This window comes from Pseudomonas fragi (assembly GCF_900105835.1).
Taxonomy (GTDB): Bacteria; Pseudomonadota; Gammaproteobacteria; order Pseudomonadales; family Pseudomonadaceae; genus Aquipseudomonas; species Aquipseudomonas fragi.
Window position 1 is genome coordinate 4,719,462 of sequence record NZ_LT629783.1, and the last position, 114,458, is coordinate 4,833,919.

Annotated in this window: 98 protein-coding genes, 1 tRNA gene and 2 pseudogenes (1 of these 101 only partly in view); 60 read left to right on the top strand and 41 right to left on the bottom strand. The window is 59.7% G+C overall.

Translation table 11 applies throughout. The features are described 5' to 3' along the window. Positions 1-151: 151 nt before the first annotated feature. Positions 152-1,363: a pyridoxal phosphate-dependent aminotransferase gene (locus tag BLU25_RS21805; RefSeq protein WP_016780011.1), complete on the bottom strand. Its 1,212-nt coding sequence runs from the start codon at positions 1,361-1,363 to the stop codon at positions 152-154. Between the two features lie 222 nt (positions 1,364-1,585). Between BLU25_RS21805 and msrB the strand changes: the two genes are divergently transcribed. Both msrB and BLU25_RS21815 read left to right on the top strand, forming a co-directional pair. Continuing rightward, on the top strand, positions 1,586-1,981 hold the full coding sequence (msrB, locus tag BLU25_RS21810; protein WP_016780012.1) for a peptide-methionine (R)-S-oxide reductase MsrB: 396 nt from the start codon (positions 1,586-1,588) through the stop codon (positions 1,979-1,981). A 17-nt stretch (positions 1,982-1,998) separates the two neighbouring features. Next, a complete protein-coding gene (locus tag BLU25_RS21815; RefSeq protein WP_016780013.1) occupies positions 1,999-2,490 on the top strand; it encodes a glutathione peroxidase in 492 nt (163 codons plus the stop codon). Between the two features lie 179 nt (positions 2,491-2,669). On the opposite strand, the gene BLU25_RS21820 is transcribed toward BLU25_RS21815, so the two are convergent. Next, positions 2,670-4,985: a response regulator gene (locus BLU25_RS21820; RefSeq protein ID WP_016780014.1), complete on the bottom strand. Its 2,316-nt coding sequence runs from the start codon at positions 4,983-4,985 to the stop codon at positions 2,670-2,672. Between the two features lie 138 nt (positions 4,986-5,123). Between BLU25_RS21820 and BLU25_RS21825 the strand changes: the two genes are divergently transcribed. Both BLU25_RS21825 and BLU25_RS21830 read left to right on the top strand, forming a co-directional pair. Beyond that, a complete protein-coding gene (locus BLU25_RS21825) occupies positions 5,124-6,053 on the top strand; it encodes an ATP-binding protein (protein ID WP_186349443.1) in 930 nt (309 codons plus the stop codon). After that, positions 6,046-6,528 (top strand): GAF domain-containing protein, encoded by a 483-nt coding sequence (locus BLU25_RS21830; protein ID WP_016780016.1) that lies wholly within the window; start codon positions 6,046-6,048, stop codon positions 6,526-6,528. The genes BLU25_RS21825 and BLU25_RS21830 overlap by 8 nt, the downstream gene beginning before the upstream one ends. 5 nt (positions 6,529-6,533) lie before the next feature. Here the strand turns inward: BLU25_RS21830 and BLU25_RS21835 are convergent, their stop codons facing one another. The 3 genes and pseudogenes from BLU25_RS21835 to BLU25_RS23500 form a co-directional block, all read right to left on the bottom strand. Next, a complete protein-coding gene (locus BLU25_RS21835; protein ID WP_016780017.1) occupies positions 6,534-9,488 on the bottom strand; it encodes an HD domain-containing phosphohydrolase in 2,955 nt (984 codons plus the stop codon). A gap of 97 nt (positions 9,489-9,585) precedes the next feature. Then, positions 9,586-13,209, bottom strand: a complete 3,624-nt coding sequence (locus BLU25_RS21840; protein WP_029611305.1) for a transporter substrate-binding domain-containing protein — start codon at positions 13,207-13,209, stop codon at positions 9,586-9,588. Between the two features lie 8 nt (positions 13,210-13,217). Then, positions 13,218-13,295 (bottom strand): annotated as a pseudogene (locus tag BLU25_RS23500) (DNA-binding response regulator); the annotation flags it as partial. A gap of 55 nt (positions 13,296-13,350) precedes the next feature. Between BLU25_RS23500 and BLU25_RS21845 the strand changes: the two are divergent. The 3 genes from BLU25_RS21845 to BLU25_RS21855 all read left to right on the top strand — a co-directional run bounded on the left by BLU25_RS21845 (position 13,351) and on the right by BLU25_RS21855 (position 17,335). Beyond that, positions 13,351-14,913, top strand: coding sequence for a recombinase family protein (locus tag BLU25_RS21845; protein ID WP_037000998.1), 1,563 nt, complete (start codon positions 13,351-13,353; stop codon positions 14,911-14,913). Positions 14,914-15,435: 522 nt separating this feature from the next. Further along, complete coding sequence (locus tag BLU25_RS21850) at positions 15,436-15,942, top strand: hypothetical protein (RefSeq protein ID WP_016780020.1); 507 nt, start codon at positions 15,436-15,438, stop codon at positions 15,940-15,942. A 202-nt stretch (positions 15,943-16,144) separates the two neighbouring features. Then, on the top strand, positions 16,145-17,335 hold the full coding sequence (locus tag BLU25_RS21855) for a hypothetical protein (RefSeq protein WP_081481026.1): 1,191 nt from the start codon (positions 16,145-16,147) through the stop codon (positions 17,333-17,335). A 138-nt stretch (positions 17,336-17,473) separates the two neighbouring features. Here the strand turns inward: BLU25_RS21855 and BLU25_RS21860 are convergent, their stop codons facing one another. Continuing rightward, a complete protein-coding gene (locus BLU25_RS21860) occupies positions 17,474-17,875 on the bottom strand; it encodes a hypothetical protein (protein ID WP_016780022.1) in 402 nt (133 codons plus the stop codon). Positions 17,876-18,482: 607 nt separating this feature from the next. Here BLU25_RS21860 and BLU25_RS21865 point away from each other — a divergent pair. Further along, positions 18,483-19,052, top strand: a complete 570-nt coding sequence (locus BLU25_RS21865) for a recombinase family protein (protein ID WP_016780023.1) — start codon at positions 18,483-18,485, stop codon at positions 19,050-19,052. Between the two features lie 917 nt (positions 19,053-19,969). Further along, positions 19,970-20,692: a hypothetical protein gene (locus BLU25_RS21875; protein ID WP_016780025.1), complete on the top strand. Its 723-nt coding sequence runs from the start codon at positions 19,970-19,972 to the stop codon at positions 20,690-20,692. 659 nt (positions 20,693-21,351) lie between these two features. Here BLU25_RS21875 and BLU25_RS21885 read toward each other — a convergent pair. The 6 genes from BLU25_RS21885 to BLU25_RS21910 form a co-directional block, all read right to left on the bottom strand. Then, positions 21,352-22,044, bottom strand: coding sequence for a response regulator transcription factor (locus BLU25_RS21885; protein ID WP_016780026.1), 693 nt, complete (start codon positions 22,042-22,044; stop codon positions 21,352-21,354). Between the two features lie 385 nt (positions 22,045-22,429). Beyond that, on the bottom strand, positions 22,430-23,761 hold the full coding sequence (locus tag BLU25_RS21890; RefSeq protein ID WP_016780027.1) for a deoxyguanosinetriphosphate triphosphohydrolase: 1,332 nt from the start codon (positions 23,759-23,761) through the stop codon (positions 22,430-22,432). A gap of 187 nt (positions 23,762-23,948) precedes the next feature. Further along, on the bottom strand, positions 23,949-24,287 hold the full coding sequence (locus BLU25_RS21895; protein ID WP_016780028.1) for a hypothetical protein: 339 nt from the start codon (positions 24,285-24,287) through the stop codon (positions 23,949-23,951). Further along, positions 24,284-24,658 (bottom strand): phage holin family protein, encoded by a 375-nt coding sequence (locus BLU25_RS21900; RefSeq protein WP_016780029.1) that lies wholly within the window; start codon positions 24,656-24,658, stop codon positions 24,284-24,286. The genes BLU25_RS21895 and BLU25_RS21900 overlap by 4 nt, the downstream gene beginning before the upstream one ends. 1 nt (position 24,659) lies before the next feature. Next, positions 24,660-24,974, bottom strand: coding sequence for an ElaB/YgaM/YqjD family protein (locus BLU25_RS21905; RefSeq protein WP_016780030.1), 315 nt, complete (start codon positions 24,972-24,974; stop codon positions 24,660-24,662). 142 nt (positions 24,975-25,116) lie between these two features. Continuing rightward, entirely contained in the window at positions 25,117-26,850 is a 1,734-nt protein-coding gene (locus BLU25_RS21910) for a cation:proton antiporter (RefSeq protein ID WP_029611306.1), read from the bottom strand. Positions 26,851-27,046: 196 nt separating this feature from the next. Here BLU25_RS21910 and BLU25_RS21915 point away from each other — a divergent pair, with 196 nt between their 5' ends. The 3 genes from BLU25_RS21915 to BLU25_RS21925 all read left to right on the top strand — a co-directional run bounded on the left by BLU25_RS21915 (position 27,047) and on the right by BLU25_RS21925 (position 29,694). Further along, complete coding sequence (locus BLU25_RS21915; protein ID WP_016780032.1) at positions 27,047-27,283, top strand: glutaredoxin family protein; 237 nt, start codon at positions 27,047-27,049, stop codon at positions 27,281-27,283. 42 nt (positions 27,284-27,325) lie between these two features. Continuing rightward, positions 27,326-28,216 carry a pseudouridine synthase gene (locus tag BLU25_RS21920; RefSeq protein WP_016780033.1) on the top strand — a complete coding sequence of 297 codons (891 nt, stop codon included), beginning with the start codon at positions 27,326-27,328 and terminating at the stop codon, positions 28,214-28,216. Positions 28,217-28,407: 191 nt separating this feature from the next. Continuing rightward, positions 28,408-29,694 (top strand): OmpP1/FadL family transporter, encoded by a 1,287-nt coding sequence (locus BLU25_RS21925; RefSeq protein ID WP_016780034.1) that lies wholly within the window; start codon positions 28,408-28,410, stop codon positions 29,692-29,694. A 134-nt stretch (positions 29,695-29,828) separates the two neighbouring features. Here the strand turns inward: BLU25_RS21925 and BLU25_RS21930 are convergent, their stop codons facing one another. After that, positions 29,829-30,050, bottom strand: a complete 222-nt coding sequence (locus tag BLU25_RS21930) for a YgdI/YgdR family lipoprotein (protein ID WP_016780035.1) — start codon at positions 30,048-30,050, stop codon at positions 29,829-29,831. 104 nt (positions 30,051-30,154) lie between these two features. Then, a complete protein-coding gene (gene mobA, locus BLU25_RS21935) occupies positions 30,155-30,724 on the bottom strand; it encodes a molybdenum cofactor guanylyltransferase MobA (protein WP_016780036.1) in 570 nt (189 codons plus the stop codon). 78 nt (positions 30,725-30,802) lie between these two features. On the opposite strand from mobA, the gene moaB reads away from it, so the two are divergent. Both moaB and BLU25_RS21945 read left to right on the top strand, forming a co-directional pair. Then, positions 30,803-31,342 (top strand): molybdenum cofactor biosynthesis protein B, encoded by a 540-nt coding sequence (gene moaB, locus BLU25_RS21940; protein WP_016780037.1) that lies wholly within the window; start codon positions 30,803-30,805, stop codon positions 31,340-31,342. Further along, positions 31,326-32,552: a molybdopterin molybdotransferase MoeA gene (locus tag BLU25_RS21945; RefSeq protein WP_139803919.1), complete on the top strand. Its 1,227-nt coding sequence runs from the start codon at positions 31,326-31,328 to the stop codon at positions 32,550-32,552. Before moaB ends, BLU25_RS21945 begins: the two co-directional genes overlap by 17 nt. Positions 32,553-32,663: 111 nt before the next feature. On the opposite strand, the gene BLU25_RS21950 is transcribed toward BLU25_RS21945, so the two are convergent. Beyond that, the gene (locus tag BLU25_RS21950; protein WP_016780039.1) at positions 32,664-34,106 is read right to left on the bottom strand and encodes a mannose-1-phosphate guanylyltransferase/mannose-6-phosphate isomerase; all 1,443 of its coding nucleotides are present in this window, start codon (positions 34,104-34,106) and stop codon (positions 32,664-32,666) included. A gap of 158 nt (positions 34,107-34,264) precedes the next feature. Between BLU25_RS21950 and yegS the strand changes: the two genes are divergently transcribed. The 3 genes from yegS (at position 34,265) to BLU25_RS21965 (ending at position 37,066) form a co-directional block, all read left to right on the top strand. Continuing rightward, positions 34,265-35,158, top strand: coding sequence for a lipid kinase YegS (yegS, locus tag BLU25_RS21955; protein ID WP_016780040.1), 894 nt, complete (start codon positions 34,265-34,267; stop codon positions 35,156-35,158). 95 nt (positions 35,159-35,253) lie between these two features. Next, a complete protein-coding gene (locus BLU25_RS21960; protein WP_016780041.1) occupies positions 35,254-36,189 on the top strand; it encodes a chemotaxis protein CheV in 936 nt (311 codons plus the stop codon). 70 nt (positions 36,190-36,259) lie between these two features. Next, on the top strand, positions 36,260-37,066 hold the full coding sequence (locus BLU25_RS21965; RefSeq protein ID WP_016780042.1) for an MOSC domain-containing protein: 807 nt from the start codon (positions 36,260-36,262) through the stop codon (positions 37,064-37,066). A 117-nt stretch (positions 37,067-37,183) separates the two neighbouring features. On the opposite strand, the gene BLU25_RS21970 is transcribed toward BLU25_RS21965, so the two are convergent. Then, complete coding sequence (locus tag BLU25_RS21970; RefSeq protein ID WP_083369827.1) at positions 37,184-39,112, bottom strand: transglycosylase SLT domain-containing protein; 1,929 nt, start codon at positions 39,110-39,112, stop codon at positions 37,184-37,186. Between the two features lie 215 nt (positions 39,113-39,327). Between BLU25_RS21970 and BLU25_RS21975 the strand changes: the two genes are divergently transcribed. Continuing rightward, positions 39,328-41,244 carry an ATP-binding cassette domain-containing protein gene (locus BLU25_RS21975; protein ID WP_016780043.1) on the top strand — a complete coding sequence of 639 codons (1,917 nt, stop codon included), beginning with the start codon at positions 39,328-39,330 and terminating at the stop codon, positions 41,242-41,244. A gap of 76 nt (positions 41,245-41,320) precedes the next feature. On the opposite strand, the gene BLU25_RS21980 is transcribed toward BLU25_RS21975, so the two are convergent. Continuing rightward, positions 41,321-41,761, bottom strand: coding sequence for a universal stress protein (locus tag BLU25_RS21980; RefSeq protein ID WP_016780044.1), 441 nt, complete (start codon positions 41,759-41,761; stop codon positions 41,321-41,323). A 103-nt stretch (positions 41,762-41,864) separates the two neighbouring features. Between BLU25_RS21980 and BLU25_RS21985 the strand changes: the two genes are divergently transcribed. The 7 genes from BLU25_RS21985 (at position 41,865) to BLU25_RS22020 (ending at position 50,308) form a co-directional block, all read left to right on the top strand. Next, entirely contained in the window at positions 41,865-42,302 is a 438-nt protein-coding gene (locus tag BLU25_RS21985; RefSeq protein ID WP_029611308.1) for a hypothetical protein, read from the top strand. Positions 42,303-42,708: 406 nt separating this feature from the next. Further along, a complete protein-coding gene (gene fadB / locus BLU25_RS21995) occupies positions 42,709-44,856 on the top strand; it encodes a fatty acid oxidation complex subunit alpha FadB (protein WP_016780046.1) in 2,148 nt (715 codons plus the stop codon). A gap of 27 nt (positions 44,857-44,883) precedes the next feature. Next, on the top strand, positions 44,884-46,059 hold the full coding sequence (gene fadA, locus BLU25_RS22000; RefSeq protein ID WP_029611309.1) for an acetyl-CoA C-acyltransferase FadA: 1,176 nt from the start codon (positions 44,884-44,886) through the stop codon (positions 46,057-46,059). An 87-nt stretch (positions 46,060-46,146) separates the two neighbouring features. Beyond that, positions 46,147-46,383 carry a DUF1653 domain-containing protein gene (locus BLU25_RS22005; RefSeq protein ID WP_016780048.1) on the top strand — a complete coding sequence of 79 codons (237 nt, stop codon included), beginning with the start codon at positions 46,147-46,149 and terminating at the stop codon, positions 46,381-46,383. 114 nt (positions 46,384-46,497) lie between these two features. After that, positions 46,498-49,125, top strand: a complete 2,628-nt coding sequence (gene topA / locus BLU25_RS22010) for a type I DNA topoisomerase (protein WP_016780049.1) — start codon at positions 46,498-46,500, stop codon at positions 49,123-49,125. Positions 49,126-49,433: 308 nt separating this feature from the next. Next, the gene (locus BLU25_RS22015; RefSeq protein ID WP_016780050.1) at positions 49,434-49,955 is read left to right on the top strand and encodes a DUF6586 family protein; all 522 of its coding nucleotides are present in this window, start codon (positions 49,434-49,436) and stop codon (positions 49,953-49,955) included. Between the two features lie 119 nt (positions 49,956-50,074). Beyond that, positions 50,075-50,308 carry a hypothetical protein gene (locus BLU25_RS22020; RefSeq protein WP_003446620.1) on the top strand — a complete coding sequence of 78 codons (234 nt, stop codon included), beginning with the start codon at positions 50,075-50,077 and terminating at the stop codon, positions 50,306-50,308. A gap of 69 nt (positions 50,309-50,377) precedes the next feature. On the opposite strand, the gene sulA is transcribed toward BLU25_RS22020, so the two are convergent. Then, positions 50,378-50,851: an SOS-induced cell division inhibitor SulA gene (sulA, locus tag BLU25_RS22025; RefSeq protein ID WP_016780052.1), complete on the bottom strand. Its 474-nt coding sequence runs from the start codon at positions 50,849-50,851 to the stop codon at positions 50,378-50,380. A gap of 11 nt (positions 50,852-50,862) precedes the next feature. Then, positions 50,863-51,471 (bottom strand): transcriptional repressor LexA, encoded by a 609-nt coding sequence (gene lexA, locus BLU25_RS22030; RefSeq protein ID WP_029611310.1) that lies wholly within the window; start codon positions 51,469-51,471, stop codon positions 50,863-50,865. 260 nt (positions 51,472-51,731) lie between these two features. Between lexA and BLU25_RS22040 the strand changes: the two genes are divergently transcribed. From BLU25_RS22040 to BLU25_RS22050, 3 genes are all read left to right on the top strand, one after another. Continuing rightward, a complete protein-coding gene (locus tag BLU25_RS22040) occupies positions 51,732-52,439 on the top strand; it encodes a TetR/AcrR family transcriptional regulator (RefSeq protein WP_016780054.1) in 708 nt (235 codons plus the stop codon). 181 nt (positions 52,440-52,620) lie between these two features. Then, positions 52,621-53,619, top strand: a complete 999-nt coding sequence (nagZ, locus tag BLU25_RS22045; RefSeq protein ID WP_172832043.1) for a beta-N-acetylhexosaminidase — start codon at positions 52,621-52,623, stop codon at positions 53,617-53,619. A gap of 13 nt (positions 53,620-53,632) precedes the next feature. Then, positions 53,633-54,370 carry an S-methyl-5'-thioinosine phosphorylase gene (locus BLU25_RS22050; protein ID WP_016780056.1) on the top strand — a complete coding sequence of 246 codons (738 nt, stop codon included), beginning with the start codon at positions 53,633-53,635 and terminating at the stop codon, positions 54,368-54,370. Between the two features lie 119 nt (positions 54,371-54,489). Here BLU25_RS22050 and BLU25_RS22060 read toward each other — a convergent pair whose 3' ends face one another. Further along, on the bottom strand, positions 54,490-57,192 hold the full coding sequence (locus BLU25_RS22060) for a DEAD/DEAH box helicase (RefSeq protein WP_016780057.1): 2,703 nt from the start codon (positions 57,190-57,192) through the stop codon (positions 54,490-54,492). Positions 57,193-57,203: 11 nt separating this feature from the next. Then, positions 57,204-60,653: a transcription-repair coupling factor gene (gene mfd / locus BLU25_RS22065; protein WP_083369828.1), complete on the bottom strand. Its 3,450-nt coding sequence runs from the start codon at positions 60,651-60,653 to the stop codon at positions 57,204-57,206. 286 nt (positions 60,654-60,939) lie between these two features. On the opposite strand from mfd, the gene BLU25_RS22070 reads away from it, so the two are divergent. Continuing rightward, positions 60,940-62,403 carry a glyceraldehyde-3-phosphate dehydrogenase gene (locus BLU25_RS22070; protein WP_083369829.1) on the top strand — a complete coding sequence of 488 codons (1,464 nt, stop codon included), beginning with the start codon at positions 60,940-60,942 and terminating at the stop codon, positions 62,401-62,403. 223 nt (positions 62,404-62,626) lie between these two features. Here BLU25_RS22070 and tcuC read toward each other — a convergent pair whose 3' ends face one another. Continuing rightward, positions 62,627-63,925 carry an MFS transporter gene (gene tcuC / locus BLU25_RS22075; protein WP_083369830.1) on the bottom strand — a complete coding sequence of 433 codons (1,299 nt, stop codon included), beginning with the start codon at positions 63,923-63,925 and terminating at the stop codon, positions 62,627-62,629. Between the two features lie 155 nt (positions 63,926-64,080). Then, positions 64,081-64,644, bottom strand: coding sequence for a chalcone isomerase family protein (locus BLU25_RS22080; RefSeq protein ID WP_029611312.1), 564 nt, complete (start codon positions 64,642-64,644; stop codon positions 64,081-64,083). 384 nt (positions 64,645-65,028) lie between these two features. Between BLU25_RS22080 and sthA the strand changes: the two genes are divergently transcribed. Then, on the top strand, positions 65,029-66,423 hold the full coding sequence (gene sthA / locus BLU25_RS22085) for a Si-specific NAD(P)(+) transhydrogenase (RefSeq protein WP_016780061.1): 1,395 nt from the start codon (positions 65,029-65,031) through the stop codon (positions 66,421-66,423). Between the two features lie 42 nt (positions 66,424-66,465). Here sthA and BLU25_RS22090 read toward each other — a convergent pair whose 3' ends face one another. Both BLU25_RS22090 and BLU25_RS22095 read right to left on the bottom strand, forming a co-directional pair. Continuing rightward, positions 66,466-67,188, bottom strand: a complete 723-nt coding sequence (locus BLU25_RS22090; RefSeq protein ID WP_016780062.1) for a glycerophosphodiester phosphodiesterase — start codon at positions 67,186-67,188, stop codon at positions 66,466-66,468. Between the two features lie 36 nt (positions 67,189-67,224). Beyond that, positions 67,225-67,809 carry a PilZ domain-containing protein gene (locus BLU25_RS22095; protein ID WP_016780063.1) on the bottom strand — a complete coding sequence of 195 codons (585 nt, stop codon included), beginning with the start codon at positions 67,807-67,809 and terminating at the stop codon, positions 67,225-67,227. 94 nt (positions 67,810-67,903) lie between these two features. Here BLU25_RS22095 and BLU25_RS22100 point away from each other — a divergent pair, with 94 nt between their 5' ends. The 3 genes from BLU25_RS22100 (at position 67,904) to BLU25_RS22110 (ending at position 71,153) form a co-directional block, all read left to right on the top strand. Next, on the top strand, positions 67,904-69,154 hold the full coding sequence (locus BLU25_RS22100; protein WP_016780064.1) for a lipoprotein-releasing ABC transporter permease subunit: 1,251 nt from the start codon (positions 67,904-67,906) through the stop codon (positions 69,152-69,154). 7 nt (positions 69,155-69,161) lie between these two features. After that, positions 69,162-69,845 carry a lipoprotein-releasing ABC transporter ATP-binding protein LolD gene (gene lolD, locus BLU25_RS22105; protein ID WP_169716033.1) on the top strand — a complete coding sequence of 228 codons (684 nt, stop codon included), beginning with the start codon at positions 69,162-69,164 and terminating at the stop codon, positions 69,843-69,845. 63 nt (positions 69,846-69,908) lie between these two features. Beyond that, positions 69,909-71,153 (top strand): lipoprotein-releasing ABC transporter permease subunit, encoded by a 1,245-nt coding sequence (locus BLU25_RS22110; RefSeq protein ID WP_083369831.1) that lies wholly within the window; start codon positions 69,909-69,911, stop codon positions 71,151-71,153. A gap of 118 nt (positions 71,154-71,271) precedes the next feature. On the opposite strand, the gene BLU25_RS22115 is transcribed toward BLU25_RS22110, so the two are convergent. Both BLU25_RS22115 and BLU25_RS22120 read right to left on the bottom strand, forming a co-directional pair. Further along, positions 71,272-72,621 (bottom strand): heavy metal sensor histidine kinase, encoded by a 1,350-nt coding sequence (locus tag BLU25_RS22115; RefSeq protein ID WP_083369832.1) that lies wholly within the window; start codon positions 72,619-72,621, stop codon positions 71,272-71,274. Further along, positions 72,621-73,301, bottom strand: a complete 681-nt coding sequence (locus BLU25_RS22120) for a heavy metal response regulator transcription factor (protein WP_083369833.1) — start codon at positions 73,299-73,301, stop codon at positions 72,621-72,623. Before BLU25_RS22120 ends, BLU25_RS22115 begins: the two co-directional genes overlap by 1 nt. A gap of 155 nt (positions 73,302-73,456) precedes the next feature. On the opposite strand from BLU25_RS22120, the gene copI reads away from it, so the two are divergent. Beyond that, positions 73,457-73,993 carry a copper-resistant cuproprotein CopI gene (gene copI, locus BLU25_RS22125; protein WP_016780068.1) on the top strand — a complete coding sequence of 179 codons (537 nt, stop codon included), beginning with the start codon at positions 73,457-73,459 and terminating at the stop codon, positions 73,991-73,993. An 81-nt stretch (positions 73,994-74,074) separates the two neighbouring features. Beyond that, positions 74,075-74,905, top strand: a complete 831-nt coding sequence (gene queF, locus BLU25_RS22130) for an NADPH-dependent 7-cyano-7-deazaguanine reductase QueF (RefSeq protein ID WP_083369834.1) — start codon at positions 74,075-74,077, stop codon at positions 74,903-74,905. Positions 74,906-75,021: 116 nt separating this feature from the next. Here queF and BLU25_RS22140 read toward each other — a convergent pair whose 3' ends face one another. Further along, complete coding sequence (locus tag BLU25_RS22140) at positions 75,022-75,495, bottom strand: peroxiredoxin (RefSeq protein ID WP_016780070.1); 474 nt, start codon at positions 75,493-75,495, stop codon at positions 75,022-75,024. A gap of 13 nt (positions 75,496-75,508) precedes the next feature. Then, entirely contained in the window at positions 75,509-76,069 is a 561-nt protein-coding gene (locus BLU25_RS22145) for a glycine cleavage system transcriptional repressor (protein WP_016780071.1), read from the bottom strand. A 327-nt stretch (positions 76,070-76,396) separates the two neighbouring features. On the opposite strand from BLU25_RS22145, the gene dapA reads away from it, so the two are divergent. The 5 genes from dapA to BLU25_RS22175 all read left to right on the top strand — a co-directional run bounded on the left by dapA (position 76,397) and on the right by BLU25_RS22175 (position 80,094). Next, positions 76,397-77,275 (top strand): 4-hydroxy-tetrahydrodipicolinate synthase, encoded by an 879-nt coding sequence (dapA, locus tag BLU25_RS22155; protein WP_016780073.1) that lies wholly within the window; start codon positions 76,397-76,399, stop codon positions 77,273-77,275. A 17-nt stretch (positions 77,276-77,292) separates the two neighbouring features. Then, positions 77,293-78,408 (top strand): outer membrane protein assembly factor BamC, encoded by a 1,116-nt coding sequence (gene bamC, locus BLU25_RS22160; protein WP_029611313.1) that lies wholly within the window; start codon positions 77,293-77,295, stop codon positions 78,406-78,408. A 4-nt stretch (positions 78,409-78,412) separates the two neighbouring features. Then, entirely contained in the window at positions 78,413-79,171 is a 759-nt protein-coding gene (locus BLU25_RS22165) for an MBL fold metallo-hydrolase (protein WP_016780075.1), read from the top strand. A gap of 28 nt (positions 79,172-79,199) precedes the next feature. Beyond that, positions 79,200-79,913, top strand: a complete 714-nt coding sequence (purC, locus tag BLU25_RS22170; protein WP_016780076.1) for a phosphoribosylaminoimidazolesuccinocarboxamide synthase — start codon at positions 79,200-79,202, stop codon at positions 79,911-79,913. Between the two features lie 91 nt (positions 79,914-80,004). Next, a tRNA-Ser gene (locus BLU25_RS22175) sits at positions 80,005-80,094 on the top strand. Between the two features lie 86 nt (positions 80,095-80,180). Here BLU25_RS22175 and BLU25_RS22180 read toward each other — a convergent pair. The 4 genes from BLU25_RS22180 to BLU25_RS22195 form a co-directional block, all read right to left on the bottom strand. Next, on the bottom strand, positions 80,181-81,755 hold the full coding sequence (locus BLU25_RS22180; protein ID WP_016780077.1) for a sensor domain-containing diguanylate cyclase: 1,575 nt from the start codon (positions 81,753-81,755) through the stop codon (positions 80,181-80,183). Positions 81,756-81,925: 170 nt separating this feature from the next. Next, complete coding sequence (locus BLU25_RS22185) at positions 81,926-82,600, bottom strand: Rossmann-fold NAD(P)-binding domain-containing protein (RefSeq protein ID WP_016780078.1); 675 nt, start codon at positions 82,598-82,600, stop codon at positions 81,926-81,928. Positions 82,601-82,622: 22 nt separating this feature from the next. Then, the gene (locus tag BLU25_RS22190; RefSeq protein WP_016780079.1) at positions 82,623-83,660 is read right to left on the bottom strand and encodes an AraC family transcriptional regulator; all 1,038 of its coding nucleotides are present in this window, start codon (positions 83,658-83,660) and stop codon (positions 82,623-82,625) included. 31 nt (positions 83,661-83,691) lie between these two features. Beyond that, positions 83,692-84,513 carry an SDR family NAD(P)-dependent oxidoreductase gene (locus tag BLU25_RS22195; protein WP_016780080.1) on the bottom strand — a complete coding sequence of 274 codons (822 nt, stop codon included), beginning with the start codon at positions 84,511-84,513 and terminating at the stop codon, positions 83,692-83,694. Positions 84,514-84,754: 241 nt separating this feature from the next. Here BLU25_RS22195 and BLU25_RS22200 point away from each other — a divergent pair, with 241 nt between their 5' ends. Further along, positions 84,755-86,587, top strand: coding sequence for an amidohydrolase (locus tag BLU25_RS22200; protein ID WP_016780081.1), 1,833 nt, complete (start codon positions 84,755-84,757; stop codon positions 86,585-86,587). 32 nt (positions 86,588-86,619) lie between these two features. Then, positions 86,620-87,246, top strand: coding sequence for an isochorismate family cysteine hydrolase YcaC (gene ycaC, locus BLU25_RS22205; RefSeq protein WP_016780082.1), 627 nt, complete (start codon positions 86,620-86,622; stop codon positions 87,244-87,246). Positions 87,247-87,439: 193 nt separating this feature from the next. Here ycaC and BLU25_RS22210 read toward each other — a convergent pair whose 3' ends face one another. After that, positions 87,440-88,867, bottom strand: coding sequence for a mechanosensitive ion channel family protein (locus BLU25_RS22210; RefSeq protein ID WP_016780083.1), 1,428 nt, complete (start codon positions 88,865-88,867; stop codon positions 87,440-87,442). A gap of 227 nt (positions 88,868-89,094) precedes the next feature. Between BLU25_RS22210 and BLU25_RS22215 the strand changes: the two genes are divergently transcribed. The 3 genes and pseudogenes from BLU25_RS22215 to BLU25_RS22225 all read left to right on the top strand — a co-directional run bounded on the left by BLU25_RS22215 (position 89,095) and on the right by BLU25_RS22225 (position 91,411). Beyond that, entirely contained in the window at positions 89,095-90,144 is a 1,050-nt protein-coding gene (locus BLU25_RS22215) for an alpha/beta hydrolase (RefSeq protein ID WP_016780084.1), read from the top strand. A 15-nt stretch (positions 90,145-90,159) separates the two neighbouring features. Next, positions 90,160-90,647, top strand: a pseudogene (locus tag BLU25_RS22220) ((R)-mandelonitrile lyase); the annotation flags it as partial. Positions 90,648-90,667: 20 nt separating this feature from the next. Then, positions 90,668-91,411, top strand: a complete 744-nt coding sequence (locus BLU25_RS22225) for a carboxymuconolactone decarboxylase family protein (protein WP_169716034.1) — start codon at positions 90,668-90,670, stop codon at positions 91,409-91,411. On the opposite strand, the gene BLU25_RS22230 is transcribed toward BLU25_RS22225, so the two are convergent. The 4 genes from BLU25_RS22230 to poxB form a co-directional block, all read right to left on the bottom strand. Next, complete coding sequence (locus BLU25_RS22230; protein ID WP_016780085.1) at positions 91,399-92,292, bottom strand: LysR family transcriptional regulator; 894 nt, start codon at positions 92,290-92,292, stop codon at positions 91,399-91,401. The genes BLU25_RS22225 and BLU25_RS22230 overlap by 13 nt on opposite strands. 24 nt (positions 92,293-92,316) lie before the next feature. After that, the gene (map, locus tag BLU25_RS22235; protein ID WP_016780086.1) at positions 92,317-93,108 is read right to left on the bottom strand and encodes a type I methionyl aminopeptidase; all 792 of its coding nucleotides are present in this window, start codon (positions 93,106-93,108) and stop codon (positions 92,317-92,319) included. Continuing rightward, positions 93,105-93,347 (bottom strand): ParD-like family protein, encoded by a 243-nt coding sequence (locus tag BLU25_RS22240; protein ID WP_016780087.1) that lies wholly within the window; start codon positions 93,345-93,347, stop codon positions 93,105-93,107. The genes map and BLU25_RS22240 overlap by 4 nt, the downstream gene beginning before the upstream one ends. Positions 93,348-93,572: 225 nt before the next feature. Further along, a complete protein-coding gene (gene poxB, locus BLU25_RS22245; RefSeq protein ID WP_016780088.1) occupies positions 93,573-95,294 on the bottom strand; it encodes a ubiquinone-dependent pyruvate dehydrogenase in 1,722 nt (573 codons plus the stop codon). Between the two features lie 444 nt (positions 95,295-95,738). Here poxB and BLU25_RS22250 point away from each other — a divergent pair, with 444 nt between their 5' ends. Together BLU25_RS22250 and BLU25_RS22255 are read left to right on the top strand one after the other, a co-directional pair. Further along, positions 95,739-97,118 (top strand): glutamine synthetase family protein, encoded by a 1,380-nt coding sequence (locus BLU25_RS22250; protein ID WP_016780089.1) that lies wholly within the window; start codon positions 95,739-95,741, stop codon positions 97,116-97,118. A 184-nt stretch (positions 97,119-97,302) separates the two neighbouring features. Then, a complete protein-coding gene (locus BLU25_RS22255) occupies positions 97,303-97,953 on the top strand; it encodes a class I SAM-dependent methyltransferase (protein ID WP_016780090.1) in 651 nt (216 codons plus the stop codon). Here the strand turns inward: BLU25_RS22255 and ampC are convergent. Continuing rightward, positions 97,950-99,110 carry a class C beta-lactamase gene (ampC, locus tag BLU25_RS22260; RefSeq protein ID WP_016780091.1) on the bottom strand — a complete coding sequence of 387 codons (1,161 nt, stop codon included), beginning with the start codon at positions 99,108-99,110 and terminating at the stop codon, positions 97,950-97,952. The genes BLU25_RS22255 and ampC overlap by 4 nt on opposite strands. Before the next feature lie 254 nt (positions 99,111-99,364). Here ampC and rnd point away from each other — a divergent pair, with 254 nt between their 5' ends. The 3 genes from rnd (at position 99,365) to BLU25_RS22275 (ending at position 101,847) form a co-directional block, all read left to right on the top strand. Next, complete coding sequence (rnd, locus tag BLU25_RS22265; protein ID WP_016780092.1) at positions 99,365-100,498, top strand: ribonuclease D; 1,134 nt, start codon at positions 99,365-99,367, stop codon at positions 100,496-100,498. Then, positions 100,495-100,788: a YcgL domain-containing protein gene (locus BLU25_RS22270; RefSeq protein WP_016780093.1), complete on the top strand. Its 294-nt coding sequence runs from the start codon at positions 100,495-100,497 to the stop codon at positions 100,786-100,788. Before rnd ends, BLU25_RS22270 begins: the two co-directional genes overlap by 4 nt. A 126-nt stretch (positions 100,789-100,914) precedes the next feature. After that, positions 100,915-101,847, top strand: a complete 933-nt coding sequence (locus BLU25_RS22275; RefSeq protein ID WP_083369836.1) for a D-2-hydroxyacid dehydrogenase — start codon at positions 100,915-100,917, stop codon at positions 101,845-101,847. Between the two features lie 101 nt (positions 101,848-101,948). On the opposite strand, the gene BLU25_RS22280 is transcribed toward BLU25_RS22275, so the two are convergent. Then, the gene (locus tag BLU25_RS22280) at positions 101,949-102,542 is read right to left on the bottom strand and encodes a nitroreductase family protein (RefSeq protein ID WP_016780095.1); all 594 of its coding nucleotides are present in this window, start codon (positions 102,540-102,542) and stop codon (positions 101,949-101,951) included. A 155-nt stretch (positions 102,543-102,697) separates the two neighbouring features. Between BLU25_RS22280 and BLU25_RS22285 the strand changes: the two genes are divergently transcribed. The 8 genes from BLU25_RS22285 to BLU25_RS22320 all read left to right on the top strand — a co-directional run bounded on the left by BLU25_RS22285 (position 102,698) and on the right by BLU25_RS22320 (position 112,594). Next, a complete protein-coding gene (locus BLU25_RS22285; RefSeq protein WP_016780096.1) occupies positions 102,698-103,147 on the top strand; it encodes a YcgN family cysteine cluster protein in 450 nt (149 codons plus the stop codon). Positions 103,148-103,175: 28 nt separating this feature from the next. Further along, a complete protein-coding gene (locus BLU25_RS22290; protein WP_016780097.1) occupies positions 103,176-104,408 on the top strand; it encodes a hypothetical protein in 1,233 nt (410 codons plus the stop codon). Between the two features lie 222 nt (positions 104,409-104,630). Beyond that, positions 104,631-104,720 carry a K(+)-transporting ATPase subunit F gene (gene kdpF, locus BLU25_RS22295; protein WP_016780098.1) on the top strand — a complete coding sequence of 30 codons (90 nt, stop codon included), beginning with the start codon at positions 104,631-104,633 and terminating at the stop codon, positions 104,718-104,720. A gap of 8 nt (positions 104,721-104,728) precedes the next feature. Continuing rightward, positions 104,729-106,423 (top strand): potassium-transporting ATPase subunit KdpA, encoded by a 1,695-nt coding sequence (gene kdpA / locus BLU25_RS22300; RefSeq protein ID WP_016780099.1) that lies wholly within the window; start codon positions 104,729-104,731, stop codon positions 106,421-106,423. 10 nt (positions 106,424-106,433) lie between these two features. Next, positions 106,434-108,497 carry a potassium-transporting ATPase subunit KdpB gene (gene kdpB, locus BLU25_RS22305; RefSeq protein WP_016780100.1) on the top strand — a complete coding sequence of 688 codons (2,064 nt, stop codon included), beginning with the start codon at positions 106,434-106,436 and terminating at the stop codon, positions 108,495-108,497. Positions 108,498-108,515: 18 nt separating this feature from the next. Next, on the top strand, positions 108,516-109,067 hold the full coding sequence (gene kdpC / locus BLU25_RS22310; protein ID WP_016780101.1) for a potassium-transporting ATPase subunit KdpC: 552 nt from the start codon (positions 108,516-108,518) through the stop codon (positions 109,065-109,067). A 122-nt stretch (positions 109,068-109,189) separates the two neighbouring features. After that, positions 109,190-111,856: a sensor histidine kinase gene (locus BLU25_RS22315; RefSeq protein WP_016780102.1), complete on the top strand. Its 2,667-nt coding sequence runs from the start codon at positions 109,190-109,192 to the stop codon at positions 111,854-111,856. Positions 111,857-111,892: 36 nt separating this feature from the next. Then, entirely contained in the window at positions 111,893-112,594 is a 702-nt protein-coding gene (locus tag BLU25_RS22320; RefSeq protein ID WP_016780103.1) for a response regulator, read from the top strand. Here the strand turns inward: BLU25_RS22320 and BLU25_RS22325 are convergent. Beyond that, the gene (locus BLU25_RS22325; RefSeq protein WP_016780104.1) at positions 112,561-113,598 is read right to left on the bottom strand and encodes a patatin-like phospholipase family protein; all 1,038 of its coding nucleotides are present in this window, start codon (positions 113,596-113,598) and stop codon (positions 112,561-112,563) included. The genes BLU25_RS22320 and BLU25_RS22325 overlap by 34 nt on opposite strands. A 193-nt stretch (positions 113,599-113,791) precedes the next feature. On the opposite strand from BLU25_RS22325, the gene BLU25_RS22330 reads away from it, so the two are divergent. Both BLU25_RS22330 and BLU25_RS22335 read left to right on the top strand, forming a co-directional pair. Next, positions 113,792-114,070, top strand: a complete 279-nt coding sequence (locus tag BLU25_RS22330) for a hypothetical protein (protein ID WP_016780105.1) — start codon at positions 113,792-113,794, stop codon at positions 114,068-114,070. A gap of 28 nt (positions 114,071-114,098) precedes the next feature. Next, positions 114,099-114,458, top strand: the 5' portion of a protein-coding gene (locus tag BLU25_RS22335; protein ID WP_016780106.1) for a CHAD domain-containing protein. It continues 408 nt past the right edge of the window; only the first 360 of its 768 coding nucleotides appear in the window; it begins with the start codon at positions 114,099-114,101; the stop codon falls past the right edge of the window.

A 114,458-nucleotide genomic window follows, 5' to 3' on the forward strand; every position in this document is an offset into this window, starting at 1 on the left:
GAAGTTCCACCTCAAGCCAATAAACACGGGACTTTGTCGTTTGCAGGGGGTTTTTGAGGGGGGAAGAGGGCGGCAGCAGGCAGTGCGTGAAGAATGTTTCATCTGACACATGCTGTGCGACTTTTGATTGGTCGCACAGCATGCTCAGAAATTACTGACGGTAGGTCTTCAGGAAATTACCGATCCGGCCGATGGCCATATCCAGCTCGTCGACACGCGGCAGGGTCACCACACGGAAGTGGTCAGGCCACGGCCAGTTGAATGCCGTGCCTTGAACCACCAGCAGTTTTTCCGAGAGCAGCAGGTCCAGCACGAATTTTTCGTCGTTAAGGATCGGGCACACTTTCGGGTCGATACGCGGGAACGCATACAGTGCCCCCATCGGTTTCACGCAGCTGACCCCGGGGATGTCGTTGAGCAGTTCCCAGGTGCGGTTGCGCTGCTCCAGCAAGCGGCCGTTGGGCAGGACCAGGTCATTGATGCTCTGATAGCCGCCCAGTGCAGTCTGGATGGCGTGCTGGCTGGGCACGTTGGCGCACAGGCGCATGTTGGCCAGCATATCGATGCCTTCGATATAGCCCTGGGCGTTTTGCTTGGGCCCGGAGATGGCAATCCAGCCTGAGCGGAAACCGGCCACCCGGTACGACTTGGACAGGCCGTTGAAGGTCAGGCACAGCACGTCCGGGGCCAGGGACGCGGTGCAGATATGCACGGCGTCGTCGTAGAGGATCTTGTCGTAAATTTCGTCCGAGAACACCACCAGGTTGTGTTGGCGGGCAATTTCCAGCATGCCCAGCAGCACTTCCTTGGAATACACCGCACCGGTAGGGTTGTTCGGGTTGATGATGACCATCGCCTTGGTGTTGGGGGTGATCTTGGCTTTTATATCCTCAAGATCAGGCCACCAGTTGGCTTGCTCGTCACACAGGTAGTGTACCGGGTGGCCGCCGGCCAGGGTCACGGCTGCAGTCCACAGCGGGTAGTCAGGTGCAGGTACCAGCACTTCGTCGCCATTGTTGAGCAGCGCTTGCAGCGACATCACGATCAACTCGGACACACCGTTGCCCAGGTAGATGTCTTCGATGCCGACCCCTTCCACCTGTTTTTGCTGGTAGTACTGCATCACGGCCTTGCGGGCGCTGAACAGGCCCTTGGAGTCGCTGTAGCCCTGGGCAGTCGGCAGGTTGCGGATCACGTCCTGGAGGATTTCGTCCGGCGCTTCAAATCCAAAGGGTGCGGGGTTGCCGATATTCAGCTTGAGGATGCGCTGGCCTTCCTCCTCCAGACGCTTGGCGTGCTTGAGCACCGGGCCGCGAATGTCATAACAGACGTTGGCGAGCTTGTTTGATTTGCTGACCTGCATGGCGATGTGATCCCGAAAATGAACGATCCAGGCGCTGTGATGACCACGGCACTGGGAAATTCTGTGTTTGCACACAGTGGCTAACACCGCTTTGCTTCAAGAATCCGTTTGAATGCAGTTGGGGCGGGTGCCAGACTGGTGTTTAACGAGGCGCAATCATACGTGCCACCCGACCCCTGGAAAAGCCACTGGTCGGGGTTTTTCAGTTGCAGAGGCATAAGCATGGAAAAGTTGAACAAAACCCTGGACGAATGGAAGGCCATGCTCGATCCGGAGCAATACAACGTGTGCCGGCTCAAAGGCACCGAACGGCCGTTTTCGGGCAAATACAACGGCACCAAAACCGACGGCGTTTATCACTGCATTTGCTGCAACGCGCCATTGTTCGATTCCAGCGCCAAATTTGATTCCGGCTGTGGCTGGCCGAGCTTTTACCAGCCCATTGGCGACAGTGCGATGGTCGAGATCCGTGACGTGAGCCACGGCATGGTGCGTACCGAAGTGGTCTGCGCCAAATGTGATGCGCACCTGGGCCATGTGTTCCCTGACGGTCCGCCACCCACCGGGTTGCGCTACTGCATCAACTCGGTGTGCCTGGACCTGGTTCCCCGCAACTGACCTTTTGAGGCGCCGTCATGAACGACAACCTGTTCGATATCCCATGCACCACTCTTGGCGGCGAGCCGAAAACCCTGGCGGATTTCCAGGGCAAAGCCGTGTTGGTGGTCAATACGGCCAGCAAGTGTGGTTTTACCCCGCAGTACAAGGGGCTAGAGGCGCTGTGGCAGCAGTATCGCGACCAGGGGTTGGTGATCCTGGGGTTTCCATGCAACCAGTTTGGCCAGCAGGAGCCGGGCGACGAAGCGGCCATTTCCGAGTTTTGCGAGCTGAACTTCGGCGTGAGCTTCCCGCTGTTCAAGAAGGTTGACGTCAATGGCCCCAAGGCCCACCCCTTGTTTGTCCAGCTCAAGAAACGTGCGCCGGGGTTGCTGGGGTCGCAGGGAATCAAGTGGAACTTCACCAAGTTCCTGGTCAGTGGCGATGGCCAGAGCGTCAAGCGTTATGCCCCGACTACCAAGCCCGAGGCGCTCAAGGCCGATATCGAGGCGCTGCTGCGATCGATTTAATGGTAAGACGGTTTATCTTAAGCCGCTGACGAGTGGAACGAGGCTGCGAACGGCGGCGCAGACGTCGCAAATCCTGAGTCCGGATCTGACTGGCGCACCGTTGCGTGTGATTTAGCGACCGCTTCGCGCTCGATCGCAGCCTCGTTCTACTCGTCAGCGGCTACACAAACCTGCCTCTTTCAGGCTTTTTGCGGCACCCACACGTCAATCAGCGTCGCCAGCTCTTCACGTCGAAACGGTTTGGCCAGGTAGTCGTTCATGCCCGCCGAGCGACAGCGCTCGCGCTCTTCGGGCATGGCATTGGCCGTCAGGGCCACGATGGGCAGTTTTGGCCAGCGCCCGCGCTGGCGAATTTGCCGGGTGGCCTCGTAGCCATCCATCACCGGCATATTGCAGTCCATCAACACCAGATCAAAGGTCTTCTGTTCCAGCAGGCTCAGGGCTTCGCCACCATGCGCCGCCACCCTCACATCACAGCCCAGTTTGCTCAGCATGCCCTTGGCCACCAACTGGTTGACCGGGTTGTCTTCAACCAGAAGAATCCGTGCCCGGCGCTGGGCAGGGGCGCTGTCGCGGCGCGCGCCAGGGTTTACGTCGTCATCTTTGAGCAGCAGATGCTGCAAGGTTTTATACAGCGCATAACGCGAAAGCGGCCGGGCTTTTTGTTGCAGGGGGGCCAATGCATTGACTTGATCGCCGGGCATGAAGTTGCCATAGGCGGTCACCAACAGAATGGGCGCGTTGATGGCAGGCCGCAGGCCAAACAGGCACTCGGGGCAGTCGGTGATCAGCAGGTCAGGATCGGTACCCGCCAGGGAGTCGTTCAGGGAATAGCGTTTGTAGTCCAGCCCCCAAAGTGGCAAATAGCTGCTGAGCAGTTCGCTCAAGCCACTGCTCGCCGCGCTGACGCCAATCACCCGCCCGCACAGCGTCTTTTGCTTGATCGCCGGGGTATGGCAGGGCAGTGGGAGTTCGGCGCAAAACTGGCTGCCAAAGCCGACTTCCGAGCTGATGGTCAGCCGCCCGTGCATCACTTCACACAGGCTGTTGGTCAGTGCCAGGCCTAACCCGGTGCCGCCAAACTGGCGGGTGATGCCTGCCCCTGCCTGGGTAAAGGGGCGGAAAATTCTCGCTTGTGCTTCCTGGGCGATGCCGATACCGGTGTCGCACACTTCGATACGCACTTGGTCGCTTTGCGCACTGAGGCGCACATCCACTCGGCCGAAGCGGGTGAATTTCAGGGCGTTGGACAGCAGGTTGCTGACAATCTGGCGGACCCGGGTCGGGTCGCCGAGTACCAATGCCGGGAAATCCGGGTCGATCAGGCACGTCAGCTCCACACTGGGCGCGGCGTTTTGTGACAACAGGTTGGCGGTGTCTTCGATCAACGTGCCCAGATCGAAAGCAATATGCTCCAGTTCCAGTTGGCCAGCATCGAATTTGGACAGGTCGAGAATGTCGTTGAGCAGTTCGACCAGGACCTTGCCCGAGTCGTGGGCAATGGACAGTTGCTGGTATTGCTCGGCATTCAGCGGGCTGTCCAGGCACAGCGCCAGCATGCCCAGCAGGCCATTGAGCGGGGTGCGGATTTCGTGGCTCATATTGGCCAGGAATGCCGCGCGGGCCTGGGCCATTTCCAGTGCCGTGCTGCGCGCAGCTTCCAGCTCTTCATTGGAGTGACGCAGTTGCTCGTTGATTGTTTCCAGCTCTTGGGTGCGCTGTGAAACGATGGTTTCCAGCCGGGCCAGGTAGTCGGTGAGGCTGTTTTCGGCACGGCGGCGGTGTTCCATCTCCAGGGTCATGGCTTCGAACTGCTGGTTGGCAGCGTTGACCAATACGCCAATTTCGTCGTCTTCGTGACCGGGAGGGCAGTGCATCCGTGATTGACCAGGGTGGCCGGGCTTGCGCTGGCTGAGTTCGCGAATCACCCGCACCAGCGGCTTGGTCAGCATCACATAAAACAGCCCCATCAGGATAAACGTCAGGATGAAGCTGCGGATAAAGCCGCTGAGCAAGGTGACTTCTGCACGCTGCAAAAATCGTTTGCCGAAAGGGTAGGTGTCCACTTCCAGGTGCAGCATGCCCATGCTCATTTCAGGCAGGTGGTTGAAGTACAGGCGCTCGTCAAACGAGCGGTTGGCACCAAACAGAAAGTCGCTCAGGGCCCGGTAGCGCCCGCTTTCGGGTTGATCCTGCACCGCCGAAAGGACTACGCCGTCGCTATCGACCAGTTGCGCACCGATGATCGCCGGTGAGCGCAACAGGCCCTGCAACAGTTCCTGGGCCAGCTCGGCGTCAAGGTTGTAGGCGATGCGCGATGCCGGGTTGTGGCTGATCTCAAGCAGTGACTGGATTTCGCGATTGATGGCGGCGTTTTCACTGGCATAATCGATGCCGATTTGCAGCAGGCTCAGCATGGCCCCGAGCACCAGCCCAACCAGCACAGTCAGCTTGGCTTGCTTGAAAGACAGGCGATGGGTGAGTTTTGTATCCATTGGGGTGCAGCACCTGTTTCCATTTCTTGCGGGGTGCAAGAGTAGTCGATTAGTAGGTCAATCGGCAGCCTGATTGAGCTGCCTGCGGTTAGCCGAGCGAGTCATTTTGCGGATGGCTGTCGAATTCTGGCAATGTCAATGTGCCATCATTGTGTATCAGTCCGAGGAAATGTTGTGAATTCTAAACTGGATGCCTTTCTGGAACGGGCCGAAGCGGTCCTTGCACGTCTTGAACCTTTGCTGCCGGCGCAGCGCGAATCGATCGAGTGGGACCAGTGCCTGGCAGCCAGGTGGCAGCGTGAAGGTCGCTCAGGCTATCTGATGCCGTTGCAAGTCAGCCTTGAAATGCGCCTTTCGGACTTGATCGGGGTGGATAACCAGCGTGACCAGCTGGGGCGCAACACCAAACAGTTTCTCGACGGCTTGCCTGCCAACCATGCCCTGCTCTGGGGCTCACGGGGCACCGGCAAGTCTTCAATCATTCGGGCCTTGCTGGCCGAGTATGGCCATGCGGGGCTGCGTCTGATCGAGATCGAACGCGATCATCTGGCCGACCTGCCGCGCGTGGTTGAGCAGTTGCAGGGCTTGCCCCAGCGCTTTGTGCTGTTTTGCGATGACCTGTCGTTTGAAGCTGGCGAGAGTGATTACCGGGTGCTGAAAAGTGTGCTGGATGGCTCGCTGGAGCAAGCGCCGGATAACGTGCTGCTATATGCCACTTCGAACCGTCGCCACCTGGTGCCGGAAAAGGAAAGCGACAACGAGAACTGGAAGAACGTTGACGGTGAGTTACACCCCAATGAGGCCGTGGAAGACAAGATCGCCTTGTCTGACCGTTTTGGCCTGTGGCTGTCATTCTATCCCTTTACCCAGGATCATTTTTTGAGTGTGGTCGAGCACTGGATCGAGGTATTGGCCCGCAAAGCCGGTTTGCAGTGGCAACGCGACGAGGCACTGGATATTCTGGCCGTGCGCTGGGCGACCGGGCGTGGCAACCGCAACGGCCGTTGCGCCTATCAGTTCGCGCGTTATTGGGTGGGTTTGAAATTGTTGGAGCAAGTGAATGATTGATTTGAACGCCACAGGTGCAGGCCTGAACGGCTACACCCTGTTGCAGGCTCAGCTGGAGTCGTTGTTGGCAGATGAGCGTGACTTTATTGCCAATGCTGCACAGTTCTCGGCGTTTTTGTATCACCAGCTTGATGATCTGAACTGGGCCGGTTTTTACCTCAACCGCAATGAAGAACTGGTACTGGGCCCGTTCCAGGGGCAGATTGCCTGTGTTCGTATCCCGTTCGGGCGGGGCGTGTGCGGGGCTGCGGCGGCGAGCCGGCAGACCCAGCGGGTTGAAGATGTGCATGCATTTGCCGGGCATATTGCGTGTGACAGTGCTTCCAACAGTGAGTTGGTGGTGCCCTTGATCAAGGATGGCCGCCTGATTGGCGTGCTGGATCTGGACAGCCCGAGCATCGGGCGCTTCAGCGAGCAGGACCAGCAGGGCATTGAAGCCCTGGCTGCGATCTTCTTGCGTTTGAGCGATTGCTGAGGCCGCTAGCCGCTTAGCCCGGCCTTGAGCATCAGGGCGTCGATATCGACCGGGTCGATTTGCTCCGGGTCGAGAAACTGCCGGGCATACTGCATAAACACCTGTTCGCGCATAAATAGCGCGAACAGTTGTGGGTCAATATGCGCATCGTGGCACATGGTGGCCATGATGCTCAGGGCTTCGCTTAACGTCTTGCTGCGTTTATAGGGGCGGTCCGAGGCGGTCAACGCCTCGAAAATATCGGCAATCGCCATCATCCGTGACTCCAGGCTCATCTCTTCGCGTTTCAGGCGTTTTGGATAGCCGGTCCCGTCCATTTTTTCGTGATGCCCGCCGGCGATTTCGGCAATGTTGCTCAAGTAGGCGGGCAGGGGCAGGCTGCTGAGCATCAGGATGGTCTGCACGATGTGGTTGTTGATGATGTAGCGTTCCTCGTTGGTCAAGGTGCCGCGCCGGGTGCTCAGGTTGTACAGTTCACCCCGGTTGAACTTGTACTGTGGCACCTCGAGCTTGAAGCCCCAGGGGTTTTCAGGGTCAATCAGGTCGGCTTCAGGGCGAAGGAACAGGTGCTCGGGCTTGTCGGCCAGCAGCTGTTCGGTTACCGGCAAGTCGTGCTCCTCACGGGTTGACTGGCGCTTGTTCTCCTCCCAGGACACCCCCAACCGATCATCCAGGGTTCGCTTCCAGGTACGCCGGGCGATGGCGTTCAAGCGCTCAAGGTCGGCCTCCTGCATGGCCTCGCCGCCCAGGTTGCATTGCGCGACAAAGGCGAAGTCCTGGTCCAGGGCCGCCAGGCTGGCTTCGCGTCGTTCACTCAATTGCGCATCATCGCCACCCAGGGCCCGGGCTTGCCAGTAGTCGACCCAGGTATCGCGCTTGAGCACTTCAAAGCGGGTGCGAATTTCGTGGATGCGGTCGTACAGGGTTTCAAGCTTGGTGGCCTTGTCGACCACATACTCGGGGGTTGTGACCTTGCCGCAGTCATGTAGCCAGGCCGCGATGCGCAGGGCCTCCCACTGTTCTTGCGAGGGGTCGTACTGCTCGAATTCGGGCTGCTGGCTGGCGGCCGCTGCCTGGGCCAGCATCAGGGTGAGGGTCGGCACCCGTTGGCAATGGCTGGCGGTATATGGGCTTTTGGCGTCGATGGCGCCCGCCAGTAGTTGTATCAAGGCATCCAGCAGCTGCTTCTGACGTGCTTGCAGGCGCTGGCTTTCGATCGACACGGCGGCGGTGCCGGAGACGGCCTGGATAAAGGCGATGCGATCAGCCCGCAAGTGGTCCTGGTCGTCACTGGAACCACTGTCGTTCAACACCAGCAGCAAAATGCCCACGGTTTCGCCGTGGCGGTTGTGCAGGCGAATACCGATCAGGTGGATACTCTGGCTGCCCAGTTGCGCCATGATTGGCTGCAAATCCCCCGCCTGCTCAAGGCTGAGCGAATGGGCGACGCTGTCATGGCCCTGGAACAGCCCTTGTAGCCACGGCGGATTGTCATTGCTGTCAGGGTCTATATCCGGCTGTGGTTGGGTAGTCAGGTCCTGGGGCTGGCCATTGATGATCAGTCCCTTCAACTCCAGTTGACGGCTGTCGTTTTGCGTCAGGTAGATCAGGCCGGCCTGTGCCTGGGCAATCTTGATCGTTTCCAGCAAAACCGACTGCAGCAATGGCTCAAAACGGGTGTGGGCCGAGAGGCTGGAGGTGATTTCAAAAAAACTGGCGAGGGTTTCTTTCATGCGTGACATCGACCCCTCCAGTTGGTCGATTTCAAGCACGATCGATTTCTGCTTCAGGGGGTAGTTGAAATCGAACCGCCGAATGGCATCGGCTTCGCGGACCAGCGCCTGCAAGGGCTTGACCAGCAAGCGTGAGGTCACCCAGCCCATCGGCAGGCACAGCAGCAGGGCCGCCAGTGTCACCAGGGCTCCCTGCCATCTGAGCCGATAGGCATCGGCCAGCAATTCGTCTTCCGGCACCATCATGGCTAATTGCAAGCCATTGGCTCCGCCATCCTCTACGTTGAACCGTGTCACGACCCATTGGCGCTGGCCGTCGTACAGGCGCCGCTGGGCGTCCGGGCCCTGGCTGACCAGGTAGCCCAGGGCCGGGTTTAATTCCGCGATTTTTGGCAGCTTTTCCGGGTCCTGAGCGGTGAGCAGCTTGCTGAAGTCCGGGTAGGCGATAGCGCGGCCATCGGCGCCGTACAACACGATTTGCGTGCCGGGTGTTACCTGATGCGCCGCCAGGGTGGCGGACAGTTGCGACAGGGTCACGTCGGCACCCAGCACCGTGTTGCCAGCGCTGCGTTTGGCCAGTGTTGTGCCAACTTCGTGGGTGGTAAAAAACAGGTAGGGGGTGGTGGTGGTTTGATCGTGCTCGGCATGTGCCGGGATAAACCACTTTCGGCTGCGGGGGTCATAGGTTTCATTGGCAATAGTTCGCTGTGCCAGCTCGACCAGGGACGCATCCAGGTACAGTTTTTTCGACTCAACGCCACCTTGTCGTGCCGAGCGGGTTATCGACCAGACTTCGTAGCGTGCTTGGGCTGGGGCCTGGAGCTGGAGCCTGATGGCCTCGTTGCGCAACGGCCTGACGAGAAAGAGATTGCCGTTGTCATCCCCCAGGTACAGTGCTGACAAACTGTGGTTGTCTTCGAGTGTTTGCACGAAAGGCAGCAGCAGCCCCGTTCGCCGCTCCGGCTGGTCGGTCACGGCGTCAGGGTTGAGGGTCAACAGGTTCAGGGCATGCCTGATGGGTTGGTAGGCGTCGAGCAGGTCGCGTTGAACATCCTGCTCCAGGTAACCGAACAGTTTCTGGCTGCTGCCGAGAATGATCTGGGTGGTTTGCTGGTAGTTGAACACACCCAGCACCAGGCCCAGCAGGAGCAGCAAACATGTAAACATCGCACTAATGTGAACATGCAGCGGCAGTTGGCGCTTCCGGGATTGCGCAACATTGCGCATGTGCAGTTACTCCGCGATTGGTTCACCTGCCGATGCCTTTAAGCATAGTGAAACCGGGCCAACCTGCTCAGCCATTGGCCGGTTTTGCGGTTGGCGCTCAGGTGCCGCTGGCCAACTTTTGAAGTTGACGGGCCAGTACCTGCTCCAGGGCCTGCATGGCGGCTTGTACGTCATTGCGCGCCTGGATGAGGTTGGACGGGCTGGCGTGCTCAAGTATTTCGCAGTGTTTGATCAACTGCGCGGCACCGACGATGCGGGCCGCGCCTTTGATCCGGTGAGCAATGTCGGCAAATGGCTTCAAGTCCCCGTTGTCGGGCAGGTGCATCAGGGCCTTGAGATCCTGGCCATTGCTGCGCAGCAGCTCCTCCAGCAAGCGTTGTTTGCGTTCGTTATCACCGCCCGAAAGCGCGTTGAGGGATTCCAGGTTGAAGGCCTCGTTGCCAGTGTCGAGCGGTACCAGGGCTGCCAGATGCTGGCTGAGCAGGGTCAGGCTGATGGGTTTGAACAGGCAGTCGTCCATCCCGGCCATTGCGCAGCGCTGGCGCTCCTCAGGCTGGGCGTTGGCAGTAAAGCCCAGCACGGTGCATGGCCGTTGCTGCGACGCCTGCTCGTACTGGCGTATGGCCCTGGTGAGGTCATAACCGTTCATGACGGGCATGTTGCAGTCGGCAATGACCAGGTCGAATGTGCCTTCTTTCCAGGTTTTGAAGCCGGCCGCGCCATCGTGCTCAGTGGTAAAGCGATGCCCCAGGTACCCCAGTTGCTGGCACATCAGCAGTCGATTGGCAGGATGATCGTCCACCACCAGCACGTTCAGGCGGTGCGCCGCAGGGTTGATTACCGGTTCATGCGCGGCGCTGCTCAGGCAGGGCGGCAAGGTGGGCAGCCTGAGCTTTATCTCAACCAGGGTGCCCACGTTTACCTGGCTGCTCAGTTCCAGCGTGCCCCCCATCATTTCGCACAGGCTGCGGCAGATCAGCAGGCCAAGGCCTGCACCGTTGAGGGCCAGTTGCCCGCTGTTTTCGGCCTGGGCGAAGGGTTCGAACAGACGGGCCTGATCGCGATCACTGATACCGATACCTGTGTCCTGGACACTCAGTTGCAGTTCGGTATGGTCGGGGGTGCTGGCAGGCAGCAGGTTGATCGCCAGGGTGACCTGGCCCTGGCGGGTGAACTTGATCGCATTGCTGACCAGGTTGGTCAGGATTTGCTTGAAACGTAGCGGGTCGATCAGCACATCGGGCGCATCGCCCCGGGGATGGAACTGCAGGGAGAGCGTGAGGTTTTTTTGCCTGGCCAGGCCGTCAAACACCCTGATCACCGAATGGGCGAGGTTGCGCAGGTTGACGCGCTCCGGGGACAGGTTCAGGCGGCCTGATTCGATCCGGGCAATATCGAGAATATCGCCGATCAACTCCAGCAGGTCCTTGGCCGAGTGGTAGGCCACCTCAATGGAGGGGCGGTCGAGATGCCCCTGGTCGGCGCGTTTTAGGGTGAGTTCCAGCAAACCGATCACGGCATTCATCGGTGTACGGATTTCATGGCTCATGGTGGCCAGAAAGGTGCTTTTGGCACGGTTGGCGTCGTCGGCCAGTTCTTTGGCTGCGCGCAGCTCATCCAGAAGGTGGCGCCGTTCACTGATGTCGATCCAGCCTCCGATAATGCCCTGGACCTCGCCCAGTGAGTCGCGGAAGGGCAGGATCCAGTGATAGATGGTGAAGTTTTTACCACCGATATTGAGCGGGCGATCCAGGACCAGCGGGGTGCCCTCAGCCATGACGCGCAAGTAGTCGGCCTGATAATCGTGGGCTTCGCACTCATTGCTCAGCAAGCCGCAGGCCTGCATCACCGTTTTGCCAATGACGTCTTCACGCCGGGCTGAAAAGGCCTGCAGGTAGCTGTCATTGCAGGTTTTAAGTATGCCTTCGCGATCGCGGACATAAATGGGATGAGGCGTGCCATTGACCATTGCCCGCATGAATTCAAATTGATCGCTGAGGGCTCGCTCGGCTATTTTTCGATGACGGATCTGGCGGCGCATGTAGGCATTCCACACCAGGGACAGCAACAGCAACAGGCTGGTGCCAATGATGATCTGGTATATCAGGCGATGGTAGTTGCGCCAGTAGCTATCGGATGCCGGGGCATAGCCACGCCAGCGGCTGTTGATGATGCCCAGTTCATCCGGCGCAATGCTCAGCAGGGCCTTGTTGAGGATTGAGTGCAACTCGGTGGCATCCCGGGCAGTGGCGAGGGCAAAGGTTGCAGGCTGGGTGCCGAGGGTGGCGCTGATTTGCAAACGATCCCGAAACATTTGCGAGGCGAGCAGGTAGTTGGCAATCACCAGGGTATTGACGGCGCCTTGTACTTCACCCTCTGCCAGTAACTCTGTTGCTCGGTAAATACTCTCTGTTTCGACCAGTGTTATCCGCGGGTACTGGCTGCGCAGGTAGTCGGTCAGGGGGTTGCCCTGGCTCAAGGCCAGTTTCTTGCCCGCCAGTTGTTCGAGGCTTGCAGGTGCCTGGCGCCCCTTGGCCGTGAGCAGGACAAACGAGTTGACCAGGTAAGGACGAGTGAACTTCAGGGTGCTTTCTCGCGAAGCGGTCGGGCTGATGGCCGAGATAATGTCGGTTTCGCCCTGCTTGACCCTCTGTATCATGGTATTTAGGCCGTGGGCGCGCTGTATCTCGAAGCGCAGGCCGGTACGCAGGCGGATCATTTCCAGCAGGTCCGCGGTGATGCCCCTGAAGTTGCCGTGGGCGTCAAAGAAGGTCAGCGGTGCCAGGGTTTCACTGACCACGACTCTGACCACCGGGTGCTGGGCCAGCCATTGTTCTTCGCGCCCGGTCAATTGCAGCTTGTTATCGGAGAGCAATATGTCACTGCCCGCGCTCCAGCGCTTGGCGATGCGCTCCTGCTCGCTGTCGGGTACGGCCTTGAGCGTGGCGTTGATGATAGCGAGCAGTTGCGCATTGTCATGGCGTACTGCAAAGCTGAACCCTTGGGCTTCGTGCCTGCCAAAGTTGGCCATCTTGATGTTCTTCAGATAGCCCTTGTTGATCATGTAATGGGTTGAGACCGTGTCCCCCAGGAATACATCCGCCTGATCGAAAGCCACGGCATTGAGTGCGTTTTGATAAGACGGATATGACTGGATGATGGCCTTGGGGTAGAGCGCCTTGATCTCATCCAGGGGCAGGTAGTGGTAAACCATGCTCAGGCGCAAGCCTTCAAGGCCTTGTGAAAGCGACCGCGTTTCGCCCTCGCGGGTCACCAGTACGGGCTGGTCGATGGCGTATGGCGCAGAAAGCAGCAGGTTGCGGTTGGCGGCTTCAAACCCATTGGACGTACCGAGCAGGTCGATCTGGCCCTCTTCAAGGGCCTTGATGGCAGCGTCTCTGGATGCAAAGCGCTCAACTTTTATTGATACATCGAGGGTTTTGGCCAGGATGCCGACGTAATCGGCGGTGAGCCCTTCGTAGTCCTGACCGCTGTCGGTCATGTCGAAGGGCGGGTAATCGGTAGTTGAAGTACCCACCCGAAGCTCGCGCTTGTGCTCCAGCCAGGAACGCTGCGCGTTATCCAGCGCAACTTCCACGCCAGAGGTGGCCGAGCGGCTGAGCAATGAAAGGGTTTCAGTGCGGGCGGGTTCGGCGGACACGCAGGTGCACAGCACTAAAGCAGTGAGCAGTGATAAATACTTGTTTAACCGCGTGGGCATTCTGTTTCTCACACCAGGCCGTTACGTTTGGCCATTTCGATAAGTTCAACCAATGAGTGGGCTTTTAGTTTTTGCATGAGCCGTTTTTACAGCTTTTTCATATGTGTATAATTATTGCTTCGGCACTATTCCGGGGGCGTTATGCCTACAGCATTCAGTTACTCACGTTTTTCCAGTGTCACCCAGAAGCGCGGATCAAGCCTTGAGCGTCAGCAGTCGATGGTTTCTGAATGGCACGTTCGTCACCCTGAATATTCGTCAAGCAAGTTGACGTTCCAAGACTTGGGCAAGAGCGGTTGGAAGGGGGAGCACATCAAGGAGGGGGGTGGCTTCGCTGATTTACTTGCGGCTGTAACAGCTGGTGTTATTCAGGAGGGCGATGCCGTCCTTGTAGAGTCTGTGGACAGAGCTGGGCGCTTGGATACGTTAGACATGCTGACGAGAGTGATTTCTCCGATTCTCCGTGCAGGTGTGTCGATCATCACTCTGGACGACAACGTGATCTATACACGCCAGAGCTTAGATGGGGGGGCCATTTACATCCTGCTCGGGAAGATCCAAGCAGCTCGGCAATACAGCGATAACCTGAGTCGTCGCCTTAAAGGTTCATACGACTCTCGACGTCGGCTCGCCAATGAGGGTAAGACACCCAAACGCAATACGCCTGCATGGCTGACATCGAAAGGGGAGGTGGTTGTAGAGGTCGCGGCTCAGGTGAAGCTGGCGTTTGAACTTTACGCATCCGGTCTGGGGAAGGCTGTAATCGCAAAGCGTATGCGGGAGAGTGGTGTCGAGGCGCTGGCCAAGTGTTCTGGCCCCGGTGTGGAAGGCTGGCTGAGGAATGAAGCTGCGATTGGCCGCTGGGACGGTGCCCAAGTATATGAGCCTATCATCGACATTTCGTTGTATCACCTTGCCCAACTCGAAGGTCAGAGGCGTAAGACGTCCAAAAAGATTAAAACAGCCGCACATTTCTACGTTGGATTAATCAAATGCGGCTGCTGTAGTCATAACTTCATTATGCGTACTATCAAGGGTGTGCAGGTTTCCATGCGGTGCAGGAAGCGACAGGAGTTGAATGGATGCGACAACAAGAAAGTCATCCCCAGAGAAATCATTGATGCTGTGTACCTTCGCACTTCTGCGACGGCAGCCCTTAGAGCTGTAGAGCGTAACCATACAGGTGTGAACGAACAGGCAATCATTGCTGCTGAGGTTAAGTTGCTGGAAACCTCTAGGATACTGAAGAGCTATTCATCCGCTATTGAAGTTGTTGGCGACATTCCTGAGGTGTTAGATCAGCTCATGCGTGCAGATGAAGCACGCAAAGTTGCTGAGCGAGAGTTGGCCATGCTTAAGGCGACTGTAGTCCCCGATGCAGGACGTAACTGGCAAAAACAAGGGGATGTTTGGACATTAGAAAGAAGCGACCCACAAAGGCTCTCAGCAATGCTCCGTAGTGTCGGATACAGTATTACAATTCATTCAGACGGTCGTCTTGTGTCGGATTCTGGTGCAACATTTCGTTATGCTGGTGTTGATCGAAAGCTAAACCGATACAAGCTGATGTGGGGTAACGATCTCATATTAGTCTTGAAAGGGCCGGATGAGGATTATCCGTACTGGGAGCCGTTTGAGGAAATAGCGGGTAGTGCTACGTGGGATAATGCGGATTATGAAAACCTTCGCTTGCAATACGAATGACGAGAAGCAGTTATTAAGTAGTTCTTAGTTCACCAGCGGAAACTTTTATTTTATGAAATGCCATTCATAAGATTGACTTTCCTCACTTCCGTGGTAAAATATGTATATAAGCAGAGGCGAAGTTTCTTTATCAGTTGACTGGCACCTTCCATTGCCTTCCTCCAACTGGCTAGGTAACTTCGTATTTCTGCAAGCGGTGTCTCTCAGGGAGCATCGCAACTAGAGAGGGCGTCTCCCAAACGCTCTCTTTTTTTTCGTCCCCAAAAAATCATATCACTAACTTCGGAGGGCTAATAATGGCCATGCTTCACGTTTCCACCTGCCCGGTCTGCGGGCAATCAATGACATCTCGCCGCAAAGATAAAACCGTCTGTAGCCACAAGTGCTATATGCGTGTGTACCGGGCAAGAGCTAGAGCAGCTCTTGTTCCACTGCTAACAAACACAGATCGTGCAAACCAATTCGTAGCTGCTGAATACATCGCAGCCATGTTCCTACAACTCAACTTACAGGAGACAAATCATGTCTATTCTACGCAAGCATAACAAACAAGAACTTAACGCCCTCCAAGAGGTCGCTGTAGCCTCGTACAAGAACCGTCCGCATGGATACGATGCTTATGCCGACACTGACCCTAGAACAGGCAGACCTATCGGCAAGGTGCTGGTGGGTGCCTATATCTCAGAGCTTGTTCTAGCTCCCGCTCAGATCATCCCTGTGTACCTAGCCAAGATGGAAGAGGGCTACACGCTGCACGAGCTAGGGACGCTGCCATTCGCTGGAACTTCTCACCACATCTACTTTTACAAGCCTCAAGCAGAACAAGATGCTGACATAAAGGTGATCCATGCAGCAGTTGAAGCAGAGTACAAACGCGAGATTGAGGACAGTAATCGCCTGATTGTAGAACGTCAAGTAGCACTTGAAGAAGCTGCGATTGATCGTCAGGTTGAAAAAGAGTTAGCAGCAGAGCGTCAGACTCAACGCGATGCTATCGAAGCTCGTGTTCGTCTGGAACTTGCCAAGTAACGCTGTTACCCCATCAGACAAATCCTAGTTCCCATCATATAAGAGGTAAGAATGAACAAGACCTGCACATGTAATCATTGCGGTCACGTGTTCTCAGTACAGAAGCGGCGACGTTATTGCAACGCTCGCTGCTTTCACTCTGACCCGTGCAACCCCAAAGCCCAGAATCCCATAAACGCCAACCATAATGGAGCCTATAACAATGACTGCAAGAACCCGAACAACAACTGAACGCCGCCCGACATGCCCTCAGTGCAAGACGCGCTTTCGCACCAGAAGCAATACAGCGAAATTCTGCAACACTTCTTGTCGCACCACTTCCCACAACATAGCTCGTCGCGTTAAAAAGATTGCCAGCGCCAGCACTTCCCCATTCTTCTACGAACTTGCCCGTCAGGCTATTAGAGCCCGCACCATCCAGATTTATCATCACTTCGACCAGCAACAACTTGAAGATCTTTACGATGTATATGCAAGCTGTCAGAAGATGAATGGTTATGGTCTACGCAGGGAGCACGGTGAAGATCCGTTTGAACTTTCCCACATTGCCCCTGTACGTGGCAAAACGTCAGTCGGCCTGTTCAGAGCTGACAATCTTGTCATTGCACCAATGGCACTCAATCGTTCTCACGGTACAAACCATTACAGCGGCGGGGCTTCAATCTCTCGTGCAGACCTCTTGCCGCGATTCGCAGTGTCCAAAGACGATAGCGTTTCTGAGGTGGTGCAGCGCGTCATTCAGTTAATCGGCGAAGACGTGGTTCAGGCTGTTGTCCAATCCCGCAAGATCAAGCCTAGTACGCGACAAAAACACTATTCGTGGTTGATTGAGCATCTCGACCCAGCCAATCCCGATCATGCAGAACATTTCAAGATACTCGACACGGCCTCGTCTTTCATTCTGGAAGGTATTAAGCGCCAGCTCGAAGGTAAGGAGCCTGTGGGTGATTTCCGTGTGTGGCTCGGCTACCACTGCGACACCAGTGTTCTCTTGAGCGAATGGGAACGCATCGGCAATAGCTATCGCCCCGAATTGCTATCCGCCCTTGAACGTATCCAGTTCGTGCTCGCCAACACGGGGCGGCGTTTCAGTTATAACTTCACCTTCGACGCCATCGACCTTCGATTGATTTTTGACATGCTGCATGGAAAGCCAGTCCACACCGTCACTTCGATCATTGATGCGATGTACTCCAAGGTAGTGGCAAGTCCGCTGCTGTACTGCCCAACTGAAGCCCTTGTGTCAGTTGCTGCGAAACCTCTGCATGTTCCCCTGAATGTAACAGAGTCGTTCCTTGAAGACATGGATGATGACTTGCCTTACGTTGCTCTAGACGCCTTGTACGCCGTCCCGGCATCACTTGGTCATGACTTTGGCCCAGTGCCGTTCTGAAACAAACGCATGCACCCAGTAGAAGTGTAACGCACACGGTGCGATTCGCTTGTAGCCCTTGTATTACTTGGCTTGCAGCCATTTTATGTGGACATAAAAGTGTGCGTGTGTTCAGTGCTACGAGGGAGCAATCAGTTACTAAGATGCTTTCTTGGAACGAAATCCTCGAATTACCCACCGCACCGTTAATATCCCGAGTAATGCAGCTACGTTTATCCCTAGCCAATATCCAAGAGACGTTGCCACCCATTGGAACTGCCTTTCAGGCAGTAATCCGAGCTTGTACTTATATGCTTCCAGCTCGTTTTCAAGTGACTGCTCCGCGTGCTGCCTTTTATAGCTGGAGCAAGGTGAGTCTCTGTTGAACTTTCCTGCGTCCATTTCTTGGAAGTAGACTTTGCAACCTCGCCAGAAGGTGATGTTGTAGCGATGCTCCGAGGCGATTTTTTCTTGGGTTGGGAATTGCTCATATCTCAATACGCCTATTGCGACTACCACCACCACACTCGCCACGAGCCACAATCTTTGCCATCCATTCATCTTGAATTCCTACATGGGGTGTACCTGAGCGGACGCAAGGATGCAGCACGAGGGTGAGGTAGGTCTACTACAGCCCCATAAGAGGGAGCCTCGGTCACGGCCTTAAAACCCCTGTAAACCCCCCAGAAACCCCTGTAAACCTAGGTTATTGGGCTGGTTCACGGCCAGACATTTGTTGTGCAACCTCTGTAGCCCTGATTCTACGGGGCCTCCAGCTTTCATGTGCGTAGCAAAGGCCGTTTCTCGCAGCAGAAAACAGTTTTTATTCAGGGAATAGCCAGTTTTCCCCTGCCAAGTAGCATTTGATATGCGTTAGCTCATCCCCTTGAAGGATGGTGGCCCTGTGGGCTAGAGCCAGCAGCTCAAGTGAAGTTCATCAGAACGCCGTCAATGCATTACTGATTATTGATGAGAACGCATCTGCTATCAGTTCAGCTATCAGTGCTGGAATTCTCAAAATCAGGCTGGGTCGGTAAAACGAACGTCTGCCAGACCCAGTAGGAACAGCTTAAAAGATGGGCCATAAAATAGGGTTTACTATTAATAGACCCTTGCGTATTATAGACCCACGTTAAAGAGACCCAGTCAGCCAGATAGGAGCCACCCAGTGTCCCGCACTTTCGTATATGCCCGTGTATCGACCGACGATCAGACTACAGACAACCAAGTGCAGGAAGTTGAGCGTGCTGGTTTCAACGTGCAGGCGAGCCGGGTAGTGGTTGAAACGGTATCGGGGTCAATAAGCGCCAGCGAACGCAAAGGGTTTCAATCTCTCTTGCACAAGATGGAAGCGGAAGACGTGCTGATTGTAACTAAGCTGGATCGTCTGGGCCGTAACGCAATGGACGTTCGCACCACCATTGAAAATCTGGAGTCACGTGGTATCCGTGTTCACTGTCTCGCCCTTGGCGGCGCAGACCTGACCAGTTCAACGGGTAAGATGACAATGCAAATCCTTGGGGCTGTTGCTGAGTTCGAACGTGACTTGCTGATCGAGCGTACACAAGCAGGCTTGGCACGTGCAAAGTCCGAAGGTAAGAAACTGGGTCGTCCTGTCGCCACTGGCACCATCGAAGACGTTAAAGCCTGCAAGGCCAAAGGTCTGACACAAGCTCAGACAGTACGTCACCTTTCCATCGGCCTCACCACAGTCAAACGCTACTGGAAGGCTGCATAAACCCTACGACTTCGCCTGAAAGATTTACACGCCACCCCAGACCTCGCCTGTGCGGGGTCTTGTCGTCTCTGACTGAGAGCGTCAGGTTTATTTTGTATTTAAGACAGCTTTCAGATAGGCCACCCGTGTCCTGTTAAGCACCCCCAGCAGCGCACCGCCTCATTATATTTCCAGCTGAAACGTCAGCCCGATGTTGAAGTGCACCTGAAATTTTTCAGCGGGGATGGAATTCTTTAAACAGCTTCAGGCCACGGGGCGTATGGCTCTCGGGGTATATTCATTTGGATATATATCGAAACGAGCATACCCGTCGCAGGATATAGAGGAGCGTGGGGCACCCGTACCCTGCTCAGTACCCCCAGCGGCGAACCGTTCATTATTTTTTCCAGCCGAGACGTCACGTCTATGTTGAAGTGCACCTGAAAAATTTGAGCGGGCCAAGGATTCTCCAGAACGACTACAGTTCACGTGCTACAGGGGCTGATTATGCTAGATCTGGTATTAGCGTCGCATGATATAGAGGAGCGTAGGACAGCTTCCGGTGAGAGTGCTATTCCAAAGGTACACCTGGGGTACAGTGGTTTTCTGGAACAGCTTGGCAGCTCAGATAGCCGAGAAGGAATGATGTTACAGTAGTGGCTCATTCAGCTCGGAGTTAAGGATCAATGCCTATCCGTAGAAGTGGGGATTTTGCCGAAGGTGCAGGTGTCCTGCGTCTTACAAGAGATAAGCTCGCTGGCTTCTTGAGCGAGGAAGAGCTAGCCCAGACAGAGGTGAAGCTCACGGGAGGTAGACTCTCGTTCAACGCTCCCGACTCCGTGCTGAAGAAGATTACGAAACATTTTGGGCCACCTGCTGGCTGATTTGCTTTACGAGATTTGCCCGTGCCCCGTACGGGCAATATGGAGGGGGAAGACATGGGTGACACGGATACACCAGACTTCAATAAAGCCCGAGGTTACTTGCTGGGGTTTTCAACTGTAGTCCTACTGTTATGGTACTTCGGAGCTGACCTTTCGGCTTTCAAGCTTCTTGGGAATGAAATCAAACTCAAGGAGAATGTTAAAAATGTCTGGCTGGTTCTGGCGGGTATTAATGTCTATCTATGGCTAAGACTTTATCAGCGCACTCCGGCAGGCAGCTTCCGCTTTGACCTCCCCATGCATGATCTGTATGAAAAGACTCTAATTAAAGTGGTGAAGCGTTTAAGTAGGCGTAAAATGCATGCTCATGTGCTTGACGCAATTGTTACAGGGCCAGAGACAGTTGCTGGTGAGGTTGTAATAAAAACAATCGCCTCAACTGGCAGAATGGCTTACTACTTTAACTTGACTACTTCGCAGCAGGAATCTGACGATAGGCTTTATAAAATCCGAGACTTTCCGCATGCTCAAAGGAATAAAGTGGTGTACACTTGCACGGTCAATTATGACATTGGTAGTAGCAATCAAACACAAAGGGGCGGAAATCCATTTGTGACACTTCCACATCTCTGGGTTACGATACTGGTTAAATGGTATGTATTTGTCAGGGGGGCTCTTGTATCACCTTGGTTCTTCGACCATGTGACGCCTTTCGTGCTAGGCGTAGCGAGCATATGTGTTGCACTATTTAGCTGGTGGCAGATCAACTACCTCTAGGCGTAGCTGGGGGTAGTTACATGAGTGTATCTGGTAGAGAGTCTTGATCTATTAAGGAGTGGGAATATTTGGGTGGTAAATATGACCCCCCCCCCCCTCTCTCTCGTGGCTGAGGAACTAGATATAGAGAGGTTGGCGGTGTGGGTTAGTCTTGGCTCTTGGGGCGGAATCCTCTATATATCCAGTTTAAAGTCAATCCGCTTAAATACGTTAGCGCAGATGCGCCTAGCCAGAGACCTAATAGTGCGAGGCTGCTCTTTACTAGGGCGGGAGTAGCAGCTTTTAAGTCTGTTTCGAGTTGGTTGTTCAGGTTTATAATATATGTATTTAGTTCGTTTATTTTAGTGCTTGGATCATCCCCGTATAGAATTCTATCTATTGTACTTATAGGTTGGGTACTGTCCTTGCGAGACTTAATCGCTTCGATTTGACTTCGATATTCGTTAATTCGACGCTCATGCTTGTCTAATAAGCTGCCCTTTGTGTCCAGCGTGACCACACCGAACGCTATGGTGTACATGCCCAAGGCAACGGTTCCTACTATCCAAAGTCGTTGCCATCCGTTTAGCCTTTTCACTCTGTAATCCTAGTCAGTGTTTAGTCAGGGGGGGCGAGTGTACACCACTTCACTAGAGGTTTTGGCGAGCGTGTGGAGGTTTCTAGAAACGCGACAGGTCAGGTAGTACAAGGGCTCTAAGGCTGATTTTGCTAGATTTATTAACCCGTTCGTACAATGAAGAGATGGGGTGTCCGCTCTCGATGCCACCGAGCGGGATCAAAAATGTGAACATAAGAAATTGTTGCTTGTAAGTGCTCACGGTCTTGTTGCTCAGAAACATGCCGGCAGCAATTTCCTTGTTTGTTTTGCCTTGCGCGAAGAGCTTGAGAACCATGAGCTCCCGGTCATTAACTTGCTTGAATAGCTCGATTTCGGAAAAGTTGTCGTTTTCATTTTTGTCAGGCGTCAATGCCTGGCTGGGGAAGTAATTGTAGCCAGAAAATACAGCTTTTATTGCACTCACAAGTTCGCTGAGTTCTTCCTGTTTGCACACATAGCCGGCAGCACCTGACTGCATGCAGCGCATGGCGAAGAGCTTGGGCGACTGGGCGGTTAGGACCAGGGTTTTGAGGGTTGAATTCATCGAATTGAAGCGCGACAGGACTTCCAGGCCATCGAGTTTTGGAATGCTGATATCGAGAATGATCAAATCGGGAACGCATTCACGGATCATTTGCATGGCATCGACGCCGTTGTCAGTTTCCCCGACTATTTCATAGCCTTCATGTTCTAACAACATGCGAATTGCCAGGCGGATAACCGGGTGATCATCGACAATAAAAACGCTGTTCATATTGGCTCCCCATAATGTGCTGTATAGAAAGAGCGCACCTTAGCTCAGATATAAGTGCAGGGGCACGAATCAGGTCGCCTACAAACGTAGTATGGGAATATTCCTACGTTAAATAAGGCGTGAACTTACGAATTATTTGAGTGGTATGTCCGGAGTTGTCGGGTAATTGGACGGATGTTTAATGCAAAGAGTCGTTTTGGTTTGTTGTTGTCGATTATATTGAGAATGGTCCTACAGTTTTGTTCTTTTTTTCTACTTTGCGTGTGGCTTTTTACGGTGTGTATGTTGCTCGACAGGCATGCTTGAAAAAGCGGCTTGGGGTGCAATGCCAAACAGGGCACCCGGGCCTGTGCCCGCCCTTTTGTGCAAGGGCGGGCCGGGGCTATCAAATGGGGGTGGAGTGCCCGGTCATGGCTTTTGCCATTTCCGTGGCATAGCTGTCGGTCATGCCGGCGATAAAGTCGATAATGCGCATAAACGAGCGATGCAATGGCCAGTCCGGATCCGGGGCATTGTTGCCCAGCAAGTCGAGGATACGGCGGTTCTTGAACGATGGGGTGCGCCCACCGTGTTGCTCCAGCGCTGCGCCACAAAAGGCATTGAGGAGGATTTCCAGGGACGTATAGGCACCGATTTCATGCAGGGTTTTGCGCTTGTCCTGAAAGATCCGCTTGCGTGCCATGTCCTTGGCATCAAGCACGCAGCGTTTGGCCGGGCCGTGCATATGTTCGACCAGATCACCCGGCAATGTGCCTGCCAGCAGGGCATCCTGTTGCTCCACAAAGGCCTTGGCCGCCGCATTGGTCAGGTGCTCGATGGCCTTGCCACGCAGTATGGCCAGTTTGCGCCGCCGGGAGTCATTGGGGCCCAGCAGGCGATACGTCTCGGGCAAGTCATCGCCCACCAGGTTCAACAGCAACGACTCGACCTCGCTGTACTGCAGCAGGTCCATTTCCAGGCCGTCTTCCAGGTCGATCAGGGCGTAGCAAATGTCATCGGCCGCCTCCATCAGGTAGACCAGCGGGTGGCGTGCCCAGCGCTGCTCTTCCAGCTGCGGCAGGCCCAGTTTGTGGGCGATGCCTTCAAGCAGGTGCAACTCGCTCTGGTAGCAGCCGAACTTGTGCTTCTTGTAACCCAACGAATCGGCATGCCGCGCGGTCCACGGGTATTTGAGAAAGGTGCCCAGGGTGGCGTGGGTCAGGCGTGTGCCACCGTCGAACTGGTGGTATTCCAGCTGCGTCAGCACCCGAAAGCCCTGTGCATTGCCTTCAAAGCTCAAGAAGTCGTTACGCTCGACATCGCTCATATCATCCAGCCAGCCGCGCTTGGCGGCCTGCTCGAACCAGTTGCGAATGGCGTCTTCACCGGAGTGACCAAACGGCGGATTGCCAATGTCATGGGCCAGGCAGGCCGATTGCACCACCATGCCCAGATCGGCGGGGTCGCACCATTCGGGCAGGGCACTGCGGATCGTTTCGCCCACGCGCATGCCCAGGGAGCGGCCGACGCAACTGACTTCGAGCGAGTGGGTGAGGCGGGTATGGATATGATCGTTGCTGTTGACCGGATGGACCTGGGTCTTGCGCCCCAGGCGGCGAAACGCCCCCGAGAAAATGATGCGGTCGTGGTCTTTGTGAAAAGGGCTGCGCCCGAGTTCTTCCGGGCTGTGGTGAGGCTTGCCGAGGCGTTCGCGGTTAAGCAGGGTTTGCCAATCCAAGGCGCAATGCTCCGTTAGTGACTGATCACCCAGCTTCTCGCTTCATGGCGGATGACGCAAGTGGCGCCATGATCAGGAGCGCCGCATTGTGGGAGCGGGCTTGCTCGCGATAGCGTCGACGCGGTTCGACTGAAACACCGCGCCGCCTGCATCGCGAGCAAGCCCGCTCCTGCAGATGGGGGGCTGCTCAGGGCTTGCGCGTGGCCTGGATGACCATCTTGATCAGCGGTATCAGCCCGGTGGTCAGTCCGATCCAGCGGGACGTACCCTCGGTATTCTTGCTTTTGGCGCCTCTGCCCGTCAGGAACCCGAGCAGGGTGACAATCCCCACGCCCCATAACGGCGCGTGCTTGATCCCCAGGGTTTCTTGCCAGTTGCTGGTCATCCCGCGCATTTTTTGCAGGGGTTGCAGCAACTGTTGCGATTCATGACGAATCTCCTGGCGGTGCATTTCCATGCGCAGGCGAATCAGGGTTTTGCGCAACTCCTGGCGTGATGCGTTTTGCGGCAGTTCAGGCAGGCTCATGGCAACAAACGCTCGCGGTCTTTGGCCAGCTCTTCAAGCGTGGCGTTGAAAGGTGAGGACTCATCGAAGATCGCGGCCTTGAGACGCAGCCCGCAGAACACCGCGGCCAGGGTATAAAACACACACAGCCCGATAAGGCCCGGGATGCGGTAGCTGTCCCAGAGCAGGATCATCACCAGCGCCGACAGGCCGATCAGCAGCAACAGGGCGAACACCAGTGCCAGCCCGGCAAACAACAACAGGCTGACGGTGCGCGCCTTCTGCTCTTGCAGTTCGATGCCCAGCAATTCGACATGGCTGTGCAACAGACCCAGAAACGCGGCACCCAGGCGCCGCGGTGAGGAACGGGGGGAGCCGGATTCGTCTGTCATATCAGCGCCGCGTTGCCAGCAGGCCCAGAACAAAGCCGACACCCGCCGCGATGCCCACGGACTGCCAGGGGTTTGCCTGCACATAATCTTCGGTGGCCACTACGGCGGCCTGGCTGCGGTCCTTCAACGACTCCTTGGTTTCTTCCAGGGTTGCGCGGGCTTTGAACAGGCTGTCCTTGATCTGGGCGCGCAGTTCTTCAGCCTGGTCGCCGGCCAGGGACGCGGTGTGTTCCAGCAGTTTTTCGGCGTCGAGTACCAGCGTCTGGAAATCGGCCATCAGAATTTCTTGAGCATTCTTTGCTGTTTTACGGGCCATGATTCACTCCATTAGTGGCTTGATGATCGTTCGAGTGTAGGCCTTCGGCGAAGGTTCACTCGTTTCCCTGGCATTGCTCACGCTTTTAGTCAGGCAATGCCAGAGCTATCTTAGGTTTACCAAGGCAAAACCTTACCTTAAATCAGTCGTTTTCGCGGGTGATTGCAGCTTCCAGCGCGTCTTCGCTTTCAAAACAGCCTTCGAGCAAGTGATAGCGGTCATGACGTACCTGATCGACCCGGCGCTGTACGGTTTTTTCGGACAGGCCCAGCAAGATCAAGGCATGGGAGGCTAGCATAAGGCTCGACTCGAGTAATTCCGGCACCACCTCGGTGGCGCCTGCGGCCTTGAGCTCGGTGAGCTGGCTGTCATCGCGGGTCCTGACCAGAATGGGCACTTCGAGGGTGATCAGGCGGGCTTCCTTGAGCACGCTCATGGCCACCTCGGTGTTGTCCACGGCAATCACCAGCAGTTGCGCACGATCCAGCCCTACAGCACGCAGCAGATCGCCGCGGCGGGCGTCGCCGTAGTGTACGCAGCTGTCCGCTTTTGCCGCTTCCTCAATGCGGTCGGGGTCGTAGTCCAGCGCGACAAAGTCCTTGTGTTCGCTGCGCAGGAAGCGGCCGATGGACTGGCCCACGCGGCCATAGCCGCACATCACCACATGCCCCTGGAGTTCCGCGTTTTGAGTGGCGATTTCTTCCAGCTCTGCCTCTTCATAGGATTGGCGGTGCAGGCTGGCGGCGATCAGTGGCGCGGCGCGCAGCAGCAGGGGGGTCAGCAGCATCGAGCAGAACGTGGCGGCCAGCAGGTAGGCAGCCATATCCGCCGGGATCAGCGAATTGCTCTGCATCTGCGCCATCAGGGCAAAGCAGAACTCACCGCCCTGGGCCAGGGCCAGGCCGCTGCGCCAGGCGGTTTCTCCGTCGCTGCCACGCAACTTGACCAATAGTGCGACCACGGCGCCCTTGATCAGCATCAGGGCCAGGGTCAGGCCCAGGATCAGGAAGCCGTGGTGAACGAAAAGCTGCAGGTCGATCAGCATGCCGATGCTGACGAAAAACAGCCCCAGCAGGATGTCCCGGAAGGGGCGGATATCGGCTTCAATCTGATGCCGATAGTGGCTTTCACCCAGCAGCATGCCGGCCAGGAAGGCCCCCAGCGCGGGGGACAGGCCCAGCAGGTGGGTGAGCCAGGCGGTGAGCAGTACGATCACCAGCGCCAGCAACACGAACAGCTCGGCCGAACGCGACGCGGCGACTTCGTGGAACAGGCGCGGCAGCAGGAAGCGGCTGGCAAACAGCAGCCCCAAAAACAGGATCACAGTCTTGCCCAAGGTCACCGGCAAGGCCCAATACCAGGCCTGGTCGCTGCTGCCGGCGAATACCGGCACCAGGGTCAGCAGCAGTACCGCGACCACGTCCTGAAACAGCAGTACGCCGATAGCATTCTGACCATGACGACTGAAGATTTCCCCCAGGCTGGTCAGCTCTTTACTCACGATCGCCGTGGATGACAGGGCGAGCCCGGCACCCAGCAGGAAGGCGCCGTTAAGGCTCATGCCAAAGGCATATAACAGGCCGCCCAGGGCCACGGCTGAACACAGCACTTGCAGGCTGCCCAGGCCAAATACCACCCGGCGCAGCTTGAGCATCTTGGGCAGCGAGAATTCCAGCCCCAGGGAAAACAGCAAAAATACCACACCAAGCTCGGCCAGGTCCGGCAGGTCGGGGCTGTCGTTGATCCAGTCCAGGGCGGTGGGGCCAACGAACAGGCCGACACACAGATAACCCAGCACCGGCGGCAGCTTCAGGCGCCGGAACAGGGCGATGACCACCAGTGACGAGGCAAGGATGATTAACAGGTTGGCAAACACAAAAGGCTTCCTTGGCAGGTCGAGAAAAAAGTCGCGAGCATCCGGCAAATGCGAAAGGCTGTCGCTGATGTGGGTCAAGCGTAGTCGCAAGCAGTGCAATAGAGCGATGGTAGTGGCAAATCATTCGTCCGGCTGCGGGTCGACGGCAGCGGGCCAGGCTCTTAAAATAAACGCTTTAGTTCTCAGGTCGTAATTTATGCCTCCCGAATGCCAATTGTTCGGCACCCTGGGGTGTCACCTGTGTGAGTTGGCCGAGGCGATGCTGATGCCTTTGGTGGAACACGGGCTGATGGTCGAACTGGTCGATATTGCCGACAGCGATGGGTTGTTTGAGCGCTACGGTTTGCTTATTCCGGTGCTGCGCAGGGTCGACACTGGGCAGGAACTGGGCTGGCCGTTTGATACTGCGCAGGTGGTCAATTTTCTCGGATAAACCTGCATAATCACCGGCTGCATATTCCGCTCGAGTTCCTTTATGTCGTCCCAGCCTTTTATCGCCGCCGAGCATCAAGCCAGTACCTTGCACCTGCCGCCAGGCAAGTGGCCGACGGTGCTCGACTGTCTGAGTGAACACTTCAGTGCCATCAGCCGCGAGCAGTGGCTCGACCGTATCGCCCGTGGCCGGGTGCTGGACGCCGACGGCGCGCCGATCAGCGCGCAGCTGGCGTACAGGGAAGGCCTGCGCATTCATTACTTTCGCGAAGTGCCCAATGAAACGCCCATCCCGGTGCAGGAAACCATCCTGTATGCCGATGAGCATCTGGTGGTGGCGGACAAACCGCATTTTCTGCCAGTGACCCCGGGCGGTGAGTATGTCGAGCAAACACTGTTGCGCCGCCTGATCCGCACCCTGGGCAACCCCCATCTGGTGCCCCTGCACCGTATCGACCGGCACACGGCGGGCCTGGTGCTGTTTTCTGCCAATCCGGACACTCGCTCGGCGTATCAGTCGCTGTTTCCCACGCGCAAGATCGAAAAGCGCTACGAGGCTATCGCTCGTGCCCTGCCTGAGCTTGAGCTGCCGCGGGTGCATAAAAGCCGGCTGGTGGAAGGCGAGCCGTTTTTCCGCATGAAAGAAGGGCAGGGCGCCAGCAATACCGAAACGCTGGTCGACGTGTGCGAGAAAAACGGGGAGTTGTGGCGTTATGCGCTGTACCCCGTTACCGGGAAAAAGCATCAGCTACGGGTGCATATGGCAGCGTTGGGGGCAGGGATATGCAATGACCCGTTCTACCCTGAGGTGATCAGGGACGCCGTGGATGACTATGCCAACCCGCTGAAGCTGCTGGCCCAGAGCTTGCGTTTTGTGGATCCGGTGACGGGGCAGGAACGCTGCTTCGAGAGTCGGATTCAGCTCGACTGGTAGTGGCTGTATTCTTCATCGGACCGGGCAGTCAAATTCGGGTTTCAGGGTCGGGTTTGGTGTCGAAAACAAGGCTAAGGTCGGAGAAAATACAAGTAACGTCGGACAAGATCGAAGGTGAAAAACTCTTCATAAACAGCTGGCTCGAACATTGATAGCTTTCTTGGCGCTGTCCAATAATTCGAGTCCTAATAATGAATAAAAAACTGCTCAAAAGCACGCTGGCGCTGTCCGTTACCTTTGTTTCCACGCAACTGTTTGCCGGTGGTTTTGCTCTCAACGAACAAAGTGTCAGCAGTATGGGTACCGGTTTTGCCGGCCGGTCCTCTTCTGCCGACGATGCCAGCACGGTGTATGGCAACCCCGCCGGCATGGCCCGGCTCAAGCACAACGAAGTCAGCTTCGGCGCCACCTACCTCGATGCCAAATCCACTATCAAGGACGCCAGTTCTACACAGTTGGGTGCCGATAACCCGGGCACCAACAAGGGCGACATGGTGCCCGGGATTGGCGTGCCGTTTGGCTACCTGGTGACCCCGATCGACGAACACTGGGCGTTCGGCCTGGGCGTTTATGCCCCGTTTGGTCTGGTCACCGACTATGAACACAGCTTCCAGGGCAACGGCTTTGGCAATAAAAGCAAGGTTCAAGTCATCACGGTCCAGCCGACGGTCAGCTATGCGTTCAACGACAAGGTTTCGGCAGGTTTCGGTCCGACGTTCAACCGTATCAGCGGCGAGCTGGGTTCTAAAGTGCCGGCGTTTGGCCTGGGTACGGAAAACGTCAAGATCAAGGGTGACGACACGGCCACCGGTTTCAACGCCGGCCTGTTGGTGCAGGCGCTGGCCAGCACTCGCCTTGGCGTGACCTACCACTCGCAAGTGGTTTATCACCTCAGTGGTGACACCAGCGCCTCGGGTTTTCTTACCGATCTGGTGGATGGTGGGCCGCAGCGTTATGACGCCAAGCTGAATATCACCACGCCGTCGTCGGTGGATTTCTCCGTCACCCACCAGCTCAACGATGACTGGACGCTATACGCGGGCAGTACCTACACGCGCTGGAGCCAGCTGAAGAAAATCACGGTCAACAACGCGGGGGTGTCTGACGCTGCTGTCGCGCTGGCCGGCCTGAATGCCATTACCGAAGAACAGCACTGGCATGACACCTGGTCGCACGCGATCGGCGCGTCGTACCGGGTTAACCAGCAACTGGTTTTACGCACCGGCTTCTCGGTGGACGAAACGCCCACCAACAATACGGATCGTTCGGTTCGTATTCCTACAGGGGACCGTACGGTCTTCAGCCTGGGTGCCGGGTGGACGCCGGTCGATAACCTGACCCTGGACGTTGCCTACTCCTATCTTAAGGAGGAGCCGATCAAAGTCCGTGATAACCAGCCAGCATTGGGTTTGACCTACGATGCCAAGTATGAAAACAGCGCCAACGGCTTTGGTGGTTCGGTGACGTACCGTTTTTGATCGCGTGTGTTTACCGGGTCGGTTCGCAGGCAGCAGCGTCTTGACGCCGTTGCCATCGCGCTACAAGCGTTATCGCATCCTGAAACAACAAAACCCGCACAAGGCGGGTTTTGTTTTAAGGCCAGAGAGCGGTATTACAGCTCTTTAACGGTACGAATCTGGTCTTTGTTGATGCGGGTTTCTTTACCGTCCAGTTGCTTGAACTGGTAGAAACCTGAGTTGTCATCGTATTTAGGCGCGTCAACAGTCTGGATTTCGCGACCGTCGTTGAGTGTGATCACCGAAGGCGAGGAGCAGCCGGCAAGGGCGGCCATGCCAGCAGCGAGCATCAGGGCGGCGAGAGTCCGGTGAGTCATGGTGTATCTCCAACTAGTGAATGTACTGTTAATGATTACTGTCCCTGAGACGTATACATCGGCTGCAAGTTCCATTGCTAGTCCCGGGCAGGCACTGGCGCGGATTATTTCAGCAAATCCGCCGTATTGAAATTGGTCAGTCGCACGTCATTCTCGGCGCATTGCCAGGCCTGTGCATTGAGCTGGAGCATGATCTTGCGCGGGCTGCGTTCGCCGGCCTGCCAGGCGGTGTCGAAGGCCCCCTGCAAGGCGCAGGGGATAACACATAGCAAGGGCTCCCAGTGCTCGCCGTGGCGCACCATCAGCGGTCGCTCAGGGTGTTCGGCGGCGGTGCCCAGCAGGGCGAGGAGCAGGTCGCGGTCAATATTGGGCACGTCGCAGGGCAACACCAGCAGGTGTGCATGGCGGGCCGCAGCCAGCCCTGCGCGGATCCCCGCCAGCGGCCCGGCAAAGTCATCATTGCCATCACTGACCAGTTGATCGGCGAAGCGGGCGTACTGATCGGGGTTGCGATTACAGGAAATGATCAGGTCATCGGTCAGCGGGCGGGCAACGCGCTGCGCATAGGCTATCAGCGGCTGGCCCTGCCAGGTCACCAGGCCCTTGTCCTGCCCGCCCATGCGCTGGCCGCGGCCGCCCGCCAGCAACAAGATGGAGCATTGAATCAGGCTCATGAGGCACTCCGTGCAACCAGGCAAAAGAAGCGCTGTGATATAACACCGGGCTGTTTCTCCGACAACTGGACCTCGTCTATGAAAGCCAAGGTTGATGCACCTTTCGTACCTCTGAATATCGCCGTTCTTACCGTCAGTGATACCCGAACCCTGGAAACGGATACTTCGGGCCAGGTCTTTGTCGACCGTCTGCGTGATGCCGGGCACACCTTGGCGGCACGGGTGTTGCTCAAGGATGACCTGTATAAAATCCGCGCCCAGGTTGCCAACTGGATCGCCGACGATACGGTGCAAGTGGTGCTGATTACCGGCGGCACCGGCTTTACCGCACGCGACAGCACACCTGAAGCGGTGAGCTGCCTGCTGGACAAGCAGGTGGATGGCTTTGGTGAACTGTTCCGCCAGATATCAGTGGCTGATATTGGTACCTCGACCGTTCAGTCCCGTGCCCTGGCCGGCCTGGCCAACGGTACGCTGGTGTGCTGCCTGCCGGGTTCGACCAACGCGGTACGCACCGGTTGGGACGGGATTTTGGCCGAGCAACTGGACTCCCGCCATCGCCCGTGCAACTTCGTCGCCCATTTGAAGCAGGCAGCGGCCTGTGACAGCCGTGGGTAAGCCGGGCCGCAGTGGCGCGCTGATGCCGGTTGAAGAGGCCCTGGAGCGTCTGCTGGCCCTGGCTGACGCAGCGCCGATCCTTGACAGCGAATCGGTGCTGGTGGGCGCAAGTGATGGCCGTGTACTGGCCCATGATCTGGTTTCCAGCCTTGATCTGCCGCCCTGGCCCAACAGCGCAATGGACGGCTATGCACTGAACAGGGCCGATTGGTCGGGGGAGCCGTTAACGGTCAGCCAGCGTATTTTCGCTGGCACGGCCCCCGAGCCGCTGGCACCGGGTACCTGTGCCAGGATTTTTACCGGCGCCCCCGTCCCTGCCGGGGCGGACTGCGTAGAAATGCAGGAAAACGCCGAGGTGCAGGCCGACGGGCGTGTGGTGTTTAGCCACCCCCTGCACGCAGGTCAAAATATTCGTCCTCAAGGGCAGGAAACCACCGTTGGTGAGGTCGTCTTGCCTGCGGGCACGCGCCTGGGGCCGATTGAGCAAGGGCTGGCTGCGTCCTTGGGCTGTGCCGAACTGCAGGTGGTTCGGCGGATCAAGGTGGCGGTATTGTCGACCGGCGATGAGTTGATCGAACCCGGACAACCACTGGGGCCGGGGCAAATCTACAACAGCAACCGTGTCGTGTTGTGCAGCTGGCTGACGCGGATGGGCTGTGAGGTGGTCGATGGGGGGATTTTGCCTGATGATCTGCCGGCAACCCGGCAGCGACTGGGGGAATTGGGGGCGGTTGACCTGATTTTGTCCACGGGCGGCGTGTCGGTGGGCGAGGCAGACTTTTTGGGCATCGCGCTGCGCGAAGAAGGCGAGCTGGCGCTATGGAAACTCGCCATCAAGCCGGGCAAGCCGCTGACCTGCGGGCACTTTCGCGGTGTGCCGGTGATCGGCTTGCCGGGTAACCCGGCGTCGACCCTGGTGACGTTCGCGCTGCTGGCGCGGCCTTACCTGCTGCGCCGTCAGGGCGTGCAGGCGGTGGCGCCGCTGAAGTTCCAGGTGCCTGCGGGATTTGTCTGGCCCAAGCCGGGCAATCGTCGCGAGTACTTGCGCGGGCGCCTGGAGCTGGGGCGGGCGGTGATCTACAAAAACCAGAGTTCGGGCGTGCTGCGCAGCGCGGCCTGGGCCGAAGGGCTGGTGGAAGTGCTGGAAGAGCGCACCCTGGTTGAAGGCGACCTGGTGGGGTTTATTCCTTTGAGTGAAGTGCTGGGTTAGCACTGTTGCTCCATCTGTGGGAGCTGGCTTGCCTGCGATGCAGGCGACCCGCTCTTTCAGGTCAATCGCGGTGATCCCATCGCGAGCAAGCCCGCTCCCACCACAATGAACTCAAACCGGCACGCGCCCATAGATATCAGTCAGGCGCACGATGTCGTCCTCGCCCACATACTCGCCGCTTTGCACTTCGATCATGACCAGCTCGGCTTCCCCGGTGTTGCCCAGCCGGTGGGGAGTGCCGGGCTGGATAAAGGTCGATTCGTTGGTGTCGAGCCGCAAATCACGGTCGCCATTGGTGACCTGTGCAGCGCCGCTGACCACGATCCAGTGCTCGCTGCGCCGCTGGTGTACCTGCAGAGACAGCGCGGCCCCGGGCTTGACCACGATGCGCTTGATCTTGAACCCGGGGCCTTCCTCCAGCACGGTGTAAGTGCCCCACGGGCGGGTGACGGTGCGGTGCAGGCGGTAGGCATCGTGGCCCTGGCGCTTGAGCGCTTGGGCGATGTGCCTGACGTCCTGGCTGCGCCGGGCGTCTGCCACAAGCAGTGCATCCGGCGTGTCGATAATGATCAGGTCGTTGAGTCCGACTGCGCCCACAAGGCGTTTTGGCGAATCGATGTAGCAGTTATGCACATCGTGCAGTACGTTTTCGCCCGTACACTGGTTGCCATTCTCGTCAGCCCGGGTCAGTTCGCGCACCGCCTGCCATGAGCCGATATCACTCCAGCCCAGTTGGCAAGGCACCACGGCCACGTGTTGCGAGCGCTCCATCACGGCGTAGTCGATGGAGATATCAGGCACCCGGGCGAAGCTTGCGCTATCCAGTTCGAGATGACGTTGTTGCTGGCCCTCAAATATCTGACTGTGCTCCAGGCAGTGACTCACCGCATCCAGCACCTGGGGCGCATGGGCCTTGAGTTCTCGCAGCACACTGTCGGCGCGCATGCAGAACATGCCGCTGTTCCACAGATGCATGCCACCGTCCAGGTAGCCTTGGGCCGTCAGGGCGTCAGGCTTTTCTACAAATTGCGCCACTTTAAAGCTGTCAGTGTTAAGTGCCGGGCCTTTTTCGATGTAGCCAAAACCGGTTTCGGCTCGGGTTGGCAGGATGCCGAAGGTCACCAGCCAACCCTGTTCGGCCAGTTGCCGGGCGCTGTCGACGGCCTGAGCGAAGGCGGCAATATCGGTGATCAGGTGGTCGGCGGGCAGCACCAGCAGCTGCGCATCGCCGCCGTAGCGCTGCGCCACCTGCAAGGCAGCTGCGGCAATCGCCGGGGCGGTGTTGCGGCCAAAGGGTTCGAGGATAAAGCCCAGTTCGATGGCGGCAGTGTTCAGTGCACGGTAATCATCCAGCGTGCGAAAAAATACCTCCCGGTTGGTCACGGTCAGCAATTGCGCCACATCAGGCAGGTTCGCGGCGCGGGTAAAGGTCTTTTGCAGCAGGCTCTGGCCGTCGGGCAGGCGCATGAAGGGCTTGGGCATGGCCTCGCGCGACACGGGCCACAGCCGGGTACCCGCGCCACCGGCGATGATGCAGGGGACCAGTGTGCTCATGGAAAACGCCTCTAGAATCATGGGACTGCTGTCAGGGGCTGAAGTCTGACGGGTTCTGCGGTTTTGATCGACCCGTGAAGGTTAAATCATCCGTGCATGGGTCTTTCTGGCCTGGCTGTTGTCCAAGCAGTCAGACCGATTATGTTGAGGGATGGAACATGAGTGCAGGCAAGGCGTTTTTGATTTTGCACGGCAAGCAGGCGCTTAACGAAGACGTGCGCGCCGCCGTCGAGCAACAGCGTGCGGCGGGCCGGGAACTGGCGGTGCGCCTGACCTGGGAGGCCGGCGATGCCCAGCGCCTGGTGCGCGAGGCCCTGGAGGGCGGTTACAGCCAACTGATTGCCGGCGGTGGTGATGGCACCTTGCGCGATATTTGCGAGGCGATGGCCATGGCCGATACCGAGGCCAGCCTGGTCTTGTTGCCGCTGGGCACCGCCAATGACTTTGCGCGGGCCGCGGGGGTTCCCCTTGAACCCGGCCCGGCCCTGGCCCTGCTGGATGCGCCAGCCCGGGCCATCGACCTGGGTGAAGCTGACGGCAAGTTGTTTTTGAATATGGCCACGGGCGGTTTTGGCAGCCAGGTCACCGCCAATACCTCCGAAGACCTGAAGAAGGTACTGGGCGGCGCGGCTTACCTGTTTACCGGATTGTCCCGCTTCAGCGAACTGCACGCCGCCTACGCCGAATTGCAGGGGCCGGACTTCCACTGGAAAGGCGAACTGCTGGCGCTGGGCATCGGCAACGGTCGCCAGGCCGGGGGCGGGCAAGTGCTGTGCCCCGAGGCGCTGGTGGATGATGGTTTGCTGGATATCAGTATTTTGCCTGCGCCCCAGGAAATCGTCGGCACCCTCAAAAGCCTGATGGCCGAAGGCTGGGGGCTGGATAACCTGTTTGTCCGCGCGCGGTTGCCCTGGGTTGAAATCAAGACTGCCGAAGGGCTGGCAATCAACCTCGATGGCGAACCCCTTGCCGGCGATGCCGTGCGCTTTGCCGTGCGCAAGGGCGCACTGAAGGTTCACTTGCCGCCGGGCTCGCCTTTGCTGGGCCAGTAATCGCGGGCGGGTTAATTGATGGCTAACCGATATCAAGCTCCGGGAAAACCGGCCGATAAGGTCAGGCATCAAGCACCTACGCTCAGGAGTTACTTATGGCCGGCATTCTCGACACGGTAGACCAGCGCACCCAGCTGGTCGGTGAAAACCGACTGGAACTTCTTATGTTTCGCCTGGCCGGTCGGCAGCTGTTTGCGATCAACGTGTTCAAGGTGCAAGAAGTCCTGCAGTTGCCCAAACTGACCCTTATGCCACACCGCCATCCCCATGTGTGTGGCGTGGTTAACCTGCGCGGCAAGACCCTGCCGGTGATCGACCTGTCCCAGGCCATCGGCATGCGTGCGCTGGTGCCTGGGCCTGACAGCACCATTATCGTCACCGAGTACAACCGCTCGGTGCAGGCCTTTCTGGTGGGCGGGGTCGATCGCATCGTCAACATGAACTGGGAGGCCATCCTGCCGCCACCTGCCAGTGCCGGGCGCAGCCATTACCTGACCGCCATCAGCAAGGTTGAAGAACAACTGGTGGAGATCATCGACGTGGAAAAAGTCCTGGCTGAAATTGTGCCGTACAACGCCAAGGTCTCGCGCGAGAAGCTGGCCGACCCGATCTTTGAGCAAGTGCGCGGGCGGGAAGTGCTGCTGGTCGACGACTCCAGCGTGGCCCTGGCACAACTGCGCGAAACCCTTTCCCAACTGGGGATCAAGATGCACATCGCCAGCGATGGCCTCAAGGCGCTGAACATGCTCAAGGCTTGGGCCGATACCGGTCAGGTCATGACCGACAAGCTGCTGATGATCTTCACTGATGCTGAAATGCCGGAAATGGACGGCTACCGGTTGACCACGGAGATCCGCAATGACCCGCGCCTGCGCAGCCTGTATGTGGTGCTGCACACCTCGTTGTCCGGCAGCTTCAACGAATCAATGGTGAAAAAGGTCGGTTGCGACAATTTCCTGTCCAAGTTTCAGCCGGACAAGCTGGTGGATGTCGTACGTCAGCGTTTGATACTCGACCAGGTACCTGCCTGAGGTCTCCCATCTTTGCATCCGTGATCGGCTCGTATACTGTGGCTTTTTTACCTCGCAGGGAGCCAGAGTCATGCTGCATCTAAGTGCGCTTTATCGTTTCCCACTCAAGTCCGGCAAGGGTGAAAGCCTGCCCCAGGCCCGGCTGGACAAGCTGGGGCTGGAAGGTGATCGCCGCTGGATGTTGGTGGACGAAGCCAGCGGGCGTTTTCTGACCCAGCGTGCCGACCCCAAAATGAGCCAGTTGTCGGCCTTGTGGAATGCCACCGGTGGCTTGACCTTGAGCGCCCAAGGCTTCGAGGCACTGGATGTGGCAGTGCCTGATGCCGACACAGACTTGCGTGGCGTAACGATCTGGCGTGACTCCCTGCGTGTGCCGGATGCAGGCGATGCCGCTGCCGACTGGCTGAGCCGCTTTGTCGAAAAACCGGTGCGCCTGGTGCATGTGCCACTCCCCAGGGCGCGCACCACTGAAGCGGGCTACGGTCGGGACGATGACCAAGTGGCGTTCGCCGATGGTTACCCGCTTTTGCTGATTGGTCAGGCTTCTCTGGATGACATTTCGCATAAGGTCGGGCGACCTCTGGATATGCTGCGCTTTCGTCCCAACCTGGTGATCGAAGGCAGCGAAGCCTTTGCCGAAGACGGCTGGAAGCGTATCCGCATTGGCGACGTGGAGTTTCGTGTGGTCAAGTCCTGCTCGCGCTGCATCCTCACCACAGTCGATCCGCAAACGGGGGTGCGTGATGAACAGCGGGAACCGCTGGCGACGCTGATGACCTATCGCAAGCAGGAAAACGGCACCATGTTTGGTCAGAACCTGGTGAATGATGGTAACGGCGTACTGGAAGTCGGTATGCCGGTAACCATCCTGGAGTAATACCGTCTCTGTGGGAGCGGGCTTGCTCGCGATGTGGGCAACGGGGTCTGGCAGGCAAACCGCGTCAATGCTATCGCAGGCAAGCCAGCTCCCACAGGGAGCAGGCATCTTCAGCTGTCACTGATCATCAAAATAGCGTTCATGCCAATCCACCACAGGCTGTGGTGCATTGAGCTTCTGCCCGTAGATCACCGAATAAGACAGCACGTTCTGCACGTATTGGCGGGTTTCGTCGAACGGGATGCTCTCGATCCATACGTCGAAGCCCAGGTGGTTGGCGCCCTTGAGCCATTGGCGTACGCGCCCCGGCCCGGCGTTGTAAGCCGCCGAAGCCAGCACCCGGTTGCCATTGAACTGGCCATGCACCTGGCTCAGATAGGCTGCGCCCAACTGAATGTTTTTGTCGGGGTTCAACACTTGCTGCGGTGAGGCCAGCGGAATGCTGAATTTTCGTGCGGTCTCTTTGGCCGTGGCTGGCATCAACTGCATCAGGCCGCTGGCGCCAACGCCGGAGCGGGCATCATCCATAAAGGCGCTTTCCTGACGGGTAATAGCGAATACCCAGCTGGAATGCAGGCCGCGCAGTTTGGCTTCACGCACCAGGGTGTCGCGGTGGGCCATCGGGAAGCGAATGTCCAGGTCATCCCAGTACTGGGCCTGACTGATGGTGCGAATAGCCGGGAAATACCACTTCAGGTCGTAGGCCAGCTTGGCCTGGGCGACCATTTCATCGCGGCTGAACAAACGGCTGACGTAGTACCACTCGCGGCGTCCATCGACCACCTGGCCGCGATCATGGAACTCCAGGGCGCGCTGTACCCCCGGCGTATTGCGTACTTTCTTGATCAGTTGCGGGCTCAGCACCAGCGGCCGGTTGTTCAGTTGGTAAGGCGTCTGGGCCCGGTCGGCGGCGAGGAAGCCATAGAAATCACGCTCGTTGGCGACTTTTTTGAACAGTACCTGGGCTTGCGGGTTTTTCGGCTCGGCCAGCTCCAGGCTGCGCGCCTGCCAGTAGCGCCAGCGGCTGGTGGTTGCCAGGTCCTGGGGCAGCTTGCGGGTCAGCTGATAAGCGTCTTCCCAGCGGCCCAGGCGCAGCAACAGGCGCAGGCGCCATTCGGTGACGGTGTTGTCGCGCAGCTCGGGATCGTACTGGGTCATGATGGCCAGGCCGCGACTGTCGTAGCGGCGGGCGAACGTCAGGCCGATTTCCCGGGCGATGGCGACTTTTTCATCGCGGGAAAAGTGCATGTTGGTGGCGTAGGTGTCGAGCAGGGATGCGGCTTTTTCCGGGTCCTGGCGCGCCAGGCGGCGCAGGCCCAGGCCTACGGCGTCAGACATGGCTTCGCTGGCCGGGGCAAAGCGTGATGGCTGGCTGAGCATATCGGGCTTTTGCGCCACCTCGATCATCAGCCGGGCTTGCGGGCCCAGGGTATTGAGGCCATTGGCCAGTTGTGTGGCCAGGGCGTAATTGCGTGCTTCAGCAGCCAGCTTGACCCGCTGCCAGCGCTTTTGCTCGGTCAGCTGGCCGGCGGCGGCCCACTGGCTGAACAGGGCGTCGCAGGCGACAGGTTGCGCTTTGCCGACCATCCACAGTTTTTCTGCGCTGGCATAACCCTCGGCCTTGCGGTTGTGTTGCAGCTCATATTGGCCATTGAGGCAGTCCAGCTCGGTGAAATTGAGCTTGGGGTCGTAGTATTTTTCGAAAGTGGCCCAGTCGCCACGGTCTGCCAGCCAACGCAACCAGCGCAGTTTCATCCAGTTGGCTTGGGGCAGGTCGCCGTGCTCGGCCAAAAACTGTTCAATTTCAGTGTTGCTGGCCGACTTCAGGCGAGCGGTCAGCTCGTCATAGGCCAGGTACGGCGTGAGCGGGTAGCTGCGCAGGGCTGCAGCATTCTGGAAATATGGGCCGGAATCGCCTTTGGCCAGGGCGCGCTTGGCCTGGTCGTACAGTTGGCGTTGTTGAGTCAGGTCTGCGCCGTGGGCGGCTTGCACGGCGCAACTGGTGAGAAGCAGGCAGGATAAAAAGTTGAAGAGACGACTGCGCATGAGGCTTCCGTACTGATAAAAAACGCGACGAGCGCAGACCGGGCCTGCGCTGATTATTTCGTAGCTTAGCCTTTTGCCAGCGACGCGTGAACGTCTTGCCGGCCAAGCGCAGCAACTTGGCACTAAATGAAGGCAAGTCGGCACCGTACACGAAATACCCGGCCGCCCGAGGGGTTAAATCAGGTAGAATGCGCGCCCAGTTTTTGGAGAAGCTCATGACCCTGCTCAAATTCAGCGATGTGTCCCTTGCTTTCGGCTCTATGCCGTTGTTGGACAAGGTGTCCTGGCAGATCGCCCGTGGAGAGCGGGTGTGCATCATCGGCCGCAACGGTACCGGCAAGTCCAGCATGATGAAGCTGGTCAAAGGTGATCAAAAACCCGATGACGGCTCTGTTTGGCGCGCGCCCGGCCTCAAGATTGGCGAATTGCCGCAAGAGTTGCCGGTAGCCGACGAGCGGACCGTATTCGACGTTGTGGCCGAAGGCCTGGACGGTGTTGGCGAACTGCTGGCCCAGTACCATCACCTGAGCCAGAACATCGTCACCGATGCTGACCTGGACAAGCTGATGCACGTTCAGCAAGACCTCGAAGCCCGTGATGGCTGGCGCTTGCAGCAACTGGTAGACAGCACCCTGAGCCGTCTGCAGTTGCCGGCCGACAAAACCCTCGCCGAATTGTCCGGCGGCTGGCGTCGACGCGTCCTGCTGGCCCAAGCACTGGTTTCCGAACCGGACTTGCTGCTGCTCGACGAACCGACCAACCACCTGGACATCGGCGCAATCGCGTGGCTGGAAGAGGCCCTCAAGGACTTCCAGGGCGCGGTTCTGTTTATTACCCACGACCGTTCATTCCTGCAGAACCTGGCCACCCGGATTCTGGAGCTGGACCGTGGCGGCCTGATCGACTGGAACGGCGACTACGCCAGCTTCCTGGTTCACAAGGAAGCCACCCTGGCCGCGGAAGAAACCGCCAACGCGCTGTTTGACAAGCGCCTGGCCCAGGAAGAAGTGTGGATCCGCCAGGGCATCAAGGCCCGTCGTACCCGTAACGAAGGCCGTGTACGCGCCTTGAAAGAACTGCGCGTAGAGCGCAGCGAGCGTCGCGAGCGTACCGGCAAGGCGAATATCCAGCTGGATACGGCAGACAAGTCCGGCAAGCAAGTGATGGTGCTGGAAAACGTCAGCTTCGCTCACCCGGGTGGTCCGTTCCTGCTCAAGGACTTCTCGATGGTCCTGCAGCGCGGCGACCGTATCGGTCTGCTGGGTGCCAACGGTACCGGTAAAACCACGCTGCTTAAGCTGATGCTGGGCGGCCTGGTGCCAACCGAAGGTACGGTTGAAGAGGGCACGCGCATTGACGTGGCTTACTTCGATCAGCTGCGCCATCAGCTGGATCTGGAAAAAACCGTGATCGACAACGTGGCTGAAGGCCGCGACTTTATCGATATCGACGGCCAGAGCCGCCACGTGCTCAGCTACCTGGGCGACTTCCTGTTCAGCCCTCAGCGTGCCCGTACGCCGGTCAAGGCACTGTCGGGTGGTGAGCGTGCGCGTCTGTTGCTGGCCAAGCTGTTCAGCAAACCGGCCAACCTGCTGGTGCTCGATGAGCCAACCAACGACCTGGACGTTGAAACCCTGGAGCTGCTTGAAGAGGTGTTGCTGACCTTCAAGGGCACCGTGTTGATGGTCAGTCACGACCGGGCATTCCTCGACAACGTGGTGACCAGCACTCTGGTTTTCCAGGGCGAAGGCAAGGTTCGCGAGTACGTGGGCGGTTATCAGGACTGGCTGCGTCAGGGCGGCTCGCCGCGCCTGCTGGGCGTGACCGAGAGCAAGTCCGGCAAAGCCGACCTGAACTCTGCGGTGGTCGAGGCTGCCCCGGCGCCTGTGGCTGCACAGCCTGCTCCTGCAGCGAAAAAGAAACTCAGCTACAAACTGCAGCGTGAGTTGGAAGCCCTGCCGGCCGATATCGACGCCAAGGAACAGGCCATTGCTGCGGTTGAAGCAGAAATGGCTGACGCTGGTTTCTATCAACTGCCTGCGGCCAAAACCGCTGAAGTGATTGCCAAGCTTGAAACATTGCAAGCCGAGCTTGAGCAACTGGTCGAGCGTTGGGCTGAGCTGGATGCCTGATTGATCGCGTGCTGAACTGAAAAGCCCGGCCCTTTAACAAGGTGCCGGGCTTTTTTGTTGTTACATGCAGATAAACTTAATCAGGTTTTTTCAGGCTGACGGCCAGCACGTCGCACGGTGCGCCATGCAGTACGTCGTTGGCGGTGGAACCCAGCAGCAGGGCGAGGCCGTGGCGGCCGTGGCTGCCAACCACGATCAGGTCGCAGTTTTGCGCCTTGGCCAGGGCATGGATTTCCTGGCGCGGCTGGCCGTAGTTGAGGTGGCAGTAGTCCTTGTGCAGTTGCGGGTACTTGGCGATCAGCCGCTCAAGGCGCTCTTTGGCCTGGTCGAACTGTTGCTGCTGCAATTGCGAAAGATCCATCGGCACGTCGCCGCCGAACGCCATCGCCATCGGTTCGACGATGTGTATCAGCGACAATTTGGCGCCGTTGGCCTTGGCGCTTTCACTGGCGCGGTTGATCACGGGGTCGCATTCGTCGGTCAGGTCTACGGCGACCAGGATATGTTCGTAGGGCATGTGGGGTGCTCCTGTAGATGGCGATTAATTATGAGTATGGCCCTTTTCCAGAGCCTTGGTTCAAGTCTGGGTCACGCGTTTATCAAGTAATGAGAGTACAGATATGACGGTATGGATAGTGGTGTCAATCCTGGCACTGGTTCTGAGCCCCCTGGCGTGGTTACGTCCCTCCCGGGGGCAAAGTGGTCGCATGGACCTGCGCATGGAGGCGCGGCGCATGGGTTTGTCCATGCAGCTGGCGCCCCAGGAGTGGCCGCACTGGCTTGAGCCGCAACCCCCCGGTTCCTGCGCGCAGTACCACCGCCCGCGCCGCAGTACTAAGCCTGATATTTGGTGCTATTGGCAATCGGCACCTGGGAAATGGCTCAATCGCTGGCAGGAAGAATGCGAGGACGAGCGCCTGCTGGCGCAGTTTCGCAAGCTGCCGGCCAATGTCTACAAGGTTGAGGCGGATAAACAAATGATCGTGCTGGTCTGGGGCGAGCGGGGCGAGGCCCAGGTACTCAAGGCCATTGACGAGGTGCTCATGGCCCTGGCTTGACCCTTGTGGGAGCGGGCTTGCTCGCGATGGAGTCGGCGGGGTGTGGCAGACAAATCGCGTCGTCTGAATCGCGGGCAAGCCCGCTCCCACACTTTTCGCCTGCAAGGCGCCTCAAAGGTTTCGGGCGCTCATACGGCAGGTGTCTAAACTGACTGCCGGGTCGTTTTGTCATCATTGTTTTGGACAATTGACAATCGATCGCTTTTCCGTGAAGGTGTCGACACCCAAATCAAACGGGCGTATGAATTGAGTGTTTGTCATCTAAGACGATGCTTGTTCAATCCCGATTATCGCGTTGGCGGGTGTGCCTGGCGGATTGGCAACAGCATTGACGCAAAGGTCAGTGACAGCCAGACGCTAGCTTCTGACGTGTACTGTTCAGCTTCCATATCCTGGAGATCAGTTGATGATTTACGAAGGTAAAGCCATCACGGTTACGGCTCTTGAAAGTGGCATCGTCGAACTGAAGTTCGACCTCAAGGGTGAGTCCGTCAACAAATTCAACCGTCTAACCCTGAACGAATTGCGTCAGGCGGTAGATGCGATCAAGGCCGACGCTTCGGTCAAGGGTGTCATCGTTTCCAGCGGTAAAGACGTATTTATCGTCGGCGCCGACATCACCGAATTCGTCGAAAACTTCAAGTTGCCGGATGCCGAGCTGATTGCTGGCAACCTCGAAGCCAACAAGATCTTCAGCGATTTTGAAGACCTCAATGTACCCACCGTCGCAGCCATCAATGGCATCGCGTTGGGCGGAGGCCTGGAAATGTGCCTGGCAGCCGACTTCCGGGTCATGGCCGACAGCGCCAAGATCGGTCTGCCGGAAGTCAAACTGGGCATCTACCCGGGCTTTGGCGGCACCGTACGTCTGCCACGCCTGATCGGTGTTGATAACGCGGTTGAGTGGATTGCCTCCGGCAAGGAAAACCGCGCAGAAGACGCTCTGAAAGTCAGCGCCGTTGATGCTGTGGTCACTGCTGACAAGCTGGGCGCAGCTGCCCTGGACCTGATCAAGCGCGCCATCAGTGGCGAACTGGACTACAAGGCCAAGCGTCAGCCGAAGCTGGAAAAACTCAAGCTCAACGCTATCGAACAAATGATGGCTTTCGAAACCGCCAAAGGTTTCGTGGCTGGCCAGGCCGGCCCGAACTACCCGGCCCCGGTTGAAGCGATCAAGACCATCCAGAAAGCCGCGAACTTCGGTCGTGACAAGGCACTGGAAGTGGAAGCTGCTGGTTTTGCCAAACTGGCCAAAACCAGCGCCTCGAACTGCCTGATCGGCCTGTTCCTGAACGATCAGGAACTGAAGAAAAAGGCCAAGGTCTACGACAAGATCGCCAAGGACGTGAAGCAGGCGGCCGTTCTGGGTGCAGGCATCATGGGCGGCGGCATTGCCTATCAGTCGGCGTCCAAAGGCACGCCGATCCTGATGAAGGACATCAACGAGCACGGTATCGAGCAGGGCCTGGCTGAAGCCGCCAAGCTGCTGGTAGGTCGCGTTGATAAAGGTCGCATGACCCCGGCAAAAATGGCTGAAGTGCTGAACGGCATTCGTCCTACTCTGTCCTACGGCGATTTCGGCAACGTCGACCTGGTGGTCGAAGCGGTTGTCGAGAACCCGAAGGTCAAGCAGGCCGTATTGGCGGAAGTGGAAAACCACGTTCGCGAAGACGCCATCCTCGCTTCCAACACCTCGACCATTTCCATCAGCCTGCTGGCCAAGGCCCTCAAGCGTCCGGAAAACTTCGTCGGCATGCACTTCTTCAACCCGGTACACATGATGCCGCTGGTTGAAGTGATCCGTGGCGAGAAGTCCAGCGACCTGGCCGTGGCCACCACCGTTGCTTACGCCAAGAAAATGGGCAAGAACCCGATCGTGGTCAACGACTGCCCGGGCTTCCTGGTCAACCGCGTACTGTTCCCGTACTTCGGCGGTTTCGCCAAGCTGGTCAGCGCCGGTGTCGACTTTGTGCGTATCGACAAAGTGATGGAAAAATTCGGCTGGCCGATGGGCCCGGCGTACCTGATGGACGTGGTCGGTATCGACACTGGCCACCACGGTCGCGACGTGATGGCTGAAGGCTTCCCGGACCGCATGAAAGACGACCGCCGCTCGGCGATCGATGCGCTGTACGAGGCCAAGCGCCTGGGTCAGAAGAACGGCAAGGGCTTCTACGCCTACGAGGCTGACAAAAAGGGCAAGCAGAAGAAACTGGTTGATTCGAGCGTGCTTGAAGTGCTCAAACCAATCGTTTACGAGCAGCGCGACGTGACCGACGAAGACATCATCAACTGGATGATGATCCCGCTGTGCCTGGAAACCGTGCGTTGCCTGGAAGACGGTATCGTTGAAACTGCAGCCGAGGCCGATATGGGCCTGGTCTACGGCATTGGCTTCCCGCTGTTCCGTGGTGGCGCGCTGCGCTACATCGATTCGATCGGTGTTGCAGAGTTCGTCGCCCTGGCCGATCAGTACGCTGAACTGGGCGCGCTGTACCACCCGACTGCGAAGCTGCGTGAGATGGCCAAGAACGGCCAGAGCTTCTTCGGTTAAGCGCCCCATTAGAGTGAGAGTGAAATTATGAGCTTGAATCCTAGAGACGTGGTGATTGTAGACTTCGGTCGCACCCCGATGGGCCGCTCCAAGGGTGGCATGCACCGCCACACCCGTGCTGAAGACATGTCCGCGCACCTGATCAGCAAAGTGCTGGAGCGCAACAGCAAGGTTGACCCGAGCGAAGTGGAAGACGTGATCTGGGGCTGTGTGAACCAGACCCTGGAGCAGGGCTGGAACATCGCGCGCATGGCGTCGTTGATGACCCAGATCCCGCATACCTCGGCAGCACAGACTGTGAGCCGCCTGTGCGGTTCGTCGATGAGCGCCCTGCACACAGCTGCGCAAGCGATCATGACCGGCAACGGTGACGTTTTCGTGGTGGGTGGCGTCGAGCATATGGGTCACGTGAGCATGATGCACGGTGTCGACCCTAACCCGCACATGTCGCTGTACGCGGCGAAAGCCTCGGGCATGATGGGTTTGACCGCAGAAATGCTGGGCAAGATGCACGGCATCAGCCGTGAGCAGCAGGATGCCTTTGCCGTGCGTTCTCACCAGCTCGCCCACAAGGCGACGGTAGAAGGCAAGTTCAAGGACGAAATCATCCCGATGCAGGGGTATGACGAAAACGGCTTCCTGAAAATTTTCGACTACGATGAAACTATCCGTCCAGATACCACCCTGGAAAGCCTGGCGGCGTTGAAACCTGCGTTCAACCCTAAAGGCGGTACCGTGACTGCCGGCACTTCGTCGCAAATCACTGACGGTGCTTCGTGCATGATCGTGATGTCGGCCCAGCGTGCAAAAGACCTGGGTCTTGAGCCGCTGGCCGTGATCCGCTCGATGGCAGTTGCCGGTGTGGATCCTGCGATCATGGGCTATGGTCCAGTACCGGCTACGCAAAAAGCGTTGAAGCGTGCAGGCTTGAATATGGCCGATATCGACTTCATTGAGCTCAACGAAGCTTTCGCTGCACAGGCCCTGCCGGTGCTGAAAGATTTGAAAGTGCTCGACAAGATGAATGAGAAGGTTAACCTGCACGGCGGTGCCATCGCACTGGGTCACCCGTTTGGATGCTCGGGCGCTCGTATCTCTGGCACTTTGCTCAATGTAATGAAGCAAAATGGCGGCACCTTCGGGTTGTCCACCATGTGCATTGGTCTTGGCCAGGGCATTGCCACCGTCTTCGAACGCGTCTAAGCGTTGCGATGATGGAAGCCGGGGCCTTGTGCCCCGGTTTTTGTTTTTAAGCGGATTTATTTTTTTATTTTGCAGAGGGGCCGCAACATGCCGCTACAACCTGGGCTCTATCAACATTACAAAGGTCCGCAATATCGGGTATTCAGTGTGGCACGCCACTCCGAAACCGAAGAGGACGTAGTGTTTTACCAAGCCCTGTATGGCGATTACGGCTTTTGGGTGCGCCCGCTGAGCATGTTCCTGGAATCGGTGGTGGTGGAGGGCGAACAGGTCCCGCGCTTTGCCCTGATTCAGGCCGAACCCAGCGTTTTTTCAAGGCCATAAGGCAAGGTCGCGCAGAACCCTGTGCTTGACCTCACCTTGTAGCCACTATATATAGCGGTGCCGCGTCAGGCGCGAACCGCCTTTCACTTCTAGAATTCAGGAATTTTCTGATCCATGGGCAAATCGCTGGTCATTGTGGAATCCCCGGCTAAGGCCAAGACCATCAACAAGTACTTGGGCAACGAGTACGTGGTGAAGTCGAGTATCGGCCATATCCGAGACCTGCCCACCAGCGGTTCGGCTAGCGCCAGCAAAGAACCGGCTGCCAAGCGTGGCAAGGCAGCGGCGGGCGAAGCGCCGGCCCTGTCGCCGAAAGAGAAGGCTCAAAAGCAGCTGATCTCGCGCATGGGCGTTGATCCCGAACACGGCTGGAAAGCCAAGTACGAGATCCTGCCTGGCAAGGAAAAGGTCATCGAAGAGCTGCGCCGGCTCGCCAAGGATGCTGACACCATCTATCTCGCAACCGACTTGGATCGCGAGGGGGAAGCCATTGCCTGGCACCTGCGCGAAGCCATCGGTGGTGATGACACCCGCTACAAGCGCGTGGTGTTCAACGAAATCACCAAGAAAGCGATTCAGGAAGCCTTCTCCAAACCGGGCGAGCTGGATATCAACCGCGTTAACGCCCAGCAGGCTCGCCGCTTTCTCGATCGCGTAGTGGGCTACATGGTTTCGCCACTGCTGTGGGCCAAGGTTGCCCGTGGCTTGTCGGCAGGTCGCGTGCAATCGGTGGCCGTGAAGCTGGTGGTGGAGCGTGAGCGCGAGATCCGTGCGTTCAACCCTGAAGAATACTGGGAAATCCACGCCGACCTTGGTACCGCCAAGGGTGCGAAGGTGCGTTTCGACGTGGCCCGCGAAAAAGGCGAGGCGTTCAAGCCGCTGAACGAAGCGCAGGCAATGGCTGCGCTGGAGAAGCTCAAGGCTTCGAACTACAGCATCGTCAAGCGTGAAGACAAACCGACCAGCAGCAAGCCGTCGGCACCTTTCATTACCTCCACCCTGCAACAGGCAGCGAGCAATCGCCTGGGCTACGGGGTGAAGAAAACCATGATGATGGCCCAGCGTTTGTATGAAGCGGGCTACATCACGTATATGCGTACCGACTCCACCAACCTCTCGGCCGATGCGGTCGAGATGGCGCGCACCTACATTGAAGGCGAATTTGGCGCGGACTACCTGCCGCCGGCGCCGAACGTGTACAGCAGCAAGGAGGGCGCACAAGAGGCTCACGAAGCGATTCGTCCTTCTGACGTAAACATGCACCCGAGCAAGCTGACGGGCATGGAGCGCGACGCTGAGCGCCTCTACGAGCTGATCTGGCGTCAATTCGTGGCGTGCCAGATGCTGCCGGCCAAATACCTGTCGACCACCGTCACGGTGGCGGCCGGTGATTTTGAGCTGCGTGCCAAGGGCCGCATCCTCAAATTCGACGGTTACACCCGTGTCATGCCGCAAATTGCCAAGCCGGGCGACGATGACGTACTGCCGGACATGGCCCAGGGCGATGCCCTGAAGCTGATCGAGCTCGACCCGAGCCAGCACTTTACCAAGCCTCCTGCGCGTTACTCCGAAGCCAGCCTGGTAAAAGAGATGGAAAAACGTGGCATCGGTCGTCCTTCGACCTATGCGGCGATTATCTCGACCATTCAGGACCGTGGTTACGTGGCGCTGCATAACCGCCGTTTCTACTCCGAAAAAATGGGCGACATCGTTACCGAGCGCCTGTCCGAGAGCTTCTCCGACCTGATGGACTACGGCTTCACGGCCGGCATGGAAGAGAACCTCGATGACGTGGCGCAGGGTGAGCGCGACTGGAAAAACGTGCTGGACGAGTTCTACGGCGACTTCAAAAAGAAGCTCGAAGTAGCGGCGGCGCCGGAAGGCGGCATGCGCGCCAACCAGCCGGTAATGACTGACATCCCGTGTAAGGAATGCGGTCGTCCGATGCAGATTCGTACAGCATCGACCGGCGTTTTCCTGGGTTGCTCGGGCTATAGCCTGCCGCCTAAAGAACGCTGCAAGGCCACGGTCAACCTGGTGCCGGGTGATGAAATCGCCGCGGACGACGAAGGCGAGTCCGAGTCGCTGGTACTGTTGGGCAAGCACCGTTGCCCGATCTGCAGCACCGCGATGGATGCCTACCTGCTGGACGAGAAGCACAAGCTGCACATCTGCGGTAACAACCCGGATTGTGTTGGCTATGAGATCGAAGAAGGCAACTACCGCATCAAGGGCTACGAAGGGCCGAGCCTGGAGTGCGACAAGTGCGGCAGCGAGATGCAGCTTAAAACCGGGCGTTTCGGCAAGTTCTTCGGCTGTACCAATGCCGAATGCAAAAACACTCGCAAACTGCTGAAAAGCGGTGAAGCGGCGCCGCCGAAAATGGACCCGGTGAAAATGCCGGAGCTTAAGTGCGAGAAGGTCAACGACACGTATATCTTGCGTGATGGTGCTTCGGGGTTGTTCCTGGCGGCCAGCCAGTTCCCGAAAAACCGTGAGACCCGCGCACCGCTGGTGATCGAGATTCTTCCTCACAAGGACGAAATCGATCCCAAGTACCACTTCTTGTGTGAGGCACCGAAGAAAGACCCGGATGGCCGCCCGGCAGTGATCCGCTACAGTCGCAAAACCAAAGAGCAGTACGTGCAGACTGAAGTGGATGGCAAACCGACTGGCTGGCGTGCGTTCTACGACGGCAAGGCCTGGAAGGTTGAAGACAAGCGTAAAGAAAAAGACGCCTGATCCGAGCTGATCGCTGAATCAAAAACCGCGCAAGGGCTGCATGCCTTGCGCGGTTTTTTGTTTTGGCTAGAAGGTTTGTAGCAGCTGCCGAAGGAACGAGGCTGCGTTCGGCGGCGAAGCCGTCGTAAGTCAGGCGACTCGGTGTGTCAGCAATATTGAGCGCTCTAGTTTTACGACGACTGCGTCGCCGAACGCAGCCTTCGTTCCTCGGCAGCTGCTACGAGACCTATGTGCAACGCTTGCGCCAGCACGCCTTGATCCCTGAGACTGCACCACCTGCCTTTATCCATTCGTTGTGGAGCGCCCCCATGGCTCACGAACTCTATACCCGTACCAATCAGAAGATCTATTTCGCTGGCCTGGCCCTGGAGGCCATGAACAAGGCGAGTGAAGGGCGGGCCATGAATGCTCAGGCGCTGGTTCAGGCTGAACGCGAATCGGCGATTTTCCACCTGTATGGCGCATTGCTTGGCTTGTGCCATGAGATAGCGGGGTTTTATCGCCTGTCTCAAGCCAGCGCGCCACGGGTCGAGTTGCTGCTCACCCGCCAGGTGCTGGACGAGAAGGCCATCCCTGAGCTGGCAGAGCTGGTCGAGCTGGCTTGCGCGCCGCAAACCTGGCTGGCGCAGTTGGTGGCCACCCATGCCGCGCTCTATCAGCCCCTGCAGGCGCCGAAAAAGGTCAAGGTGGATGTGTTCCAGCCTTTGATCGATACGGTCAACCTGGAGGACGAGGCGCCGCTGGGGCTAAGCCGCGAAACCCTGGAAGAGTGGCGCCAGAACCTCAAGGCGCTGGCCATTCGGTTCCGTGACGGACTCAACGAGTGCTGAGGGTCAAAAGCGAAACGGTACAGTCATTCATCAGTCTGTAGGCCTAAGCACTACAGATCCTGGGAATTTTCAGCAGGATGGCTGATATACTCCCACGCTTTCGTGGAGAACACATTTATATGCCAACGTCCTTTCTAGAAATTGTCGAGTTGCCAGACGGCCGCATCGAGTTGCGCCGTGCTGAAGACGAAGGGTCTTTGGTCACGCTGAATTTTTCTGAAGATGCCAAGGCTTTTCTTCAGGGGCAGCACGTTGAGGTGGCTAAAGCCATGCTTAGCGTCGGTGTACAAATGGCGGGTCGGCTGGCCGAAGGCGAGCTTGAAAAAGACGATGGGCCGCGCATTCTTCATTAAGCGCTCCCGGATCCGGTGCCACAGTCAGGCAAGTGCGTTCTGCACTGGCCCTGTGGCGGCGTCGGTTGTTTAGCCCAAACGAATATTCAGGCTTTGCCCGTTGCCGGTACGCGCAGCGCTGATCAACTGTTGACGCGCAGCACTGGCCAGCGGGTTGATCCAGCTGACCACTGTGTGGCTGCGGCCCAGGCGCAGTGCTTCGCAGGTGAGCTGCAAGGCGCTTTTATTGCCGTTGGGCTGCAGCAGCAGAATGCGCTCGCGGTTCAGCCCGGCGTCGCGCAGCCAGCTTTGGGTCAGGCTTGCAGGCGGTGCGATCAGGGTCAGCCAGCGGGCGTTTTGTTGCTCGCTCAGTTCGCGCAACATGGGGGCAAGCAGGTTCAGGCAGTTTCCGGCGGCACCGCGTAGCGACAGTTCACTGAATACTTCAGGGTCGGCGCTCCAGGGTGAGTCGAGCACGCCCTGGATTGCCGGTGTCATGGGTTGTGCCATAAACGCCTCGAACAGGGTGAGTTGTGCTGGCAGCGGTGTGTGGGGAAACTGCATGACGCCTCCTATTAGCGGCGAATAACGCCGACGCTCAGGCCTTCAATAACCAGTTCCTGCTCCTTGAGATTGACTTCAATAGGGGCAAAATCCGGATTTTCAGCGATAAGCCAGACTTTGCTGCCTTCACGCTTGAAGCGTTTTACGGTCACTTCGTCGTCGATGCGTGCCACCACAATCTGGCCGTTGCGCGCTTCGCGGCAGGTGTGTACAGCCAGCAGGTCACCGTCGAAGATGCCGACGTCCTTCATGCTCATGCCCTGTACGCGCAGCAGGTAATCGGCCCGCGGATGGAAGAAGGTCGGGTTGATGTTGCAGGACTCTTCGACATGTTCCTGCGCCAGGATCGGCGCGCCGGCAGCGACACGTCCGATGATGGGCAGGGTGGATTCGTCAGCCTTGGCTTCAAAGCCCGGGATGCGAATGCCCCGTGAGGCGCCTGGAGTCATCTCGATGGCGCCCTTGCGGGCCAGGGCCTTGAGATGTTCTTCGGCGGCATTGGGGGACTTGAAACCCAGTTCCTGTGCGATCTCGGCACGGGTGGGCGGGTATCCGTTGTCATCCAGGCATCGCTTGATGAAAGCCAGGATCTCAGCTTGGCGTGGCGTCAGTTTTAACATGATGATCGCTCTGTCTTTTTATACAGTGACTGGGATTATATACAGTGAAGGCGTATTGGCAATCATCCATTTCCGGCAGTCCGCTGGACGGTCATTGCCAGGTCGCGTGGCCCGCACTTTATCAGGTGGGGCCTGGCTGGCCGAGGCTGTGGTTAAATGCGAAACCGCCCGGTCGCAAAACGAATACGTCATCTTGACTTTTCACAAGCTGAAACGTATGTTTCAAACAAGTGTTTAAATGTTTGTCAGGCGGAGTAGTCATGGCCCAGTCGGAAACCGTTGAACGTATCCTTGATGCTGCCGAGCAGCTGTTCGCGGAAAAAGGGTTTGCTGAAACCTCATTGCGGCTGATTACCAGCAAGGCCGGGGTCAATCTGGCGGCGGTCAATTACCATTTTGGTTCAAAGAAAGCGCTGATCCAGGCGGTGTTCTCACGCTTCCTGGGGCCATTCTGTGCCAACCTGGACCGTGAGCTGGAGCGCCGTCAGGGCAAGCCGGAGAATCGTCCGACGCTTGAGGAGTTGCTGGAGATGCTGGTCGAGCAGGCGCTGGTGATCCAGCCACGCAGCGGCAACGACCTGTCGATCTTCATGCGTTTGCTGGGGCTGGCCTTCAGCCAGAGCCAGGGCCACTTGCGCCGCTACCTTGAAGACATGTACGGCAAGGTGTTCCGTCGCTACATGTTGCTGGTCAACGAAGCAGCCCCGCAGATCCCGCCCATCGAGCTGTTCTGGCGCGTGCATTTCATGCTCGGCGCCGCGGCCTTCAGCATGTCCGGGATCAAGGCGTTGCGTGCCATTGCCGAGACCGATTTTGGCGTCAACACCTCGATCGAGCAGGTGATGCGCCTGATGGTGCCGTTCCTCGCGGCCGGCATGCGTGCCGAGAGCGGTGTCACGGATCCGGCAATGGCCAGTGCCCAGCTTCGCCCGCGCAGTAAAACCGCACCGGTCAGCGCCAAGGTTTGACCTGCTGCGGGTGGGCGCGGCAGCTTTGTTCCGCTAAGCTAGCTGCCATGCCCAGCCCTGTCTTGTTCCCGTCTGTCGATTCGTCGCTGCCTCTCTGGAGTGCGGCGCGCAGGCCCGTGCCCGCGCATCCGGACCGGGCAACAAGCGCTCTCTTTCTTAAGGATTTCCCATGAGTTCTGCCTTGCAAGGCTCCTTGATGGTAGACGTCGCCGGTACCTGGCTGACGGCTGAAGACCGGCAATTGCTGCGCCAGCCTGAAGTGGGTGGGTTGATCATCTTTGCACGCAATATCGAACACCCGCGCCAGGTGCGTGAGTTGAGTGCGTCTATTCGCGCCGTGCGCCCGGACCTGCTGCTGGCGGTGGACCAGGAAGGCGGCCGGGTGCAGCGCCTGCGTCAGGGCTTTGTGCGCCTGCCTGCCATGCGCGCGATTGCCGACAACCCCAATGCCGAGTATCTGGCCGAGCAATGTGGCTGGATCATGGCCACTGAAGTACTGGCGGTGGGGCTGGACTTGAGCTTTGCCCCGGTTCTGGACCTGGACTACCAGCGCAGTGCGGTGGTGGGCAGCCGCTCGTTCGAGGGCGACCCCGAGCGCGCCGCTGTTTTGGCCGGGGCATTTATTCGCGGGATGAACGACGCGGGCATGGCTGCCACCGGTAAGCATTTTCCGGGGCACGGGTGGGCTGAAGCTGATTCTCATGTAGCCATCCCTACAGATGAGCGCAGCCTGGAGCAGATCCGTGCCCATGATCTCGTACCTTTTGCCCGGCTGAGCAAGCAACTGGCAGCCGTCATGCCGGCCCATGTGATCTATCCGCAAGTCGACAGCCAGCCAGCAGGCTTCTCCCGCCGCTGGCTGCAGGATATCTTGCGCGGCGAGCTGCAGTTCGACGGGGTGATTTTCAGTGACGACCTGTCGATGGCAGGTGCCCATGTTGTCGGTGATGCTGCCAGCCGTATCGAGGCGGCCCTGACGGCCGGTTGCGATATGGGGCTGGTGTGCAACGACCGTGCATCGGCAGAGCTGGCGCTGACTGCGGCCCAGCGCCTGAAGGTCACGCCGTCGCCGCGCATTGCGCGCATGCGCGGTCAGGCCTGGGCCAGCACCGATTATCGGCAGAACCCGCGCTGGCGGGTAGCGATGGGCGCACTCAAAGATGCTCAATTAATTGATTAAGGGATCTGCCTCAATGACGGTTTACGCAATTATCGGCGGCACGGGGCTTACCCAGCTGGAAGGCCTGACCATCAGCCGCTCCCTGGCGCTGGACACGCCTTACGGGCCGACCTCGGCCGATATCCAGATCGGTGAATTCGGCGGGCGCGAAGTGTTGTTCCTGGCCCGCCACGGCCACCCGCACCGGGTGCCGCCGCATCAGGTCAACTACCGCGCCAACCTGTGGGCGTTGAAACAGGCCGGGGCCGAGGCGATTCTGGCGGTCAATGCGGTGGGTGGTATCCACATGGCGATGGGTACCGGGCATTTCTGTGTGCCGCACCAGTTGATCGACTACACCAGCGGCCGCGAACATACCTATTTCGCGGGAGATCTGGAGCATGTGACCCATATCGACTTCAGCTATCCCTACACCGAGTCGTTGCGTGAACAGTTGATTGGCGCGCTGGCATCCGAGGGGTGTTCCTACAGCAGCCACGGCGTTTATGCCGCGACCCAGGGGCCGCGTCTTGAGACCGTGGCAGAGATTGCTCGTCTTGAGCGTGACGGTTGCGACATTGTGGGCATGACCGGCATGCCGGAAGCGGCTCTGGCCCGTGAGCTGGAACTGGATTACGCGTGCCTGGCGCTGGTGGTCAACCCGGCGGCGGGCAAGTCGACGGCGATTATCACCATGGCTGAAATCGAGCAGGCGCTGCATGACGGCATGGGCAAGGTAAAAGCGACGTTGGCGCGGGTTCTGGCGGGCTAAAACTTACAGATGACTTGTGGGAGCGGGCTTGCTCGCGATGCAGGCGCCTCGGCCTGTCTGAAACACCGAGGCGATACCATCGCGAGCAAGCCCGCTCCCACAATAGGGGTGTGCAATTTTCAGCGCTTTTCAGTTTTAGGCGGCAGCGGCGCAAACAATGCGTCGATGTCGTCGTCCTGCAGTTTCCAGTCCCCGGCTATTCGCCCGTCCAGTACTCCTGCCGCCAAATCCGATTTCTCCTGCTGCAAGTGCTGGATTTTCTCTTCAACGGTGCCGCGGGCAATCATCTTGTACACAAACACCGGTTTTTCCTGGCCAATGCGGTAGGCACGGTCGGTGGCCTGGTTTTCTGCCGCCGGGTTCCACCACGGGTCGTAGTGAATCACCGTGTCGGCTTTGGTCAGGTTCAAGCCAACGCCACCCGCCTTGAGGCTGATCAGGAAGATCTGCAGCTTGCCGCTCTGGAAGTCCTTGACCGGCGTGCGCCGGTCGCGGGTTTGCCCGGTGAGGATGGCGTAGGGCACCTTGCGTTTTTTCAGCTCAGCCTCGATCAGCCCCAGCATCGAGGTGAATTGTGAAAACAGCAGGATGCGTCGGTCTTCGGCAAACAGCTCTTCGAGCATCAGCATCAGGCTGTCGAGCTTGCCTGAGGTGCTGCCTTTTTTCGGCGGGGTGTCGCTGACCAGGCGCAGGTCGCAACACACCTGGCGCAGCTTGAGCAGTGCTTCAAGAATGATGATCTGGCTGCGCCCCACGCCTTTGCGGGTGATTTCGTCGCGCACTTTTTTATCCATCGCCAGGCGCATGGTTTCGTATACGTCACGCTGGGCCTCGTTGAGATCGACCCAGTGGATGATTTCGGTCTTGGGCGGCAGTTCGGTGGCGACCTGCTCCTTGGTGCGGCGCAGCAAGAACGGCTTGATCCGCGCATTGAGGTGCTGCAGGCGCTCGTCGCTGCCCTGGCGCTCAATGGGCACCCGGTAGTCGCGGTTGAAGGTCTTGACGTCGCCCAGCCAGCCGGGCAGCAGGAAGTGGAACAGCGACCACAGCTCGCCGAGGTGGTTTTCCAGCGGGGTGCCGCTCAGGCACAGGCGCTGGCGTGCAACCAGCTCGCAGGCGGCCTCGGTGGCCTTGCTGCCGGGGTTCTTGATGTACTGCGCCTCGTCCAGCACCAGCAGGTGCAGCGGCAGTTTTGCCAGGTGCTCGATGTCCTTGGGCAGCAAGGCGTAGGTGGTCAGGATCACGTCGTAGTCATTGAGGTGCGCAAAGTGCTTTTTGCGCGTGGCGCCATACAGCGCCAGCACCTTGAGCTGCGGGGTGAAGTGCGCGGCCTCGTCCAGCCAGTTGGGGATCAGGCTGGTGGGCATCACCACCATCGCCGGGCGATCCAGGCGGCCAGCGTTCTTTTCGCACAGAATATGCGCCAATGTTTGCAGGGTTTTGCCCAGGCCCATGTCATCGGCCAGCACGCCGCCCACCTCCAGCTGGCGCAAGGACTGCATCCAGCTCAGGCCTTCGAGCTGATAAGGGCGCAAATTGGCATTGAGCCCTTCGGGGGCTTCGACGCTGAAATCCTTGATGTCACGCAGGCGCTGGGCGAAGCCGCGAATCTGCTCGCCGCCTTCCCAGCGCAAGGGCAGGGCATCCAGCGCGTTGAGGCGCGGTGCATCGGCACTTTTGATCCGCAGCGAAGTGGCGTCCGGCTCGCCCAGATAAAACTCGTCCAGAGTGGCCAGTACCGGTTTGAGTCGCCCATACGGCAGCGCAACCTGCAGCGGACCATGGCCGCTGGCCGGGTTGGCCGGGATATTCACCAGGATCAGTTCGTCATCCTTGCGTCGGGCCAGTTTTTCGCGGTTGAGCAGGTCGCTGTGGGAGCGCATCAGGTTGAGCAGGATCGGCAGCAGGCTCAGGTGCTGGCCATTGACGATGATGCCCAGCTCCAGGTCGAACCAGTCGCGCTCCGGGGCTTCATCGACAGTGGCATACCAGTCTTCGACCGGGGTCAGGTCAAAGCCGAAATCTTCATCGATCTGCAACTCCCAGCCCTGATCGCTCAGGCTCTGCAGCTGGTTGAGGGTGAAATTCAGCCAGGCGCTGTCATTGACCAGCTCAAACAGCTCGCCAGCGCTTTCCGGCAGCGCCTTGCTCTGACGCGTGGCGATTTTGAAACCCAGGCTGCGCAGTTGCTCGCGGTAGAGGTTTTCGACCTCGGGCTTGCGCTTGATGCGCAGGGTTTGCTGTTCCTGGCGCAGCAGGACGTCGGCGTTCTTTTGCCCGCTGACGTACTGGTCCAGGTAGTTGAACGACAGGGCGGCACGGTGCTGGATATAGCGCTGCATCCTGCCGTTGCGCGGCTCGAAGGCGCTGAATTCGGCACTCGCCAGCCACAGCCGCGGCACGGGTTGCACGTCGTCGACCAGTTGCTCGGGCAGATTGTTGGGGCGACGTGAGTCGAGTACGGCCTGGAGCTTTTCCAGAAGCTCGGCATCCTGAGCGGCGGCGGGGTAGTTCAAGGTTTCTTCAATCTTCAGTAAGACAGCAGCGGTGTGCTTGCAATTGACCCGCACAGGGCAGGTGCAGTGAGCGCTGACCAGCAGCAAGGTGCCTTTGGCCGACTCGCGCAGTTCAATGGTCTGGCGGTAAGTGTTTTCACCCGAGCCCTGACAGCTGGCGGTAATCAGTCTGTCGCCGATCTGGACGATCCTGACCCGATTTTCCTTGGCGTAGCGTCGGCCACGCTCAAGGCTTTGTTCCTTGAAGCGACTGACCCAAGTCGCGGCAAGCGGCTTGGTCAGTCGGGCAGTGGGGCTCAGGGGCATGGGTTTTTCATTCAGGAAGACTTCGGCGTCAGACGCTCGAACAGCGCCTCAATGGTATTGAAGCGTTCTTCCGGGCGCTCCATCGGCACCATGAACTTGAACAGGGTTGCGCCCTCGAACTTGTAGCGGTTGGGCTGGCCCTGGATCAATTTGATCAACACCATCGGGTCGACCGGGGTATCGGCGGCAAACTCGATGCGTCCGCCTTGCGGGCCGGCGTCGACTTTCTTGATGCCCAGTTGCTCGGCCTGCAGCTTGAGCAGGGTGATGCGCACCAGGTTCTTGGTCGGCTCGGGGAGCAGGCCAAAGCGGTCGATCATCTCCACCTGCAAGTCCTTGAGGCCCTCTTCATCGGTGGCCGATGCGATGCGCTTGTAGAGGATCAGTCGCGCATGCACATCCGGCAGGTACGACTCGGGAATCAGCGCGGGTACCCGCAGGTTGATTTCCGGGCCACCGCCCAGCGGCTGGTCGAGGTTGGGCTGCTCGCCCTTGCGGATCGACTTGACCGCACGCTCGAGCATTTCCATGTACAGGGTAAAGCCGACCGCCTGGATCTGGCCGCTTTGACCATCCCCCAGCAATTCGCCAGCACCGCGGATTTCCAGGTCATTGGTGGCCAGGACAAAACCGGCACCCAGGTCCTGGGTATTGGCGATGGCCTCCAGGCGTTTTTGCGCGTCGCCGGTAATCTGCTGGCGCGGCGGCGTGAGCAGGTAAGCATAGGCCTGGTGGTGGCTGCGCCCGACGCGACCGCGCAGCTGGTGCAGTTGCGCCAGGCCGAACTTGTCGGCGCGCTCGATGATGATGGTGTTGGCGCTGGGCACGTCGATCCCGGTCTCGATGATGGTCGAGGCGATCAGCACGTTGAAGCGCTTGTGATAAAAGTCGCTCATCACCTGTTCGAGTTCGCGTTCGCGCATCTGCCCGTGACCGATGCCGATCCGTGCTTCAGGCACCAGCTCGGCCAGTTCGGCGGCGCATTTCTCGATAGTCTTGACGTCGTTGTGCAGGTAGTAGACCTGCCCGCCGCGCAGCAACTCACGCAGCAGCGCCTCTTTGACCGTGCTTTTGTTCTGTTCCATGACGAACGTGCGCACCGACAGCCGGCGGGCCGGTGGCGTGGCGATGATCGACAGGTCGCGCATGCCCGATACGGCCATGTTCAGCGTGCGCGGGATGGGCGTGGCGGTGAGGGTCAGGATGTCGACTTCACTGCGCAAGGCCTTGAGCTGTTCTTTCTGGCGCACGCCGAAGCGGTGTTCCTCGTCGATGATCACCAGGCCCAGGTTTTTGATCTTGACGTCGTCCTGCAGCAGCTTGTGGGTGCCGATCACGATATCGATCTTGCCTTCGGCCAGGTCGGCCACCGCCTGGTTGATCTCTTTGGCCGACTTGAAGCGGCTCATCACCTCCACTGTCACCGGCCAGTCGGCAAAACGGTCGCGGAAGCTGTTGTAGTGCTGCTGGGCGAGCAGGGTGGTGGGCACCAGAATGGCCACCTGACGGCCACCGTGGACGGCGATAAATGCCGCGCGCATGGCCACTTCGGTCTTGCCGAAGCCGACGTCGCCGCACACCAGGCGGTCCATCGGCTTGGGCGACAGCATGTCGGCGCGTACGGCTTCGATGGTGGTCTGCTGGTCCGGGGTTTCTTCGAACGGGAAGCCGGCGCTGAACGTGGCGTAATCGGCTTTCGGATCGGCAAAGGCATAACCTTCGCGGGCGGCACGGCGGGCGTAGATGTCGAGCAGCTCGGCAGCCACGTCGCGCACTTGCTCGGCGGCCTTGCGCTTGGCTTTTTGCCAGGTTTCCGAGCCCAGGCGGTGCAGCGGCGCCAGTTCATCATCGCTGCCGGTGTAGCGGGCGATCAGGTGCAGGTTGGCCACGGGCACATAGAGCTTGGCGCCTTCGGCGTATTCCAGGGTCAGGAACTCGGCCACCTGATTGTCCACTTCCAGGGTCGCCAGGCCCTGATAACGGCCCACACCGTGGTCGATATGCACCACGGGGGCGCCTTCGCGCAGCTCGGTGAGGTTCTTGATCACCGCATCGTTATTGGCGTCGGCGCGTTTTTCCCGGCGCCGGCGCTGCATCACGCGCTGACCGAACAGCGGGCTTTCGGCAATCAGTGCCAGCGCCGGGTCGTCCAGCAGCAGGCCTTCATCCAGCGGGGCAATTGTGATCGCCAGGCGATGTTTGCTGGCCACGAAATCGGGCCAGCTGTCGACTGTTTTAGGCCGCAGCTTGAGGCGTTCCAGCAGTTCGAGCAGCACTTCGCGGCGACCGGCCGATTCGGCGGTAAACAGCACTCGGCCATCAAACTGTTCGAGGAAACCGGACAGGGCCGCCAATGGCTGGTTGGCCTTGGCTTCGATGGCCAGGTTGGGCAGCGGTTGTGCCGGGAAGCGTTCACGGCTGCTGCCGGTGTCCACGTCATCCTGGCTGGCAACCACCCGCGGCCAGCTTTTAAGACGGGCGAAGCAGTCTTCAACCGGCAGGAACAATTCGGCCGGCGGTAACAGTGGCCGCGACGGATCGATGCGGCGCTCTTCGTAGCGGTTGCGTACGTCAGACCAGAAGTTCTCGGCGGCCTGTTCAATGCCTGGCAGCGAGAACACTTGCGTGTCAGCCGGCAAATAGTCGAACAGGGTCGAGGTTTCATCGAAAAACAGCGGCAGGTAGTACTCGATACCTGCGGGAGTAATACCGCTGCTCAAGTCCTGAAAGATCGGGCAGCGGCGGAAGTCGACATCAAAACGCTCGCGAAAGCGCGCCTTGAAGCGGGTAACCGCGTCTTTTTGCAACGGGAACTCACGCGCCGGCAGCAGGCGCACCGATTCAACCTTGTCGATCGAGCGCTGGGTCTCGGGGTCGAAGGTGCGCAGGGTCTCGATTTCGTCGTCGAACAGGTCGATCCGGTAAGGCAGTTTGCTGCCCATCGGGAACAGGTCGATCAACGCGCCGCGCACGGCGAATTCGCCATGTTCATACACGGTATCGACGCATCGATAGCCACTGGCCTCAAGGCGGGTGCGCATTTGCTCCACGTCCAGCTTCTGGCCGATATCCAGCACCAGGCTGCTGCCGAGCAGGAACTTGGTCGGGGCCAGGCGATGTAGGGCGGTGGTCACCGGCACTACCAAAACGCCATGACTCAGCTCCGGCAACCGATAAAGGCTGGCTATACGCTGGGAGATGATGTCCTGGTGCGGCGAGAACAGGTCGTAGGGCAGGGTTTCCCAGTCGGGGAAATGCAGCACCGGCAACTCGGGCGCAAAGAACCTCAGCTCTTGCTCAAGGCGTTCGGCACTTTGGCTGTCGGCGGTCAGGAGCAGGGTGAAGCGCCTGGCGGCGCTGGCGGCCTCGGCAATCGCGAGGCTCAGGGCGGCACCGGGCAGATTGCTCCAGTGCTGTTTACCTGCCGTGGCAGGGAGTTTCGGTAGACGCAGGACGGGCACGGAAGGTTGAGCTCCAAGCGTTGCGACAAAGTCGGCAATTGTAACGGGCCAAGGGGTTGGCTGTCAGTTGCAGTCTGTAACCGCTGCGCAAAACAGCGCGTGGTACTCAACATGGGGGTGCCAGAGGCGCTGTGCAAGGCTTGCAGGCCGGTAAAAAGGCCAGTGTTAAAAAAATATTCGCCTATATTTATTGGTGCTTAATCGTTTCAGTAAAGCCGTGTGACAGGCGTGCATTGCCCCTGCATGGGTGCAGCGGCATAATGTAGCCCCTTTTTTCAGCCCCTACATGTGGAAGGTTCCCGTGACTCAGAAGCCCGACCAGTGTCTTGGTGAATGGATCGACCGTGAAGCACTCGCAGAAGCGATGATTCCGCTTATCGGTCAGCTTTACCGCAATAACAATGTGGTTAGCTCGATCTATGGCCGCAGCCTGATCAACCGTTCAGTCATTGCGATTCTCAAGGCTCACCGCTTTGCTCGCCATCGTCAGTCCGATGACATCGAATTGTCCGTGCACGAAACTTTCCCGCTGCTCAAGGCAATGAGCGAGCTCAAACTCGGCGCTGCTTCGGTAGACCTGGGCAAGCTGGCCGTGAAATTCAAGGCCGAAGGCAATGGCCGCACGGCTGAGCAGTTTGTACGCGAAGAACTGGCCGATGTAGTGGGTCAGCAAAATGCTTCTGCACGTAAAGGCACTGACGTTGTGCTGTACGGCTTCGGTCGTATCGGTCGTCTGCTGGCGCGCATCCTGATCGAAAAAACCGGTGGTGGCGACGGCCTGCGCCTGCGTGCCATCGTGGTGCGCAAAGGCGCCGACAACGATCTAGTCAAGCGTGCCAGCCTGCTGCGTCGTGACTCGGTACATGGCCCGTTCGATGGCACCATCGTGGTCGATGAAGCCAACAACACCATCACTGCCAACGGCAACCTGATCCAGGTGATCTACGCGAAGAACCCGACCGAGGTGGATTACACCCAGTACGGTATCCAGAACGCCCTGCTGGTGGACAACACCGGTGTATGGCGTGACGCCGACGGCCTGGGCCAGCACTTGCAGTGCCCTGGTATCGATCGCGTGGTCCTGACCGCTCCGGGCAAGGGCAAGCTGAAGAACATCGTTCACGGCATTAACCACGGCGAAATCACCGCAGACGACAAGATCGTATCGGCGGCATCCTGCACCACCAACGCCATCGTGCCGGTGCTCAAGGCTGTCAACGACAAGTTCGGCATCGTTAACGGTCACGTTGAAACGGTTCACTCGTACACCAACGACCAGAACCTGATCGACAACTTCCACAAGGGCGATCGTCGTGGCCGTAGTGCCGCGCTGAACATGGTGATCACCGAGACCGGTGCTGCTACCGCTGCGGCCAAGGCATTGCCTGAGCTGGCCGGCAAGCTGACCGGTAACGCGATCCGTGTTCCGACGCCGAACGTGTCGATGGCCATCCTCAACCTGAACCTTGAGAAGCCGGCTACCCGTGAAGAAATGAACGAGTACCTGCGTCACATGGCGCTGCACTCCGATCTGCACAAGCAAATCGACTTCGTGAGCTCCCAGGAAGTGGTGTCCACTGACTTCGTGGGTTCGCGTCACGCTGGTGTGGTGGATGCTGAAGCGACTATCTGCAATGACAACCGCGTTGTTCTGTACGTTTGGTACGACAACGAATTCGGTTACAGCTGCCAGGTCGTACGCGTGATGGAAGACATGGCCGGGGTTAACCCGCCAGCGTTCCCGCGCTAAGCACCCGCTGCAACTGAAAACGCCCCGACTTGTCGGGGCGTTTTTGTTTTAAGAGTATTCACGTCCCGTAGCAGCTGAGGAGCGGAGCGAGACTGCGTCCGGCGGCGAAGCCGTCGTAAACCCTGAGTGCTGGTTTTAACTGGCACACCGCGATTTATTATCTTGCGACGGCTTCGCCGCCGGACGCAGCCTCGTTCCTTCGGCAGCTGCTACATTATTTATGTCAGGCGTTACCCGCCACCGCCGATTGCTCTGTACGCAACTGATGCTGATTGCCACGGAACAACACCACGGTGGCGATCAGGCCCAGTACCGCCGCGCCGGTCAGCCACAGGCCGGGGGCGGCCTTGTTGTCCAGGGCATGGATCAGGTAGGTGCAAGCCGCCGGGGTAAAGCCACCAAAGGTCGCGGTCGCCAGGCTGTAGGCCAGGGAGAAACCGGTAGTACGCACTTCAACCGGCATGATTTCGGTCAGGGCAACCACCATCGCGCCGTTGTACGAGCCGTACAGGAACGACAGCCACAGCTCGACAATCAGCAGATGGCTGAAGCTCGGGTTGGCCACCAGCCAGGACAGCGCCGGGTAAGCGGTCAGGATCGCCAGGATGGTCGCCCCCAGCAGCAGCGGTTTGCGCCCGATCTTGTCCGACAGCGAGCCCATGACCGGCAGCCAGAAAAAGTTCGACAGGCCAATGCACACGGTCACCAGCAAGGCATCGAAATCCGACAGGTGCAGCTCGGCCTTGCCGAAGGTCGGGGTATAGGCGGTGATCAGGTAGAACGACACGGTGGTCATCACCACCAGCGCCATGCCACCCAGTACCAGGCCAAAGTTCTGGCTGACCGAGCGAAGGATTTCACGCAGGGTAGGGTGATGTTTGCGCGCTTCGAATTCAGGGGTTTCTTCCATCGAGCGGCGGATCACAAAGATCACCGGCACGATCATGCAGCCCAGCAGAAACGGAATGCGCCAGCCCCATTCACCCATTTCTTCAGGGCTTAGCCAGTGGTTGAGGCCAACCCCCAGCAAACCGGCAAACACCACAGCAGCCTGCTGGCTAGCCGATTGCCAACTGACGAAGAAGCCCTTGCGCCCCGGTGTGGCGATTTCCGCCAGGTACACCGACACGCCGCCCAGTTCCACGCCTGCCGAAAAGCCTTGCAGCAAGCGTCCGAGCAACACCAGCAGGGGCGCTGCAACACCCAGGGTGGCGTAGCCCGGCACGCAGGCGATCAGCACGGTGCCCATTGCCATCAGGGCCAGGGTAATGATCAGGCCTTTGCGGCGGCCATGCCGGTCGATATAGGCACCGAGAAAAATCGCACCCAGCGGGCGCGCAAGAAAGCCGGCACCGAAGGTGGCCAGGGCGAGCATCAGTGAGGCAAAAGCGTTATCGCTTGGGAAGAAGGTTTTGGCAATGGCCGTGGCGTAAAAGCCAAAGACCATAAAGTCGAACATCTCTAGGAAGTTACCGCTGACAACGCGAAAAATCGCCTTGCCTTTGCCCGTACTGGAGGCCATCAGAAATTACCCGCTATTATCTGTTTTTATGCGCAATCCGTGTTTTTACTCGTCCACACTGCAAGGCCATGGCCTGCGCCATGGTGCAAAACAGTTTTGTAACCATATGTGTAACAAAGTATGTAGGCAACATTTGTTGGCGCTACACGGGCGGGCTAGGGCCTTTGTGCAAGCAGGTTAAGGCGCAGTGTGTCGGGCAGGCCTTGAGGTGCGAGCCAGATTCCCAGATAGACCTTGGCCAGTTCCTGATTCTGGCTATTGAAAATAACGGCGCCATTACGCTCGACGTTCAGCCCGCGTTGGGGGTTGTAGTCCAGGGCATAGCGATCGCCGCGCTTGATGTTGCCGAAGCTGGCTTGCAGTTTTTTTAACGGGGCGTCGAGTCTGGCCAGGGTGGTGGCGGGGTGTTGGCGTTTCAGGATGGTGGCAGATGCCTGGGTGATATCGCTGTGATCCAGATCGCGCAGATAGAACAGCTCAAGGCGCAGGTCGCTCTGATCGTTGAACGCCTGTTGCGCGCTGATGCCGGGCGGGGTGAACAGGGCGGCGGCATAGATGTCGGCCCAGAGGTAGGTCAGTACGATCTGGCCTTTACGCGCCATGACCTGATTCCCGTCGCGCCATTGGGGCGGGAAGTTGGCTTCTTTTAATCGCGCTGACTCGTCGGCCAGGCTGGTGGTGGAGTAAAGCAGCAACAATACGATCAACATCTGGCGCATGGTGGATGGGCTCTGATCGATGGGTTGTGAGAGGTTTTGCCAAGTATGCGGCTTGGCCATGGCGTAGCAGTTGCCGCAGGCTGCGTTCGATTGCGCAGCGATCGTAAAACCAGAGAACCAATCTTAGCTGACTTCTCGCCGTGCCCGTATTTACGACGGCTTCGCCGCCGGACGCAGCCTGCGGCAGCTGCTACGCAGGCTTTTGCGCTCTATGCAGATGTAGTGAACACAAAAATAGCCAACGACCAGACCAAGGGTTAATGTTCGCGGCGTTCAGGCTTCTATAGACTGTGCCCCACGTTTTGATCCTTCATGGCGCTGGCCGCGACATGATTTAGCCGTAGGTGCCCAAAGCGGTGCCACGGCCTGTTCTGAGGAGTACGCATGGCTGTCTACAACTACGACGTAGTGGTACTGGGTTCCGGCCCGGCAGGAGAAGGTGCGGCAATGAACGCCGCAAAAGCAGGGCGCAAGGTCGCGATGGTCGACAGCCGGCGCCAGGTCGGTGGCAACTGCACGCACTTGGGCACCATCCCGTCCAAAGCCCTGCGTCACTCGGTTCGCCAGATCATGCAGTTCAACACTAACCCGATGTTCCGGGCCATTGGTGAGCCACGCTGGTTCTCGTTCCCGGACGTTCTCAAGAGCGCCGAAAAAGTCATCTCCAAGCAGGTTGCCTCGCGTACCGGCTACTATGCCCGCAACCGCGTAGACCTGTTCTTCGGCACCGGCAGCTTCACCGACGAGCAAACCATCGAAGTGGTCTGCGCCAATGGCGTGGTTGAAACCCTGATGGCCAAGCAAATCATCGTGGCCACCGGCTCGCGTCCTTATCGCCCGGCCGATATCGATTTCACCCACTCGCGCATCTACGATAGCGACACCATCCTCAGCCTGGGCCACACCCCGCGCAAGCTGATCGTGTACGGCGCTGGCGTGATCGGTTGCGAATATGCCTCGATCTTCAGCGGCCTGGGTGTGCTGGTCGAGCTGGTGGACAACCGTGAGCAACTGCTGAGCTTCCTCGATTCCGAGATCTCCCAGGCGCTGAGCTACCACTTCAGCAACAACAACATCACCGTGCGCCACAACGAAGAGTACGAGCGGGTTGAAGGCGTCGAAAACGGCGTGATCCTGCATCTGAAATCGGGCAAGAAGATCAAGGCCGACGCCTTGCTCTGGTGTAATGGCCGTACCGGCAACACCGATCTGCTGGGCCTGGAAAACATCGGCATCAAGGCCAATGGCCGTGGCCAGATCACGGTTGACGAGAACTATCGCACCACCGTGCCGAATATCTACGCCGCAGGCGATGTGATCGGCTGGCCAAGCCTGGCCAGTGCCGCCCACGACCAGGGTCGTTCGGCAGCGGGCAGCATCGTTGATAACGGCAGCTGGCGCTTCGTCAATGACGTGCCGACCGGCATCTACACCATTCCCGAGATCAGCTCGATCGGCAAGAACGAGCAGGAGCTGACCCAGGCCAAGGTGCCGTATGAAGTGGGCAAGGCCTTCTTCAAGAGCATGGCGCGTGCGCAGATTGCCGGCGAGCCCCAGGGCATGCTGAAAATCCTGTTCCACCGTGAAACCCTGGAAGTGCTGGGCGTTCACTGCTTCGGTTATCAGGCGTCGGAGATCGTGCACATCGGTCAGGCGATCATGAACCAGCCGGGCGAACTCAATACCCTGAAATACTTCGTCAATACCACGTTCAACTACCCGACCATGGCCGAAGCCTATCGGGTAGCTGCTTACGATGGTCTCAACCGGCTTTTTTGAGCGGCTCCGGCCGGTGGCCTGAGCCGGCCGGGGAGACCGATTTCAGCCATTCCCGAGGGTGGCAGTGGCCAAACCGGGAAAGTCTGTAATCAGGCTATCTACGCCGAAGTCGGCGAGCCTGCGCATCAGCGCAGGTTCGTTGACTGTCCATACCGACACATGCAAACCCTGACGCTGGGCCTTCTCCAGGCGCTCGGGGGTACAGAGTGTCCAGTTCAACGCCAGCATGTCACAGCCATAGCTCTGGGCGACCTTGATCGGGTCGAGCCAGGCGTATTCGGCCACCAGCCCGCGCGACAGGTCGGGGGTCAATTCCACGGCGGCCTTGAGCACTTCCCGCGAACTTGAGGTGACCGTGACCTTGTCCATCAGGCCATGGCGCACTGCCATCTCGCGAATTGCCAGTACGGTGGTTGCGGCACGGGTGCGCGAGGCGCTTTTGACTTCCAGCTGCCAGTGCTCGAAGTCGCACTTTTCAAACAGCTCTTCCAGACGCGGGATCGGGCACGGATGCAGCCAGCCCGGGCCGCCCTTGCGTGCGTCATAGGTCACCAGGTCGGCGGCGGTGTGCTCGATGACCTTGCCGCGCCGGTCGGTGGTGCGCTTGAGCGTCGGGTCGTGGATGACCATCAACTCACCGTCCTTTGACAGGTGCAGGTCGAGTTCACAGCGACGCACGCCATGCTTGAGGCACTGCTCAAAGCTGGCAAGGGTGTTTTCCGGTGCTTCGCCTTTGGCGCCGCGATGGCCATAAATCAGGGTCACATTTGCTCCTTGTACATAGTGGTCGCCGGTTCCGGGTTACTCGCCCGCGGACTCTTGCTGCTCGCGGGCCAGGCGTCGTGCCTGGGCCTGTTTTTGCAGAATGTAGCGCGCCAGAAGCTGACGCTGGGTATCGGTGAGGGACTCGAATTCAGTGTTGATCCGGTAACCGCCAGCCTGTGCCTGGCAATCGACTACGCGGGCGCGCAGCAGCAAGCCCAGGGCCTGGGGCATCAGTACCAGTTTGATCGACAGATGGCTGCCTGTCGCGCAGGGCTGCGGGTGCTCAAATTCGATACCACCTTCGGAAAGCTGCACCGGCTGCAACTCGCCGATCTTGCCCAATACGGTCTGGGCAACGATCTGGCTGAGCAGTTCGACCCGTTTGTTCAGGGTCTTGAGGTAGCTGGAAAGGGTGCGGTCGCGTTCGCTGATCTGGCGCAGCAGGTGCTGGGACTCGAATTCACTCAGGTGCAGTTCACTGAGCAAATTGAACAGCGGCGACGCATCCTGCAACACTTCGCCGCTCGCGGCTTCGGCGGCTGCCAGCGGGGTTATTTCCAGTGCGATCATATCCTCGATACGGTAGTATTCGCGGCGATCTGCTTCATCTAATGTCGACATGGCGAACCCATGATGGCGGCTGTGGTCTGAGTGTAAAGCTGCTTATCAGGCCCCGCCACAAGGACGTCTTCTTTTCCCTCGAACAAGCCCCGACATGTTCAGACCTCTCTCGTTATTTATTGGCACGCGTTATACCCGTGCAAAGCGTCGCAATCATTTTGTGTCGTTTATTTCCCTGACCTCGATGATCGGGCTCGCCCTTGGCGTGGTCGTGATGATTGTGGTGCTGTCGGTGATGAACGGCTTCGATCATGAGATGCGCACCCGCGTGCTGGGCATGGTGCCCCACGCGACCATCGTCGGCGATCAACCGATCAGTGACTGGCAAAGCCTGGCTGCGAAGGTCAAGCAGAACCCCAAGGTGGAGGCGGTTGCGCCGTTTACCCAGATGCAGGGTTTGCTGACCAATGATGGCAATGTGCAGAAAGTCCTGCTCAATGCCATCGACCCGGCGCAGGAACGCAATGTCTCGATCATTGACCGGTTTATGCAGCAGGGCCAGCTCGACTCGCTGACCCCTGGCAGCTTCGGCATCATCATCGGCGACAAGGCAGCGAAAAAGCTCGGCGTAAGCGTCGGCGACAAGCTGACCTTCGTTGCACCGGAAGTCACGGTGACGCCAGCGGGGATGTTCCCGCGCATGAAGCGCTTTACCGTGCAGGGCATTTTTCATGTCGGCGCCGGTGAAATCGACGGTTACCTGGGCATCACCAACCTGCAGGACCTGGCGCGCTTGCAACGCTGGAAACCTGACCAGGTGCAGGGCCTGCGGCTGAAGTTCGATGACCTGTTCCAGGCTCCGCGTACCGCGTGGGAAATCGCCCAGCAGCTCGGCGAGAGCCAGTATTACGCCCGCGACTGGACCCGCACCCACGGCAACCTGTACCAGGCCATCCGCATGGAAAAAGCCATGATCGGCCTGCTGTTGCTGCTGATTGTGGCCGTGGCTGCGTTCAATATCATTTCCACGCTGGTGATGGTGGTCAATGACAAGAAGGGCGATATCGCCATCCTGCGCACCCTGGGTGCGACGCCGGGCACTATCATGGCCACCTTTATGGTGCAGGGCACCGTTATCGGTGTGGTCGGTACGGCCATCGGTGCTGTGGTCGGGATGCTGGCCGCGCTCAATGTCAGCGCCGCGATCTCGGCCCTCGAAGGCCTGATCGGGCACAAGTTTCTCAATGCCGACGTGTATTTCATCGACTACCTGCCCTCGCAACTGCAGGCCCAGGACGTGTTGATGGTGTGCGGTGCGGCATTGGTTCTGAGTTTCCTCGCGACCTTGTACCCGGCCTGGCGTGCTGCGCGCACCCAGCCTGCGCAGGCGCTTCGTTATGAGTGAGTTGGGCATGAAAGAACAAGCAGTGTTGAGTTGCCGCGACCTGGGAAAATCCTACGAGGAAGGCCCGGAATCGGTGGTGGTACTGTCGGGCCTGCAGCTTGAATTACACCCCGGTGAGCGGGTAGCGATCGTCGGCACTTCGGGGTCGGGCAAAAGTACGTTGCTCAATATGCTCGGCGGCCTCGATACCCCGACCACCGGCAGTGTCTGGCTGGCCGGTGAAGAGCTGTCGGCGCTGGGCGAAAAGGCCCGTGGCCTGTTGCGTAACCGCTCGCTGGGTTTCGTGTACCAGTTTCACCACTTGCTGCCCGAGTTCACTGCCCTGGAAAACGTCTGCATGCCGCTGCTGATCGGCAAGACCGCGATCCCCGAGGCCCGTGAGCGGGCCACGGCGCTGTTGACCCGTGTCGGCCTGGGCCATCGCCTGGAGCACAAACCGGCGGAGCTGTCGGGTGGCGAGCGCCAGCGCGTGGCCATTGCTCGGGCTCTGGTCAACAAGCCGGGGCTGGTGATGCTCGACGAACCTACGGGCAACCTCGATTCCCACACCGCACAAGGCATTCAGGATTTGATGCTGGAACTCAGCACCTCAATGCGCACTGCGTTCCTGGTGGTGACCCATGACATGAGCCTGGCCCGCCAGATGGATCGTGTATTGCACCTTCAGGAAGGTCGCCTGACCGCGATCTGACCGGCCGCAACCCGACGCCTGCAAGCGGGTGTCGGGTCTTCAATTTTTATACGGTGCCCGCGAATGTTCAGACCGTTATCGATTTTTATCGGCACGCGCTATACCCGCGCCAAGCGCCGCAATCGTTTTGTTTCGTTTATCTCCATGACCTCGATGATCGGCCTCGCCCTGGGCGTGCTGGCAATGATCGTGGTGTTGTCGGTGATGAACGGCTTCCAGCGTGAAATGAGCAACCGCATCCTCGGCATGGTGCCCCACGCGACCATCGTTGGCGTCAAGCCCATCGATGACTGGCGCCCGGTGGCCGAGGCGGCGATGAAAAACCCCGAGGTGACGGCAGCCGTACCGTTTACCGAGCTGGACGGCATGCTGTCCTATAAAGGCTCGATGCAGCCGATCCAGATCAGCGGCATCGATCCGGCGCAGGAAAGCAAGGTCTCGATCGTGACCCAGCATATCGTGCAGGGCAGCCTGCAGGACCTTAAGCCCGACGAGTATGGCGTGGTGTTGGGCGATATTGTCGCGCGGCGTTTCCGTCTGGGTGTGGGTGACAAGATCACCCTGATCGTGCCCGAGGCCAGTACTGCCCCGGGGGGGATTACCCCGCGCCTGCAGCGCTTGAACGTGGTGGGCATCTTCAAGGTCGGGGCCGAGCTGGATGGCACTATGGGCCTGATCCATATGGCCGATGCGGCCGCCATTCAGCACTGGGAGCCGAACCAGGTACAAAGTGTGCGCCTGGCGGTCAAGGACCTGTACGCAGCGCCGCAGGTGTCGCAGCAGGTGGCGGCGGGCCTGGGTGACGGCTACAAGGCCGATGACTGGACCCACACCCAGGGCAGTCTGTTCAGTGCCATGAAAATGGAAAAAACCATGATTGGCCTGTTGCTGCTGATGATCGTGGCGGTGGCTGCTTTCAACATCATCGCCACGCTGATCATGGTGGTGAACGACAAGGGGGCCGACATTGCCATCTTGCGCACCATCGGCGCGACGCCGCGCCAGATCATGGCCATCTTTATGGTGCAGGGTACGGTGATCGGTATTGTCGGCACCTTGATCGGCGGCGTGCTGGGGGTGATTGCGGCGCTCAATGTCAGTGAGCTGGTGGGCTGGATGGAGCGGGTGACCGGCCAGCACATCTTCAGTTCCGATGTGTACTTTGTCAGTAATCTGCCATCAGAGCTGCAGGGCGGCGATGTGGCGTTGATCTGCGGCGCGGGCTTTGTGCTGAGCTTTCTGGCCACGCTGTATCCGGCGTATCGGGCGGCGAAGATTCAACCGGCCCATGCGTTGCGCTATTCCTGATCAAATTTGCACTGTTCTGTGGGAGCGGGCTTGCTCGCGATGGCATCGACGCGGTGTGACTTAAGCACCGCGCCGCCTGCATCGCGGGCAAGCCCGCTCCCACAGTTGAATAAACCGGTCAGGCTGGCAACTCAATCACAAACCGCGTTACCCCCTCCTGCGACTCACAACGAATCTGCCCGCCATGGGCGCGAATAATCGACTGGGTAATCGCCAACCCCAACCCCGCATGCTCACTGCTGCCTTCACGGCGGGCCGGGTCTGCCCGGTAAAACCGGTCAAACAGGCGTGGCAGCAGTTCTACAGGAATCCCTGGGCCCGTGTTCTCGATGCTGATGCGTGCGCTGCTCGGCAAAGCCTCAATCAGCAACCTGATCGCGCCACCCGCCGGCGTATAGCGCAATGCATTATCTAGCAGGTTGGAGAGGGCGCGGCGCAGCATGCTGCGGTCGCCTGGCATGTGCGCGTTGCCTTCGCCGGTCAGTTCGATGTGCGAGTCTTCAGCCAGCAGCGCATAAAACTCCAGCAGCGCCTCCACTTCGCGACCCAGCTCCAGCGGCTCGCGGCGCGGCGTCAGCAGGCCGTGATCGGCCTTGGCCAGATACAGCATGTCGTTGACCAGTTGCGCCATCCACTGCAGCTCTTCGAGGTTGCTGTGCAGGGCCTCGCGGTATTCTTCAATGTCCCGGGGGCGGGTCAGGGTGACCTGGGTATGGGTCAGCAAGTTGGACAGGGGCGTACGCAGTTCATGCGCAATATCGGCGGAGAACGCCGACAATCGATGAAATGAATCGTCCAGTCGCGCCAGCATGGCGTTAAAGGCTGTGGCCAGCTCTGCCAGCTCGGCAGGCATTTGTTTCTCGGGCAGGCGTGAGTTGAGCGAGTCGGCCGACACACTGGCCGCAATCGCGCTCATGCGCCGCAAGGGGCGCAGGCCGCTACGGGCAGCCCAGGCGCCGAGAATCGCCGTGGCCAGCGCCGAGAGGCCGACAGTCATCCAGATCAGCCGCTGCATGCGCTGCAAAAAGTGCTGGTGATGGGTGATGTCGAGTAGCAGTGTCAGTTGCGGTGCATCCGGGCTGTCGTTTTCTGGCGCCAGCACACGGTAATCGGTGCCGTTGATCTGCAGGCTGCCCAGGCCCGGTTGTGTCTCAAGCTCCCGCGGCAGGCGCGGCGAGCTGTCAAACCACAGATGCCCGTCCGGGCCGCGTACCCGCACTGCCAGGTCCGGCTGATGGGCCAGGTCCTGCAGCAGGGCGGGCAGGCGCTGGGTGAAGCGCTCCAGGGTGTCAGCCCCGTGCAGCGTGCTGCGCAGTACGGCGAGGCGACTTTCCATCAGTTGCTGGTCCAGCTCGACAAAATGTACCTCACTGGCCCGCCCGAACAGCACCCCGGCAAACAGCGACACCACTGCGGTACAGCCGGCAAACAGCAGGGCCAGGCGACTGCTCAGGGACAGGCGGCGCATCAACTGCTGCGCTCCTCAAGCACATAACCCATGCCGCGCACGGTGTGGATCAGCTTTTGCTCATGACTGTCGTCGATTTTCAGGCGCAAGCGGCGAATTGCCACTTCGATGACGTTGGTGTCGCTGTCGAAGTTCATGTCCCACACCTGCGAGGCGATCAGGGACTTGGGCAGCACTTCGCCCTGACGGCGCAGCAGCAGTTCAAGCAGGGAGAATTCCTTCGCAGTAAGGTCAATGCGCTGGCCGTTGCGCTCGGCGCGGCGACGGATCAGGTCCAGGCGCAGGTCGGCCAGCTGCAGGTTGGTCTCCTGGGGGGTATTGCTGCCGCGGCGCAGCAGGCTGCGCACCCGCGCCAGCAACTCGGAAAAGGCGAACGGCTTGACCAGATAATCATCGGCGCCCAGTTCCAGGCCGTGGACGCGGTCATCGACTGCATCGCGTGCGGTCAAAAACAGCACCGGTATGCTCAGCCCTGCGCTGCGCACGGCCTGCAGGATTTGCCAGCCGTCGCGCCCGGGCAACATGACGTCGAGAATCAGCAGCGAATAATCGCCGGTCAATGCCAGGTGTTGCCCGGTAATACCATCGGCCGCCAGTTCGGTGGTGAAGCCGGCCTCGCTCAGGCCCTGGCGCAGGTACTGCCCGGTTTTCACCTGGTCTTCGACAATCAGCAGTTTCATGATCGACTCATCGTAAAAATTAACCTCAGCCTTATACCTTGGTGCAGGTTATGCGGGGGCAAGCTGACAAAGTTGTAATCTTGCGGTCAGTTAAATGCCAGTGCCGCTATTTTAAAGTGCTGCCAAGCCTGACATTTTTGTTTCTGGGAGTAAGTATGACCGCACGTATCCGTTTGTCGCTCGCTGGCTGTTTATTGGCCTTGAGCCTGCCGGTCATGGCATCACCGGCGGCTCATTTCGATTTCGGCCAGCCTGCACCTGCCGCCAGCGCGACGCGTACGGTGCAGGTCGAGATGAGCGATATCGCCTTCAGCCCCAAGACACTGGACGTTAAAGCCGGTGAAACCGTGCGTTTCGTACTGGTCAACAAAGGCCAGTTACTGCACGAGTTCAACCTGGGCAATGCGGCGATGCATGCGGCGCACCAGAAAGAAATGCTCGACATGCAGCAAAGCGGCATGCTCACCCCGACCGGCATGGGCCACGGCGGCATGGATCACTCGGCGATGGGGCACGGCTCGATGGACATGCCGGGCATGAAGCACGATGACCCCAACAGCGTGCTGGTCGAGCCGGGCAAAACCGCCGAGCTGACCTGGACCTTCACCCGCGCTGACAACCTGGAATTTGCCTGCAATGTGCCCGGTCACTACCAGGCGGGCATGGTCGGCAAGGTCAAGGTTGCACCTTAAAACGCCCTGATCGTCAGTCAACGCTGAAAGCCTGGCTTAAACCCGATAGAATTGCCGGGTTTTTCTAGCCAGGTTTTTGTCATGCATCCCGCCGCCGAACATTCCCCGCTGGGCAAGTCCAGTGAATACATCAGCACCTACACCCCGTCCTTGCTGTTCCCGATCCCGCGCGCGGCGAAATGGGCCGAGCTGGGGCTGAGCGCCGAAACCCTGCCGTATGTCGGCGTGGATTTCTGGACCTGCTTCGAGCTGTCCTGGCTGCTGCCCTCGGGTAAGCCGGTGGTGGCCATCGCCGAGTTCTGCTTTGCTGCCGATTCGCCGAATATCGTCGAGTCCAAGTCGTTCAAGCTGTATCTGAACTCGCTGAACCAGACGGTATTTGCCGATACGCCAAGCCTTGAGGCCACGTTGCGTGCAGATTTGTCAGCCGCTTCCGGCAAGCCTGTCAGCGTGCGCGTACGCAGTCTGGATGACGTTCAGGCTGATGGTGTAGGCGTTTTGCCGGGTGTGTGCATTGATGACCTGGACATCACGGTCAGTGATTACGCGCAGCCGCGTCCTGAATTGCTCAAGTGTGATGATTCGCAGGTGGTTGAAGAAAGCGTCTACAGCCATTTGCTCAAATCCAACTGCCCGGTCACCAGCCAGCCGGACTGGGGCACGGTGGTGGTCGAGTACCGTGGTGCGGCACTGGATCACGCCAGTTTGCTGGCCTATCTGGTGAGCTTTCGCCAGCATTCGGACTTTCACGAACAATGCGTGGAGCGGATCTTTCTCGACCTGCAGCGTTTGCTCAAGCCCGAGAAATTGACCGTGTATGCGCGTTATGTGCGCCGTGGCGGGCTGGATATCAACCCGTACCGCAGCACCGAAGCGGTCGAGTTCCAGAATGTGCGGCTGGTGCGTCAGTAATACGATTCAGCCTTGTGGGAGCGGGCTTGCTCGCGATGGTGTCGACGCGGTTTGCCTGACAAACCGCGTCGCCTGAATCGCGAGCAAGCCCGCTCCCACAGCGTTCAGTGCATTGCTCAGCCGTTATTCAACGCCTTTGCCTGCTCCAGCACGGCCTCGACATGGCCCGGCACTTTCACTCCGCGCCACTCGTGACGCAACACGCCGTCCTTGTCGATCAGGAACGTGCTGCGGTCCACGCCCAGATACTCCTTGCCATACAGCTTTTTCAGCTTGATCACGTCAAACAGCTGGCACAGGGCCTCGTCCTTGTCGCTCAGCAACTCAAACGGGAAGCCCTGCTTGGCCTTGAAGTTCTCATGGGACTTGAGGCTGTCGCGGGACACGCCAAACACTTCGGTATTGGCCGCCTGAAACTCCGCGTAATGGTCGCGAAAGCCCTGGCCCTCAGTGGTGCAGCCCGGCGTGCTGTCCTTGGGATAAAAATAGATCACCACCTGCTTGCCCTTGAGCTGCGACAGGCTGACGGTTTTTTCACTCGTTGCCGGGATCTGGAAATCGTCTACGGGTTGGTCAATTACAACGGCCATTGAGTCGGTTTCCTTACATCGGGTTCTGTGGGCGCCACGGTTCGATCAGTGCATCCAGGTTCAGCGCATCGGCGAAGTCCAGGAACTGATCACGCAGCCAGCTGATTTGTACGCCAGCCGGCAAGGTCACGGTAAAGGTGGCGTTAAGCATGGTGCCGCCGGTTTGTGGGGCCTGATAGGTGTCGCATGTCAGGTTTTCCAGCTCAACGTTGTGGTCCATGAAGAACTGGCACAGCTCGTTGATGATGTCCGAGCGGTAGGCCGAGCTGACATAGGCCACATACGGCAGTGCCTGCGGGCGGGTTTCCAGGGCAGCGCTGCGCACTACGTTGACGCTGAACGCGTGCTTTTTGGCCAGCGCAGGCAAGCCTGCTTCAAGGCGTGCCAGAGCGTCCCAGCTACCGGTTACTTCCAGAACCAGGGCACTGCATTCGCCGTGGCGGGTCAGGCGCGAGGTCACGACAGCGCAGCGATTTTCATGGCTGGCGCGGCACAGCACGTTAGTCAGCTCCATTGGGTTGGCGCCAAGGGCACTGATGACAAGGAATTGTTCGCGAACTGTGGGGGTGGACATTCAACCTTCCTAAAACGATGAGCGGTCAGTACGGTCGATGCTGGGCAAGTTGCCTGGCAGGCGCAGCTGGAGCGCCACAAGCCCGTCAAACCAGCGAAACAGGCGGTTTGCAGGCTGTGCAAACCGGGCTTGGCGGCGTTTGGACGGGGCTTTGGACGCCTGCAGAAGGCCTGTGAAACAGACTTGCACGCACATCAGTACCAATCAAAGGCTGAAGGGTAGCGAAAAGCAACGCGAAGGGGAATGCTCATCGGGCGCGCTGTTGCTTGTGCAAGGGTCATGGCGCCAGTACCATTACGGCTCTCTTTTTCCGGCAGGAGCGGTTGCATGATTGCGGGCAGTATGGTGGCACTGGTCACACCTATGGATGCACAAGGTCGTCTTGATTGGGACGCTCTGAGCAAACTGGTGGACTTTCACCTGCAAGAGGGCACCAACGCCATTGTTGCCGTTGGCACTACAGGTGAATCGGCAACTCTGGACGTGAACGAGCACATTGAAGTGATTCGTCATGTCGTCAAGCAGGTTGCAGGGCGTATTCCGGTGATCGCCGGCACGGGCGCCAACTCGACGCGTGAAGCGATCGAACTGACCACCAATGCAAAGGCCGCTGGCGCCGATGCATGTCTGCTGGTGACGCCGTATTACAACAAGCCGACCCAGGAAGGCCTGTACCAGCACTTCAAGGCGATCGCCGAAGCAGTCGATATCCCGCAGATCCTGTACAACGTTCCGGGTCGTACCGCCTGTGACATGCTGCCGGCCACCGTGATCCGCCTTTCCACCGTGCCGAACATCATCGGCATCAAGGAAGCCACCGGTGACCTGACACGCGTACCCGCCATCCTGGCCGGTGTGAGCAGCGATTTCCTGGTGTACTCCGGTGACGACGCCACCGCAGTCGAGCTGATCCTGCTCGGCGGCAAGGGCAATATCTCGGTAACCGCCAACGTTGCCCCGCGTGACATGAGCGACCTGTGCGCCGCCGCGATGCGTGGCGATGCCGACACGGCCCGTGCGCTGCACGAAAAGCTGATGCCGCTCAATAAAACCCTGTTTATCGAATCCAACCCTATCCCCGTGAAATGGGCGCTGCATGAGATGGGCTTGATGTCGGACGGTATCCGTCTGCCACTCACCTGGCTCAGCGAGCCTTGCCACGAACCACTGCGTCAGGCAATGCGCCAGTCCGGTGTCTTGGTTTAATTGAGGAAGCACTACGCATGAAGCGATTGGCCGGACTTTCCGCACTAGCCGTGATTATTTCCAGCACCAGCGGTTGCGGTTGGCTGTGGGGTCAAGAGGGTTACTTCCGCGACCGCGGCAGCGATTACCTGGAGGCGCGTCAAACCGCCCCGATGCAATTGCCGCCGGGTGTCCAGACTGACAAGCGCCTTGTGCCGCTGTTGCCGATCCCCAGCAACGTGCCCGACGACAACGTCAAGGGCGAGTTTGAAGTACCGCGTCCACAGCCCTTGGCTGTAGCTGCCAGTGCCAGCGATTTCAGCCTGCAAAAAAGCGGCGATAGCCGTTGGGTGATGGCGCAGCGTTCGCCGTCTGAAGTCTGGCCGGTGGCGATGCAGTTCTTCCAGGACAATGGCTTCCGTATCGACGAGCAGCGCCCGCAAACCGGCGAGTTCACCACGAGCTGGCAGCGCGCTGACGAACTTTCCGCGCCGATTGCCCGCCATGTGGGCAGCAGCGGCCTGGCCTCTGACAGCGAAACCCGCCTGCGGGTACGCATTGAGCCGGGTGTGCAGCGCAACACCAGCGAAATCTATGTGGTCAGTGCCAACCGCCCTGCGGGCAGCAGTGCCAATGTCGACTTCGGCAACCGTTCGGTCAACACCGGCCTGGATGCTGCCCTGGTTGATGAAATGCTGATCAGCATGAGCCGTAACGCCGAAAAGGGCGGATCGGTCTCGTTGCTCGCTGCGCGTGATTTCGACACCCCGGCACGGGTTACCCTCAGTGAAGACGGCAGCGGCAACCCGGTGCTGACCCTGACCGAAGACCTCGACCGTGCCTGGTCAGGTGTCGGCCGTGCGCTTGAACAGGGCGAATGGCGCGTTGAAGACATCAACCGCACCTTGGGCCTGTACTACATCAACCTGGCCGAAAAAGCCGAGAAGAAGGACGAGAAACCTGGTTTCTTCTCCAGTCTCTTTGGCAGCAAGCCGGACAAGGAAGAAGTGGAAGCCCGTGCCCAGCGTTATCAGGTTCGCCTGAGCAAGGTGGGTGATAGCGTGCAGGTTACCGTCGAAGAAAACATCAACACCGTGGCTTCGCCAGAAGTGGCACGCAAGGTGTTGGGCGTGATTCAAGACAACCTGGGCTGATCCTATGCGTTTTGCCGTTCTCGGCAGTGGTAGCCAAGGGAATGGCACGCTGATAGCCAGCGACAGCACTTATGTACTGGTCGATTGCGGTTTCTCGTTGCGAGAAACCGAGCGTCGTTTGGCACGATTGGGCGTCAGCGCCCATCAATTGAGCGCGATTCTGGTCACCCACGAACATGCCGACCATGTGCATGGCGTGGGTTTGCTGTCTCGGCGCTACAATTTGCCGGTGTACATGAGCCGTGGCACACAGCGCGGGATGCGCAAGCCTCTGGAGGCCGCCGGTTACGTGGCGGGTGGCCAGACGCTGCAAATCGGCGCGTTGACCGTCAGCGTGACCCTGGTTGCCCATGATGCCCAGGAGCCCACCCAGTATGTATTCAGCGACGGCAAGCGGCGTTTTGGCTTGCTCACCGACCTGGGCTCGTATTGCGCCGGGGTACTGGACAGCTACAGCGGCCTGGATGCATTGATGATCGAGGCCAACCACTGCCGCGACCTGCTCGCGCGTGGTCACTACCCGGCTTTTCTCAAGCAGCGGGTAGGAGGCCAGGAAGGACATTTGAACAACCACCAGGCCGCAAGCCTGGTGGCCGAGTTGGGCTGGCAAGACCTGCAACACCTGGTACTGGCCCACCTGAGCAGCAAGAACAACCTGCCGCAGCTGGCCCGGCAATGTTTTGTCGACACCCTCGGGTGCGACCCGGACTGGCTGCAACTGGCCGATCAAGATTCAGGGCTCGACTGGCGCACAATCGCCTAGCCCACCTACTTAGCATGCGGAGCCCATCATGGAAAAACGTGAAGAACTCTATCGCGGTAAAGCGAAATCGGTTTACAAGACCGACGACGAAAACCGCTTGATCCTGCTGTTTCGCAACGACACCTCGGCGTTCGACGGCAAGCGTATCGAACAACTTGATCGCAAGGGCATGGTGAACAACAAGTTCAACGCCTTCATCATGCAGAAACTCGAAGAAGCCGGCGTGCCGACCCAATTCGACAAACTGCTGGGCGACAACGAATGCCTGGTGAAAAAACTCGACATGATCCCGGTCGAGTGCGTTGTGCGTAACTACGCAGCGGGCAGCCTGGTCAAGCGCCTGGGTGTGGAAGAGGGCATGAAGCTCAACCCTTACACCTTCGAACTGTTCCTGAAAGACGACGCCAAGGGCGACCCGTTCATCAACGAATCCCACGTTGTGGCATTCGGTTGGGGCACGGCCGAGCAACTGGCGCGCATGAAAGAACTGTCGCTCAAGGTTAACGACGTCCTGAACAAACTGTTCGACGACGCCGGCTTGCTGCTGGTCGACTTCAAACTTGAGTTCGGCGTATTCCACGACGGTTCCATCGTCCTGGGTGACGAATTCAGCCCGGACGGCTGCCGTCTGTGGGACAAGGCTACCGGCAAGAAAATGGACAAGGACCGCTTCCGTCAGGGTCTGGGCGACGTTATCGAAGCCTACGAAGAAGTTGCAAACCGCCTCGGCGTCCCGCTTTAAGCAGTAAAGGCGCGCAAGCAACTGATACAGCGCGGTTTTTTTGAAAAAAGGCTTTGCCAAAATCAAAAACCGCGCTATTATTCGCGCCGTTGGAGAGATGCCAGAGTGGCCGAATGGGACGGATTCGAAATCCGTTGTACTGGCGACAGTACCTAGGGTTCGAATCCCTATCTCTCCGCCATTATTGAACAAGACGAAGCCCCTGAAATGGTTAAACATTTCAGGGGCTTTTTCGTGGGCGTCGATAAATGCGCCGCCAATCTACCCTCAGGCCGACACCACCCGGTTGCGACCGCTTTCCTTGGCGCGGTAAAGGCGTTCGTCGGCCCGTTTAAGTACCTGTTGTGCGGTCATTGGCGCGTTCGCCTTGCTGGCCACCCCTATGGATATAGTCAGCTTGCCGACTTGCGGTATACGCGCCTCGGCGATGCTTTGGCGTATGCGCTCGGCAATGGCTCCGGCTGTTTCTTGTGTCGTGTCCGGTAGCAGCAGCGAAAATTCCTCACCACCGCTGCGACATGCCAGGTCGTTTGCCCGGGAGTTTTGCTTGAGGATTTCGGCAACCTGCTTGAGTGCCACGTCACCTGCGTCGTGCCCGAATGTGTCATTGACCTTTTTGAAGTGATCGATATCCAGTGCCAGTACCGAGTACGCTTGCTCAGTCTGCTCCAGTACATTGAGCAGCTCATCCATCGCCCGGCGATTGGCCAGGCCGGTCAGAGGGTCGCTTTGTGCCTCGTGGCTGAGCCGGCCAAGCTTTTGCTGCAGCAGCTGTACGCCCGCCAGCATGGCCTGGCGGATGGCCGAGGCATCGTGGTACCAGGCGTTGATACGTTGCAGTTGCTGTGGGGTTTGCGCTGCCGATAACTGTTGGGCGGCTGCGGACAGCTGGCGCAGCGGTCGGGCGATCAGGGTGGTGCCGGCAAGTACCAGGCCCAGCCCCAAAACACCTGCCGGCAGCATGCCCATAAGCATGTCGTGCATCAGTTGCCTTAAGGTCGCCAGGCTCAGCGCCCTGGGCCGTTGCACGACCACTGCCCAGTTCGAGTCCGGCACCTGAGCGTAACCGGCCAGCATGTCGACGTTCCGCGAGTTGGCCACTTCCATTGAGCCGCGTTCGCCGCGCAATGCGGCATCGATCGCCGGGCTCCAGCTCAGCACTTCGGAAATCCGCTTGGGGTCAGGGTGGTAGAGCAGCCGGCGATGGCTGTCGGCAACAAATGCAAAAGTGCCTTCGTGATGAAAGTGGCTGCTGATGACGGTGTGCAAGGCGCTTTGCTCAAGCAGGTAAACCGAGCCCACCACCACGCCGAGAAACTCTGCGCCTTTGCCGAAAACCGGTTGTGAGATGAACACGACCAGATTGCCCTGCCTGGAAATATGGGTCGAACTGACCAGCGGGCGGCGCTCCTTGAGGGCCTGCTGGATGCCGTCTGCGCTGAAACCTGAGTCGCCAACTTGCGAGGCAGGCGGGTTCGCTGCGAGGACGTTGCCGTTGGCGTCGATGATTTCAATGGCATTGAAGTACAGGTCCTGTGCCTTCAGGCGCAAGGCCTCTTCATGCAGTACCTGCGGATCGTCCCAGTGCTTGCCGAGAATTTTGGCGCTGTAATTGAGGTTGCTGTGCGCCGCCCGCAAAAACTCACCGATGCTGGAGGCCACTTTTGCTGCATAGGCTGCATTGGACTCCAGGGTCGAATGGATCAGGGCGTCGCGCTGTACTCGATAAGCCACGACAAGACTGTTGCACAGCGTCGCCAGGACCGACATCAGAACAATGCAAAGGATCAGGCCGCGCAGGTTTACGGGCAATGGTCGTGATGGTTTGAAACGGTCGGTCATGGGCAGGTTCGATAAGCGTAATAAGCTGCAGTGGAGGATCGGATTCCAGAACCTGGCGGCGCGCAGGTCATTTGCAGAATAGGTACGGGTGAGCGCTCTGTCACACCCGTGAACAAGAAAAATGCTGACCTGCTATTCCCCTGCGGTCATGCACGAGGGCGGTTGCTGGCTCAAGGGCGGCGTTTGCCCGGGGTCAACAACTCGCGGATATCGCCTGTTTCGAGCACCGCCCTGGGTGCTCCGTGACGAACTACCTCAAGCATTGCCACACCAAGCTCCTCGGTGCTCAGCACATGTCTTGGCAGCAGTCGGCGTGCCAGCGACAGCAAGGGCCCGGTGAGCGTGTAAAAAATGTTGTAGGCAGGCGTTTTTGAGCGCACTCCGTGCAACGGCTGAATCACCCCGGGGCGGAACATATACGCGGCCTTGAAGGGCAGGGCCAGCAGATCTTGCTCGGTACGCCGCTTGACCCGCGCCCACATTGCCGACTGGCTGCCGGTGCCTGCGCCAGAGACGTAGGTGAAGGTCAGTTGCGGGTTGAGCGAGGACAAGGTGCGTGCCGCCGCCAGCGGGATATCGTGATTGATCCGCATGTAGCCGGCTTCGTCCAGCCCCATGGCGGACGCACCCAGGCAGAAAAAGCAGGCATCGTAGCCCGTCAGTTGGTCTTGCACCGGGGTGTAGTCGAGCAGGTTGCTCAGTACCAGCACGTCAAGTTTTGGATGGTTGATGGCCAGCGGTGTGCGGCCAACGGCCAGCACCTGGCTGACGTCATCAGCATTGAGTGCCTCGCGTAGTACGCCTTGGCCGACCATGCCGGTGGCACCAAAAATGATGATTTTCATGCAAATACTCCCCTGGACCCGTTCAATGGGCAGGCAAGGGCGCCTGCAATGCCCGCCAGCGCGCCGGTGTGGTGCCCTCCCAGGAGCGGAAGGCGCGATAAAACGAATTGGTGTCTTCGTAGCCGAGCAAGCAGGCAATTTCGTCAATTTCGATCGATGGCTCCGCCAGCAAATGGCGCACGATCTCCTGGCGTGTTTCCAGCATCAGCTGGCGAAAACTGGTGCCTTCTTCGGTAATGCGCCGTTGCAAGGTGCGCTCGCTCATGCCGAGTTCCCGTGCCACGTCGAGCATGTCCGGGCGGCCGCTGGCGAGGATGCGCTTGAGGGCTGTCTTTACTTGCAAGGCCATGCTGGCAGGTGCCGTGGCCTCGGCCAGCGCTGCAACGAGCGCCGGGTTGAGCATCTCCAGCAGTTGCGGGTTATGGCCCGGGAAGGGTCGATCCAGGTCGGCAGTATCGAGCACCAGGGCATTGCGCCCGGCACCAAAATGGACCGGGCAACCGAAAAAGTCGGCCAGTGCGCTGCTGCCATCATCAGGCCGGGCCAGCTCCACCCACTGCGCAACGATGTGCACCCGCGAGCCCCGGCGCCCCAATTCGATAAATGTGGCAAACGCCGCGTCGACCAACAGTGCGGGCGGTTGTTGCGCGGTGTGCAGCCAGTCGAGGGAGATCGTGCAGTGGCGTCCCGCTTCGCTGACGCGCAGGCGTTCGGGGGTACACAGTTGCTTGAACCTGGCCAGGCGGTGCAGCCCGTCGCGGTAATCGCGGGCTATAAATGCGGCAAAGCTGGACGGCGGCAATATGGCGATATCCAGCCGCGTTACCAGCAGGATACCGGCGGCCGGGTCAGGGTTGAGCACGTGCACGGCCTCCCAAAGATGGAAGAATTCCTGTGTGCTGACCTGGCGCCGGTCACGCAGCTCACGAATGCCCAGGGTAACGGGCAGCCGTGCCTGACGCAGAACCATTGCCGGCTCCAGGCCGATCAGGGTCAGACCATGCCAGAACGCATCGGGTACATTGAAACGCGAAGCGATGAGGCGGTTGGCGTCAGACATGGGGCTCCTTTGCCTGCTGTTTTGAGTGGGTTCAGTCCGATGCGGACACGCTGAGGTCGTGCCATTGTTGATCCGCCGCGGCAAGCTCGGCTGCCGCCCGGGCTGCGTATTGCACCGCGTCGCTACCGATCAGCAAGCGTAGTGGAGCATCCTCGGTCATTGCCAGTTCAAGCACGATTTGCGCCACTCGGTCCGGCCGGGTGGGCAGAATGCCGGGTGAGCCGAGCAACTCGATCAGTGCACCGACTGTTTGCCGGTAGGGCGCACTGACCGGCGGGATGGTCATGGAAGCCCCGGCCCAGTCAGTCTGCATACCGCCCGGCTCCAGCACGGTGACCTTGATCCCCAGTGGCGCCACTTCTTGAGCAAGCACCGTGGAAAACCCGCCCACCGCCCATTTTGCGCTTTGGTAAGCCGCCAGGCCCGGCATGCCGATACGGCCACCCAGCGACGAGACCTGGAAGATATGTCCGCTGCCCTGGGCACGTAAATACGGCAACACCGCCTTGCTCACATACACCACGCCATAGAAGTTGGTGTCGATCTGGGCCTTGAAGGCCTCAAGGGTGACATCTTCGACGGCGGCTATATCGCCATAACCCGCGTTGTTGACCACCACGTCCAGACGGCCGAAATGCTCCACCGCTGCCGCGACCGCACTGACCACCCGGGCGTTGTCGGTGACGTCCAGCGCCAGCGGGTAGACCGCATCGCCGTACGCGGCCACCAGGTCATCGAGCTGGCGCGGGTTGCGTGCTGTCGCAACCACCCGCTCGCCGGCGCGCAGGGCGGCCAGCGCAATGGCGCGGCCGAGGCCACGGGAACTGCCGGTGATAAACCATACTCTGGACATTCGAACACCTCGTTATGTGAGACCGCACAAACAATCTGTGAATCCATGATGGTCCAGACCGCGAGGCTGATCACTAGCAGCAGCACGCCAGACGACTTGCAAACGACGCCATTTGCTGTGCAAGCAAGCCAGCACCGGCACAGAAGCTCCCGCCCGATGGCGGCATCGGATTTGCTTAAAGGATCTACGCTGAAACTCGATCCCGCAGCTCCCCAGTCCTTTGTGCGCCCAAGGAAACGTGATGAACGCCGATCTGATCCTGTTCAATGGTCAATTCAACACCGTCGACCGCGACAATCCGCAGGCCAGTGCCGTGGCCATCCGTGAAGGCCGTTTTGTCACGGTCGGCACCGATGCCCAGGCGATGGCCCTGCGCGGTCCGGGCACGCAAGTCATCGATCTCAAGGGCCGCTGCGTCATTCCCGGGCTTAATGACTCGCACCTGCACCTGATCCGCGGTGGCCTGAACTACAACCTCGAATTGCGCTGGGAAGGCGTGCCGTCGCTGGCCGATGCATTGCGCATGCTCAAGGCGCAGGCCGCACGCACGCCCACACCGCAGTGGGTGCGCGTGGTGGGTGGCTGGAACGAATTCCAGTTCGCCGAGAAACGCATGCCGACCCTGGACGAACTCAATCAGGCGGCCCCGGACACCCCGGTGTTTGTCCTGCACTTGTATGACCGCGCCTTGCTCAACCGGGCCGCGCTGCGAGTGGCCGGCTATACCCGTGACACGCCGAACCCGCCAGGTGGCGAGATCGTGCGTGATGCCAAGGGCAACCCCACCGGCATGCTGGTGGCGCGACCCAATGCGATGATCCTCTATTCGACCCTGGCCAAGGGGCCAGCGCTGGCGCTGGAGTATCAGGTCAATTCGACCCGCCAGTTTATGCGTGAACTCAATCGCCTCGGGCTCACCAGCGCGATTGATGCCGGTGGTGGCTTCCAGAACTACCCCGACGACTACCGGGTCATCGAGCAACTGGCCAAAGACCGACAACTGACCATGCGCATCGCTTACAACCTGTTCACGCAAAAGCCCAAGGAAGAACTCGCTGACTTCAAGCACTGGACCTCCAGCGTCAAGCTGCACCAGGGCGATGACTTTTTGCGCCACAACGGTGCCGGGGAAATGCTGGTGTTCTCGGCGGCTGACTTCGAAGACTTCCTCGAACCGCGCCCTGACCTGCCGCAGACCATGGAAGACGAGCTGGAACCTGTGGTGCGCCATTTGGTGGAGCAGCGTTGGCCATTCCGCCTGCACGCCACCTACAACGAGTCCATCAGCCGCATGCTCGACGTGTTCGAGAAGGTCAATCGGGATATTCCGTTCAATGGCCTGCCATGGTTTTTCGATCATGCCGAAACCATTACCCCTCAGAACATCGAGCGGGTCAGGGCGCTGGGCGGCGGTATCGCGATTCAGGATCGCATGGCGTTTCAGGGCGAGTATTTCGTCGAGCGCTACGGCGCCAAAGCCGCCGAAGCCACGCCACCGATCAAACGCATGCTGGCCGAAGGCGTGCCGGTGGGCGCGGGTACCGATGCCACCCGGGTATCCAGTTACAACCCGTGGACATCGCTGTACTGGATGGTCAGCGGTCGCACCGTGGGCGGGCTCGAGCTGCATGCCGAAGGCCTGCCGCGGCTGACCGCGCTGGAACTGTTTACCCACGGCAGTGCCTGGTTTTCCTCCGAGCAGGGCAAGAAGGGCCAGATCAAGGTCGGCCAGCTGGCGGACGTCGCGGTCCTAAGTGCGGACTTTTTCAGCGTCGATGAAGAAGCCATCAAGTGGATCGAGTCGGTGCTGACCGTAGTGGGCGGCGAGGTCGTGTATGCCGCCGACGACTTCGAAAAACTTGGCCCGGCCCGGCTGCCGGTCTTGCCCGACTGGTCGCCGGTGGTGCAAGTCCCTGGCCACTGGCGCCCGGGCGCACCGTCCCTGGCCCACCAGTGCAGCGGGCCGTGCGCGGTGCATGCCCACGGCCATGAGAAGGCGCGTTTGTCGACTGCGCCAGTCAGCGATTTTGCCGGTTTCTGGGGCGCCTTCGGCTGCTCCTGTTTTGCGTTTTGATCCCGTTACACCCATCTATCAAGGAGTTCCATATGAGCCACGTTCCATACAAACGCCTGAACAAAGATGATGCTGTGGTGCTGCTGGTTGATCACCAGACCGGTTTGATTTCGCTGGTGCAGGATTTCTCGCCGAACGAATTCAAGAACAACGTGCTGGCGCTCGCTGATGTGGCCAGGTTCTTCAAGCTGCCGACCATCCTCACCACCAGTTTTGAAACCGGCCCCAACGGCCCATTGGTGCCCGAACTCAAGGAGCTGTTCCCCGATGCGCCCTACATCCCGCGCCCCGGTCAGATCAATGCCTGGGACAACGAAGATTTCGTCAAGGCGGTCAAGGCGACCGGGCGCAAGCAACTGATCATTGCGGGCGTGGTGACGGATGTGTGCGTAACCTTTCCGACGCTGTCGGCGCTGGCTGAGGGTTTCGAGGTGTTTGTAGTCACCGATGCTTCGGGCACCTTCAACGAAACCGTGCAACAGGCGGCGTGGGCGCGGATGACAGCGGCGGGTGCGCAGTTGGTCAACTGGTTCTCGGTGGCGTGCGAGCTGCAGGTTGACTGGCGCAACGATATGGAAGGCCTGGCCAACTTGCTGTCACCACGCATCCCCAACTACCGCAACCTGATGAACAGCTACTCGGCGTTTACCTCCAGATAACCCTCAACCTCCGTATCTGTTGATGAGTGGGACGAGGCTGCGTTCGGTGAGATGCGGCACCCCGAGGCAGCCTTCGTGAAACCCGAGCATGCGGTGTGTCAGATAAACCGCGCGCTCAGGTTTACGATTGCTTCGCAATCGAACGCAGCCTCGTTCCACTCGTCAGCTGCTACGGGGCGCTGGCTGCCCTTGCTCAATGCCGGTGCAACCAACTCAAAAACCCGCCTTTGCTGATCGGCGCCGGCGCGGTCATCAGCGCCATGCGGCTGCTTTGCTGGCGCACCGCCTGCAATTTGCTCAAGGCCTGGCCAACCTCGGCCCGCTGCACCATGCAGTCCCGGGTCAGGGCCTTGTCGATCTGATAAATGATGCTTGAGGTCAAGGCGGTAAAGGTCGCCAGGGACGGCGAGTCCGTGAGCACGCTTTCTTCGCCCATGATCTCCCCCGGCCCCATGCGCCCGGCTTCGACGGGGCCCTTGGGATCCGGCAGGGTGACGCTGATCACGCCGGTGCCGATCACCATCAGGCTGTCGGGTACCTCGTCATGGGCCAACACCACTTCACCGGCCGCGTATTGCCGGGCAACCATCGAGCGGGCGATCTGGTCGCGCTCCTGTTCACTCAACGAGCGGAAGATTTTTACGTCATCGAGCAACGCCCGGGCACGGCTCGCGGATTCGATGACCCTGTCGGGCTGGCGTGAAATGCCCACGGCCTCCAGGTGCCGGTGAGCCAGGTCGAACAACTGGTTGCGCACTTCGCTTTTTTTGCCCAGCTCGGCAATAAACCCGCTGGCCACGTATTCGGACAAGCTCTCGCCGGTTTCCTTGAGCGCCGCCCGGGGCGCCGGGTCGTGCAACAGGCTGCTGCTGCCCTGCAGGGTGCGCTCCAGGGCGTCCAGCACCCGCCGCGGGCGAACATGGTTGGGCACCTGGATACTGATCGACACCCCGTGCAGGTTGCCGGGCCGGCTCAGGTTGACGATTTTTGCCTTGGCTGCCACCGAGTTGGGCACCACCGCCGTGCTGCCTGCGCTGGTCAGCAGGTGGGTGGCGCGCCAGTCGATGTCCAGCACCTTGCCTTCGACCCCGTCGATCACCACCCAGTCATCCACCTGGTACGGTTTGGTGGTGTTGAGCACGATGCCGGAAAACACGTCGCTCAAGGTGCTCTGCAACGCCAGGCCGACCACGATGGCCACCACCCCGGAAGTCGCCAGCAGGCCCTTGACCGGTAGTTCCAGGACATAACCGGCCGCGGCGACGATGGCCGCCAGAAACACCAGCGCGCCAATGACATCCTGCAGCAGGCGGCCGCTGTGGCCGATGCGGCGCATCAGCGCCAGGCCGATAAGCTCGGTGAGCACCCGCGCCGCATACAGCCACCACACAATCCCCAGCGCGGTTGCCCCCAACTGGGCGACCCGATCATCGGTAAACAGCGGCGGCTGCAACGGGCTGACCCCGGCGTTGAAAACGATCACGCTGAATAACGCAAACAGCGCCAGGCGCACCGCGACCCGCGTAATGCGCTGCCTGAAGGGCGCCAGATGCCACAGCACGGCGTCGCTCACCAGCAGCAGGGCACTCCAGGACAACGGATGGTCGAGAAAAATGGACATGGGCAAATTCCGGTAAGCAAACAGGCGGGACTGAACACAGGTTAGCCGGATGTTGCGAAGGGGGCGCACGGATGCAAGGGGGTATTTATGCATGCAAGGTATAAGTGCTATCCGGTAAGCGCCGTTTATTAATCAGTCCCCAGTCGCTAAGTTACTTCTATATTGAATACGCGCTCGCCCCCGGTGGCCGTTTCCTGCAGAAGTTTAACTTTGAGAGGGAGATTTTTATGACGTTTACAGTACTTAAAGTCACGCTCATGGCTGCAATGGTCGGTATGTCAGCCGCCGAGGCGGGGGACTACAAGGCCAACCCGTTCACCCTGACCTACGCCGATGCAATCACTCGCAACGAACCGGGCAAGGTCAATATCCATCCTGTTACCTACAAGCTCAACGGCCTGGATATCGCCGCCAATGTGTACACGCCGGCCAACTACGATGCGGGCAAAAAATACCCGGCCATCGTCGTCGCGCACCCCAACGGCGGGGTCAAGGAACAGGTCGCGGGCCTGTATGCCCAGCGCCTGGCTGACAAGGGCTACATCACCATTACCGCCGACGCCGCCTACCAGGGCGCCAGCGGTGGCCAGCCGCGCAATGTCGACAAACCCGCCAACCGTGTCGAAGACATCCACGGCATGGCCGACTTTATTGCCAACTACCCCGGTGTCGACACCAAACGCATAGGCCTCCTGGGCATCTGCGGTGGCGGTGGTTATGCGCTGAAGGCCGGGCAAAGCGACAAGCGCTTCCAGTCGATTGCCACCGTTAGCATGTTCAACTCCGGGCTGGTGCGCCGTAATGGCTTTATGGATTCGCAACTGGACACCATCCAGGAACGCCTGCAGCAGTCCTCCGACGCCCGTGCCCAGGAAGCGGCAGGCGGCGAGGTGGTATACACCGGGGATGTCAAACTCACCGACGAACAAATCGCCAAACTGCCTTTTGACCTGTATCGCGAAGGCTTCGAGTACTACGGCAAGACTCACGCCCACCCCAACTCGACCTTCAAATACACCCTCAGCAGCCTGATGGACCTGATGAGCTTTGATGCCACCAACCAGCTTGAACTGCTCAACAAGCCGCTGTTGATGATTGCCGGCAGCAAGGCCGACACCCTGTACATGACCGAGCAGGCGTTCGCCAAGGCCACGGGCACCAAGGACAAGACGCTGTTCAAGATCGATGGCGCAACCCATATCCAGACTTACTGGGTACCTGAGTATGTCGACGCAGCCATCAGCCAGCTGGCTGATTTCTACGCCAGAACACTCTGATACGAGGAGGTTTGCATGAACCGCACACTATGGACTCTGGCAATGTGTGTAGCGGCGCCCCTGGCGGGCGCCGCCGGCTCGGCAGCCGCTGACGACAAGGCCCGGGCGCAGCAGATTATCCGCAGCGTCGACCAGGTCTCGACTGCCGGTCCCGAGGATTACTTTACCGGGCAGGTGCGGGTCGATCCGTTGTTTCCCGCCAGCCAAGAAATCAACGCCTCGGGTGCCTACGTTACCTTCGAGCCGGGCGCGCGTTCGGCCTGGCACACCCATCCTGCCGGACAGCGGCTGGTGGTGGTGTCCGGGGTGGGCCTGACCCAGGAGTGGGGCAAGCCGGTGCAGCAGATTCACCCCGGCGACGTGGTGGTCTGCCCGCCGGGGATCAAGCACTGGCACGGTGCCGCCCCGGGCGGTGCCATGACCCATCTGGCCGTCACCGGCACCGTGGACGGCAAAAACGTGACCTGGATGGAGAAAGTGACGGATGAACAATACCAGGGCCGTTAAGTTCCAGAGCCCAGCCATGCTGGCTGCGGCCTTCGCCCTGAGCCTGGGGCTGACCATCGATTCAGTGCAGGCGGCCCCGCCCGTCGACGGCTCCCGTGCCGTCAGCGGGGTGGCCGGGCAGGGCCTGACGCCACGCCAGCGGGCCATCCCGCTGATCGCCGCCGCCATGGCCAGCAGCAATATGCCCGCGCTCGATAGCGCCTTGAACCAGGGCCTCGATGCCGGTCTGACGGTCAGCGAGGCCAAGGAAATTCTGGTGCAGTTGTATGCTTACACGGGCTTCCCGCGAAGCCTCAACGCCCTCGGTCAGTTGATGAAGGTGCTCGATGCCCGCCGTCAACGGGGCATTGAAGACGCCCCGGGGCGTGAACCCGAAGCTGCGATCCCTGCGGGTGAAGAGCTGCTGGCCCTGGGCAAGGCCAATCAAACGCGGATTTCCGGGGCGCCGGTGCAGGGCCCGCTGTTTGATTTTGCCCCGGTGATCAACCAGTACCTGCAGGCGCATTTGTTCGGCGATATTTTTGCCCGGGACAATCTGGACTGGCAAAGTCGCGAGCTGGCCACGGTCGGTGCCCTGGCCGCCACCCCCGGTGTGGAGCCGCAACTGCGTTCACACATGGGCGCCAGCCTGCGTGTTGGTCTCAGCGAGGCGCAATTGCGTGAGGTGATCCAGGTGCTCGCCGAAAGTGGCGATGGCGATGCCGCCCGGCGCGCCAGCGAGGCACTGGACGCCCAACTGGCTGCTCGTCAGTCGCGGTAGCGCAAGGCTTCACGCAACAGGGTGAAGGCCGGCGAGGACTGGCGTCGACTCGGGTAGTAGAGGTGGTAGCCGGAATACGGTTCGCACCAGTCCTCCAGCACGCGGATCAGGTGGCCCTGCTCGATATGGGGCCGCACTGCGTCTTCAGGCATATAGGCCAGGCCCAGGCCCTGTAGTGCCGACTCCAGGCGCATGGCAATGTTGTTGAACACCAGTTGGCCTTCGATCCGCACTTTCAGGGCCTGGCCGTTTTTCTCGAACTCCCACATAAACAGGCCGCCGTGGGTAGGCATGCGCAAGGTAATGCAGTTGTGGGCCACCAGATCGGCCGGGATCACCGGCTTGGGGTAGCGGCTGAAGTAAGCGGGGGAGCCGACCACCGCCATGCGCATGTCAGGCCCGATGCGCATCGCAATCATGTCCTTGGCCACCTGTTCGCCCAGGCGCACGCCAGCATCGTAACCCTCGGCGACAATATCGGTCAGGCCGTAGTCGACGATGATTTCGATGCTCAAGTCCGGGTGGTCGGGCAGCAGCTGTGCCAGTACCGGTTGCAGGACCGCAATCGCGGCATGCTCACCCGCGGTGATGCGCAATTTACCTGCCGGCCGGTCGCGAAACTTGCTGAGCAGCGCCAGCTCGTTGTTGATCTCGTCGAAGCGTGGTGCAATTACCTGCAGCAGGTGCTCACCCGCTTGTGTGGGGGCAACGCTGCGGGTAGTGCGCGCCAGCAACCTGACCCCCAGGCGCTCCTCGAGCTGGCGCATGGCCCGGCTCAGGGCCGGTTGCGACATGCCCAGGCGAGCGGCGGCGCGGGTAAAGCTGCGCTCCTGGGCAACCACTGCGAAGATCGCCAGCTGGTCGTAGCTTTCAACTGTCATATCGCCATCCCTGTGCAGTGCCTGTCAAACAATGGCGGGGTAGTCGGCCATAGTGTCCGGCCACGGGCTCAGCACCTCAAAGCCGTTGTCAGTCACGGCCACCATATGTTCCCACTGGGCTGATAGCGAGCCGTCCCTGGTGACCACGGTCCAGTGGTCGGGCAGGGTTTTGACGTGGCGCTTGCCGGCATTGAGCATCGGCTCGATGGTGAAAATCATGCCGGCTTTGAGCTTCATGCCCTGGCCCGGATAGCCGTAGTGCAGCACTTGCGGCTCGTCGTGGTAGACCTTGCCGATACCGTGGCCGCAGTATTCGCGCACCACACTGAAGCCTTCCTTTTCAGCCAGGCTTTGGATAGCGTGGCCGATGTCGCCCAGGGTCGCGCCGGGGCGCACCATGCGGATCCCGGCGCACATGGCGTCGTAGGTGGTTTTCACCAGATGCCGCGCCGCGGGGCTTGGTTCGCCGACGAAGTACATGCGGCTGGTATCGCCGAACCAGCCATCCTTGACCACCGCGATATCGATATTGACGATGTCGCCGTCCTGCAGCACCCGGTTTGACGGAATACCGTGGCACACCACTTCATTGACCGAAGCGCACACGGTTTTGGGAAAGCCGTGGTAGCCCACGTTGCCGGGGATGGCCTTTTGCACGTTGACGATATAGTCGTGGCAGATCTTGTCGAGCTGGTCGGTGGTGACCCCGGCCTTGACGTGCTCGCCGATCATGGCCAGCACTTCGGCGGCCAGCTTGCCCGCGACCTTGGACTGGGCGATCTGTGCCGGGGTGTTGATAACGACGCTGGCCTTCATGAATGTGCTCCGGTTGCGAGGGGGGTGTCTTGCAGTGCCACATTCAAGTCCAGGCCGCCCGCCTGCTCGGCCCGCACCAGCAGGCGGCAGATCTGGTTGTGATCAAGGTTGGGGTGCAGTTCGGACAGCATGCCAATACGCATCCAGTGTTCGGCTTGCGCATTGATCGAGCGGCTCAGCGCGTTGCTGGCGACCCGCAGGTTTTCGTGCATTTGCTCGGATATCTTGACGATGCCCATTAGCGTTCCAATATGAAATGTATATGGAACGTATATTAGGCGAGAGCTGCCCGGGATCGCAAGCTGAAGCGTTTTTCAATCATGTGAGACTCTGTTGCCGGTCAAGGCCTCCCTGTGGGAGCGGGCTTGCTCGCGATGAAATCGACTCGGTTTACCTGACAGACCGCGCCGCATGCATCGCGAGCAAGCCCGCTCCCACAAAGTACTGCGGCTACAGGGAGTTCATTAACGCCACAAATTGACTTTGGCCAGGTCGATCAGCTCCCGTGCGCGGCCGTCCATCACGGTCTTGAGCATAAACAGGCTGAAGCCCTTGGCCTGCTCGAAGGTCTTGGTCGGTGGCATAACCAGTTCCTGGCGTGCGCTGACCACGTCCACCAGTACCGGGCCATCATGGCTGAGGGCTTCGCGCAGGGCGGCTTCGAGTTCGGCCGGGTGCTCGACCCGGATGCCTTTCACGCCCATCGCCTGGGCCATTGCCGCAAAGTTCGGGTTTTTCAGGTCGCAACCCACATCCGGGAAGCCCGCGGCTTTCATTTCCATTTCCACAAAACCCAGGGTGCCGTTGTTGAGCACGATGACCTTGATCGGTAAACCCACCTGGTTGAGGGTCAGGAAGTCGCCCATCATCATGGTGAAGCCGCCATCACCCGACATGGAAATGACCTGACGCTCAGGGAATGTTGCCTGGGCGCCAATGGCCTGGAGCATGGCATTGGCCATAGAACCGTGGTTGAACGAGCCGATCAGGCGCCGTTTGCCGTTCATCTTCAAGTAACGTGCAGCCCACGCGGTGGGCGTGCCGACATCGCAGGTGAAAATCGCATCCTCTGCCGCCAGTTCGCTGACCAGGCGATTGAGGTACTGCGGGTGGATGATGGCGCTGTCAGGGCCGCTTTCGGCCAGGGCGTCGAGGTCTTCGCGGGCTTTCTTGTAGTCGTCGAGTGCTTTGTCGAGGTGCTCGCGGTCGGGGTTTTGCATCACCTTGGGCAGCACTGCCTGCAGCGTCAGCTTCACATCACCGAGCAGCCCCAGCTCCAGCGGGCAGCGGTTGCCCAGCGCTTCGGGGCGCAGGTCGATTTGCGCGATGTAACCGTGTTCGGGGTAGAACTGGCGATACGGGAAGTTGGTGCCGAGCATCAGCAAGGTGTCGCAGTTCATCATCGCCTTGTACCCCGAGGCGAAGCCGATCAGGCCGGTCATGCCAACGTCATAGGGGTTATCGTATTCCACGTGTTCCTTGCCGCGCAGGGCATGCACGATGGGCGCGTTGAGGCGTTCGGCCAGGGCGAGGATTTCGCTGTGGGCACCGGCGCAGCCGGCACCGCAGAGCAGCGTGACTTTCTTGCCATCATTGAGAAATGACGCCAGCCGGTCGATATCGGCCGGGGCCGGGCAAATCTGCGGCGTGGTAGGCTTGAGCCACTGGGGTACCTTGGCCTCGGTGGCTTGCAGCGCCACGTCGCCGGGTATCACCACTACGGCCACCCCGCGTTTGGCGATGGCTGTGCGCATGGCTCGATGCAAAATCTGCGGCAACTGCCCGGCATCAGACACCAGTTCGACGTAGTGGCTGCATTCCTTGAACAGGCTTTCGGGGTGAGTGGCCTGGAAATAATCAATACCGATTTCGCTGCCGGGAATATGCGCGGCCAGGGCCAGCACCGGTACGCCGCTGCGATGGGCGTCGAACAGGCCATTGATCAAATGCAGGTTGCCCGGCCCGCAACTGCCGGCGCATACCGCCAGTTCACCAGTCAAATGGGCTTCGGCACCGGCGGCAAACGCGGCGGACTCTTCGTTGCGCATATGGATCCACTCGATCTGTTCCTGGCGGCGCAGGGCATCGGTAAAGCCGTTGAGGGAATCGCCCACCACGCCAAACACACGCTTTACGCCGGCTTGCTGCAAGGTTTGGGTGATGAAATCGGCAACGGTTCTGGTCATGGTGCGGGCTCCTCGAAGCAGTAGGGTGGATCAAGCAGGATAGACACTGCATGCGACCTTGCCGGGGTTTGAAACGTTCACCAGAGCGCTGGAAGGTGGCTTGTTGTGGGAGCGGGCTTGCTCGCGATTGCATCACCCTGGTTTGCCGGATGATCGCAGCGCCTGCATCGCGGGCAAGCCCGCTCCCACAGAGTGGGGCGTATGTTTAGCGCCGATGTAACCAAAGGTATAAAACCCTGCATTTAAACAACCGACCCGGGCGTGTGAGGCTGGGTTCCCTTTTTGGCAACGGTTGCAGGTATGAGCAGCACTCAGTGCCCCTGGCAGGCCTTTTGGGCCTTGTTTCACTGCCGTCATGCCCGCCCGCCGGATCTTGTCGCCCCGTCAAATCCTGAATGACTGCGCCCCCGTGCGCCTTTCTGATACGAGCCGATGAGTATTGCCATGAGTGCCACAACCGCGTTTGCCCCGTTGCAAGAAGCCCTGGATTTTCTGCAACTGAACCCGGACATCGAGATGTTCGAGCTGTTTATCATCGACAACAACGGTGTGCCCCGAGGCAAGTTGCTGCACCGTGACGAGCTGCTGGCGGTCTATGAAAGCGGGCGGCCGTTGCCCAGCACGATCCTGGGCTTGAGCATCAATGGCCATGATGTGGAGAACACCGGGCTGGTGTGGGATGTGGGCGATATCGATTGCCGCGCCTACCCGATCAGTGGCAGTTTGCAGCGCATGCCGTGGCGCCTGATACCGACAGCGGCGGTGCAGGTCAGCATGCACCCGCAGCAGGGCATGCCCGCCACGGTGGCCGACCCCCGGCACTTGCTGGCCCGGGTGATCGACGACCTCAAGGCCGACGGTTATTACCCGGTGATGGCCGCCGAGCTGGAGTTTTATCTGCTCGACCAGCAGCGTGACAGCAACGGCCGCCCGCAACCGGCCCGCGATGCCGATGGCCAGCGTCCGCGAGCAACCCAGGTCTACGGCCTGCGCGAGCTGGAGCAGATCGAGCCATTCCTTGCCGATCTGTACAGCGCCTGCAAGCTCCAGGGTATACCTGCGCGCACGGCGATTTCCGAATATGCGCCGGGGCAGGTGGAAATCACCCTTGAGCACCGCAGCGATGCCTTGCAGGCGATGGACGAAGCGGTGCGCTACAAGCGTCTGGTCAAGGGCGTGGCGCACAAGCACGGCATGCAGGCCTGCTTCATGGCCAAGCCCTTTGATGACCTGGCTGGCACCGGCATGCATATGCATGTCAGCCTGGCCGACAAGCACGGCAACAACCTGTTTGCCAGCGAAGCCCCAGAGGGCACGCCGTTGCTCAAGCAGGCGGTGGGCGGCATGCTCAGCACCTTGCTCGATTCGTTATTGATGTTTTGCCCCAATGCCAACTCCTATCGCCGTTTCCAGAGCAACAGCTATGCGCCGCTGGCTGCAACCTGGGGCGTGGACAATCGCACGGTGAGTTTGCGGGTGCCGGGCGGTCCGGCTTTTTCGCGGCATATCGAGCACCGCATCTGTGGCGCCGATGCCAACCCGTATCTGGCTGCAGCGGCCATTCTGGCCGGGATTCATCGCGGCATTCGCCAGCAGATGGACCCGGGTGCGCCGGTCGAAGGCAATGGCTATGCCCAGGCCAGCGAGCGGCTGCCCACCGACTGGCTGACCACCTTGCGGGCGCTCAAGGGGTCAGAGTGGGCAAAGGAAGCGTTTGGGGCGCCATTTTTGAAGGTGTACCTGGCAGTCAAACATTCGGAGTATCGCCAGTTTATGGGCGAGGTGGGGGAGCAGGACTGGCGCTGGTATTTGCAGCAGGCTTGATCTGTGGGAACGGGCTTGCTCGCGATGCGGTGAGGCGATTTGTCTGAGTAAACGGGTCGATTCAATCGCGAGCAAGCCCGCTCCAACCGCGCCATGCCTATTTTCATGGATTTCTGACAATTTTTTCACTGGCGCCCCGTTAATCTCTGTGTCGATCATCATCAAACACAAGAGTTCGCGGACCATGTCGTCGCAGCCACCTTCCACCCCGATTGAGCATGAGTTCGCCGAGCGTTATGACCGCGAGCATGCGAAGGTTTGCCAGCAGGCACAGCCGCAAGGCTTTGTGCGCAGGCTGGCGTTGTGGCGCGAACGGCGCCTGGTGCGCCGGGCGCTCAAGATCGCGGGCGAGCCCGGCCTTATCCTCGATCTGGCCTGCGGCGCCGGGCGTTACTGGCCGGTACTGGCCGAGCACGGCAACCGGGTGATCCTGGCCTGCGATTCATCCCGGGACATGCTCAGTCATGCCCAGACCCACCATCCTGCCAGCTTGCTGGCGCGTATCAAACTGTTCCAGAGCTCGGTGTTTTCCATTGATATTTCGGAAAATGCGGTGGACTGCATTTTTTGCATGCAGCTGTTTCATCATGTGCGTGACAGTGATCATCGCCTGGCTATTTTGCGCGAGTTGCACCGGGTGAGCCGTGACAGCCTGATCCTGTCAGTCACTCTTGGTCGCCCGGCGGGGCAACCCCAGGACCCGCAACCCATCGTGGTGAGCAAGGACGAGATTGAAGCCCAGTTTGAGCTGGCCGGCTTCAGCATCCTCAAACAGTATGAGGTGCTGCCCGGCTGTGGCCTGGGCAGCATCTACATCTTGCGCAAAGACACTTAATCTGCGGCTTTGAGGATCTTGTAGGCCAACTCGACCCGTGCATCGTTGGGGTAGTTCTTGTTGGCCAGGATCACGATCGCTTTTTGCTCCGCCGGTATAAACACAGCGTAGCCACCAAAGCCTGAAGTAGAACCGGTCTTGTTGACCCAAACCGCTTGCTGGGGGGGCAAAGGCGGGTTCAGGGCAATGGCACCATTGTTCTCATAGGCCATCTTGTTCGAGTTGCCCACCAGTAGCGATTTGAGTTCGACCGGATAAGGGTACTGTTCCCAGATCAGGTCCTGTGTCATGGGGCCTATGCGGAAGTAACCGGTGTGGGTGTCATTCAGGGCCTTGCGCAGCAACGGGCTGGCTTCACCCCTGCCCAGGTTCAGTTCGGTAAAGTGGATCAGGTCGCGGGCTGTGGTCTTCAAGCCGTAGGCTTCATTGCCCAGTACGCCTGAGTTGAGCCGAACCGGTGCATCCTGCTTGTCGTAACCCTGGGCATACAGCGCCACTTTGCCTTCGGGGACCGTGTAGTAACTGCTTGTGAGGCCCAGTGCCGGAAACAGTTGCTGCTCCATGACCTGGGTAAATGGCAGGTCCAGGCTTTTGGCGGCAATCACGCCGAGCATGCCGATGCTGGGGTTGGCATAGCTGCGCTGGGTGCCCGTCGGGTACACCGGCCTCCAGTCCTTGAGATAGTCCATCAGTTGGCGTTCGTTCTGCACGCTGTCCGGGACCTGCAAGGGGAACCCGCCGGCCGTATGGGTGGCCAGGTGGGTCAGTGCCACCTTGCCAAAGGGCGTGCCCTGAAGTTGCGGCTCGTAGTTGCCGACGGTGTCGCTCAGTGACAACTTGCCTTGGGCCTGGGCATAGGTGGCCAGGGTGGCGGTAAACGCCTTGCTGATGGAGCCGACTTCAAACAGCGTGTCAGGGGTGACGGGGGCGTTGGTGGCCTTTGATGCCACGCCAAAGGTGTAAAACTGTTGCTTGCCGTTAACGCTCACAGCAATGACCAGACCGGGCACGTTGTAACGTTGCATGACTTGTTTGGCGCCGTCTTGCACAACGGCCTCGATGTTGGGGGCGGTCTGTTCAGCCCAGGCGACGTTGGCGAACGCGCTCAGGCCTGCCAGTGAAAGCGCAACAGCTGACAGTTTGCGGGGCATATGCATGGGGTCATCCTCGGTTCTTATAGGGCGTAAATCTACGCGTGTCCTCGCGCGGTGGCCCGTCAGGCTTGTCACATAATGTGTTGTAACAAAACCGTTTTGAGGGGAAATCGAGCAGCCTACAACTAAAAACAGTAAGTGGCTGCAGGTTTTAGATTGAAACTTCGTAGGCTTTTTCGCGTGCAACGTGTCGAGTCAGTCTCCGGAAATCCCTGGCGGCGATATATACTGCGCGCCATTCTTCAAGGGAGAGCCGTGTGGCCATCGATATTCACTGGATTCGCGACAACGATAGCCTCGGCCAACATTGCGCCGAATGGCAACAATTGCCGTTCGTAGCCCTCGACACCGAATTTATGCGGGTCGATACCTTTTACCCGATTGCCGGCCTGATCCAGATTGGCGACGGCACCCGGGCGTACCTGATCGACCCGTTGACCATCGACGACTGGCAGCCCCTGGCCGCCTTGCTGGAAAACCAGGCGGTGGTCAAAGTGCTGCACGCCTGCAGCGAAGACCTTGAGGTGTTGCTGCGCCTGACCGGCAGCCTGCCCGTGCCGTTGTTCGACACCCAGCTTGCCGCAGCCTACCTGAACCTGGGCTTCTCGATGGGCTATTCGCGCCTGGTCAAGGAAGTGCTGGACATCGACCTGCCCAAGGGCGAGACCCGCTCCGACTGGCTGCAGCGCCCGCTGTCGGAAACCCAGATCAGCTACGCCGCCGAAGACGCCGTACACCTGGCCGAAGTCTACAAGTTGCTGCACCCGCGCCTGTCGGCCGACAAATACAACTGGGTGCTGGAAGATGGCGCCGAGCTGGTTGCCAACCTGCGCCGCGAAACAGACCCCTATGAGGTGTACCGCGACGCCAAGCTGGCCTGGAAACTGTCACGGGCGCAACTGGCGGTACTGCGTGAAATCTGCGCCTGGCGCGAGCACGAAGCCCGTGCCCGGGACCTGCCGCGCAACCGGGTGATTCGTGAACACGCCTTGTGGCCTTTGGCCAAGACCCAACCCGACAACCTGGTGGCGCTGGCGCGTATCGAAGACATGCACCCGCGTACCGTGCGTCAGGACGGCGAGTTTTTGCTTGATCTGATCAAGCGTGCTGGCAGTCTACCGCCGGAACAATGGCCGCCTGCCGTGCCCGAGCCGTTGCCGGTTGAGGCCGCGCTGCTGATCAAGCGCCTGCGGGCCATCGGCCAGGCCGAGGCCGAGCGCCTGAACATCGCGCCGGAACTGATGCTGCGCAAGAAAACCCTGGAAGCCCTGCTTAAAAGTGGCTTCCCCAATGGCCCTTATCAATTGCCGGACTCACTGCGCGGCTGGCGCCGTGAGCTGATGGGCCAGGCCTTGCTCGATTGCCTGGCCACCGCTGGAGAACCGTCTTGAAACGTATTTGCTCGATCTACCGCAGCACCAAACGCAACGAAATGTACCTGTATGTGCTCAAGGCCGATGCCCTGGAGCGCGTGCCGGAAACCCTGATGCTGGCGTTCGGCAAGGCGATCCATGCCTTTGACCTGGTACTGACGCCGGAGCGCAAGCTGTCGCGCGAAGACATCACCAAGGTGCTGGAAAACCTGGAAACCCAGGGCTACCACCTGCAAATGCCACCTGCCGAAGACGAATACATCGAGCACTTGCCCGAAGAGCTGTTGCGTCGCAACGACCCGATGTAAGTGCAGCGCCAGGTGCCCGGTTCCGGGCGCCTGTCTGAAACGGACTCATTTTGATTGGCGGTGCCCGAACGCGCCGGGGCAAACCCCGGCGGCGGGCGCTGGCAGTGTTCTGGAAAGGTTGCAAACATGCGCGTCCTGATTGCCGAGAACGATTACCCGCTCTACACCCAACTGCTGCAACGCCTTGCCCCCGATCTTGAGGTGCAGTCCAGCGGCGACTCCGAGCAATTGTCACGCATGGCCGGCGAGTGCCCGGTGTGGCTGGGCCAGCCGGACCTGCTGGCGACCTTGATGCGTCAGGGCCACAAGCCTGCGTGGTTGCAGTCGACCTGGGCGGGGATTACGCCGTTGCTGGCCGATGGCCTTAACCGTGATTACCGGCTGACCCGTGCGGTGGGGATTTTTGGCCAGGTGATGGCCGAATACGTGTTGACGTACATGCTGGGCCACGAGCGTGAAGTCATGGCCCGGCTGGTCAGCCAGGTCGAGCGCAAGTGGGATAACCGCATGGGCCAGAGCCTGGTGGGGCGCAAGGTGCTGATTGTCGGGGCCGGGGATATTGGCCAGACCGTGGCGAAGTTTCTGCTGCCTTTTGGCGTCGAGCTGTATGCCATTGCCAATACCCCCCGTGAACTGGCGCCGTTCCAGGAAGTGGGAGTGCTGAGCGATTTGCCGCGCCTGGTCGGGCAGGTAGATTACGTGATCAACCTGCTACCTAATACCCCGGACACCCATGATGTGTACGATGCCGAGCTGTTTGCGCAGTTCAACCCCAATGCCGTGTTTATCAATGCCGGGCGGGGCGTGGCCGTGGTCGATGCTGATCTGGTCGAGGCCTTGCGCGTGGGGCATCTGGCGGGGGCGGTGATTGACGTCTGCCGTCAGGAGCCGTTGCCGGCCAAGCACCCGTTCTGGACCGCCTGGGGCTTGCTGCTGACCGGTCATAGTTCGGCGCCGACTTCGCCGCCGATGATGGTGCAGTTGTTTGTCGACAACCTGCGGGCTTATCAGGCAGGTGAGCCATTGCGTGGCGAAGTGGATTTCGACCGCGGGTATTGAAACCTGTGGGAGCGGGCTTGCTCGCGATGCAGGCGACGCGGTCTATTCGGTAAATCGCGTCGAAGCCATCGCGAGCAAGCCCGCTCCCACAAAGGGCCGGGTTACAGGCTGAAATCACCCTCAGCCACCAGCTTGCTCAGCGGTTCGCGCTGGCTTGGCACTTCCTTGGCCTGCAGGTAGTCCACCAGGCTCGACTTGTCGCCGATCTTGCCGATCGCAACCATCGCCTGGACCTGGTAGCCCTCAGGGATTTTCAGTTCCTGGCGCGCGCGCTCAAAATCCAGCCCGCTCATGCCGTGGGTATGCCAGCCGCTCAAGTGCGCCTGCAGGGCCAGGTGGCCCCAGGCTGCGCCAGTATCAAAGGCATGGGTCGGGGCCGGTTTTTCTTCGGTGGTGCCGGGGGCCGCGAAAGTAGTCTTGGACACAATCACCACCAGTGCCGCCGCATGCTTGGCCCAACCCTGGTTGAACTCCACCAGCAGGCTCAGGTAGCGGTCGAATTCCGGGGTGCCGCGCAGGGCGAACAGAAAACGCCAGGGTTGTGCGTTGTAGGCCGACGGCGCCCAGCGTGCCGCTTCAAAAAAGCTCAGCAGGGTGGCCTTGTCGATGGTCGCGTCGGTAAAGGCGCGGGGCGACCAGCGCTGGGTAAATTGCTCGTGAATGCTGTGATCGGCTTTGCGGCTGCTAGCGGGCATGGCGGTTTCCTGAGGTAAATGTAACGGCTCAATTCAGCGGCTAAAACTACTGGGATGCCGTCAAGCTGACAAGTCTGACGACAAGCCCTTGGCCCGCGGGGCCTTGGGCACTAGACTGGCGGCCTTTTCCACTCCCTGATGTTGATGTTTGAACCATGGCCGCAATCGTTGAACCGTTCTGGATCCGCAAGACCCTCGATCAACTTGATCAAGAGGAATGGGAGTCGCTGTGCGACGGCTGCGGGTTGTGCTGCTTGCAAAAGCTCGAAGATGAAGACGACAACAGCGTCTACTACACGCGCATCGCCTGCAAGCTGCTCGACCTGAAGACGTGCCAGTGCACTGACTACCCTAACCGTCGTGATTCAGTCCCGGACTGCATTCAACTGTCGCCGGGCAAGGCCGAAGAGTTCAAGTGGCTGCCGCCGACCTGCGGTTACCGGCTGGTGAGCGAGCGCAAGGATCTGCCGCTGTGGCATCACCTGGTGTGCGGCGACCCGGATGCTGTGCACCATGAACGCATTTCACAGTCAGGGCGCATGCTGGCCGAAGGCAGCGTGCCGGAAGACGACTGGGAAGATCATCTGATTTTCCGCGCCGGCTAAGTGCCGGAGCGGTTAGCAAGGAGCGTATATGCCGCTGCGTTACACATTGCCCCTGGGTTTGCTGCTGTTGCTGGCGGCGGGCCCGCTGTGGGCGGCGCAAAGAGTTGCGCTCGACTACCACGTACAGCTGCTGCCCAAAAGCGATCAGGCCGAGGTGCGGATCACCCTTGCCGAAGGGGCGACCGTGCGCAGCCTGGACTTCGACCTGGGCGCGCCGGGCAGTTACAGCGATTTCAAGGCTGATGGGCAATGGCAACTGAGCACTGACCCGGCGCATAGCCGTGGCCTTTGGCGCCCGGCACCGGGCAGTGCCAGCCTGAGTTACCGCGTGCGCCTGAGCCAGTCGCGCAAGAACGGCGCGTTCGACACCCGCATTACCCCTGACTGGGCGTTGTTTCGCGGTGAACAACTGATCCCGCCTGCCAACCTTGACCAGCAGGATGGGGTTGAGCTGGTGTCGCGGCTTGAATTCGAACTGCCCAAAGGCTGGAAAAGCGTGGAAACCGCCTGGCCGCGGATCGGTAAAAACCGTTTTCGTATCGATGATGTCTCGCGACTGTTCGACCGGCCCACCGGCTGGATGCTCGCGGGCAACCTGGGCAGCCGCCGTACCACTCTGGGCGAAACCGAAGTCACGGTGAGCGCGCCAAAGGGGCAGGGCATGCACCGCATGGATGTGCTGACCCTGCTGACGTTTGTCTGGCCGCAGGTGCAGGCGGTGTTCCCGCGCAACCCGGCCAAACTGCTGATCGTCGGTGCGGGCAGCCCGATGTGGAAAGGCAGCGCGGCAGGGCGCAACTCGATTTACCTTTATAGCGGTTTGCCGCTGGTCAGCGAGAGCGGCAGCAGCCCGCTGTTGCGTGAAGTGGTGCAGTTGTTCAGCGGCATCAATGACGAGCCGGGGCATGACTGGATCGGCGAGGGGTTGAGCGAGTATTACGCCATTGAACTGCTGCGCCGCGCTGGCGGCATGAGCGATGAGCGTTACCAGACCCTGCAGCACAAGCTCAACGCTGCCGGTAAAAATGTCACCCGCCTGCGCGGCCAACAGGCCAACGCGGCAATGGTTGCGCGGGCAGTCACGCTGTTGCAGGCACTGGACCGTGAAATCCGTTTGCAGACCCACAGCAAGCGCTCGCTGGATGATGTCAGTCAGGCGCTGATGCGCATGGACAAGGTCAATACCGCGAGCTTTATCCAGCTAAGCGAAAGCGTGCTGGGCGGCGCCTCCGAGGTACTGGACAGCCCGCTGTTGCGCTGACAGCCCCTTCCGTTTGTGGGAGCGGGCTTGCTCGCGATCGGATCGCTGCGGTTTGACCGGCACACCTCGTCGCCGCCATCGCGAGCAAGCCCGCTCCCACAGTGTTTGCCTGCTTTTTTACGCCTTCTTTACGCCCCCGCATCCCTCTCGATCTCGATCCTTTACGGCCTGTTTACTCACACTCTCTCCATACGCGGCAGGTGCCGCCTGGGGAGAGTTGTCATGGGCATTCTGGATGGGGTGTCGCTGCTGCTGGCAGTGGCGCTGTTCGTTTATCTGCTGGTTGCGCTGTTGCGCGCAGACCGGAACTAGGAGCGGGTATGCACAGTTATGACTATGGGCTGATCCTCGCCTTTTTTGCCCTGGTGCTGTTGCCTGCACCCTGGCTGGGGCGTTTTTACTACAAGGTGATGGAGGGTCAGCGCACCTGGCTGAGCCCGGTTCTGGGGCCGGTCGAAAAAATCTGTTATCGCATCGCCGGGGTCGACCCGGCCACCGAGCAAAGCTGGCAGAAGTACACCCTGGCCCTGCTGGTGTTCAACCTGATGGGCTTTGTGCTGTTGTTCGCCATTTTGCTGTTCCAGCAGTACCTGCCACTTAACCCCCAGCAGTTGCCGGGGCAGGAGTGGACGCAAGCGTTCAACACCGCGGTGAGTTTTGTCACCAACACCAACTGGCAGAGCTACAGCGGTGAAGCGACCCTCAGTTACTTCAGCCAGATGGCCGGGCTGACCGTGCAGAACTTTGTCAGCGCCGCCACCGGCCTCGCCGTGCTGGTCGCCTTGTGCCGTGGTATCAGCCGTCGCTCGGTCCATACCCTGGGCAACTTCTGGGTCGACATGACCCGCGCCACCCTCTACGGCCTGCTGCCGTTGTGTCTGGTGCTGGCGTTGCTGCTGGTGTGGCAGGGCGTGCCGCAAACCTTCGCCCATTACGTCAATGCCGTGACGATGCAGGGCGTCGATCAAGTGATCCCGCTGGGCCCGGCTGCCAGCCAGATTGCGATCAAGCAACTGGGCACCAACGGCGGCGGCTTTTTCGGTGTGAACTCGGCGCATCCGTTCGAGAACCCGAGTGCCTGGAGCAACCTGTTCGAGCTGGCCTCGATCATCCTGATCCCGGTGGCACTGGTGTTCACCTTCGGTCATTACGTCAAGGACCTGCGCCAGAGCCGCGCAATCATCGCCTGCATGCTGGCCTTGTTCTTGATCGGCGGCGGTACGGCGTTGTATGCCGAGTACCAGCCGAACCCGGCACTCAACAGCCCGCTGGTTGAACAGAGCGCACCGCTGGAAGGCAAGGAAGCCCGCTTTGGCACCACCGGCAGCGTGTTGTGGACCGAAACCACGACCTCGGCCTCCAACGGCTCGGTCAACGCCATGCACGACAGCCTCAACCCGCTGACCGGGATGGTGGCGCTGGTCAACATGATGGTCGGCGAAGTGATCTTCGGCGGTGTCGGTGCCGGGCTCTACGGCATGTTGCTCAACGTGTTGATCGCGGTGTTTCTCGCCGGCCTGATGATCGGCCGCACCCCTGAATATCTGGGTAAAAAACTCCAGGCCAGGGAAGTCCAGCTGCTGGTGGTGACCTTGCTGGTGATGCCGGTGGGCGTGCTGGTGCTGGGTTCGATTGCCGCCGTGCTGCCCGGTGCCGTGGCCTCGGTGAGCAACCCCGGACCCCACGGTTTCAGTCAGGTGCTGTACGCCTTTACTTCGGCCAGTGCCAACAACGGGTCGGCGTTTGCCGGGCTTAACGCCAACACACCGTTCTACAACCTGATGCTGGGCCTGGGCATGTTGATCGGGCGCTTCGGTTACATCCTGCCGGTGCTGGCATTGGCGGGCAGCCTGGCAATCAAGAAAAGTGCGCCCATTGGCCAGGACAGTTTCCCCACCCACGGCCCGCTGTTTGTCGCGCTGCTGACGGTGACCATCTTGCTGATGGGCGGCCTGACCTTTTTGCCGACATTGGCCCTCGGCCCAATCGCCGAACAACTGACCCAGGGCTTCTGAGGAGACGATGATGAACATGCCTGCTCCTGTTTCAAAATTGACGCCCACCCCGCAAGCCAAAGCCGCGAACACCTCGTTCACTGCCATCTGGCGCCCGGCGCTGCTGCAAGCGTTCGTCAAGCTGGACCCGCGCCAGCTCAAGCGTTCGCCGGTAATGCTGGTGGTCGAACTGACCGCGATTTTCACCACCGTGCTGTGCTTTATGCCCGAGCCTGCGGTGCCCACCGGGGTGGCGGTGCAAATCGCCCTGTGGTTGTGGTTTACCGTGCTGTTCGCCAACTTTGCCGAAGCCTTGGCCGAGGGCCGCGGCAAGGCCCGCGCCGATAGCCTCAAGGCCGGCAGCGTGGGCTTGAGTGCCCGTCGGCGCACTGCCACCGGGGGCTTTGAGATCGTCCCGGCCACCCGCCTGCGCAAGGGTGATGTGGTGCGCGTCGAAGCGGGGGAGATGATCCCCGGCGACGGCGAGGTGATTGAAGGGATTGCCGCAGTCAACGAAGCGGCGATTACCGGTGAATCGGCCCCGGTGATCCGTGAATCGGGCGGTGATCGCTCGGCGGTCACCGGCAACACGCGGCTGGTCAGTGACTGGTTGCTGGTGCAGATCAGCGCCAACCCCGGCGAGTCCACCCTGGACCGCATGATCGCCCTGGTCGAAGGCGCCAAGCGGCAGAAAACCCCCAACGAAATCGCCCTGGATATCCTGCTGATCGGCCTGACCCTGATCTTTCTGATTGTGGTCGTGACCTTGCAGCCGTTCGCTTACTTTGCCGGTGGCAGCCTGCCGCTGGTGTTTCTGGTGGCGCTGCTGGTGACGTTAATCCCCACCACCATCGGCGGCTTGCTGTCGGCCATCGGCATTGCCGGCATGGACCGTCTGGTGCGCCTCAACGTCATCGCCAAATCCGGCCGTGCGGTGGAAGCGGCGGGGGATGTGCACGTGCTGATGCTCGACAAGACCGGCACCATCACCTTCGGCAACCGCCGCTGCACGGCGCTGTATGCCGCCCCCGGCGTGACCGCCAAAGAGCTGGCCGAGGGCGCGTTGCGCGCCTCGCTGGCGGACGAGACGGCGGAGGGCAAGTCCATCGTCGAGTTTATTCGGGGCCAGTACAGCCTGCCCGAACTGTCTGCGTCCGATTTCACTGCAGTGCCGTTTACCGCTGAAACCCGCCTGTCGGGGATCGACTGCAACGGTCAGGTGTACCGCAAGGGGGCGGTGGATTCAGTACTGGCGTTTGTCGGCCTCAAGCGCGGCGAGCTGTTGCCGGCCCTGTCTCGGGAAATCGACAAGATTGCCCAGAGTGGCGGCACGCCGTTGCTGGTGTGTGCCCAGGGCAAGTTGCTGGGGGCGATCCATCTCAAGGACGTGGTCAAGCCCGGTATTCGCGAGCGTTTTGCCGAACTGCGCAAGTTAGGTATCCGCACCGTGATGGTGACGGGCGACAACCCGCTGACCGCCGCGGCGATTGCCGCTGAAGCCGGGGTGGACGACGTGCTGGCCGAGGCCACGCCGGAGAAAAAACTGGCGCGCATCCGCCATGAGCAGAATGACGGTCGTCTGGTAGCCATGTGTGGTGACGGCGCCAACGACGCCCCGGCCCTGGCCCAGGCCGATGTGGGCATGGCCATGAACGACGGCACCCAGGCGGCCCGTGAGGCGGCGAACATGGTCGATCTGGACAGCGACCCCACCAAATTGCTGGACGTGGTGCAGATCGGCAAGGAGTTGCTGGTGACCCGTGGTGCATTGACCACGTTCTCGATTGCCAATGACGTGGCCAAGTACTTCGCGATCCTGCCGGCGCTGTTTGCCTCGATCTACCCACAGTTGGGCGTGCTCAACGTCATGGGCCTGAGCAGCCCGCAAAGCGCCATTTTGTCGGCCATCGTGTTCAACGCGCTGATCATCGTGGTGCTGATCCCGCTGGCGCTGCGTGGCGTGCGGGTGCAGGCGGCCAGTGCGGCGCACCTGCTGCGGCGCAACCTGCTGATCTATGGCGTGGGCGGGCTGGTGGTGCCGTTTGTGGGCATCAAGCTGATCGACATGCTGCTGACGGCATTGCATCTGGTTTAAGCATTGGAGGGTTACACCATGACTACTTATTTACGTCCGGCCCTGAGCCTGATGCTGTTGATGACCGCAATCACCGGCGTGATCTACCCGCTGACCGTGACCGGCATTGCCCAACTGGCGTTCCCGGAACAGGCCAATGGCAGCCTGGTGCGTGACAGTGCCGGCAAGGTGCTGGGGTCGGCGCTGATTGCGCAGGAGTTCACTGGCGATGGCTGGTTCCACCCGCGGCCTTCGGCGGGGGCGTTTGCCACCGTGGCCAGTTCGGCCAGCAACCTGGCACCGAGCAACCCGGCACTGGCCACACGGGTCAAGGACAGTGCCGTCCAGCTTGCCGTGCCGGGCCAAGGGCCAGTACCCCTGGCGCTGCTGACCACCTCGGGCAGCGGGCTCGACCCGCACTTGCCACCAGAGGCAATACGCTATCAACTGGTACGGGTAGCTGCCGCTCGCAGCCTGCCGGTACAGGCTGTTGAACAGCTGGTGGCGGAGCATATCGAGCAGCCGCTGGTGGGGCCGCCGGTGGTTAACGTGTTGCTGTTGAACCGGGCGTTGGCGCAGCTCAATAACTGACACCTCCATGAGTGGGAGCGGGCTTGCTCGCGATGGCAGCACTGCGGTGTATCTGGCGGACCGCATCGCTTGCATCGCGAGCAAGCCCGCTCCCACAGGTCGTACTGACACAGGAACATCACATGAATCATTCCGCCCGCGCCGATGCGCTGCTAGCCGATCTACCCCGCGCAGGCCGTGGCCGGCTCAAGGTGTTTCTCGGTGCGGCACCCGGCGTGGGCAAAACCTACGCGATGCTGCAGGCCGCCCACACTCAACTGCGCCAGGGTGTCGAAGTATTGGCGGGGGTGGTCGAAACCCACGGCAGGGCCGAAACTGAAGCCTTGCTCAACGGCCTGTCCCAGCAACCCATGCTTCGCTTGGAATACCGTGGCGTGCAGCTCGAAGAGATGGACCTGGACGGCCTGCTTGCAGCCAGGCCCAAGCTGGTGCTGGTCGATGAACTGGCCCACAGCAACGCCCCCGGCAGCCGGCATGCCAAGCGCTGGCAGGATGTGCAGGAACTGCTGGCCGCCGGTATCGATGTCTACACCACGGTCAACGTCCAGCATCTGGAAAGCCTCAACGATCAGGTACGCGGGATCACCGGGGTACAGGTGCGCGAAACCGTGCCCGACTGGGTGGTGCAGGAGGCCTACGAACTGCTGTTGATCGACCTGCCGCCGCGGGAACTGCTGGAGCGTCTGCGCGAGGGCAAGGTTTATGTGCCGGAGCAGGCGCGGGCGGCCATCGATGCGTTTTTCAGCCAGACCAACCTCAATGCCCTGCGCGAACTGGCGATGCAGACGGCTGCGGTGTATGTCGACGATGAACTGGACAAGGGCTACCGCCAGCAAGGCCAGGCTGCTCCGGCACTGCGCGGGCGTTTGCTGGTAGGGGTGGACGGTGACCTGCATGCCGAGCGCCTGGTACGCCACGCCAGCCGGGTGGCCGAGCGCAGGCATCTGCCGTGGAGCCTGGTGCATGTAGACAACGGCACAGTACGCGACGAGCAATCGCGCCTGCGCCTGCAAAGCGCCCAGCAACTGGCCGAGCGCCTGGGCGGGGAGGTGGTCGTGCTGCGCGCCGGGGAAGTGGCGAAAACCCTGATCCAGCATGCCGGCGAACGCCGTGCCAGCCTGCTGCTGGTGGGGCAATCGCGGCTCACCTGGCGCCGTCGCCTGTTTGGTGGCGGGCTGGCGACGCGCTTGCTGCGCGATGCCCACGGCCTGGAAATCAACGTGCTCGACAATGAGCAATCGCCGCCACCCACTGTCAGCCGCAACCCGCACTCGCTGGTGTGGTTCGACTACGGCCTGGCGCTGATTGCCACGGTACTGGCCAGTGCCCTGGCCTGGGGAGTGTCCAGCGTGCTGGCGCTGCCGAACATTTCCCTGGTGTTTCTCGCCGCCGTCTTGCTGGTGGCGGTGCGCAGCAGCCTGGGGCCGGCGCTGGCCTGTGCGGCGCTGTCGTTTCTGGCCTATGACTTTCTGTTTATCCCGCCTAATTTCTCGTTCAGCATCCAGCGCGAAGAAGATGTGCTGACCCTGCTGTTCTTTCTGCTGATGGCAGCGCTCACCGGCAAACTGGCGGCTCGCCAGCGTCGACAATTGCAGGTGTTGCGCGACACCCAACAAGAGACCACCGAATTGCTCGACCTGTCGCGCAAGCTCACCGCTGCCACCGACCGCAAGGCCGTGGTCAGTGCTGCCGGGCAGCATTTGAGCGGCTGGAAGGAGCTGGACGTGTGCCTGCTCAACCGCGATGGCAATGGCGCATGGAACGTGGAGGCTGGCGGGCCGTTGCAGTTATCCGAAGCCGAGCGCGCCGCTGCGGACTGGGCCTGGAGCCATGATCAGCCCGCCGGCAAGGGCACGGGTACCTTGCCGATGGGGCGCTGGTGGTGGTGGCCGATCAGCGCCGAAGAAGGGCCGCTGGCCTTGCTCGGCGTATGCCCCAAAGCCGGGCAGCCGTTGAGCGGTCAGCGTCGGCGCTTGCTGATGGCCCTGAGTCAACCCCTGGCCCAGGCCCTGGCCCGTGCGCGTCTGGCCCAGGACCTGGAAGCGGCGCGCCTGCACGGCGAAACCGAGCAACTGCGCAGCGCGCTGCTGGCCTCGGTGTCCCATGATCTGCGCACGCCGCTGACCAGCATGCGCGGTAGCATCGACACTTTGCTGGCGCTGGGTGAGGCCATCCCGCTGAGCGATCGGCGCGAGTTGCTCGAAGGCACCCGCGATGAGGCCGAGCGCCTGGACCGCTATATCCAGAACCTGCTCGACATGACCCGCCTGGGCCACGGCGCACTGAAACTGGCCCGTGACTGGGTGTCACCCGCCGATATTGCCGGCAGCGCCCTCAACCGCCTGCGTGCGGTGCTGGCGCCCTTGCAGGTGCAGGTGGATGTACCGGCGCAATTGCCGCTGCTGCATGTGCATGGTGCGTTGATCGAGCAGGCGCTGGTCAATGTGCTGGAAAACGCCGCGCGCTTTTCCCCGGCCCACGGCCACTTGCAGTTGACGGCCGGGGCCGATGACAGCGAGCTGTGGTTTGCCGTCAGTGACCAGGGACCGGGGATTCCCGAGGAGGATCGGGCGAAGATTTTCGACATGTTCTACACCGCCGCCCGGGGTGATCGCGGCGGCCAGGGCACGGGCCTGGGGCTGGCGATCTGCATGGGCATGGTCGGCGCCCACGGCGGGCGCATCACGGTGGGCGAGGGCATCGGCGGGCAGGGCACTTGCATCACCCTGTATCTGCCGTTGAGCGCCCAGCCGGGCATGGACAATGAGGGGCCGGAGCATGAACACTGATATTCTTTGGCCACCCCCTTATTGCGACACGCAGCCATGAGCCAGAGCGCGACCATTTTGGTCATTGACGACGAACCGCAGATCCGCAAATTCCTGCGTATCAGCCTGGTGTCCCAGGGCTATACCGTGCTGGAGGCCGCCACCGGTGCCGACGGCCTGAGCCAGGCGGCGCTCAGGCAGCCCGATGTACTGGTGCTCGACCTGGGGTTACCGGACATGGACGGCCAACACGTGCTGCGCGAGTTTCGCGAGTGGTCCGGGGCACCGGTACTGGTGCTCTCGGTACGCGCCAGCGAAGCGCAAAAAGTCCAGGCGCTGGACGGTGGGGCCAACGATTATGTGACCAAGCCCTTTGGTATCCAGGAGTTTTTGGCGCGAATCAGGGCCTTGCTGCGCCAGGCCCCGGCCGGTGAAACCCGGGAGTCGGCCCTTGTGCTTGGGCCGTTGACCGTGGATCTGGCGTTTCGCCGTGTACTGCTCGATGGCATCGAGGTGGCACTGACCCGCAAGGAGTACGCCGTGCTGGCGCAACTGGCGCGCCATCCCGGGCGGGTCATCACCCAGCAGCAACTGCTCAAGGATATCTGGGGCCCGACCCATACCGAGAACAGCCATTACCTGCGCATCGTGGTTGGCCATCTGCGCCAGAAACTGGCGGATGACCCGACCCGGCCGCGGTTTATCGTGACCGAGGCCGGGGTGGGTTACCGGTTGTTGGACGCCGCGTCCTTTTCGTAGCGGTCCAGGGTATCCCGGGTAATGATTCGCCCCAGCTCGATCAGCTCGGCTGCTTTGTAAAACTCGAAAAACCGGCATACCCGCTTGGGCACGTTGATCAGGATATCGGGCGGGTAACCGGCAATCTTGTATTGCGCCAACGAGGTTTGCATCACCTCGAAACTCTGGTTGATCAAGTCCAGCAGTGAAGCCGGGCCCACGTTGTCGATAATCACCGAGCCGGTGGCTGACTTGGGCGAGCCTTCTTGCGCCCCGGGCCGCGCAGGTTGGGTGGAGTCCAGCCAGGGGTTGCTCTGTGGTTCCTCCAGGGGGCTAAGCATTTCCTGCTCCAGATTGAGCAGTTGCTCGGCGTGTTTGTTGCGAAACGGAATGCGTGAGCCCAGCGAACTCATCAGGTTGTCAAAACGCCCTTTAAAAGCCGCAGGCCGCTGGATAACCGGCAACTGGTAGTGGCTCTGCAGGGTCGAGCTGAGGTTGACGGCGACGATCAGGTCGCAGTGGCTGGACACCACCGGCACGATCGGCAGCGGGTTGAGCAGGCTGCCGTCCACCAGCATGCGATTGCCCTGCATCACTGGGGTAAACAGGCTGGGAATCGCTGCCGAGGCGCGCATGGCCTGGTGCAGGCAGCCTTCCTGGAACCAGATTTCCTGCTGGTGGGTAAGGTCGGTGGCCACGGCGGTGTAGGGGATGCGCAGATCTTCGATATTGATCTCGCCGACGATATTGCGGATCTGGCCGAAGACCTTTTCACCGCGAATTGCCCCCAGGCGAAAGCTGACATCCACAAGCCGCAACACATCGAGGTAGTCCAGGCTTTGAATCCAGTCGCGATACTGGTCAAGCTTGCCGGCGGCGTAAATGCCGCCGACCACCGCGCCCATTGAGCAGCCGGCGATACAGCCAATTTCATAACCCCGGCTTTCGAGTTCTTCAATGACGCCAATATGGGCATAGCCCCGGGCGCCACCGGAGCCCAATACCAATGCAATTGTTTTTTTCATGAGCGGCCCTTCCCCCTGACAGACACTCACAATGCCTTTTTGTTAAGTGTAGTGACAGCTTTGAGGATGAACCCGGATCCACGAGCTAGGCTAGGGCTGGCAAGTGAGGTTTTTTAGATGGGGATGTTGTGGCACTTTTATGCGGGTTGTTCGTCTGAGACTGCACTGAACATTCAATTCTTGAGGAAACACCATGAAAGCATGGATTTGTGTGCCGTTGATTGCCCTGGCATTGGCCGGTTGTGCTGGGACCAAAGCCTACCGTGACACCTGTGCCACCAACCTCGACGCGGCCTGGCACGAGCTGGACCTGGCCAAGGCAGAAGGTTTCGCCGGTACGGTCAGCTACTCCAAGGCCTTGTCCCTGCTGACCGCAGCCAAGACCCAGCAGCAATTCGAAGCCTTTGAGGGCTGCACCAAAAAAGCCGAAAAGGCGCGTTTCTATATTCGTGAATCCCGCGCCGGGCGTTGAGCCGTCGTGGTGAGAGGGGAGGGTGAGGATGTCTGAGCTGGTTGACCGGATAGTGGCCAATATTGCGCGTCTGGAGGTCAAGCTGTGGGCTTGCCAGGCGCGCCTGGAAGCCGATACGGACCCCGAGGCCCTGCACGACCTGCGCACCACGGTGCGCCGCTTGCGCAGCCTGCTGCGGCCCTTGCGCGGGCTGCCGGGTGTGGTGCAACTGGAGATGTCAGCGTCCCAGGTGGGCGTTCTGACCACGCCCTTGCGCGATCTTGAGGTACTGGCTGCCCATCTGCACAAGGCGGGCTACACCGGGCTGGCCCAACGGCGCTTGCAGCAGTTGGCCGGCAGTTATGCCCGGGTGGCGGACAGCGAACAACTGGCCCAGTTGCTGATGATC

Bases quoted from the DNA above. Each gene is read 5' to 3' on its own strand.
- BLU25_RS22115 (WP_083369832.1), bottom strand. From the start codon at position 72,621: ATGCGCCGCCTGTCCCTGAGCAGTCGCCTGGCCCTGCTGTTTGCCGGC.
- purC (WP_016780076.1), top strand. From the start codon at position 79,200: ATGGAAAAACGTGAAGAACTCTATCGCGGTAAAGCGAAATCGGTTTAC.
- BLU25_RS22165 (WP_016780075.1), top strand. From the start codon at position 78,413: ATGCGTTTTGCCGTTCTCGGCAGTGGTAGCCAAGGGAATGGCACGCTG.
- kdpF (WP_016780098.1), top strand. From the start codon at position 104,631: ATGGGCATTCTGGATGGGGTGTCGCTGCTGCTGGCAGTGGCGCTGTTC.
- BLU25_RS22110 (WP_083369831.1), top strand. From the start codon at position 69,909: ATGTTCAGACCGTTATCGATTTTTATCGGCACGCGCTATACCCGCGCC.
- BLU25_RS22050 (WP_016780056.1), top strand. From the start codon at position 53,633: ATGACGGTTTACGCAATTATCGGCGGCACGGGGCTTACCCAGCTGGAA.
- BLU25_RS22240 (WP_016780087.1), bottom strand. From the start codon at position 93,347: ATGGGCATCGTCAAGATATCCGAGCAAATGCACGAAAACCTGCGGGTC.
- BLU25_RS22280 (WP_016780095.1), bottom strand. From the start codon at position 102,542: ATGCCCGCTAGCAGCCGCAAAGCCGATCACAGCATTCACGAGCAATTT.
- tcuC (WP_083369830.1), bottom strand. From the start codon at position 63,925: ATGGCCTCCAGTACGGGCAAAGGCAAGGCGATTTTTCGCGTTGTCAGC.
- BLU25_RS22315 (WP_016780102.1), top strand. From the start codon at position 109,190: ATGAATCATTCCGCCCGCGCCGATGCGCTGCTAGCCGATCTACCCCGC.
- BLU25_RS22080 (WP_029611312.1), bottom strand. From the start codon at position 64,644: ATGCGCCAGATGTTGATCGTATTGTTGCTGCTTTACTCCACCACCAGC.
- BLU25_RS21930 (WP_016780035.1), bottom strand. From the start codon at position 30,050: ATGACTCACCGGACTCTCGCCGCCCTGATGCTCGCTGCTGGCATGGCC.
- BLU25_RS22015 (WP_016780050.1), top strand. From the start codon at position 49,434: ATGGCTCACGAACTCTATACCCGTACCAATCAGAAGATCTATTTCGCT.
- lexA (WP_029611310.1), bottom strand. From the start codon at position 51,471: ATGTTAAAACTGACGCCACGCCAAGCTGAGATCCTGGCTTTCATCAAG.
- BLU25_RS21970 (WP_083369827.1), bottom strand. From the start codon at position 39,112: ATGCGCAGTCGTCTCTTCAACTTTTTATCCTGCCTGCTTCTCACCAGT.
- BLU25_RS22095 (WP_016780063.1), bottom strand. From the start codon at position 67,809: ATGTCGACATTAGATGAAGCAGATCGCCGCGAATACTACCGTATCGAG.
- yegS (WP_016780040.1), top strand. From the start codon at position 34,265: ATGAGTGCAGGCAAGGCGTTTTTGATTTTGCACGGCAAGCAGGCGCTT.
- sthA (WP_016780061.1), top strand. From the start codon at position 65,029: ATGGCTGTCTACAACTACGACGTAGTGGTACTGGGTTCCGGCCCGGCA.
- BLU25_RS21845 (WP_037000998.1), top strand. From the start codon at position 13,351: ATGCCTACAGCATTCAGTTACTCACGTTTTTCCAGTGTCACCCAGAAG.
- BLU25_RS21905 (WP_016780030.1), bottom strand. From the start codon at position 24,974: ATGGCCCGTAAAACAGCAAAGAATGCTCAAGAAATTCTGATGGCCGAT.
- BLU25_RS22225 (WP_169716034.1), top strand. From the start codon at position 90,668: ATGCTGGCTGCGGCCTTCGCCCTGAGCCTGGGGCTGACCATCGATTCA.
- topA (WP_016780049.1), top strand. From the start codon at position 46,498: ATGGGCAAATCGCTGGTCATTGTGGAATCCCCGGCTAAGGCCAAGACC.
- bamC (WP_029611313.1), top strand. From the start codon at position 77,293: ATGAAGCGATTGGCCGGACTTTCCGCACTAGCCGTGATTATTTCCAGC.
- BLU25_RS22005 (WP_016780048.1), top strand. From the start codon at position 46,147: ATGCCGCTACAACCTGGGCTCTATCAACATTACAAAGGTCCGCAATAT.
- BLU25_RS21965 (WP_016780042.1), top strand. From the start codon at position 36,260: ATGCTGCATCTAAGTGCGCTTTATCGTTTCCCACTCAAGTCCGGCAAG.
- BLU25_RS21915 (WP_016780032.1), top strand. From the start codon at position 27,047: ATGCCTCCCGAATGCCAATTGTTCGGCACCCTGGGGTGTCACCTGTGT.
- ampC (WP_016780091.1), bottom strand. From the start codon at position 99,110: ATGCATATGCCCCGCAAACTGTCAGCTGTTGCGCTTTCACTGGCAGGC.
- BLU25_RS21950 (WP_016780039.1), bottom strand. From the start codon at position 34,106: ATGAGCACACTGGTCCCCTGCATCATCGCCGGTGGCGCGGGTACCCGG.
- BLU25_RS22210 (WP_016780083.1), bottom strand. From the start codon at position 88,867: ATGTCCATTTTTCTCGACCATCCGTTGTCCTGGAGTGCCCTGCTGCTG.
- BLU25_RS21840 (WP_029611305.1), bottom strand. From the start codon at position 13,209: ATGCCCACGCGGTTAAACAAGTATTTATCACTGCTCACTGCTTTAGTG.
- BLU25_RS22120 (WP_083369833.1), bottom strand. From the start codon at position 73,301: ATGAAACTGCTGATTGTCGAAGACCAGGTGAAAACCGGGCAGTACCTG.
- BLU25_RS21985 (WP_029611308.1), top strand. From the start codon at position 41,865: ATGACGGTATGGATAGTGGTGTCAATCCTGGCACTGGTTCTGAGCCCC.
- BLU25_RS22140 (WP_016780070.1), bottom strand. From the start codon at position 75,495: ATGGCCGTTGTAATTGACCAACCCGTAGACGATTTCCAGATCCCGGCA.
- BLU25_RS22200 (WP_016780081.1), top strand. From the start codon at position 84,755: ATGAACGCCGATCTGATCCTGTTCAATGGTCAATTCAACACCGTCGAC.
- BLU25_RS22020 (WP_003446620.1), top strand. From the start codon at position 50,075: ATGCCAACGTCCTTTCTAGAAATTGTCGAGTTGCCAGACGGCCGCATC.
- BLU25_RS21805 (WP_016780011.1), bottom strand. From the start codon at position 1,363: ATGCAGGTCAGCAAATCAAACAAGCTCGCCAACGTCTGTTATGACATT.
- BLU25_RS22145 (WP_016780071.1), bottom strand. From the start codon at position 76,069: ATGTCCACCCCCACAGTTCGCGAACAATTCCTTGTCATCAGTGCCCTT.
- BLU25_RS22195 (WP_016780080.1), bottom strand. From the start codon at position 84,513: ATGTCCAGAGTATGGTTTATCACCGGCAGTTCCCGTGGCCTCGGCCGC.
- BLU25_RS22320 (WP_016780103.1), top strand. From the start codon at position 111,893: ATGAGCCAGAGCGCGACCATTTTGGTCATTGACGACGAACCGCAGATC.
- BLU25_RS22190 (WP_016780079.1), bottom strand. From the start codon at position 83,660: ATGTCTGACGCCAACCGCCTCATCGCTTCGCGTTTCAATGTACCCGAT.
- BLU25_RS22285 (WP_016780096.1), top strand. From the start codon at position 102,698: ATGGCCGCAATCGTTGAACCGTTCTGGATCCGCAAGACCCTCGATCAA.
- BLU25_RS21855 (WP_081481026.1), top strand. From the start codon at position 16,145: ATGACTGCAAGAACCCGAACAACAACTGAACGCCGCCCGACATGCCCT.
- BLU25_RS21835 (WP_016780017.1), bottom strand. From the start codon at position 9,488: ATGCGCAATGTTGCGCAATCCCGGAAGCGCCAACTGCCGCTGCATGTT.
- BLU25_RS22215 (WP_016780084.1), top strand. From the start codon at position 89,095: ATGACGTTTACAGTACTTAAAGTCACGCTCATGGCTGCAATGGTCGGT.
- lolD (WP_169716033.1), top strand. From the start codon at position 69,162: ATGAAAGAACAAGCAGTGTTGAGTTGCCGCGACCTGGGAAAATCCTAC.
- sulA (WP_016780052.1), bottom strand. From the start codon at position 50,851: ATGCAGTTTCCCCACACACCGCTGCCAGCACAACTCACCCTGTTCGAG.
- BLU25_RS21925 (WP_016780034.1), top strand. From the start codon at position 28,408: ATGAATAAAAAACTGCTCAAAAGCACGCTGGCGCTGTCCGTTACCTTT.
- BLU25_RS21875 (WP_016780025.1), top strand. From the start codon at position 19,970: ATGGGTGACACGGATACACCAGACTTCAATAAAGCCCGAGGTTACTTG.
- BLU25_RS21980 (WP_016780044.1), bottom strand. From the start codon at position 41,761: ATGCCCTACGAACATATCCTGGTCGCCGTAGACCTGACCGACGAATGC.
- BLU25_RS21815 (WP_016780013.1), top strand. From the start codon at position 1,999: ATGAACGACAACCTGTTCGATATCCCATGCACCACTCTTGGCGGCGAG.
- BLU25_RS22250 (WP_016780089.1), top strand. From the start codon at position 95,739: ATGAGTGCCACAACCGCGTTTGCCCCGTTGCAAGAAGCCCTGGATTTT.
- BLU25_RS22330 (WP_016780105.1), top strand. From the start codon at position 113,792: ATGAAAGCATGGATTTGTGTGCCGTTGATTGCCCTGGCATTGGCCGGT.
- poxB (WP_016780088.1), bottom strand. From the start codon at position 95,294: ATGACCAGAACCGTTGCCGATTTCATCACCCAAACCTTGCAGCAAGCC.
- BLU25_RS22070 (WP_083369829.1), top strand. From the start codon at position 60,940: ATGTGGAAGGTTCCCGTGACTCAGAAGCCCGACCAGTGTCTTGGTGAA.
- BLU25_RS21920 (WP_016780033.1), top strand. From the start codon at position 27,326: ATGTCGTCCCAGCCTTTTATCGCCGCCGAGCATCAAGCCAGTACCTTG.
- msrB (WP_016780012.1), top strand. From the start codon at position 1,586: ATGGAAAAGTTGAACAAAACCCTGGACGAATGGAAGGCCATGCTCGAT.
- BLU25_RS22275 (WP_083369836.1), top strand. From the start codon at position 100,915: ATGCGCGTCCTGATTGCCGAGAACGATTACCCGCTCTACACCCAACTG.
- BLU25_RS21830 (WP_016780016.1), top strand. From the start codon at position 6,046: ATGATTGATTTGAACGCCACAGGTGCAGGCCTGAACGGCTACACCCTG.
- BLU25_RS21860 (WP_016780022.1), bottom strand. From the start codon at position 17,875: ATGAATGGATGGCAAAGATTGTGGCTCGTGGCGAGTGTGGTGGTGGTA.
- fadB (WP_016780046.1), top strand. From the start codon at position 42,709: ATGATTTACGAAGGTAAAGCCATCACGGTTACGGCTCTTGAAAGTGGC.
- fadA (WP_029611309.1), top strand. From the start codon at position 44,884: ATGAGCTTGAATCCTAGAGACGTGGTGATTGTAGACTTCGGTCGCACC.
- BLU25_RS21850 (WP_016780020.1), top strand. From the start codon at position 15,436: ATGTCTATTCTACGCAAGCATAACAAACAAGAACTTAACGCCCTCCAA.
- kdpC (WP_016780101.1), top strand. From the start codon at position 108,516: ATGACTACTTATTTACGTCCGGCCCTGAGCCTGATGCTGTTGATGACC.
- BLU25_RS22180 (WP_016780077.1), bottom strand. From the start codon at position 81,755: ATGACCGACCGTTTCAAACCATCACGACCATTGCCCGTAAACCTGCGC.
- BLU25_RS22100 (WP_016780064.1), top strand. From the start codon at position 67,904: ATGTTCAGACCTCTCTCGTTATTTATTGGCACGCGTTATACCCGTGCA.
- BLU25_RS22230 (WP_016780085.1), bottom strand. From the start codon at position 92,292: ATGACAGTTGAAAGCTACGACCAGCTGGCGATCTTCGCAGTGGTTGCC.
- moaB (WP_016780037.1), top strand. From the start codon at position 30,803: ATGAAAGCCAAGGTTGATGCACCTTTCGTACCTCTGAATATCGCCGTT.
- BLU25_RS21895 (WP_016780028.1), bottom strand. From the start codon at position 24,287: ATGAGCCTGCCTGAACTGCCGCAAAACGCATCACGCCAGGAGTTGCGC.
- BLU25_RS21820 (WP_016780014.1), bottom strand. From the start codon at position 4,985: ATGGATACAAAACTCACCCATCGCCTGTCTTTCAAGCAAGCCAAGCTG.
- BLU25_RS21960 (WP_016780041.1), top strand. From the start codon at position 35,254: ATGGCCGGCATTCTCGACACGGTAGACCAGCGCACCCAGCTGGTCGGT.
- BLU25_RS22185 (WP_016780078.1), bottom strand. From the start codon at position 82,600: ATGAAAATCATCATTTTTGGTGCCACCGGCATGGTCGGCCAAGGCGTA.
- copI (WP_016780068.1), top strand. From the start codon at position 73,457: ATGACCGCACGTATCCGTTTGTCGCTCGCTGGCTGTTTATTGGCCTTG.
- BLU25_RS22325 (WP_016780104.1), bottom strand. From the start codon at position 113,598: ATGAAAAAAACAATTGCATTGGTATTGGGCTCCGGTGGCGCCCGGGGC.
- ycaC (WP_016780082.1), top strand. From the start codon at position 86,620: ATGAGCCACGTTCCATACAAACGCCTGAACAAAGATGATGCTGTGGTG.
- BLU25_RS21975 (WP_016780043.1), top strand. From the start codon at position 39,328: ATGACCCTGCTCAAATTCAGCGATGTGTCCCTTGCTTTCGGCTCTATG.
- kdpB (WP_016780100.1), top strand. From the start codon at position 106,434: ATGAACATGCCTGCTCCTGTTTCAAAATTGACGCCCACCCCGCAAGCC.
- BLU25_RS21825 (WP_186349443.1), top strand. From the start codon at position 5,124: ATGTGCCATCATTGTGTATCAGTCCGAGGAAATGTTGTGAATTCTAAA.
- BLU25_RS22290 (WP_016780097.1), top strand. From the start codon at position 103,176: ATGCCGCTGCGTTACACATTGCCCCTGGGTTTGCTGCTGTTGCTGGCG.
- dapA (WP_016780073.1), top strand. From the start codon at position 76,397: ATGATTGCGGGCAGTATGGTGGCACTGGTCACACCTATGGATGCACAA.
- BLU25_RS21900 (WP_016780029.1), bottom strand. From the start codon at position 24,658: ATGACAGACGAATCCGGCTCCCCCCGTTCCTCACCGCGGCGCCTGGGT.
- BLU25_RS21885 (WP_016780026.1), bottom strand. From the start codon at position 22,044: ATGAACAGCGTTTTTATTGTCGATGATCACCCGGTTATCCGCCTGGCA.
- mobA (WP_016780036.1), bottom strand. From the start codon at position 30,724: ATGAGCCTGATTCAATGCTCCATCTTGTTGCTGGCGGGCGGCCGCGGC.
- kdpA (WP_016780099.1), top strand. From the start codon at position 104,729: ATGCACAGTTATGACTATGGGCTGATCCTCGCCTTTTTTGCCCTGGTG.
- BLU25_RS22255 (WP_016780090.1), top strand. From the start codon at position 97,303: ATGTCGTCGCAGCCACCTTCCACCCCGATTGAGCATGAGTTCGCCGAG.
- BLU25_RS22040 (WP_016780054.1), top strand. From the start codon at position 51,732: ATGGCCCAGTCGGAAACCGTTGAACGTATCCTTGATGCTGCCGAGCAG.
- map (WP_016780086.1), bottom strand. From the start codon at position 93,108: ATGAAGGCCAGCGTCGTTATCAACACCCCGGCACAGATCGCCCAGTCC.
- queF (WP_083369834.1), top strand. From the start codon at position 74,075: ATGCATCCCGCCGCCGAACATTCCCCGCTGGGCAAGTCCAGTGAATAC.
- BLU25_RS22060 (WP_016780057.1), bottom strand. From the start codon at position 57,192: ATGCCCCTGAGCCCCACTGCCCGACTGACCAAGCCGCTTGCCGCGACT.